This window comes from Sphingomonas prati (assembly GCF_014643515.1).
GTDB classification, from domain to species: domain Bacteria; phylum Pseudomonadota; class Alphaproteobacteria; order Sphingomonadales; family Sphingomonadaceae; genus Sphingomonas_R; species Sphingomonas_R prati.
The window spans coordinates 794,657-903,398 of sequence record NZ_BMJP01000001.1 but is presented as its reverse complement, the minus strand read 5'-3'; the positions used below and the strand labels follow the sequence as shown (position 1 = coordinate 903,398).

Here is a 108,742-nt window from a genome sequence, read left to right as displayed (position 1 = left end):
GAGCGTTCGCACCGCTCGCGAGCTTTGCGCTGTTTCATCTCGTCACCGTGTTTCCACTGTCCTGGATTCTTCTGTTCACGAAGCAGTCGGTGACCCGCTTCCTGGTGATCGAAATGATCGGTGCGGCGATCGGCGTGCTCGCGATCGTCGCGTCTGGTCTGATCGCCGACCGTATCGGGCGGCGTTACCTGCTGGGTATCTCCGCCGCGATGATCGCGGTGTTCAGCGGCTTCGCGCCGCGGCTGCTCGACGGGGGCGAGGGTGCCGAACTGCTGTTCATGATCAGTGGCTTCATCCTGCTCGGCCTGTCCTTCGGTCAGTCGTCCGGGTCAGTGACGGCCAACCTACCGATGCGCTATCGCTATACCGGTGCGGCAATCATGTCCGATCTGTCCTGGCTGATCGGGGCCGGCTTTGCACCGCTCGCGGCGTTGCTGTTGTCGAGCAAGTTCGGGTTGTTCTCGGTAGGCGTGTACTTGCTGTCGGGTGCACTCTGCACGCTCGGCGCCTTGCTGATTAACAAGGAATTCGGCAACAAGGCATCCTGAATCAAGGGAGTTGCATGCTGCGAAAGGTGATGGTCGCGCGACGAGCGTGGACATGTCTCGGTTGATTGCTCGCCGCGATGGCCGCGGTGTCCGCCTACGCCGGCGGCGGCAAGTGTCTGCTGTCGTGTTAGGTTAGAGCGTAGTTCAAATCATTTTCGTTGCCGGGCGGTGCGGTTGGCGAACTGCTTTTGTCCCTCCGCTTTGGCGGCCGCGTCGATGAGGCGGTTGGCGGTTTCAAGGGCCGCGGCCGGTGTCAGATCCACCTTTATCGAGTCCGGGCCTAGGGCGCGGACGATCCCGTCGATCGCAGATACCCGGCTCGGATCGTCATGGACTTGCCGCACGTCAGTTCCTCCGTCTCCACCGGGTTCGACGGACTAGTGCGGCGAAAGTTCCCAATAGTCGCGCGCATTGGCGAACTGGGTCGGAATCCCTTAGGGATTGGGATTGATGCTGAAATTGATAACAGGCCCGAGCGAGCGGTCTTGAACCGCAATCGCGGGGCCGTTGCGACGGACGGGGGGAGGGGGCGGGATTGTGATCCCGCCCCCGATCGTCACGGCTGCGACGTCGGGTCCGTCGCAGCATTCGACATCATGAGTTCCACCGGCGTGTCGCCGATCGGGCCCGGCGACTGATCGGCGTCGTCATGGGCGAACAGCCAGCGTCCGGCGAGACCGGCGGCAGCGGCACCGACCAGCGGTGCAAGCCAGAACAACCAGAGCTGGGACAAGGCCCACCCGCCGAGGAACAGCGCGGGGCCGGTGCTGCGCGCCGGATTGACCGAGGTGTTGTCGATCGGGATCGACACGAGATGGATGAGGGTGAGCGCCAGTCCGATGGCGAGCGGGGCGAAGGCGGCCGGGGACCGCTCGTCCGTCGCGCCGAGGATAACCAACAAGAACCCGCCGGTCAGCACGGCCTCGGACAGGAACGCGGTGGTGGCACCATAACCCCCCGGCGAATGGGCGCCGTAGCCGTTGGCGGCAAAGCCGCTTGCCAAGATGTCGAAGCCGGGCGCGCCGGATGCCAGCGCGGCGAGGACCGCACTGGCGACGATCGCCCCGACCAGTTGCGCACCGACATAAGCGGGCACGTCGCGCGCGGGGAAGCGACCCGCGACGGCCAGTCCGACGCTGACCGCGGGGTTAAAATGACCACCGGAGATGAACCCGACTGCGAACGCCATGGTGAACACGGTCAGGCCGAATGCCCCCGCGACGCCGGCGATGCCGATCGCGTTCGGGACCTCGTCGCCGGCTGCAATCACCGCGGCACCGCAGCCCCCGAGCACAAGCCAGAATGTGCCGATAGCCTCCGCCGCGAGACGACGCGCGAGCGCCTGCGGGCGCGGTCGCTCGGTTCGGGGTTTCGTGCTGGCCCAGCTTTGGTCGATTGTCGGCATCGTCGCTTCATCCTCAGTCGCGCCATTGCTTGGAACGGCGGGTTCTGTACCGTATTCGATGACGCATTCGAGGGACCGAAGAAGAAGTCCCGCGAAATGACGGTCGATGCCGGGCGTAAGCGATCTAATGCCAGCGATGAGCTGGCAGTCCATAGTATTGAAGGCTTATTCCATAGTCATATCGTACTAGGGACCGCGCGCGCAGGTCTTGCGGTGCGGTCCCGCTAGTCCGGAAATCATGGTAATCACGGCAGGGTAGACCGGCCGGCGGGCGGGTCCGTGAACAGTTCGGTATCGAACGATCGCGACCGGGTCGGTGTGCGAAGGGTGCCATCACGGGCACGATCGCATGGGTCATGCTGGTGCCCCGAGAGAGACTCGAACTCCCGACCTGCGGTTTAGGAAACCGTTGCTCTGTCCTGCTGAGCTATCGGGGCAGCCGGGGACGGGGTAGTTTCCGGCCGGGGCGGGGTCAACGCCCTATCGGTCAGAACAGCCCTTCGATCGCGCCGTCTGCGTGGAGGCGCATCGCCTCGGCGGCGGGCACGCGGGGCAGGCCTGGCATGGTCATGACGTCGCCGCAGATCGCGACAACGAAGCCGGCGCCGGCGGCGAGCCGGACCTCGCGGATCGGCACGACATGGCCGATGGGCGCGCCGAGCAGCGTCGGATCGGCGGAGAAGCTGTATTGCGTCTTCGCCATGCAGACCGGCAGCGTGCCGTATCCGGCGGCGTCCCATTCGGCGAGCTGGCGCACGACCGCGGGGGTGGGGGCGATGCCGTCCGCGCGGTAGATGGCGGTTGCGACGCGTTCCATCTTGGCTTGAAGCGGGAGGGCATCGTCATAGAGTGTGCGGAACTGCGACGGGCCGTCCGCGAGCGCGGCGACCGCGTCGGCGAGGTCGACCGCGCCCGCGCCGCCGTCCGCCCAATGACGGCAGGGGATGGCCTGGACCCCGCGTTCGGCGACGATCGCCTGGATGGCGGCGGTCTCCTCGGGCGTGTCGGTGCCGAAATGGTTGATCGCGACGACGATCGGAATGCCGAACTGCTGCACGTTCTCGATGTGACGCAGCAGGTTCACGGCACCGCTGCGGACGGCGGCGACATCGGGCTGCGCGAGATCGGACTTGGCGACGCCGCCGTTCATCTTGAGCGCGCGCACCGTCGCGACGATCACCGCTGCCGCGGGGGCGAGGCCGGCCTGGCGGCATTTGATGTCGAAGAACTTCTCCGCGCCGAGATCCGCGCCGAACCCGGCCTCCGTCACGACATAGTCCGCAAGCGACAGGGCCGCGCGGGTGGCGATGACCGAGTTGCAGCCATGCGCGATGTTGGCGAACGGGCCGGCATGAATGAGCGCAGGGGTGCCCTCCAGCGTCTGGACGAGGTTGGGGTGGATCGCGTCTTTTAGCAGCACGGCCATCGCGCCGTCGGCGTTCAGGTCGGCCGCGGTGACGGGGCGGCGGTCGCGTGTCGTGCCGATCACGATGCGGCCGAGTCGGGCCTGGAGGTCGGCAAGGTCGTCGGCAAGGCAAAGGATCGCCATGACTTCGGATGCGACGGTGATGTCGAAGCCGGATTCACGCGGCATGCCGTTCGCGACACCGCCGAGCGACTGGACCGTTTCGCGCAGGGCGCGGTCGTTCATGTCGAGCACGCGTTTCCACATGATGCGGCGCGGGTCGATCCCGAGCGCGTTGCCCCAGTGGATATGGTTGTCGATCATCGCGGCGAGCAGGTTGTGCGCGGCGGTGATCGCGTGGAAATCGCCGGTGAAGTGGAGGTTGATGTCCTCCATAGGCGCGACCTGCGCATGGCCGCCGCCGGTGGCGCCACCCTTCGTCCCGAAACACGGGCCGAGCGACGGTTCACGCAGCGCGAGCACCGCCTTGCGACCGGTGCGGACGAGCGCGTCGGCCAGGCCGATCGAGGTGGTCGTCTTGCCTTCGCCCGCCGGGGTCGGGTTGATCGCGGTGACTAGAATCAGCTTCCCCGGCGCGCGGCCGTTGCCGGCGGGCACCGTCAGCTTCGCCTTGTAGCGGCCATAAGGCTCCACCGCGCTGTCGGGCAGGCCGAGATCGGCGGCGACATCCGCGATCGGCCGGAGCGTGGCGGCGCGGGAGATTTCGATATCGGTCATCATGGGCGCGGACCTAGCCCAAGTTGTGCCGCGGGTGAACCGAGTCCGTGGCCCATATTGCGCATGGGTGGACGTTCGTGGTGCGAGCCCCCAAATGCCGCGCATGAACCAAGCAAGCTATCCCGCCCTTCGCATGCGAAGGACCCGTGTCGCCCCGTGGAGCCGCCGGATGGTGGCCGAAACGGTGCTGACCCCGGCCGACCTGATCTGGCCGCTGTTCGTGACCGAGGGGAGCGGCGTGGAGGAGCCGATCGCCAGCCTGCCCGGCGTGTCGCGCTGGTCGGTCGAGCGGATCGCCGAGCGTGCGCGGGAGGCGGAGGCGCTGGGCATTCCGTGCATCGCGCTGTTCCCGAATACGCCCGCGAACCTGCGCAGCGACGACGGGCGGGAGGCGCTGAACCCGGACAATTTGATGTGCCGGGCAATCCGCGCGGCGAAGGAGGCGGCCCCGGGCGTCGGCGTGCTGACCGACGTGGCGCTCGATCCTTATACGAGCCACGGGCATGACGGGCTGGTCGACGCGCGCGGTAATGTGATGAACGACGTCACGTCCGAGGTGCTGGTGCAGCAGGCGATCGTGCAGGCGGAGGCCGGAAGCGACGTGATCGCGCCGTCCGACATGATGGACGGGCGGGTCGGGGCTATCCGCGCGGCGCTGGAGGCCGGCGGGCATCATGACGTGCAGATCATGGCTTATGCCGCCAAGTACGCCTCGGCCTACTACGGCCCATTCCGCGATGCGGTGGGGACGCGGGGGCTGCTGAAGGGCGACAAGCGCGGGTATCAGATGGACTCGGCCAACGCGGAGGAGGCGCTGCGCGAGGTAGCGCTAGACTTGGCGGAAGGGGCCGACACGGTGATGGTGAAGCCGGGACTGCCCTACTTGGACATCGTGCGGCGCGTGAAGGAGCGATTCGAAGTGCCGGTCTTCGCGTACCAGGTGTCGGGCGAATATGCGATGATCGAGGCGTCGGTCGCGGCGGGGGCGGGTGACCGCGACGCGCTGGTGCTCGAAACGCTGATGGCGTTCAAGCGGGCCGGGGCTTCGGGGGTTTTAACTTATCATGCGCCTTTGGCAGCGCGGTTGATGCTTGGGTAACGTTTGATTTGGGGGCGGCTAATCGTCGGGATGTTGTCCCCACCCCAACCCCTCCCCTGAAGGGGAGGGGCTTAGTTTGCGAAAGCGTCAGGCCATTGCGGGCAGGAGCCGTTTCTCGCCGGCGATGCGCATCATCGCCTTTTGCAGCTTGTCGAACGCGCGCACCTCGATCTGGCGGACGCGTTCGCGGCTGACGCCATAGACCTGGCTCAGCTCCTCCAGCGTCTTGGGGTCCTCGGACAGGCGACGCTCGGCCAGGATGTGCTTCTCGCGGTCGTTGAGCGCGTCCATCGCCTCGAGGAGCATGTCGTGGCGGACGTCCTTCTCCTCGCTGTTGGCGAGCAGTTCGTCCTGGAGCGGGTCGTTGTCGACGAGCCAGTCCTGCCACTGACCCTCGCCATCCTCGCGCATCGGGACGTTGAGCGACGTGTCGCCGCCCATCGCCATGCGGCGGTTCATCGAGGTGACCTCGTCCTCGGTCACGCCCAGGTCGGTCGCGATCTTGGTGAGCGTCTCAGGGCGCAGATCGCCGTCCTCGAACGCGTTCAGCTGGCTCTTCATCCGGCGCAGGTTGAAGAACAGCTTCTTCTGCGCGGCGGTGGTGCCCATCTTCACGAGGCTCCACGAGCGTAGGATATATTCCTGGATCGAGGCGCGGATCCACCACATCGCGTAGGTGGCTAGGCGGAAGCCGCGGTCCGGCTCGAACTTCTTCACGCCCTGCATCAGGCCGATATTGCCCTCGGAGATCAGTTCCGACGTGGGCAGACCGTAGCCGCGATAGCCCATCGCGATCTTTGCCACGAGGCGGAGGTGGGACGTGACGAGGCGCGCCGCGGCGTCCGGATCCTGATGCTCCTGGAACCGCTTGGCGAGCATATATTCTTCTTCCGGCTGCAACAGCGGGAATTTGCGGATTTCGCTCAGGTACCGATTCAGGCTGGCTTCACCGCCGAGCGCGGGAATCGTCGCAGGCAATGTCTTTCCGGCCGCCATCTTGCATTTCCTTCATATGATCGGTCGGCCGGATGTTTCCGTGGGCGACCTTTGGGCCCGTCATACAGAAAGTTCGCTGAACAATCGCTGCATGTCGGGTGGAATGTCGCTTTCAAACGTCAGATACTCGTTGGTCACCGGATGGATGAACCCGAGCGTCTGGGCATGGAGCGCCTGCCTCTCGAAACCTAAACGCGTCAGCAACGCCATATGTTCAGGACGGTTCTTTCCATAAGTCTGATCGCCCAGCAGGGGGTGACCGAGCGAGGCCATATGGACGCGGACCTGGTGCGTACGGCCGGTTTCCAGGCGGCACTCGATAAGCGCCGCGCGGTTCAACCGTGTAAGGAGCGACCAGTGGGTGATCGCGTGCCGGCCGCGGTCCCCATCGACGATCGCGATCTTCTGGCGGTTCGTGGCGGATCGCGCGAGGGCCGCATCGACCGTACCGTTCAGGTGGCGCGGGATGCCGGCGACGATGGCGCGGTAGCGGCGGTCGACGCTGTGCCGGCGGAACTGCGCGGCGAGGCCCTCGTGCGCCGGATCGGTCTTGGCCGCGACGATCAGCCCCGACGTGTCCTTGTCGATGCGGTGGACGATGCCGGGCCGCTCGACCCCGCCGATGCCCGACAGTGTTCCGCGGCAGTGGTGGAGCAGCGCGTTGACCAGCGTGCCGTCGTAATTGCCCGCGGCGGGATGGACGACGAGGCCGGCCGGCTTGTCGACGACGATGAGGTGGTCGTCCTCGTAGGCGATGACCAGCGGGATATCCTGCGCGATGTTGTGCGCGGGCGTCGGGGCGGGGATCGCGACGCGGTAGACCTGGCCGGCGGCGACCTTCAGCGCCGGGTCGCGGGAGAGGGTCTCGCCGACGCTCACCTGGCCGGAGGAGATCAGCGCTTTCAGCCGTTCGCGCGACAATGTCGTCAGCACGGCCGCCAGCGCACGGTCCAGCCGCCAGCCGTGATGCTCCGCGGACAGGACCGCTTCCAAAGTCGACACCCCCGCGTCCATTGCGGTACCAAATGGCGATGCGTGTCGAAATAGCAACAGGGCTGATCGCCGAACTGACCGCGCTGGCCGCGGGGGACCCGGATCGCGAGGTATGCGGCATTCTGTACGGCGCGGCCGGGCGGATCGACGGCTATGGGGTGGCGGCGAACGTGGCGGCGGCGCCGGGAAGCACGTTCGAGATTGATCCGGCGGCGCTGTTCGCGGCGTATCGCGCGGCGCGGGCGGGCGGGCCGGCGGTTGTCGGCTGTTACCATTCGCATCCGCGCGGGAGTGCGACGCCGTCGGCACGCGACCGGGCCGGGGCGGAACCGGGCCAGTTCTGGCTCATTCTGGCGGGGATGGACGCGCGACTGTACCTGAGCGGACCGGGCGGCGGATTTACCGAATGTACGGTCGCCCAAACTTGAACATTGGCGAATCGCGCGTCAATACATGCAGCCTCAAGGCCGCCCATGCGCGCGCCCGACCCAGGATGTCCAACCTATGTCCCGCAGCTCGATCGATTTCGCCAGTCTCCTCTGCTCGCGCCTGTGCCATGACCTGCTGAGCCCGGTCGGCGCATTGAACAACGGGATCGAGCTGCTCGCCGACGAGCATGACCCGGAGATGCGCGCGCGCTGCCTGGAACTGCTGGCGGAAAGCGCGCGGGCGTCGGCGAACAAGCTGAAGTTCTTTCGTTTGGCGTTTGGTGCGGCCGGCGGGTTCGGCGATGCGGTCGACACGCGCGAAGCACGGTCGGCGATCGAGGGGCTGTTCGGGCAGGACCGCCGGATCCAGCTGGGCTGGATGGTGTCCGACCCGGCCATGCCGAAGGGCGCGATGAAGATCCTGCTGAATCTGGCGCTGATCGCTGGGGACGCGCTGGTCCGCGGTGGGCGGCTGGATATCGGCGCGGAAGCGGGTGAGATCGTGGTGCGTGCGGAGGGGCCGCGACTGGTGCTCGACCCGGAATTGCGCACGGCGTTGCTTGGTGGGGCAGATCCGGAGACGGTGACCCCGCGGGCCGCGGCGGCGTGGCTGGTGCATGCGCTGGCGACCGAGATGGGCGGGCAGGTGCAGGCATCCGACGGTTCGGACGGCGTTCTGATGCTTGGCGCGCAGATCCCAATCGAGGCGGACGCCGCCGGCTGACCGGATCGTGATGGTCGGGGAGACAGGATTCGAACCTGCGACCCTCTGGTCCCAAACCAGATGCGCTACCAGGCTGCGCCACTCCCCGACTGGTCCGACGCCTTAGGGGATCGCGGCTTTCCTGCGCAAGCGAAACGTTGGGGCAGGGCGTTGATCGATCATTGTACGACTAATTGCTCCGACAAGTCGCGGGCAGGGAAACATGCGGGTGGATGGGGGGTTGATGGGGCATGATTGAAATGACAGGCTCCACCCCGATACTCGGTTACGTCGTGATCGTCGTACCACTCGTGCTAATTGCCTTGTGGGCGATTCGATCGGTGCTGGCGGCCCGGGATGTTGAGAAGGACCAGCGTTCGGACGAAGACGAACTGGGTTGATGGGTAACGGGGGGACGTCATGTCGAGTGCAGCAAAAGAATTCCTGGATGTCTGGACGACGCAGCAAGACCATCATCCTCCGCTGACCGATGCGGATGCTGCGATGCTCGCGGAACAGTGGGAAGCAGACGCGCGGCAGAACGGCATTCCGGCGGCAGAGGTTCGCGCGGCGGCCGGCGGTGATATTGCGGCGTTCCTTCAGCGCACGTTCGGGCGCGAGGGGTCGGAACTGACGCTGGACTGATCCGTCAGGCGTCGGGCAAAGCCTGATCCGCGACGCACCAGTTTGCCAGCGCGGGTGACGCCGCCCGGTTCAACAATGTGTCGGCGTCCGCGATCGTATACTTTGCCGCGGTTTCGATCGTGCTGAGTTCGTCCCAGGTGATGGGTGCGGCGACCGGAGCGTTCGGGCGGGCGCGGACGGCGTAGGGCAGGATCGCCGTCGCGCCGCGCTGGTTGCGGAGCCAGTCGATGAAGATCCGGCCGGTGCGTTCGGACTTCTTCATATTGGCAGTGAAGCGTTTGGGATGAGCCTGCGCCAATGCGCGTGCCAGCCGGTCGGCGAAGTCCTTGACCGCGGGCCACTCCGCACTCGCATCGAGTGGCGCCACGACGTGGATGCCCTTGCCGCCGGACAGCAGCGGCCAGGTTGCAAGGCCAAGGTCGGCGAGCGTGTCGCGCACCGTGATCGCAGCAGCGCGGACGTCTTCGAAGGCGAGCCCTTCGTCCGGGTCCAGATCGAATACGAGCCGGTCGGGGGCCTCCAGAGCGTCTATGCGTGAGCCCCAGCCGTGAAATTCGATCGCGCCCATCTGGACGCAGGCGACGAGGCCGGCGGCATCCTCGACGTAGAGATAATCCTCGGTGCCGCCGTCCTTTTCGGGGATCGGGACATGGCGGACATGATCGCCGAACGTGCCGGCGTCGTGTTTCTGGAAGAAGCAGTGTTTCGCACGGCCCTGCGGACAGCGGACGAGGCTGACCGGGCGGCGGGCGGTGAAGGCGAGCATCGGGTCGGCAAGCGCGGCATAATAGGCCGCCAGTTGGCCCTTGGTGATGTTCGATTCGGGGAAGATGACGCGGTCTGCGTTGGTGAGCGTGATGCCGGCGGGCTTGTCGGCCGGTGCAGGTTTTACGGGCTTGACCGGTTGCGGGGCCTCCTCGACGACGTCGGCGGCGGCCTTGTCCTCGCGCAGGCCGATGAAGCTGGAGTGGCGCAGGACGCCGTCGCCGGTGACTTCGGCGAACGCGACCTCTGCCACCAGTTTCGGCGTGACCCAATGCGCGCCGCGGATGGCCGCCTTGGGGGCGTCGACGGTGGCGGTCTTGCGTTCGAGCGGGTCGAGCTGCGCCAGCAGCGCGGCCATGCCGGCGGTGTCGAACCCCGTGCCGACCTTGCCGGCGTAGCGCAGCCCGTCCGCGCCGTGGACGCCGAGCAGGAGCGATTTGAAACCGCGCGTCTTGTCGCTGGGCAGCCAGCCGACGATCACGAACTCCTGGCGCTGCGTGCATTTGATCTTCAGCCACGCGTGGGACCGGGCGCCGCGATAGGGGGCGTCGGCGCGTTTGGAGATGACGCCTTCGTAGCCGGCAGCGCAGAGGCTGCGGAACAGCGCCTCCCCGCCGGTGAGCATGTGGTCGGCATAATGGATCGGCGGTTCGATCCCGTCGAGCAGGTCGGCAAGCGCGGTCTTGCGGTCGAGATTGGATTCGCCGGTCAGGACGCGGCCGTCGCGTTCGAGCAGGTCGAAGGCGAAGAACGACAGGGTCGCACCGCCGTCCTTCAGCGCGGCCTGCAGTGCGTGGAAACTGGGTTTGCCGTCCTTGTCGAGGACGACGATCTCGCCGTCGATCAGCGCGGTGCCGGGCAGTTTGGCGGCTGCGGTGACGATGGTGGCGAAGCGGTCCGACCAGTCGAGCCCGGTGCGGGTGAATGCCTTGGCCTGCCCGTCGCCGACGGCGATCAGCGCGCGGTAGCCGTCATATTTGACCTCGTGCAGCCAGCCTTTGCCGGCCGGGATCGCGTCGACCAGCGTGGCGAGCTGGACCGGGCGGAAGGCGGGCGGGGGGCCGGACGGCTTGGTCGCGGCGGGTTTGCGTTTCGCCTTGGCGGGTTTGGCCGCGGGCTTCTTCGTGGGTTCGACGACGGGGGCGCCGGCCTTTGTCGCGATTTCGGCCATGGTGCGGCCGGTGTCGACGCTCGTTAGTTCGGTGGCGACGAGATCGCGGGCGGGATCGGCGGCGGCGTCCTCGACCTTGCGGAGCAGCCAGTTCTCGCGGGTTTCGCGACCGCGCGGCTTCATCCGGACGAGCAGCCATTCGCCCTGCATGCGTTCGCCGGCGAGGGTGAAGTGGAGGTGGCCTTCCTCGATCGTCTTGGACGGATCTTTGCCGGGGATGGAGGCCCAGGTGCCGCGATCCCACAGCATGACGGTGCCGCCGCCATATTCGCCGGCCGGGATCGTGCCCTCGAACGTAGCGTAGGACATCGGATGGTCCTCCGTCCGCACCGCGAGCCGCTTGTCGGCGGGGTCGAGGCTGGGGCCCCGCGTGACCGCCCAGCTTTTGAGCACGCCGTCGAGTTCGAGGCGGAAATCGAAGTGCAGCCGGGTCGCGTCGTGCTTCTGGACCATGAAGGTCCGGTCCTGGTTGGCCTTCGACCGGGCGACCTTGCCCTTGGGCTCCTGCGTCTTCGCGAAGTCGCGCTTCGCGTTGTAGGACGTCAGCGGATCGGGCTTGGCGGCCATGTCAGGCGCGTTTACGTGCAGGCGCCTTGCGCGCCGGCTTGTCGTCGTCCGCCTCGTCCTTTTCCGCGGCCTTCTTTGCGGGAGCCTTCTTGGCGGCGGGTTTCGCGCCGCCGCCGCTGCGGTCGAGCGACTTCTTCAGCGCGGCCATCAGGTCGACGACGTTGCTGCCCTTGGGCGCTGCGGTGTCCTCGGGTTCCTCGACGATACGGGTTTCCTTGCTCTCCTTCTTACGCTCGATCAGGTCGCGCAGCGCATCGACGTAGCGGTTGTGGAACTCGGTCGCGTCGAACGGCGCGGTCTTCTTGTCGATCAGCGTGGTGGCCAGGTCGAGCAGGTCGGCGTCGGGTTTGGCATCGTCGATATCGCGGAAGTAGGAGGCGGCCTTGTTGACCTCGTCCGTGTAGCGCAGCGTTTCGAGTACGAGCCCACGGCCGCAGGGCTTCAGGCTGATGACATATTCGCGGCCGCGCATCGCGAGCTGGCCGAGGCCGACCTTCTTGCGCGCGCGCAACGCCTCGCGCAGCACGATGAACGCTTCCTCCGCAAGGTCGTCGGCGGGGACGACATAGTAGGGCTTGTCGAAATAGATCGCGTCGATCTCATGCGCGTCGACGAACTGGGTGAGTTCGAGCGTCTTCTTGGACTCGAGCTTGACGCCCTCGATCTCCTCCTCGTCGAGCAGGACATATTCGCCCTTCTTGTACTCGAAGCCCTTGAGGATCTCGTCGGTGTCGACCGGGCCGATGCCGGGCACGACTTTCTCGTACTTGATCCGCTTGCCGGACGGTTCGTGAATCTGGTGAAAAGCGACGGTCGCGCCGCTCTTGGTCGCGGAGAAAATCTCGACCGGGATCGAGACAAGTGCGAGCCTGATCTGACCCTGCCAATAGGCGCGTGCGGCCATCGTCCCGTCCCCCCTAAATCGTTCCAGCGCCGACTCAATCCGCAGACGACGCCGCGGTTCCGTCACGGGCTAACGCCAACTTAACCAGACGCTGCCAAGCCGGAGGGAGATTCGAGGAAAGGGTCGCCTCATGGAAATAAGTCCAGCCAGCGCACGGATGTTCGCGGGCATTTTGGAACAGCGGACGGGGCAGTTGCTGCCGCCCGCGGAGCAGGGACGGCTGGAGGTTGCGCTCGACACGTTGGTCCGCGCGCACGGGTTCGGCAGTGCGGATGCGGTCGCGGCGGCGGTGGCGGGCGGGCGCGATCCGGCGCTGTCCGACGCGGTGATCGAGGCGCTGCTGAACGGCGAGACGAGTTTCTTTCGTGATCCGGAATGCTTTGCGCAGCTGAGCGATATTGTGGTGCCGCGGGTGATGGCTGCGCGGCCAGACCGCGCACTGCGAATCTGGTCCGCCGGCTGTTCGACTGGGCAGGAGGCCTATTCCGTGGCGATGGCGCTGGCGGAGAACGCCGAACTGGATGGCTGGCAGGTCGATATCGTCGCAACCGACGTGTCGCGCGGGGCGATCGAGCAGGCGCGGGCGGGGCGGTATGCCGAATTCGAGGTCGGTCGCGGTTTGTCGCCGGACCGGGCGGCGGCGTGGTTGGTGCGTGACGGGGATGCGTGGCGGGTGCGGGCGGCGTTGCGGGACAGCGTCAGGTTCCACACGCTGAGCCTGCTGGACACGGCACCGCTGCCGGGGACGTTCGACATCATCCTGTGCCGCAACGTGCTGAGCCGTTTCGCGAATGACGTGCGGCGGCGGGCGGTGCAGCGGCTGGCGCGGGCGATCGCGCCGGACGGTTTCGTCATGCTGGGGGCGGGCGAGACGATGGCCGGGTCGGCCGCGTTCGTGGCCGAGGCTGGGTTCCAGCGGCCGGTTCCTGCGTCGCAGGGTTGACGGCGCGGCGTGCGGCGGGATGCTAGGGGTACCCGACGCCGTGATTGCGAGACGATGCCATGCCAGACCCGATCCGCCGCCCGTCGCCCAATTTCGATGCGCGTGATGCGGACGTATCGATGCTGGTGCTGCATTATACCGGGATGAGGGATGCGGAGTCGGCGATCGCGCGGCTGTGCGATCCGGAGGCGAAGGTGTCCGCGCATTATGTCCTCGACGAGGACGGGACGCTCTACCAACTGGTCGATGAGGCGGATCGGGCCTGGCATGCCGGGCGGTCGTTCTGGCGCGGGGCGGTCGACGTCAACGCGATCAGCATCGGGATCGAGATCGTCAATCCGGGGCATGAGTATGGCTATCGCCCGTTTCCCGCGGCGCAGATGGACAGGTTGGTTCCGCTGGTGGCCGATATCGTCGCGCGGCACGGAATCGCACCGGTGAATGTGGTGGGCCATTCCGACATCGCGCCGGCGCGCAAGGAGGACCCGGGCGAGCTGTTCGACTGGCGGCGGTTCGAACGACATCGGCTGGCGGTGGCGCGGCCGAAGCTCGCGTTCCGCGATCCGCACTGGACGCCGGGCGGGTTCCTGGTCGCGTTGGAACGGTTCGGATATGACGTGGCGGACGGGCCGGCGGCGGTGCGCGCGTTCCAGCGGCGGTTCCGGCCGGAGACGGTGGACGGGGTGGCGGACGGGGAATGCCGCGCGATCCTGCTGGCGCTGCTGCTGGACACAGGCGCGGCGTTGCCGCAATAGCGGCCGCGTCAGAGGGCCGGGCGGCCGCCGGTGCATTCGTGCACGGGAGGAAAGTCCGGGCTCCAAGGAGCAACGGTGCCGGGTAACGCCCGGCGAGAGCGATCTTAGGGACAGTGCCACAGAAAACAGACCGCCCGCGCTTCGGCCGGGTCAGGGCGAAACGGTGCGGTAAGAGCGCACCGCGGACCGGGTAACCGGAACGGCACGGCAAACCCCACCGGGAGCAAGACCGAATAGGGACGGCATATGGGCTGCTTCGCCCCGTCGTCCGGGTTGGTCGCTGGAGGCCGCGGGCAACCGTGGTCCTAGAGGAATGGTCGCCCATCCGTCGCCTTCGGGCGGTGGTGGACAGAACCCGGCTTACAGGCCCTCTGGCACTTTATTCCGGCCCGGCCATGGTGGCGGGGGCCGTGCAGCCCTAGGTTAGCGGCATGGCAGGAACGTCTCGATCGAACGACTGGGGCTTTCCCCGCTGGCGCAGCTATGGCGGCGAGCGCGGTGCCACGCAGGTCCGGATGTGCGACCGCGACGGCTGCACGCGGCCCGGCGATCGACCTGCGCCGAAGTCCCCGAACAGCCCGGAACGCTGGTATTTCTGCGAGGAACATGCGGGCGAGTACAACCGCGGCTGGAATTATTTCGAAGGGTTGTCCGCAGAAGAAGCGGCGGCGCGCGAGAAGGCCGAGCGCGGGACGGCGTCGGGTTATGCCGAGGCGTCGCATTATGGCTGGGGCGGGTCGGGCGACGGCAGCCGGTCGCGCGACGAACTGCGCGCGCTGGAAGTGCTGGGGCTCGACCCGGACGTCGAGGCGGATGCGGTGAAGGCGGCTTGGCGGAAGCTCGCCAAGGCGAACCATCCGGATGTGAACCCGAACGATCCAGCTGCCGCCGAGCGGTTTCAGGCGGTGCAGACTGCGTACGAAGTGTTGCGCGCCGCCGACGAGCGGCGTGAGCAGGCGCAGGCGAAGCCGGCACGATGAAGGACAATGTGCGCGCGGACTGGACCGCGGCTGTGCTGGTCTGCCGGAAATGTTCGCGCAAGCTGGATGGTGGGTTCGGGGCCGATGGGGATCGGCCGTTGGCGAAGGTTTTGCGGGCCGCCTTGGGCGGGGGCAAGGGGCGGAAGGCTGCGGTCGGCGTGGTCGAGGTGGATTGCCTGAAGGTTTGCCCGAAGCGGGCGGTGGTGGTGGTCGATGGGCGGCGGCCGGGGGATTGGTTGCTGGTTGAAGCTGGGGCCGAGGTTGCTGCTGTGGTGGAGCGACTTGGGTTTGGGATTGAAACCGTTGCACCCGCCCCGAACCGTTCCCCGGCGGAGGCCGGAGTCTAGCCGCTACCGTTTCACCTAGGCCCCGGCCTTCGCCGGGGAACTTTGGTGCTTCGGTTTGGTGTTTTCGCGGTCTCGCGCCCTCTTCGTATCCCCGCGGACGCGGGGATCCAGTTTGTCTCAGGTGCTGCGTTATTTAACTTAGCTGGACCCCGCGTCCGCGGGGAACGGGCTGCCTGCCTCAGTCCGCGTAGCGTTCCGCGGTTTCGCGGATCAGGGCGATCATGTTGGGGATGCCCTGGGTGCGGTTCGAGCTGAGCTGGCGGGACAGGTCGAAGGGGGCGAGTTCGGCGGCGATGTCGGTTTGGGCGATGTCGGCGGCGGGGCGGTCCTGGACGGCGAGCAGGACGAGCGCGATGATGCCCTTGGTGATCGCGGCGTTCGAGTCCGCGAGGAAGTGCAGTTGCCCGTCCTGGTCAGTCGGGTAGACCCAGACCGAGGCGGAGCAACCGCGCACGAGGGTGGCGTCGGTCTTGAGCGCGTCGGGCATCGGGGCGAGTTCGCGGCCGAGGTCGATCAGCATGCGGTAGCGATCGTCGCCTTCGAGGAAATCATATTCCTCCAGCGCTTCGGACAAGGTGGCGGGTGCGGTCATGGGGCGCGGATAACAGGTCGGGCGGGCGAGGGCCACGGCTTGTCGCCGGACTAAAGGTCCACCCCGGCGGCGATCGCCTCGAGCTTGCGAATCCGTTCGCGCAGGTCGGCGATTTCGATGCGGGCGCCGGAGGAGGGGGCGGCGGTTTCGCGGCGACCCTCGATCTCCAGCCGGCGGAGATCGAGCCAGCCGCGCCAGCCGACCAGTGCGGCGTGCGTCATGACGACCAGGCCGGCAAGGGCGGCGACGGCGGCGATGATCCACATGGACATATCGGCATTCATCGGGACGGCTCCTGAAGCGGGTGAGGGGTCAGCGATCCTTGAGGCGCAGCGCCTCGATCTCGCGGTCGAGTTTGGACGGGCCTTCGCCGTCGGTGGCGATCCGTTCGAGCACGGCGACCCGCTCGCGCAGGCGGCGCACCTCGTCGGCCAGCAGCTGCGTGTCGATCCGGTCCTGTGGCGCTGCGGCGTCGGCACCGGAGTTTCGCGTCTGGTATTTCGCCTTCATCACGCCGGCGATGCACGCGATCAGGACGATCAGCACCACCATCATCTGTCCGCCACCCATGGTCTCATTCCTTTTTAAATGTTGGTCCGGCGCCTGGCGCCCGGGACTAGCGGAGTGCGTCGATCTCGCGGCCCAGGCGGGCGCCTTCGTCGGTCGCGATGCGTTCCAGAACCGCGATGCGTTCCTCCAGCCGCAGGACCTGATTCTTCAGCCGGTCATTCTCCCCACCGAGCAGGTCGAACCGCCGTTCCGCATCGGGCAGGCTGCGGTCGACCGTGTTGCCCCAGTCATCCGTGAGCGGGTAGCCGTGCTTGGCGCGGATCGCGGTGGCGACAACCCAGGCGACCATGACGATCGCGACCAGGGCAATGATGAAACTCTCTCTGTCCAATTCTGCCTCCTGTTTCCTGCGACGCGGGGTTCAGCGCAGCGCTTCGATCTCGCGGGCGGTGTGCGTCGCCGGGTCGACGGCGATCCGTTCGAGGACGGCGAGCCGTTCCTGGAGGCGCAGCGTGCGATCGGCCTGCCGCTCGTTTTCCTGCGACAGCAGTTCCACCGCGCGCTGGGTATCGATTGCGGACGATGTCTGCGCGACCTTTGCCTTGCGGCGGCCGTAGGCCTGGATGAGGAGGGTCGCGATGACCCCGAGGATCAGGCCGAGGAAGAAGGCGGCTTCGGGCGGCATCGGTGCGGGTGCGGGCGCGGATGCGATGGTGTTGAGCGGCATGTCTTAGGTCCCCCGTTTGATCGGCTGGTTCAGCGCAGCGCGTCGATTTCGTTGGCGAGGCGGGTGTTCTGGCTGGTCACGTGCGTTTCGATGTCGGCCAGGCGGCGGTCGATGTCGCGGAAGCGGCTGCGCACGTCGCGGACCGAGGCGCTGGGCTTGGCCCGGACCTGCTGCCAGAATTTCTCCTCCTGCGCGTCGGCGCCGTAGAATTCCCGCGGCTTGTCGTCCGCCATCCAGCCGAGCACGAGATAGGCGATCGGCATGAGCGGCCCCAGCGCGAACACGGTGAGCAGGACGGTGCCGACGCGGATCAGAGTGACGTCGAGGCCGGTATAGTCGGCAAGGCCGGCGCAGACGCCCATGGCCTTCTTGTTGCGCTTGTCGAGGTAGAAGGTGGTGCGGCGGGCGGACATGAGCGTCTTCCTTTCCTGGGGTGTGAAGCGCGCGCCTTAGCGGCGGCGGCTGCCGATGGGGTCCTGGTCTTCGCGGCGATAGTCACGGTCCGGCATGTCGCGATCGCGGAGATCGCGGTCGGGCGCGGACTGGCTGGCGAGGCGGTAGTCGGGATGGTCGGCGGCGATGATCCGTTCGATCGTCGCCAGCCGGTCGTCCAGCCGCCGTGCGGTTTCGTACAGGTCGTCCATCAGGTTCTCGTCCTGCACGGTCAGCGTGCCCGACTGTTTCCACCGCGTGATGTAGTGGAAGATCAGCCAGGGCAGGCCGATGAAGAGCATCCCGACGATCAGGATGGGGAGCATGACGTCTTCCATCATCTCAGCTCTCCCGTGCTTGCTGGCGGGCCTTCAGCGCTTCCAGCTCGGCATCGACCGCGTCGGACGAGCGCAGTTCCGCGATCTCCTCCTCCAACGACTTGGGCGGCGCGCCCAGGCTCATGGCGTCGGCGCGGCCCTCGGCCCAGTCGACGCGGCGTTCGAGCACCTCGAACCGCGAGAAGGCGTCCTCGGTCTTCTGGCCGGCATACATCTCGCGCATCCGGACGCGGTTGTTCGCGCTTTCGAGCCGAGCGGAGATCGCGTTCTGGCGGCTGCGTGCCTCGCGCAGCTTGGTCTGCAGCTTGGCGATGTCGCCTTCGGACGCACGGAGCGCATCCTCGAGCACGCCGACCTCGGCCTGCAGCTGTTCGGACAGGTCGGTCGCCTTGCGCTTTTCGACCAGCGCGGCCTTGGCGAGGTCCTCGCGGCCCTTGGACAGCGCGAGTTCGGCCTTTTCGGTCCAGTTGTCCTGGACCTGAGCGAGCTTGCCCATCTGGCGACGCATTTCCTTCTGGTCGGCGATGGTGCGCGCGGCGGAGGCGCGAACCTCGACCAGCGTCTCTTCCATTTCGAGGATGATCATGCGGATCATCTTGGCCGGATCCTCGGCACGGTCGAGCATGTCGGTCATGTTGGCGGCGATGATATCGCGGGTGCGGGAGAATATGCCCATCTGGCGTTTCCTTGAAAACAGGGGTTCAGTAGCGCAGCGCCGTGGCACCCGCCGCATCGGCAGGGGCGCGGGCGGGGCCGACCGCCGCCACGACGCAGGTCGTGGAGAGCAGCAGGGCGCCGATCGTGGAAAGGATGACATGGTAACGGTCGGACTGGAACATGGTCGTCTCCCTGAACCCGGTGGACTGATGTCCCGGCGCTGATGGCCGGTGATGCCGGATATTTTGCAGGGATCGTGCCAGTTGGCGGAAGTGGCTTTGCAGGCCGGTTTTGCGAGGTGCGGTAAGGCGGTGCCGCAAAGCCGCTTGCGAACGGTTGGGAAATGACGCCAATCTTTCGCCATGGAACGGACCAGCAGCTTTATCGGCGAATCGTCGATCTTTCTCGATACTGTCGAGCGGGCGAGCCGGGCGGCGGCGCTCGATCGGCCGGTGCTGGTGATCGGGGAACGCGGCACGGGCAAGGAACTGATCGCCGAGCGGCTGCACCGCCTGTCGCAGCGCTGGTCGGGGCCGTTGGTGACGCTGAACTGTGCCGCGCTGCCCGAAACGCTGATCGAGGCGGAGCTGTTCGGGCATGAGGCGGGCGCGTTCACGGGCGCGACCAAGGCGCGGCCCGGACGGTTCGAGGAAGCGCATGGCGGCACGCTGTTCCTGGACGAGCTGGCGACGCTGAGTTCGGGTGCGCAGGAGCGGTTGTTGCGCGCGGTGGAATATGGCGAGGTGAACCGGATCGGATCGAACCGCGCGATCCGCGTCGACGTGCGAATCGTGGCGGCGACGAACGAGCATCTGCCGGCGCTGTGCGAGGCGGGGCGGTTCCGCGCCGACTTGCTCGACCGGCTGTCGTTCGAGGTCATCACGCTGCCGCCGCTGCGTGCGCGGACGGGCGACGTGCCGGTGCTGGCGGAGCATTTCGCGCGGCGGATGGCGGCGGAGCTTGGCTGGACGCACTGGCCGGGCTTTACCGATGCGGGGATGGCGGCGCTGGTGGCGCATCCGTGGCCGGGCAATGTCCGCGAGCTGCGCAACGTGGTGGAGCGTGCGGTGTACCGCTGGGACGATCCGGAACGGGCGGTGGATGCGATCCAGTTCGATCCGTTCGCATCGCCCTGGGCCCCGGTCGGGCGCGAGGCGTGCTCGATCCCGAATGTGCAGAAGGAGGTCGCGCCGGCGGCCGTGGCGCCTGCGCCGCCGGTGGAGGTCGTGGCTGACCTGCGCGGGGCGGTGGACGGGTATGAGAAGGCAATCATCGAGGCGGCGATGGCGCAGCACCGGTTCAACCAGCGTGCGACAGCCAAGGCGCTGGGGCTGAGTTACGACCAGCTGCGCCATTGCCTGAAACGCCATGCGTTGCTGGGGTAAGCCGGGCCGCGATAAAGGGGGCATCGTTCCGGCGTATGCTGCGTTAGGAAGCGCGATGGAACCGTCCAAGGAGACAGACGATGGCGTTCGAACTTCCCCCGCTCCCCTATGACTACGCGGCGCTTGAGCCGACGATCGATGCGGAGACGATGAAGCTGCATCACGACAAGCATCACCAGGCCTATACCGACAAGCTGAACGAGGCGGTGGCCGCCGACGACGCGCTGGCGACCAAGTCGATCGAGGAGATCGTGTCCGGCATCTCCGCCTATCCCAAGGCCGTGCGCAACAATGGCGGCGGTTACTGGAACCACATCTTCTTCTGGGACACGATGAAGGCGGGCGGCAGCCAGCCGACCGGCGCGCTGAAGACGGCGATCGAAGAGACGTTCGGTTCGGTCGACGAGTTCAAGACGAAGTTCAACGCGGCGGGTGTCGGCCAGTTCGGTTCGGGCTGGGCCTGGCTGATCGTCGATGAGAGCGGCGCGCTGAAGATCACGTCGACCCCGAACCAGGACAATCCGTTGATGGATGTGGCCGAGGTGAAGGGCACGCCGGTGCTGGGCAACGACGTGTGGGAACATGCGTACTACCTGAAGTACAACAACCGCCGGCCGGACTATCTGAAGGCGTGGTGGGATGTCGTCGACTGGGACAAGGCCGGGCAGCGTTACGACGCCGCCAAGGGCTGATCTTCGCGATCACGTATGAGGAGGGGCGGGCCGCAAGGTCCGCCCCTTTTTTCGTGGGGCATGTGAACGGCGCCCTACAGGTGCCAACAGATGCCGTTCAGATCGGCGGCCGCATAAGGGTCTCACCAATTCAGGGAGAGACACGATGCGTATCAAGACCTTCATCATGGCGTTGGCCGCAATGATCCCGGCCGCTGCGGTGGTCGCCCCCGCGCAGGCAGAAGCGCAGCCCCGGCACGAGCGTTACGACCGCGGCGATCGCTACGACCGCCCGGGCCATCATGTACAGCGCCGCAACTGGCGCGGGCGCGATCAGTATCGCAACCGTGGCCGGCATTATGGTCGCCAGCGCTACGACCGTCAGCGGCATGACCGCCACGACCGGAACGACCGCCGCGATTATCGGCGGTAAGCGACGACGCGGGCGTCGGTCCGCGTCAGCCCTGCGGCGGAATCGGCGGGTCCGATTCCGCCGTTTTGATGTCCAGGCCGTGCTTCATGAGCAGCGGGATGTTCGCCAGCGCGAACAGGATCGTCGCCGGCATCGCGCCCCAGAGTTTGTAGCCGAGCCAGAAGTCGGTGGTCGTGTTGCGCCAGACCAGTTCGTTCGCGGCGGCGAGCACCAGGAAGAACCACGCCCAGTTACGCGACAGCAGCGACCAGCCACGATCGCTCAGTCCCGGATAGGCGGCACCCAGCACGACCTTCAGCGTCGGGCGGTTCGTCCAGAGGCCGAAGAACAGGATCGCGGCGACCATGACGTAATAGATGGTCGGCTTGAGCTTGATGAAGGTTTCGCTGTGCAGCCAGATGGTCAGGCCGCCGAACACCAGCACCATGACGCCGGAGATCGCCAGCATCGGCGAAACCTTGCCGTGGAAGATGCGCGCGGCGAGCATCGCGGCGGCGGTCGCGACCATGAAGACGAGCGTGGCGAGGAAGATGTTCTTGGTCAGCACATTGGCCAGGAAGAAGACCGCGAGCGGCCCGAAATCGAGCGCGAGGCCGATCAGTGGGCCGCGTTCCTTGGCGGCGGGCGTCGCGGGGGGTGGATTTGGGCTCATGCCGGGTTCTTCGAGCTGGCGAGTCGTTCGACGCCGGCGATGGCGCGGGCCACCTCCTGCGGATCGAACGGGCGGAGATCCTCGATCGTCTCGCCCACCCCGATCGCGTGGATCGGCATGCCGTATTTTTCGGCCGCGGCGACCAAAGTGCCGCCGCGCGCGCTGCCGTCGAGCTTCGTCATGACGAGGCCGGTAACGCCGGCGGACGCGCCGAACACCTCGATCTGGTTCAAGGCGTTCTGGCCGGTGGTAGCGTCGAGCACGAGGACGACGTCATGCGGCGCGGCGGGGTTGAGGCGGCCGAGCACGCGGCGGATCTTGGACAGTTCGTCCATCAGCCCGGCCTTGTTCTGAAGACGGCCGGCGGTGTCGACGATCAGCACGTCTGTGCCGCGCGCGGTGCCCTGCTTCACGCCTTCGAACACCAGGCTGGCCGCGTCGCCGCCTTCCTTGCCGGAGATGATCGGGATGTTGAGTCGTTCGGCCCAGACCTTCAGCTGGCCGATCGCGGCGGCGCGGAACGTGTCACCGGCGACGAGCATCACCTCGTAATCCTGTTCCTGCAACAGGTGGGCGAGCTTCGCGATCGTGGTGGTCTTGCCCGATCCGTTGACGCCGATGACCAAGATGACCTGCGGCCGGGGAAAGGCCTCGATCTCGAGCGGCTTGGCGACGGGGGCGAGGATCGCGGCGATCTCGTCGGCCACGACCTGGCGCACGCCAGCCTCGTCCAGCCCGCGCTCGTAGCGCGCGGAGCCGAGCGTCGCGCGGATCTTCGCGGCGGTGGCGGGGCCGAGGTCGGACGCGATCAGCGCCTCCTCGATCTCGTCGAGCGTCTCGTGATCGAGCGTCGTCTTGGTGAACAGGCCGGAGAGATTGTCGCCGAGCTTGTCCGACGTGCGGCGGAAACCGCCGATCAGCTTTTCGTGCCAGGTCGGTTCGGTCATGCGTGGAAATCCCCGGAAAGGGTGCCGTCGAACACCCGGACGGCCGCCCCCGTCATCAACAAGCGGCCATCGGTTTCGGCCAGCATCAGGTCGCCGCCCGGCAGCGTCAGGCGGACGGTGTCGTCGAGTAGCCCGCGGCGCCGGCCGGCGGCGAAGGTGGCGCAGGCGCCGGTCCCGCAGGCGCGCGTCAGGCCGGCGCCGCGCTCCCATGTCCGCATCCGGACATCGCGGCGGTCGGTCACGCTGGCGACGTTCACGTTGATCCGTTCGGGGAACAGCGGGTCCTGCTCGATCTGGGGGCCGAGCCGGTCCAGTGGGACGGCGTCGATATCGTCGACGAAGAAGACGAGGTGGGGGTTGCCGACCGACAGCGCGACGGGGTTTTCGAGCATTTCCCAGCCGACGGGCAGCGATCCGGTGTCCATGGCGTAGGCGAGCGGGATGCGGTCCCACGTGAAGTCAGGGACACCCATGTCGACTGCGGCGCCGCCGTCGGACAGTTTCGCGACCAGCGGGCCGGCGGCGGTGACGACGGTGACGTCATGGCCGAGCAGCACGGGGACGCAGCGCGTGGCGTTGCCGCAGGCGGACACTTCGGATCCGTCGGCGTTGAAGATCCGCATCGCGATCGAGCCGGCTTGCGGGTGGTCGGCCAGCTGGATGAGCTGGTCGCAGCCGACGCCGGTGCGGCGATCCGCGATCGCGCGGACAGTGCCTGCGTCGAGCGCGATACTGTCGCGGCGGCCGTCGATCACCACGAAATCATTGCCCAGGCCGTGCATCTTGGTGAAACGGATCGTCATGCGCGCGATCTAGGTGCGGGGGGCGGGGAAGTCCACTTGCTTGACCGCGGCGCGATCGATGGCGGACCGTGGTCAGGCGGCCCGCGCGGTGCCAAGCAGCGAGCGATCGGCAAGCAGGCGGCGGGTCTGCTGCACGTCCACCGGCTGGCCATAATGCCAGCCCTGCGCGCGGTGGCAGCCGAGCCCGCGGAGCCGGTCGGCGATCGCGGCGCTCTCGACGCCCTCTGCGGTGACCGGAACGGACAGGCTGTGGCCGAGCCGGGTGATCGCCTCGACGATTGCGGTGCTTTCCGGGTCGTCGTTCATCGCCATGACGAAGCTCTTGTCGATCTTGATCCGATCGAACGGCAGCGCGCGCAGATGGGCGAGACTGGAATAGCCCGTCCCGAAATCGTCGAGCGCGACCCGGACACCCTGGTTCTTGAGCGAAGCGACGATCGATTGGGCGAGCGCCATGTTGTCGAACAGCGAGGTCTCGGTGATTTCGATCTCCAGCCGCTGCGGCGGGAAGCTCGTTTCGATCAGCAGCTTCAGGATCTTCTCCGCCAGCCACGGGTCCTTCAGCTGCGCCGGGCTGATATTGACGGACAGGCTGAGCGCGGCGTCCCAGCCGGCGGCATGCTCGAACGCCTGGCGCATGATCGACATCGATAGGTCGGAAATCAGCCCGGCGTCCTCGGCGATCGGGATGAACAGGCCGGGCATCAGGATGCCCTCGGTCGGGTGATCCCAGCGTGCCAGGACCTCGAAGCCCATGAGGCGGCCGGTGGCGAGGTCGATCTGCTGTTCGTAATAAGGGACGATCCGACCGGCCGGGATCGCGGTGCGCAGCCCCGCCTCGACCGCGTTGCGCGCGGCCAGTTCGCGGCCCATGCCGGCGTTGAACCAGCAGGCCGACGCGCCGCCGGACTTCTTCACCGCGGACAGTGCGATGTCGGCGCGGCGCATGGCGGGATCGACCGTGACATCGCTCGGTTCGGTGCGGGCGATGCCGATCGACGCAGTGATGTGGATCGATTCGCGGCCGAACGCGAACGGCCGGGTCAGCCGCGCCAGGATATGGCCGACGACGGTATCGACGGTCGACGAATATGCCGCGTCGTAGGTCATTAGGCAGGCGAATTCGTCGCCGCTCAGCCGTGCGACGGTGGCCGAGGGCGGCATCAGTTGGGTCAGTGCCTCACCGAATTCGACGAGCACGGCGTCGCCGGCGGCGTGACCGCGGCCTTCGTTCACGGCACGGAAATTGTCGAGGTTGATGGTCAAGACAGCGATCGACAGGCCGCGCTGGGCCGCCGTGATCCGCGTACTGCTCGCCAGTTCGGCCAGCGTCCGGCGGTTGGGCAGGCCGGTGAGCGGATCGCGCGAGGCGAGCGTCTGGACCCTCGCCTCCAGCGAGCGATAGTTGCGGCTCTCCGCCACCAGGCGACGATGCCGGACAAGACCGAACAGCGTCAGTGCCATGTTAAGGAGCAATGCACATTGCAGGACATGCCGAGCATGGTCGGGTGACAGCGTGATCGGCAGAAGTTGCGAACCGAGTGCCGCGAGGAGCCCGATGAACCAGAGCGCGATGACGATCACGCTTTGACCTGCCGTCGCGAACGGCTCGGTCGAACCGGCGGCAGCGGCCGTGCGAAGGCGCTGCGCGAAACGGGGGAGCGGGAATGCCATAAGACGATAGTCGCATTGTGACGCTTTACGAGTGGTTAAGGCCGGACCACAGCCGGGCTCATAGGGACCTCGTTCGGTCGCGACATTGCGTTTCGGCGCGGTCCACGCTAAGCGGCGCGCGACCGTTCCTTCCGGAACCGATGTGCAAGCGCCCACGGGTGCCCGCCGGCCAGCGAGTTTTCGCCCGCCGGCGTTTTGCGCGTTGGCCCGGGCGGAGCACAGTGTTGGCCCGGCGGGGCCTTGGGAGAAACCGATGTTCGAGACCCTGAGCGACCGCCTGAGCGGTGTCTTCGACAAGCTGCGCGGCCGTGGTGCGCTGGCCGAGGCGGACGTGCGTGCGGCGATGCGCGAGGTGCGAATCGCGCTGCTTGAGGCCGACGTCGCGCTGCCCGTGGTGCGCGAGTTCGTCGAGAAGGCGACTGAGCAGGCGGTCGGCCAGAATGTGCTAAAGTCGGTCACGCCGGGTCAGCAGGTCGTCAAGATCGTCAACGACGCGCTGGTCGAGATGCTGGGGTCCGACCAGGTCGACCTGGAACTGGACGTGGCGCCGCCCGCGGTCGTAATGATGGTCGGCCTGCAGGGGTCGGGCAAGACGACGACGACCGCCAAGATCGCCAAGCGGCTGACCGAGCGCGGCCGCAAGCGGGTCATGATGGCGTCGCTCGACGTCAACCGGCCGGCGGCGCAGGAGCAGCTGGCGACGCTGGGTACGCAGACGTCGGTCGCGACGCTGCCGATCGTCGAGGGGCAGCAGCCTGTCGATATCGCGCGCCGCGCGCTGCAGGCCGCGAAGCTGCAGGGTTTCGACGTCGTGATGCTCGACACCGCGGGCCGCCTGCACGTCGACCAGGCGTTGATGGACGAGATGAAGGCGCTGGCCGACATCTCGAAGCCGCAGGAGATCCTGCTGGTCGTCGACGCGCTGACCGGTCAGGACGCGGTCAACGTCGCGAAGAATTTCTCGGACCAGGTGCCGTTGACCGGTGTCGTGCTGACCCGCATGGACGGCGATGCGCGCGGCGGTGCGGCGCTGTCGATGCGGGCCGTGACGGGCAAGCCGATCAAGTTCGTCGGCACGGGCGAGAAGCTCGACGCGATCGAGCTGTTCCACCCGGGGCGGGTTGCCGGGCGCATCCTGGGCATGGGCGACGTCGTGTCGCTGGTCGAGCGTGCGGCCGAGACGATCAAGGAAGACGAGGCCGAGGCGCTCGCCGCCAAGATGGCTAAGGGCCAGTTCGACCTGAACGACCTGCGGTCGCAGCTGGCGCAGATGCAGCGGATGGGCGGGTTGTCCGGCCTGGCCGCGATGCTGCCGGGCGTGAAGCAGGTGAAGAACGCGATGGCCAACGGCCAGGCGGACGACAAGGTGCTGGTGCGGATGGATGCGATCATCTCGTCTATGACGATGAAGGAGCGCACCAAGCCCGAACTGCTGAACGCCAAGCGCAAGATCCGCGTCGCCAAGGGTTCCGGCACCACAGTGCAGGAGGTCAACAAGCTGCTCAAGATGCATCAGGACATGGCGAGCGCCATGAAGAAGATCCGCAAGATGGGCGGCCTGAAGGGTCTTGGCGCGCTGTTCGGCAAGGGCGGTATGGGCGCGGCGCTCGGCGGCCTCGCGCCGGGCGGCATGGGTGGGGCACCGGGCGGCATGCCGGGTGGCCTGCCGGGGCTGGGCGGTCCGGGCAACCTGCCGCCGGGGTTCAACGGGTTCAAGAAGAAGTGAGCATCCGCTCCTTTCTCTAGGGACGGGGCGATCCAGCCCCGGTTTTCAGTTTCGGTTTCGTTTTTCAGAACACAAAGAAGGAAGTCAGTATGTCCGTTTCGATCCGTCTTTCGCGCGGTGGCGCCAAGAAGCGTCCTTATTACCGTATCGTCGTCGCCAATTCGCGCGCGCCGCGTGACGGCCGCTTCATCGAGAAGATCGGCACCTACAACCCGCTGCTGTCCAAGGACGACGAGAAGCGCGTCATCCTCGACACCGAGCGTGCCAAGCACTGGCTGTCGATGGGCGCGCAGCCGACCGACCGCGTCGCACGCTTCCTGGACGTCGCCGGCGTGAAGGAGCGCCCCGCGCGCAGCAACCCGGACAAGGGCAAGCCGGGCGAGAAGGCCGTCGAGCGCGCCGAAGAGCGTGCGACAAAGGTCGCCGCCGCCGAGGCCGCCGCGAACGAAGCCAAGTCGGCGACCGATCCGGCCGAGGGCGCATCCGACGCCGCACCGAGCGAAGGTGCCGAGCACGTCGAGACCGCGGCCTGAGCCGGGTTCCGAGCCAATTGGGGCGACCCTGTGACAGGGTCGCCATTTCCGGACCCGTCCGCCGGCTTTTGCCGGTGGGCGGGTTCCGCGTTTGGGGACCCTTATGACCGATCGTCCGATCACGCTGGCCGTCATCATCGGCGCGCACGGCATTGCCGGCGAGGTCCGGCTGAAGCTGTTCGCGGAGGATGTCGCGGGGCTGAAGGCGCACGGCGCGTTCAATGACGGGGCGCTGACGCTGAAGTCGCTGCGGCCGGGCGGGAACGGGGCGATCGCGCGGTTCGCGGAGATCACCGATCGCAACGGGGCGGAAGCGATGCGCGGGACCGAATTGTCGGTGCCACGGTCCGCGCTGCCGCCGCTGGAGCCGGGCGAATATTATCATGCCGACGTGATCGGGCTGCCGTGCGTCGATGCTGCCGGGGTGGTGATCGGCCAGGTCGTGGCGATCGAGAATTTCGGGGCGGGGGACGTGATCGAGGTCGAGCGGCCGGATGGGAAGCGGGCGATGATGCCGTTCAGGGAGCCGGCGGCGGTGCTGGAGCCGGACCGGGTGGTGGTGGACGACGCATTTCTGGTTTGAGGGTTGGCTGCCTTAACCCCACGTCACCCCGGAGTTGATCCGGGGGCCCGCTTCTTCTGCCGCGTGTCGAAAGGCAGCGAGACCCCGGGCCAAGCCCGGGGTGACGATGGGAAGAGTTTGAAGTCTTACCGAACCAACGCCCGCTTCTCCGCCAGGTCGTTGCGCATCGTGGTCGCGGCGACGCCGGCGGCGCCCATGGCGTGGCTGATCTGGTCGAGGCCGATCACGACGTCGCCCGCGGCGTAGAGGCCGGGGACCGAGGTGCGCTGATGATCGTCGACGTGCATACAGCCGTCGTCGCCGGCGTCCGCGCCGACATCGACCGCGAGGCGCGAGCGGATGTCGGAGCCGAGCGCGGGGTAGACGCTGTCGAAGGCCAAGCCACCTTGTGGAGTCGGGACGATAAGGCTGTCGCCCTCGATCCGAAGCCGGTCGCATGGGCCGGCGACCCGCACGACTCCGAGTTCGTCCAGCTTGGCAATTTCCTCGTCGCTCAGGCAATGTTCGGCGTCGGGCGAGATCAGTGTCACATCGCGCGTGTAGCTGCGCAGGAAGACGGCTTCCTTCATGCCGTGCGACCCGGTGCCGATGATGCCGACCTTGCGGTCCGTCACCTCATAACCGTCGCAGACCGGGCAGTAGCGGAGCAGGCCGCGTTCGAGTGCCTCGTGATGGACGTCGTCGTCGATCGGCGGGCGCTTGTTGACGACGCCGGTGGCGAGCAGCACGCTGTGAGCGAACAGCGTCGTGCCCCCGTCGAGTTCTGCGAAGAAGCGGCCGTCGGCGTGGCGATCGAGCTTCGTCACCGCGCCGGGCGTCACCGGGGCGCCGTAGAGCGCCGCCTGTTCCTGCATGTCGGCGAGGAGGTCGGTGCCGCGTACCCCCTCCGGATAGCCGGCATGGTTGTGGCTGAGCGGGATGAGCGCGGCGCGGCTCTTCCCCGCATCGACCACCAGCGTGTCGAGGTGGAAGCGGGTGAGGTAGATCGCCGCGGTCAACCCGGCCGGGCCGCCACCGATCACCAGTGCATCATAGGTCTTTTCGATCATGCGACAGGCAAACCGCCAGCCGGGCGATCGTTCCACGCTTGCCAATCCATGTTGGTGGGATGAAGGAACGCGCATGACCTGGGCCGCCACCATCCTGACCCTGTACCCCGAGATGTTCCCGGGGCCGCTCGGCGCGAGCATGGCCGGGCGGGCGCTGGCGGACGGGCGCTGGTCATGCGAGCCGGTGCAGATCCGCGATCATGCGACCGACCGGCACAAGTCGGTGGACGACACGCCGGCCGGCGGCGGGGCGGGGATGGTGATGCGCGCCGACGTGCTGGCCCGCGCGGTGGACGCGGCGGTCGATCGGCGGCCGGACGTGCCGTTGCTGGCCATGACGCCGCGTGGGCGGCCGCTGACGCAGGACCGGGTCCGGGCGCTGGCGGCGGGGCCGGGGGTGACGATCCTGTGCGGGCGATTCGAGGGGATCGACGAGCGGTTGTTCGAGGCGCGCGCGATCGAACCTGTATCGATCGGGGACTATATCCTGTCGGGGGGCGAGATGGCGGCGCTGACGCTGCTGGATGCTTGCGTCCGGCTGCTTCCCGGCGTAATGGGTGCCGCTTCCAGCGGGGATGACGAGAGCTTCGAAACGGGGCTGCTCGAATATCCGCATTATACCCGCCCGGTGGAATGGGAAGGGCGCATGATCCCGCAGGTGCTGCGATCGGGGGATCATGCGAAGATCGACGCATGGCGCAAGACGCAGGCGGAGATCGATACACGGTCACGGCGGCCGGACCTTTGGGAGCGTCATGAGGACGCTCGGGTTCAGTCGCCCTCTGGCGCGCGGCAACGACGTAAAGGACCGATGGGATGAACCTCATCCAGACGCTCGAAGCAGAGCAGATCGAAAAGTACACCGCGGCACGCGCCATCCCCCAGTTCCGTCCCGGCGATACCGTCAAGGTCGGCGTGAAGGTGGTCGAAGGCGAGCGGACCCGCGTCCAGTATTATGAAGGCGTCTGCATCGCCCGCGCACAGCGTGGCATGGGTTCGTCCTTCACCGTCCGCAAGATCAGCTTCGGCGAAGGTGTGGAGCGCGTTTTCCCGCTCTACTCGCCGAACATCGATTCGATCGACGTCGTGCGTCGTGGTGTCGTGCGTCGCGCGAAGCTGTATTATCTGCGCGGCCGCACCGGCAAGTCGGCCCGTATCGCCGAGCGCCGCGATCCGCGCCCGGCCAAGGCCGCGACCGAAGCCTGAAGGTTTCGCGTTTGAGTTGACGAAGGCGCGGGGGGGTAACCTCCGCGCCTTTTTCTTTGCGTTGCGTACGCCGCCGCGACGTGTGGGGGCAGCGGGGATGTCCACCTAAGCTATAGGTTCCGCTTGGGTTTGGGCCCGCGTCCTCCTATCTCCCGCGCAAGATATCGATCACCGGAGTTACCATGGCCGCCGTTCATTCCACCCGCATGCTCATCCTGGGGTCCGGTCCTGCCGGGCTGTCCGCGGCCATCTATGGCGCGCGCGCGGGGCTGGCGCCGATCGTGGTGCAGGGGATCCAGCCGGGTGGTCAGTTGATGACCACGACCGACGTCGAGAACTATCCGGGGTTCAAGGACGTGATCCAGGGCCCCTGGCTGATGGACCAGATGCAGGCGCAGGCCGAGCATGTCGGCGCAACGATGATGTGGGACCAGATCGTGTCGGTCGACCTGTCGCAGCGGCCGTTCCGGCTGGTGGGCGACGATGGCACGATCTACTCCGGCGATACGCTGGTGATCGCGACGGGTGCGCAGGCGCGCTGGCTGGGGCTGGAGAGCGAGACGGCGTTGCGCGGCAAGGGCGTGTCGGCCTGTGCGACGTGCGACGGGTTCTTCTACCGCGGCAAGAAGGTGGCGGTGATCGGCGGCGGCAATACGGCGGTCGAGGAGGCGTTGTACCTGACCAACCATAGCCATCACGTGACGCTGATCCACCGGCGCGACACGTTGCGGGCGGAGAAGATCCTGCAGGAGCGGCTGTTCGCGCATCCCAACGTGAACGTGCTGTGGAACCGTGAGGTCGCGGAGTTCGTGGACGGCGGTGGGACCGAGGGGCTCGTCGCGCTCGACCTGCGCGATACGGTGACGGGGGAGATCGAGCGGCTTCCGGTGGACGGCGGGTTCGTGGCGATCGGGCATCATCCGTCGACCGAGCTGTTCAAGGGACATCTCGATACCGACGACGACGGGTATCTGGAGGTGCAGCCGGGCACGACGCGGACGAATGTCGAGGGCGTGTTTGCTTGCGGTGATGTGATGGACAAGCATTACCGGCAGGCGATTACTGCGGCTGGGACTGGGTGTATGGCTGCGCTGGATGCTGAGCGGTTCTTGGCCGAGGCGGATTTTGTGCGGGTGGCTGCTGAGTAGGTTTTCTCGGGCCTGAAGCGCCATCCTTTCGTATCCCCGCGTAGGCGGGGATCCAGTCTTCTTCTTGTTTCGATGGTCGCCCCAGGATCCGAACTGGACCCTCGCGTCCGCGGGGGGATGGTTTGAAGCGTGACGCGGGTGCGTTCCCCGGCGAAGGCCGGGGCCTAGACGCCACCGTTTCACCTAGGCCCCGGCCTTCGCCGGGGAACTGTCAGACGGTGATGAGGGCGTGTTTTTTCTTTCCTAGCGATAGGCGGCCGGCGTTGAGGGTCTGGCTTGGTTCGGTGACCGCAGTGCCGTCGAACTTGACCGCGCCTTCGCCGATCTTGCGGCGGGCTTCGCCGTTGGACGTGGCGAAACCCACGGCAACCAGCGCTTCGACCACGCTGATCGGGCCGGCGATCGTGGGGAGGGACGCGCCGGCGCTGCCTTCCTCGAAGGTCCGTCGTGCCGTTTCGGCTGCTTCGACGGCGGCGTCGGCCCCCCGACAGAGCGTCGTTGCCGCGTCGGCCAGCACCTTCTTCGCCGCATTGATCTCCGCGCCTTCCAGTGCCTCCAGCCTAGCGATCTCGTCGAGCGGCAGGTCCGTGAACAGGCGGAGGAAGCGGCCGACGTCGCGGTCGTCGGTGTTGCGCCAGAATTGCCAGTAGTCGTAGTGCGGCAGCTGGTCTTCGTGCAGCCAGACGGCGCCGGAGACGGTCTTGCCCATCTTGCCGCCGTCGGCGGTGGTGAGGAGCGGGGTGGTGATGCCGAACACCTCCGTCCCGTCGACGCGGCGCGCCAGTTCGATGCCGTTGACGATGTTGCCCCACTGGTCCGACCCGCCCATCTGCAACCGGCAGCCGGCGCGGCGCGACAGTTCGAGGAAGTCGTAGGCCTGCAGGATCATGTAGTTGAATTCGAGGAAGCTGAGCGACTGTTCGCGGTCGAGCCGGAGCTTGACCGAATCGAAGCTGAGCATCCGGTTGATCGAGAAATGCTGGCCGATGTCGCGCAGGAACGGGATGTACTGGAGCGCGTCGAGCCATTCGGCATTGTCGAGCATGACCGCGTCGGTCGGGCCGTCGCCGAACGTCAGGAACCTTTCGAAGATGCGGCGGATCGACGCGACGTTGTGATCGAGCGTGTCGCCGGTCAGCAGCTTGCGTGCCTCGTCCTTGAAGCTCGGGTCGCCGATCTTGCCAGTACCGCCGCCCATCAGCACGATCGGCTTGTGCCCCGCCTGTTGCAGGCGTCGGAGGAGCATGATCTGGACCAGGCTGCCGACGTGGAGCGAGGGCGCGGTCGGATCGAACCCGATATAGCCGGGCACGACGCCGGTGCAGGCGAGCGCATCGAGCGCGGTCGCGTCCGTCGTCTGGTGGATGTAGCCGCGGCTATCGAGTAGGCGCAGGAGTTCGGATTTATGAGCGGTCATGGCGCGCGGGCGTCTAGCACGGGGGACGGGGCGATGGGTAGCGTGCTGGCGATCGGATTGATGTCGGGGACGTCGCTCGACGGGATCGACGCGGCGCTGGTCGAGACGGACGGCGAGGGCCATGTCCGGCCGATCGCGTTCCGCAGCGACCCCTATTCCGAACAGATGCGCGATCAATTGCGCGAGGCCTCCGCGCTGGCGTTGCAGTTCGAGCGGCCGCGCGCCAGCCCGCCGGTGATGGCGGCGGCCGAGATGGTGACGAACCGCCATGCGCTGGCGGTGCGGCAGTTGCTGGCCGAGGCGGGCGTGGCGGCGGCGGATGTGGCGGTGGTGGGATTCCATGGGCAGACGGTGGCGCACCGGCCAGACCGTGGCTGGACCTGGCAGATTGGCGACGGAGCGGCGCTGGCGGAGATGGTCGGGATCACGGTGGTGTCCGATTTCCGCGCGGCGGACGTCGCGGCGGGCGGGCAGGGGGCGCCGTTGATCCCGGTCTACCATGCCGCACTGTGCGCGCATTTGCCGCGGCCGGTGGCGGTGCTGAACCTGGGCGGTGTTGGTAATTTGACGTGGATCGGCCAGGACGTTGGCGACCATGGTGGTCTGATCGCGTTCGATACCGGGCCGGCGAACGCGCTGATCGACGACTGGATGCTGGCGGAGGCGGGCTTGAGCCATGACGCCGGCGGGATGCTGGCCGGGTCGGGGCGGGTGGACGAGAGCGTGCTCGGCGGGATGCTCGATACGCCGTGGTTCGACCTGCCGGCGCCGAAGTCCCTCGACCGTGCGGACTTTTCGATGCAGCCGGCGCGGGGGCTGTCGCCGGCGGACGGGGCGGCGACGTTGACCGCGTTTACGGCGGAGACGGTGGCGCTTGCGCTGCGTCAGGTGCCGTCGCGGCCGTTGCGGCTGTTCGTGGCGGGGGGTGGGCGGCACAATGCCACGCTGATGCGGATGATCGGCGAGCGGGCGGGGATCGCGGCGGAACCGATCGAGGCGATGGGGTGGGACGGCGACGCGACCGAGGCGGAGGGTTTTGCCTATATGGCGGTGCGGACGCTTGCGGGGCTGCCGATCAGCTTTCCGGGGACAACCGGGGCGCCGTCGCCGATGGCGGGGGGAGTGATCCACCGCGTCGGCTGACCCGCGACCAGAGGCGGCGGACGGCCTGCAGCGCGGGGCGTTCTATTGCGTAGCTCACCGCAGCGGCGAGTGCGACGGCGACGACGATGGTGATTGCGATCGCCAGCGAGGGAGCCGCGCCACGTTGTTCGAGTGCGGCGATCAGGACGTGGCCGATATTCTGATGGAGCAGGTACAGGCTGTAGGAGATGGTGCCGAGCCAGACGAGCGGGGGCCAGCGTAGCGCACTGAGGCCGCGCATTGCGACGGTGACTATGACGAGCGTGACCGGCACGGCAACCCAGAGGGCGGAGAGGCCCTGGCAGGCGGCGATCGTCACCAGTGCGAAGGCGATCACGACAGGGGCCCAACCGCCCCCGCCATTGGACCGCGAACGCAGCCGGTAGGCGGCGATGCCGATTGCGAACCAGGGGATCTGCGCCTGGATCAGCAGGAGTCCTAGCAGCCAGGACGGGGTGTGGCCGGTCAGCGCGGGCACGTAGGTCCAGATCCAGGGGAGCAGCAGCCAGCCGACCAGCACCGCGCCGATGTGGCGGAACAGGCCAAGCCGCCAGATCAGGGCCATGACGGCGTAGAATGCCAGTTCGATCGACAGCGTCCAGTAGGCGGCATCGACCGGGGCGACGCGGAGGAAGCCTTGAAGCATCGTCAGGTTGACCGCGATCTCGGTCGGGGTACGGAGCAGGTCGTATCGGCCGGCGAGCAGCATGACGAGCGAGGTCAGCAGGATCGCGGTCCAGTAGGCGGGGAACAGCCGCGATACGCGCGAGACCGCGAAGTCGGCCAGCGTGCGACTGCGGTCAAGCGTCACGAAGATCACGAAGCCGCTGATTGCGAAGAAGAGTTCGACGCCGTGATGCCCCCACGGGACCGCCCAGCCTGTCTGTGGGGCGGCGGGGTACATCTCGATGTAGCGCGTGGTGTAGTGGAACAGCATGACGGCCAGCGCCGCCAGCCCGCGCAGGGCGTCGAGTTCGACGAGACGGCGGGCGGGCGGGGGCGGGGCGGTCATGACCACTGTCCTAGTCGCGAACCGTTAGGAAGCGGTTGCGCAAGGAAGATGGTCAGGACTTGCGGGTCAGCGCGCGCATCGCGTCGTCGAGGCCGGCGAGCGTCAGCGGGTACATGCGGTCGCCCATCAGGTTGCGCAGGATCGCGGTGGACTGCGAATAGTCCCAGTGCTGGCGCGGGGCGGGGTTGAGCCAGGCGGCGCTGGGGTAGACGCGGGTCAGCCGCTCGATCCAGGTCGCGCCGGCCTCCTCGTTCATGTGCTCGACGGAGCCGCCGGGCACCTGGATCTCGTAGGGGCTCATCGCCGCGTCGCCGACGATCACGAGCTTATAGTCGTGGCCGAAGCGGTGGAGGATGTCCCAGGTCGGCGTGCGTTCGGTGAAGCGGCGGCTGTTGTCTTTCCACACCCCTTCGTAGATGCAGTTGTGGAAGTAGAAGAATTCGAGATGCTTGAACTCCGCGGTGGCGGCGGAGAACAGCTCCTCGCAGAGCTTCACATGGCCGTCCATCGAGCCGCCGATGTCGAGGAACAGCAGTAGCTTGATGGCATTGCGGCGTTCGGGGCGCATCCGGACGTCGAGCCAGCCCTGGCGCGCGGTGCCGTCGATCGTCGCGTCCATGTCGAGTTCGTCCGCGGCCCCCGTCCGCGCGAAGCGGCGCAGGCGGCGGAGTGCGACCTTGATGTTGCGGGTACCGAGTTCACGGCTGTCGTCCAGGTTGCGGAATTCGCGGCGGTCCCAGACCTTCACCGCGCGGCCGTGGCGCCCCTCGCCGCCGATCCGGACGCCTTCCGGATTGTAGCCGCCATGACCGAAGGGGGAGGTGCCGCCGGTGCCGATCCATTTCGATCCGCCCTCGTGGCGCTCCTGCTGCTCCGCCAGCCGGTCGCGCAGCGTCTGCATCAGCGTATCCCAGTCGCCGAGCGCGTTGATCTTGGCCATCTCCTCGGGCGAGAGATAGCGTTCGGCGACCTGCCGCAGCCAATCCTCGGGGATCGCCTGCGCGTCCGTCTCCGGGCCGGACGAGACGCCGCGGAAGATCTTGGCGAACACCTGGTCGAACCGGTCGAACAGGCTCTCGTCCTTTACGTAGATCGCGCGTGACAGATAGTAGAACTCCTCCGGCCGGTGCGCGATGACGTCGGCGTCGAGCGCCTCGAGCAGAACGAGATGCTCCTTCATGCCGACCGGGATGCCGGCGCTGCGCAGCGCATCCAGGAAGTTCAGGAACATGGGCCGGGGATCAGGCCGGCGCGTTGATGGTGGCGGGTGCGGGGCTCGCGATCGCGGCATGGAGATGATCGTAGCAGGCGTTGATGCAGCGCCGGCCGAGCACCTCGTACAGCGCGCCGGTGCCGCCGCCGAGCGCGAGCGGGACGACCCAGGCGCGGCGCAGGACGGCGCGGGCCGCCATGCCGCCGGCACCGGCGTGGCGCGCGACGCGGCCACCGATACGCGTGGCGGCGCGTGCGGCGACGCCGTTCGCGGCCTTGCGGGCCAGCGACGAGCCGCGGAGCGTCGCCATGACGGTGGCCAGCGTGCCGGCCTTGACCGTGGCGGGCGCGTAATGGGTGATCAGTTCGCCCAGGCCGTGGAGCAGCTGCGGCTCGATCGCGGTGCGCTGTTCGGGGGTGAGCTGAAAGATGTCCTGGATGTCGGTGATCAGGTCGGTGACCGTCTCGCCCCAGATCGAGGTGGCGAGGCCGAGCGGTTCGGCGGCCTTCGCCCCCGCCTTCAGCGCGCGCTTGTGGACTTCGGACCGGGCCGCGTCGCGGGCGGCATCGAGTGCGGGGAGGGCGGTGATCATGCGCCCTGTCTCCGTGCGAGGAAAGCGAGCCGTTCGAACAGCATCACGTCCTGTTCGTTCTTGAGCAGCGCGCCATGGAGCGGCGGGATGGCGCTGCGCGTATCGCGCGATTGCAGCACCTCGAGCGGCATGTCCTCGGCCAGCAGCAGCTTCAGCCAGTCGAGCAGTTCGCTGGTCGAGGGCTTCTTCTTGAGGCCGGGGACGTCGCGGATCTCGTAGAAGATGTCCATCGCGCGGGTGACGAGCATCGTCTGGATGCCGGGGAAGTGGACGTCGATGATTGACTGCATCGTGCCGCGATCGGGGAATTTGATATAGTGGAAGAAGCAGCGGCGCAGGAACGCGTCGGGCAGTTCCTTTTCGTTGTTCGACGTGATGACGACGATCGGCCGTTCGCGCGCCGTCACGGTCTGGCCGGTTTCGTAGACGTCGAACGCCATGCGATCGAGTTCCTGCAACAGGTCGTTGGGGAATTCGATGTCGGCCTTGTCGATCTCGTCGATCAGCAGGACCGGCAGGACGGGGCTTTCGAACGCATCCCACAGCTTGCCGCGGCGGATATAGTTGGCGATGTCGTGGACGCGCGCGTCGCCAAGCTGGCCGTCGCGCAGGCGGGCGACGGCGTCATACTCGTACAGGCCCTGCTGCGCCTTGGTGGTGGACTTGACGTGCCACTGGATCAGCGGGGCGTTCGCGGCGCGGGCGATCTCGTGGGCGAGGACGGTCTTGCCGGTGCCAGGCTCGCCCTTGACGAGCAGCGGGCGGCGGAGCGTGACGGCGGCGTTGACCGCGACCTTCAGGTCGTCGGTGGCGACATAGTCGGCTGTGCCTTCGAAGCGCATCGGTCGCCGGTCCTTTCCGCAAACGTCAATGCGGGTGCGATAGGCGTAGCTGGCGTGCGTCGCAAGCGGTCAGGCGGGGCCGCGGGCGTGGGCGCGCACTTCGAGCAGGTCCCACAGGCCGCGATGCTGGAACAACAGCTGGCGCGCGCCGAACTGGATCGCGCGGCCGGCGAGCGGGGGGACGTCGACCGCGTCGATCGTAGTGGTCATGGTCGTGGGGTCGGGCAGGTCGCTGGGCGGGGGTGTCAGGCCGAAGTGGCGGGCGGCGGCGTCGAGGACGGGGCGGATTGCCGTCCAGTCGAGCAGGAGCGCGGTGACGGTGCCGCAAGCGCAGCCGGTACGGTCGGACTGGGCGAGCGTTTCGAGCGCGTGGCGCTGGGCCACGAGTGCCGCTTCGCTCTGCGCTTGGCCTGGGGTGCCGGGGACGGGGCCGACTGCAACGACCAAAGCGGCCAGGTAGGCACGTTCGGCGGCGAAGGCGGTGGTGATGCGGTCGGCGAGGGGGGCGAGGAGCGCGACGTTGCCGGCGAGGTCGATGACGCCGGGGTGGCGGGCGTGAAGTGCGGCGAACTGGTGCGCGGCGTCGGACAGGTCGCGGGCGGAGCCGGTGAGGAGTGTTTCGCGCCAGCCATGCGATGCGCTGCCGTCCTGAAGGACGAGCGTGACGAGGTCTGTGGCGAGCTTGCTGGCATTGGCCTGGTTGGTGGGCTGTGAGGCCATCGATGTACGCTCCGTCCGTCGTGCCGCCGTGGGGCGTGAAGGAATGTGTACATCGGAGGGCGTAAAGAGACGGTGAAGGGCGGGTTAAGTGTCTTGGCTGACTTTCCGTGGTGCAGGGTTCGCGCAGCTGTGGCGCTTATGGTGGTGTTGCCCCCACCCCAACCCCTCCCCTGAAGGAGAGGTGCTTTCTGTTAGCCGATACGAAACGGGCCACCCATTTGCGTGGGCGGCCCGTCTAGTTTCATATTTTCACTGCGACCTACTGGTCGAGGAAGCTGCGCATCTTGCGGCTGCGGCTGGGGTGCTTCAGCTTGCGGAGCGCCTTCGCCTCGATCTGGCGGATGCGTTCGCGGGTCACGCTGAACTGCTGGCCGACTTCCTCGAGCGTGTGATCGGTGTTCATACCGATGCCGAAGCGCATGCGCAGCACGCGTTCCTCGCGCGGGGTAAGCGAGGCGAGGACGCGGGTGACCGTTTCCTTGAGGTTCGCTTGGATCGCCGCATCCACCGGAATGACCGCGTTCTTGTCCTCGATGAAGTCGCCGAGATGGCTGTCCTCCTCGTCGCCGATCGGCGTTTCGAGGCTGATCGGCTCCTTGGCGATCTTCATCACCTTGCGGACCTTGTCGAGCGGCATAGACAGCCGCTCGGCCAGTTCCTCCGGCGTCGGCTCGCGGCCGATTTCGTGCAGGATCTGACGGCTGGTGCGGACCAGCTTATTGATCGTCTCGATCATGTGGACCGGGATGCGGATTGTCCGCGCCTGATCCGCGATCGAGCGGGTGATCGCCTGACGAATCCACCACGTGGCATAGGTGCTGAACTTGTAGCCGCGGCGATATTCGAACTTATCGACGGCCTTCATCAGGCCGATATTGCCCTCCTGGATCAGATCCAGGAACTGCAGCCCGCGGTTGGTGTACTTCTTGGCGATCGAGATCACGAGGCGGAGGTTCGCCTCGACCATCTCCTTCTTGGCGATGCGCGCCTCGCGCTCCGCCTTCTGGACCATGTTGACGATGCGGCGGAACTCGGTGAGCGCCATGCCGGTCGCCTGGCTGATCTCGCCGATCTCGGCACGCACGCGCTCGACCGCGTCGCCCTCGGCCGCCGCGAACGCCGCCCACTTCTTGTCGGTCTTGCTGTGCTTTTCGAGCCAGCCGTCCTCGAGCTCGTGATCGACATAGGCGTCGAGGAACGCCTTGCGCGGCACCTTGTGGCGCTCGGCCAGACGCAGCATCTGGCCGCCGAGCGCGGTGAGGCGTCGGTTGAAGCTGTAGAGCTGATCGACGAGATATTCGATCTTCGCGCCGTGGAACTGGACGCTTTCGACCTGCTCGGTCAGCTCCTCGCGGAGCCGCTGGTAGGAGCGCTCCTGCGAGGCCGGGAAGTCATCGCCGACGCTGAACGCGACAAGACGGGCCTGCTGGATCTTGCCGAACTTCTTGTAGAGCGCAGTGATCGTCGCGAACTTTTCGAGAGCGAGCGGCTTCAGCGTCTCTTCCATCTGGGCAAGGCTGAGGGTGTTGTCCTCCTCCTCGTCGTCGGACGCGCGCGCGGGGCGGCCTTCGCTGCCCTCTTCCTCGTCGACTGCGGCCTCTTCGGGCTCGGGCTCGTCCTTGAACGACGGGCCGGCGGTCTTCTCGGAAATCTCGTCGCCTTCTTCGGCCTGCTCGACCTGCTCCGGCGTTGGCCCCTTGGACAGCATGGCGTCGAGGTCGAGGATTTCGCGGAGCTGGATCGTGCCTTCGTTGAGCGCGGTCGACCAGTCGATGATCGCGTTGAACGTGATCGGGCTTTCGCAGAGACCCAGAATCATCGTGTCGCGGCCGGCCTCGATCCGCTTGGCGATGGCGATCTCGCCCTCGCGGCTGAGCAGTTCGACGGCGCCCATCTCGCGCAGGTACATCCGGACCGGATCGTCGGTGCGATCGACGGTTTCCTTCTTGGCGGTCGCCTGCAGAACCTGCGCGGGGCCGTCGTCCTGAGTCTCCTCGGCGTCGTCCTGCGCGTCCTCCTGGGCCTGCTCCTCCTCGCCGCCTTCCTCGTTCTCGACGACGTTGACGCCCATCTCGTTCAGGGCGGACATCACGTCCTCGATCTGCTCGGAGGACATCTGGTCCTGCGGCAGGGCGGCATTCAGCTGGTCGTAGGTGATGTAGCCACGCTTCTTGGCCCGCGCGATCAGCTTCTTCAGCGTCGCATCGTTCAGGTCGATCAGCGGCGCATCACCGGCATCCGGTTTGTCCTGCGTGTCCGCCGTGTTCGTTTTCGCCATGCCGTCCGATACCCTATCTCAATTACCGAGGCCGTCCTGGTCCGCCACCAGTGTAGCCAGCGCTTCGGCGGCGGCATTGCGTGCCGCGCCCAATCGCAACTGTTCGGCAAACGCTGCCTCGTCGTCCGGGTTCGCCTTGAATCGATCGGTTGCCCGGTCGAGCGCGGCTTCCAGTTCGGCGCGTTCCACCACCGCTTCTATGACTGCCCCCAGATCGCGCACCGCGCGGTCCGGGTCGGCATTGCCGCGGAGGAAGGAAAAGGCAAGACCGTTCGTCCGGATCAGCTCTCCCGATACGGCCTCATGGCCACCTTTCATCAATATGAGGGCAAGCCCGCCGCTTTCAAGCGCCCGCGAATCGAACGCGGCTTCCAGCATCGCATCGCGGATCGCGCCGAGCCGCCGATCGTGGATCGGGAGGGCGGCGAGCGCCTCGGCATGCGCGTGGAGTACGGCGGGATGGCGCAGGACGCCGGACAGGATCGCGGCGACGACCATCTGCGTCACGCCGTCGTTGCCGATCGCGCGGGCGCGGTCCGTCACGGGGCGGGGCGGGGCGATGAAGCCGCGGCCGGGCTTCCATGTGCCGCGGGCGGAGGGGGCACCGTTCCGCTGGTTGAACTGACCGGACGATCGCTGGAACAGCGCATCGAACCGTTCGCGGAAGTCGGCCTGATATTGTTCGCGGACGTCGCGGTCGGCGATCGTGGCGGCGTGATCGGCCAGACGACGGCGCAGGCCCGCGCGGGCCTCGGGCGTGTCGAGGGGGGCCGCCTTTTCCTCAAGCGACCAGAGCCGGGCGGCCAGCGACTCGGCTTTGTCCAGCACGGCATTGAGCGCGGCGCGGCCGCCGTTGGCGAGGAGGTCGTCCGGATCCTGGCCGGCGGGGAGCGTGGCGAAGCGGAGCGTGCGGCCGGGCTGGACCAATGGGAGCGCGCGGACCGCGGCGCGTGCGGCCGCCTTCTGTCCCGCGCTGTCGCCGTCGAAGCAGAGGATCGGCGTGTCGGCCATCTTCCAGAGCCGTTCGAGCTGGCTTTCGGTGAGCGCGGTGCCGAGCGGGGCGACCGCCTCGCCCATGCCGGCGCGGTCGAGCGCCACGACGTCCATATAGCCCTCCACCACCACGACGCGGTCCGCCTTGCGCGCGGCGGCGCCCGCCCGGTCGATGTTGAAGAGCGTGCGGCCCTTGTCGAACAGCGGGGTTTCGGGGGAGTTGAGATATTTAGGCTCGCCGTCGCCCAGGATACGGCCGCCGAACGCGATCGGCCGGCCGCGCTGGTCGCGGATCGGGATGATCAGCCGACCGCGGAACCGGTCATAGGGATCCTTGTCCTCGACCTGGATCAGGAGCCCGGCCTCGACCAGCATCGGCACGCCATATTCGGCGAGCGCGGTCTTGAGCCGGTTGCGCGCGTCGGGCGCGTAGCCGAAGCCGAAGGCCTGCGCCTGGGCCGGCGTGACGCCACGCTTGGCCATGTAGGCGCGGGCGTGCGCGGCCTCGGGCGTGGCGAGCTGTGCGGTGAACCAGGTGGCGGCGGCGGCGACCGCATCGTGCAGGCCCATCGCGCGCGCCTGGCGCTCCGCGCTGCGCGGGTCGTTGGCGGGCACCTCCATGCCAGCGGTGGCGGCCAGTTCCTTGACCGCGTCCATGAACGGCAGGCCCTGCGCCTCGGTCAGGAACTTGATCGCGTCGCCGTGTGCGGAGCAGCCGAAGCAGTGGTAGAAGCCCTTCTCGTCATTGACGTAGAAGCTGGGCGACTTTTCCTGATGGAAGGGGCAGCAGGCGCGATATTCGCGGCCTGCCTTCTGCAGCTTGACCGTGCGGCCGATCAGCGTGCTGAGCGTGGTGCGGGCGCGCAGTTCGTCCAGCCATTGCGGGGTGAGACTCATGCCCGCACGCCCCTCACCCCGCCAGCCGCGCCTTCACCAGAGCGCTCGCCCGCGCCATGTCCATCTTGCCGGCGTGCGCGGCTTTCACCGCAGCCATGACGCGGCCCATGTCCTTGACCGACGTTGCGCCGAGTTCGGTCGCGACCGCGTCGATCGCGGCGGTGGCCTCTTCCTCGGTCATTTGCGTCGGCAGGAAGCGTTCGATGACGGCGACCTCGGCCGCTTCGTTGGCGGCGAGTTCCGGGCGGCCGCCCTTCTCGAACATGTCGATCGATTCGCGGCGCTGCTTGATCATCTTGCCGAGCACTTCGGTGACCATCAGGTTGTCGTCGGGCATGGTCGTGGCAGTGCGTAGTTCGATGTCGCGGTTCTTGATCGCGGCCTGGATCAGGCGCGTGGCGTCCACCGTGCCCTTGTCACGGGCCTTCATCGCGGCAATCTGCGCCGCTGCGATATCGTCTCGAATCATGGAGCCTCGGCGTTTGTCCGGGAAAGCGGACGGGTTAGCGCAAAGCCGCTAAATTTGATAGACATTGACCCCCCGGCTTGCTGTCCGTAGTGCGACGCCGCCTTACCCGCCGACATCAACAAAGGAGCCCGCCTGTGGCCGAGACCGATCCTGCGCGCCCCGATGGCGCGACCGGCGTGCTCGTTCTTGCCGATGGCAAGACCATCTGGGGCCGCGGCTTCGGCGCCGAGGGCGCTGCCGTGGGCGAAGTATGCTTCAACACCGCCATCACCGGATATCAGGAGGTGATGACCGACCCGTCCTATGCCGGGCAGATCGTGACGTTCACTTTTCCGCACATCGGCAATGTCGGTGCGAACATGGAGGATGTCGAAGCGATCAACCCGCACGCGCTCGGCTGCATCGTGCGCGAGGACGTGACCGACCCGAGCAATTTCCGCAGCACCCAGCGGTTCGACGCCTGGCTGCGCGGGCAGGGGCGGATCGGCTTGTCGGGGATCGACACGCGCGCGCTGACCCGCGCGATCCGCATCCACGGCGCGCCCAATGCGGTAATCGCGCATGCCGCCGACGGCGTGTTCGACCTCGACGCGCTCCGTGCGCAGGCGCAAGCCTGGCCGGGGCTGGAGGGGATGGACCTGGCGCGCGACGTGTCGTCGACGCAGAGCTATCGCTGGGACGACGGGCTGTGGACGCTGGGTCAGGGCTACGCGACGCACGCGGCGAACCCGGACGGGCCGCATGTCGTGGCGATCGATTACGGGCTGAAGCGCAACATCTTGCGCAATCTGGTCGCCGCCGGCGCGCGCGTGACGGTGGTGCCGGCGACCGCGACCTATGACGAGGTCATGGCGCATCGTCCGGACGGGGTGTTCCTGTCGAACGGGCCGGGCGATCCGGCGGCGACCGGCATCTATGCGGTGCCGGTGATCCAGGAACTGCTGGCGGTGGGCAAGCCGATCTTCGGGATCTGCCTGGGGCATCAGCTGCTCGGGCTGGCGGTAGGCGCCACGACGTCGAAGATGCATCAGGGGCATCGCGGCGCGAACCACCCGGTCAAGCGCACGTCGGACGGCAAGGTCGAGATCACCAGCATGAACCACGGGTTCGCGGTCGATGCGAACTCGCTGCCCGCCAATGCGGAGGCGACGCATGTGTCGCTGTTCGACGGGTCGCTCGCGGGGCTTCGGCTGACCGACAAGCCGGCCTTCTCGGTGCAGTATCACCCGGAGGCGAGCCCCGGCCCGCAGGACAGCCATTACCTGTTCGAACAGTTCGTGGCGCAGCTGAAGTCTGCTGCCTAAGCCATTCCTCCGACTGGAGAAAAGACGATGACCGACGAACAACTGGCCGAGCATTTCGCCGAAGACGATACGCTGCTGGAGCATCTGGCGGGCGACGGCGACCGGCACGAGATCCCGCGCGACGTGGACGTCGGCTTCGTCGGCGATCCGGAGAAGCTGGAGGCGCTGGCCGATGCGCTCGAGGCGCAGGGCTGGGACGCGGACGAGGTGTATGAGGGCGACGACGGCGAGCATGTGCTGGAGGTCGTGCGCGAGCAGGCGATCACCCGCGAGCTGATCCACGCGCTGACCGCCGGGATGCTCCAAATCGCCGAGAAATACGGCGTCACCTACGATGGCTGGGGCTGCCATCTGGAAGCCGGGACGGATCACTGAGCCATGCCGAAGCGCACCGACATATCGAGCATCCTGATCATCGGCGCGGGGCCGATCGTGATCGGGCAGGCGTGCGAGTTCGACTATTCCGGAACTCAGGCGGTCAAGGCATTGAAAGAGGAGGGTTACCGGATCATCCTGGTGAACTCCAACCCCGCCACGATCATGACCGATCCGGACATGGCGGACGCGACCTATGTCGAGCCGATCACGCCCGAGATCGTCGCCAAGATCATCGAAAAGGAGCGGCCAGACGCCGTCCTGCCGACGATGGGCGGGCAGACCGCGCTCAACACCGCGCTGGCGCTGGACCGCGACGGGACGCTGGCGAAATATGGCTGCGTCATGATCGGCGCGGATGCCGAGGCGATCGACAAGGCCGAGGACCGGCTGAAATTCCGGCAGGCGATGGACAAGATTGGGCTGGAAAGCCCGCGGTCTGACGTGGCCCATACGGTCGACGAGGCGCTGGCGCTGATCGACACGGTCGGGTTGCCGGCGATCATCCGGCCTTCCTTCACGATGGGCGGCACGGGCGGCGGCATCGCCTACAATCGCGAGGAGTTCATCGCGATCGTGACCGGCGGGCTCGATGCCTCGCCGACCACAGAAGTGCTGATCGAGGAGTCGGTGCTCGGGTGGAAGGAATATGAGATGGAGGTCGTCCGCGATCGGAACGACAACTGCATCATCATCTGTTCGATCGAGAATCTGGACCCGATGGGAGTCCATACGGGGGACTCGATTACGGTCGCTCCGGCGCTGACGCTGACCGACAAGGAATACCAGATCATGCGCAATGCATCGATCGCGGTCCTGCGGGAAATCGGTGTCGAAACAGGGGGTTCCAACGTCCAGTTCGCAGTCGATCCGAAGTCGGGTCGGCTGGTGGTGATCGAGATGAACCCGCGCGTGTCGCGGTCGTCCGCGCTGGCGTCGAAGGCGACGGGCTTCCCGATCGCCAAGGTCGCGGCCAAGCTGGCGGTCGGCTACACGCTCGACGAGATCGACAACGACATCACCGGTGCCACGCCCGCGGCGTTCGAGCCGACGATCGATTATGTCGTGACCAAGATCCCTCGTTTCGCGTTCGAGAAGTTCAAGGGCGCGGACGATCTGTTGTCGACAGCGATGAAGAGCGTCGGCGAAGTCATGGCGATCGGGCGCAATTTTCAGGAGAGCCTGCAGAAGGCGCTGCGGGGTCTCGAGACCGGGCTGTCCGGTCTGAACTTCGTCGAGCATCTCCGCGGTGCACGGCGCGACGTGATCGAGGCGGCCTTGTCGCGGCCCACGCCGGACCGGCTGCTGGTCGCGGCGCAGGCGATGCGCGAGGGGTTCACGGTCGACGATGTGTGCCGCATCGCGCGCTACGACCCGTGGTTCATGGAGCAGATGGCGGCGATCATCCGCGCCGAGGAACAGGTTTCGCGTGATGGGTTGCCCAACGACGCGGCGGGCATGCGCCGGCTGAAGGCGATGGGCTTCTCCGACAAGCGGCTGGCATTCCTGGCGCTGCAGTCCGCCAACCTGCGCGGCATGGACCGGGCGCAGGCGCGCGGGTCGGGGCTGATCCACGACGTGATGAAGGCAATGACCGGCGGCGTGACCGAGCAGGAGGTGCGCACGCTGCGTCACAAACTGGGCGTGCGGCCGGTGTTCAAGCGGATCGACACCTGCGCGGCCGAGTTCGAGGCCAAGACGCCGTACATGTACTCGACCTACGAAGCGCCGACGTTCGGCGAGGCGGAGAACGAGGCGCAGCCGTCCGACAAGCGCAAGATCGTCATCCTGGGCGGCGGGCCGAACCGGATCGGGCAGGGGATCGAGTTCGATTACTGCTGCTGCCACGCCTGCTTTGCGCTCGGGTCCGAGGCGCAGGGCGGTGCCGGGTACGAGACGATCATGATCAACTGCAACCCGGAGACGGTGTCGACAGATTACGACACATCCGATCGGTTGTATTTCGAGCCGCTGACCGCGGAGGACGTGCTGGAGATCCTGCACGTCGAGCAGTCGAACGGGACGCTGGTGGGCGTGATCGTGCAGTTCGGCGGGCAGACGCCGCTGAAGCTGGCGGCCGAGCTTGCCGCGGCGGGGATCCCGATCCTGGGGACCAGCCCGGATGCGATCGACCTGGCCGAGGATCGCGAGCGGTTCGCCGACCTGATCTCTTCGCTCAAGCTGTTGCAGCCGGCGAACGGTATCGCACGCAGCCTGGAAGAGGCGATCGCGGTGGCCGAGCGGATCGGCTATCCCGTGCTGATGCGGCCGAGCTATGTGCTTGGCGGGCGCGCGATGGAGATCGTCGACGGGCCGGCGCAGCTGGAGACCTATATCGCGACCGCGGTGCAGGTGTCGGGCGAGTCCCCGGTGCTGATCGATCAGTATCTGCGCGATGCGATCGAGGTCGACGTCGACGCGCTGTGCGACGGGACCGACGTGGTGGTCGCCGGCGTGATGCAGCATATCGAGGAGGCGGGCGTCCATTCGGGCGACAGCGCCTGTTCGTTGCCTCCCTACAGCCTGTCCGACGAGACGATCGCGGAGATCGAGCGGCAGACGGTCGTGCTGGCCCACGCGCTGAAGGTCCGCGGGCTGATGAACATCCAGTTCGCGGTCAAGGACGGTGCGGTCTATCTGATCGAGGTCAATCCGCGCGCCAGCCGGACGGTGCCGTTCGTCGCCAAGGCGATCGGCGTGCCGGTCGCCAAGATCGCGGCGCGGGTGATGGCGGGCGAGATGCTGGCCGACCTGCAGCCGATCGACCGGCGCATCGCGCATGTCGCGGTGAAGGAGGCGGTGTTCCCCTTCAACCGCTTCCCCGGCGTCGATCCAGTCCTGTCACCGGAGATGAAGAGCACCGGCGAAGTCATGGGAATCGATCGCGATTTCCCGACTGCCTTCGCCAAGGCGCAGCTGGGGGCGGGCGTCGTCCTGCCGCTGACCGGTACGGTGTTCGTATCGGTCAAGGAAGGCGACAAACCGGTCGTGCTGGATGCGGCGCGCGACCTGGTTTCGCTCGGTTTCCGGCTCGTGGCGACCGACGGCACCGCGGCGTATCTGAAGGCGCACGACGTGCCGGTGGAGGTCGTGAACAAGGTGGCGCAGGGCCGGCCGCACATCGTCGACCGGATCATCGACGGCGGCATCGCGCTGGTGTTCAACACCACTGAGGGTTGGCAGTCGTTGCAGGATAGCGCGTCGATCCGGCGGGCGGCGTTGAAGCACCGTGTTCCGTACTTCACGACCGCGGCGGCGAGCGTCGCCACGGTGCGGGCGATCGCCGCGTTGCGCGACCGCAACCTTGAAGTGCGGCCGTTGCAGGCATATTATCCGGGACTGAACGTCTGATCACCCCCAACGCGGACAGGTGAGGGCGTCGTCCACGCGGGACGGCGCCGGTTAGACGATGGTACGAAAGGGTTTGGTTCATGGCGACCGTCGACAAGATGCCGATGCTGGCGGAAGGGCAGAAGATGCTCAGCGACCAGCTCGCGCTTCTGAAAGCCGAACGGCCGGGCGTGATCGATTCGATCGAGGAAGCGCGTGCGCACGGCGACCTGTCCGAAAACGCGGAATATCATGCCGCAAAGGAGCGGCAGGGCCAGATCGAAGCGATGATCGGCGACATCGAGGACAAGCTGTCCCGCGCGCAGGTGATCGACCCGAAAACGCTCTCGGGCGACAAGGTGGTGTTCGGTGCGACCGTTCACCTGATCGACGAAGACGAAAAGCCGGTGACGTACCAGCTTGTCGGCCAGACCGAGGCGGATGCCAAGCTCGGGCGCATCTCGTACAATTCGCCGCTGGGGCGTGCGCTGATCGGTCGGACGATCGATGACGAGATCGAGGTCACCGTGCCGTCCGGCGACCGGTACTATGTCGTGTCGAAGATCGAGTTCATCTGATCTCCATCCTCGTTCACATCGGCTGATCGGCATGCGTTTGCCGCCAGCACGCGCTACCACCGTCCTGGTCGCCGCGACCTGTGTCGCGTGGGCGATCGGGTCGCTGGGGCCTTGGCGGGACATCGTGCCGATCAGTGGGGGATTTATTCCTGCGCGGGTCGGCGGGTTGGCTCTTGCAGGTGCCGTTCCGGTGTGGCTGACGCCACTGACCGCGACGTTGATCCACGGCGGGATCGTCCATCTCGCCTTCAACATGCTGATGCTGGGTTTCTGCGGCCGCTATGTCGAGCCGTCGATTGGTTGGATCGGCGTGGCGATTTTGTACGTCGGCGGCGCCTATGCGGCGGCGGCTGCGCAATATGCCGTCGATCCGTCCGGCATGGCGCCGATGATCGGGGCGAGCGGAGCGGTGTCCGCGTTGTTTGCGGCCTATGCGCTGCTTTACGGCGAGCGGCGCGGGCGCTTCCGCGAGGGACGGCTGGGGGCTGCGTTGCAGATCCTGTGGCTGGCCGCCGCGTGGATCGGGTTGCAGCTGCTCGTCGGCCTCGCGACCGTCGACGGGAACCAGATCGCCGCGGCCGCGCATGTCGGCGGGTTTCTGCTCGGCCTGCTGCTCGCGAAGCCGTTGTTGCGACTGCACTGGCGCAAGGCCTGACGCCCGACCGACGTCAGTCGATGCCGCGCCATTCGAGCGGGGCGGGGAGATGCGCCGCACTTTAGTCGACCTGCAGAATCCGTCGGCGGGCGACCTTTATCGCGCGATCGGACGCGTGGAGGATCGGCGTCGCGTAGATCCAGATGTCGCCCGCCTGCGCTGTGCAGTCATGGTGGAGGTGACTGCGGACGACGTCAGCGATCGCATGCTCCGGGATCAGGCCCAAACGGTGCGTTCCGCGAGCGATGCGGAGGGGTGCGTTGTCTGGCGGGAAGTCGTCGAGGTGAACGCGCAGCGTGACCGTGGCGGCGAGATAGGCGAAGGGGGGGGCGACATGCTGGAGGCCCTGCTTGATCGTCCACGGCCCGAAGGCGGGAACGTCATGGCGGGCCGCTACGACGATCGTCCGGTCCTGGTGCCACCCGACGGCCCAGTTCGTGTCCGCCGACTTGTCGAACAGGATGGCGCGGACGGGGCGGCAGGAGGGGGCGATCGCTGTCGCAGCGATCCGACCGATCGGGCCGGACGCGGCAAGCATGGTGGCGAACGCTGGGCGTCCGGCGATGCGGATGCCGGCGCTGCCGGTTGGTAGCTCGGGCAGTTCCGCAAGCATGTGCGGAACGAGGTCGCGGACGACGCTGCGATGGAGTGCCGCGCCGTCCCGTTCGAGTTCAAGGTCGCTCAGCTCGGGCATGAGCGACGCGGGTCGATGTCAGCCGACCTCGTGGGGCGGCTGGCCGGCGGTTCCCGACGGTTCGAGCATGCGCTGGAGCGGGACGACGACATACTTCATCTCGGCGTCGTCGACGGTCCGCTGGGCGGATGCGCGCCATGCGTCCTCGGCCGCCTTGTAGTTCGGAAAGACGCCGACGAAGTCGATCGCGTGCAGGTCTGCGAAGTCCAGCGTGCGCGGATCGCTGACGCGGCCACCGAAGACGAGATGTAGGTTGCTCATATCAAACAGTCCGATGCCGTAGGGTTCGGGGGTGCGGACCGACTAACTGCGATCCGCACCCCTTACAACCCCTCAGCCGGTGATCAGCCGGCGCGCGACTGCATGAGCTTGATCAGGCCGTCGAAGCCCTGGCGCTGGATCACCGAGTTGAAGTCGTTCGCCTGCGTGATGCCGAGGTTGATCCCGGCGACCGTCAGGTTGCTGACTTTCCAGCTGCCGCTGGTGCGATCAACCGTCCAGGTAGCGTTGATCGGGCTGGCGCCGGGCTGGATGACCTGCGTCATGACCTGTGCCGTGTTGCCGGCGGGGGCAACGCGGATGACCTTCACGTCGGCGCGGGCATACTGCTGCAGCCGGTCGGCATAGGTGTTGATCAGGAAGCTCGGGAACGCCGCCTTGTAGGCCGCGCGCTGCTGCGGCGTGATGCGGGCGATGTGCGCGCGGATCAGGCGGTCGCCGATCTGGTCGATGTTGAAGTGCTGCGCAAGCAGGGTGCGGAACTGCGCGCGGGCGGCGGTGCGGTTGCCGGTGCGAAGCGCGCCGAGACCGGCGTCGGACAGCGTGTCGACGAACCGGGCGGGATCGCTGTTGTCGATGCGAACCTGGGCGGTGGCGGGAAGCAGTGGCACGACCGCGCCGGCGGACATGATGGCTGCGGCGAAGGCGGTGCGGATGGATGCACGCATGAAATGAACTCCTGTAAACACGACTACGGCGTCCCCGCCATGGGAACGCCGTAGTCTCTGGTCGGTGAACCGCCGTTGAACCTGTCGGTTCCGCGGCGGCCCGGGGTTCAGACGTCGGTGCGGTTGCGGACGGCGTCCTTGGCAGCGGCACCGGCGGACGTCGCAGCCTGGCTGGCGGTATCGACCAGCTGGTCGACCTTAGCGCGGGCCGCGTCCTTGTTGATGCCCAGTTCGTCGAGCTTGTCCTGCCCGGCCGACTTGGCGGCGACGAAGGCGGAACGTGCGGCGTCGGTGGCCTTGGCCGCGACGGGGCCGAGCAGTTCGGTCTCGCGCTCCGTACGGGGCAGCAGCGCGCCAAGGATCGCACCGAGCGCGATGCCGCCCGCGAGCACGGCGAGCGGTGCCGAGTCGAAGCCGGTCGCGGCGGTTTCGCGGGCGGTCGAGGCCTTGTCACGGGCCGCGTCATAGGCATCTGCCGCCTTGTCGCGGATGACGGCGGCGGTGTCAGCGGCCTTCACCTTGGCGGCGTGGGCTGCGTCGCTGACCGCGTCGGCGGCGGCGCTGGCGCTCTCGGTCACGGCGTGACCGGCCGAGGCTGCGGCGTCACCCACCTTGTGGGCAGCGGCGGCCAGGCGGCCTTCGGCGTGGTCGTCGTTGACTGGGGTCGTCATGAGTGTGTCTCCAAATGTGGGATCGGGCCGGTCAGACGCGGCGGATCCGTTGGGATAGGTTTGGGGGGCGGGCGGCGGAGCGCACGACGGACAAGCGACGGGCCAACGAGCAGGGCAAGCGCCGTGCCGAAGCCGGTCGCCACGACGCCGGGACGCTTCTGAGCGTAGGCAACGGCAGCTTCACCAGCCTCGGTTGCCTTGTCGACGGCCAGTGTCAGGCTTTTCGTGCCGCGTTCGACGGTCACGTCCCACGCATCGGCACCGCGGTCGACCGTATCGGCCCAGGCGTTGTGAACGAGCGTGGACGGTTGAAGGCGGCCCTTCAGTTCGGCCACCGTTCCGTCGAGGCGGGTGCGGGCGGCGGCGGCTCGCGCCTTTGCCGCCAAGACTTCGGGAGAGCCGCTCACGAAGCGTCCCCCACCGGCGTCGTGACGCCGGTCGAGAAACGCGAGATGGCGTACTTCACCATCAGGCCTGCGATCGCGAACGCGATGACCGCCGCGAGGAGTTGGCCCGCCCAGATCGGCATCAGCAATGCCAATACCGAGCCAAGGGCGATGAACAGGACGGTCAGACCGGCCTGCACCACGAATATAGCCGCGATCCCGACGACGACGGCCATCTTGGTCGCGGCGATCTTCGCGCTGGCGGTTGCCCGGACGACGTCGATTTCGGCACGGACATAAGTCCGGCCGTCATCGATAAGCCGGTGCACAAGCCCGGCGACCGTCTCGTCCGCTGGATCGTGGGCCTGCGTCATGCCGAGGGACGCGTTCCGGCAAGCGAGCTACCCGTCGTCGGCGCCACCGGGGTCACGCCACCGGTCGTCGGCGTCGTGGGCTCCGGATCGAGACCGGCCTTGGCGACGCGCGCGACCAGGAAGCCGATCGCGGCGGCCGCGCCGATCGCGATCCCCGGGCTGCGACGGACGAGGTCGCGCGTGTCGTCAAGCAATTCGTCGACGTCCTTGTCGCGGATCGCGTCGGACAACGTCGTGACGCTGGCGCCGGCCTGGCGGACATAGTCGCCGAACTGGCCACCCAGCTTCTCGTCGAGCGTGTCGGCCGCGTCGTCGATCATGCGCTGGACGTTGTCGAGACCCTCGACCGCGCGGTCCTTGCCCATGAGGGCATAGGAGCGGGCCTTGTCGGCGGCCTGACTGCGCAGTTCGGAAGTCTTTTCGGTCACGGTCGCCTTGGCTTCGTCGAGCGTCTCGCGCGCCGTCGCGGCGGGTGCCGGGGTTGGCTTGTTGTCGAAGCCGGGGGCGGTGGAGCTGAGGCCGCCGGTGGAGGACAGGTCGTTGCCGACCGAGCTTCCGCCGATGATGCTGTCGGTGCCCTCAGGAAGGCGGGTGTCGCCGATAGCCATGTTCTTCTCCGATCGATTGTTGCGGTATCGAGACGACAACCGACATGGTGCCGCCCCGTTCCATTCGTCGCATCGGTTATTTGCCAGCGGCGGAGCGGCCCGGTAGGAGGCCCAGCGACCCGTCTGTCCACCCGCGAAAGGCCACTCCCATGACCGCAATCGTCGATGTCCACGCCCGCATGATCGTCGACAGCCGGGGCAACCCGACCGTCGAGGTGGACGTAACGCTGGAAGACGGCAGCTTCGGTCGGGCCGCTGTGCCGTCCGGCGCATCGACCGGCGCGCACGAGGCGGTCGAGCTGCGCGACGGCGACAAGACGCGCTGGCTGGGCAAGGGCGTCGACAAGGCGATCGATGCTGTGAACGGCGAGCTGGCCGACGCGATCATCGGGATCGACGCGGAGGACCAAGCCGCGATCGACACGACGATGATCGAGCTGGACGGTACGCCGAACAAGGGCCGGATCGGCGCGAACGCGATCCTGGGTGCGAGTCTCGCGACCGCGAAGGCGGCGGCGGAAGCGCGTGGTCTGCCCCTCTACCGCTATGTCGGCGGTGTGTCGGCGCATGTCCTGCCGGTGCCGATGATGAACATCATCAACGGCGGGATGCATGCCGACAACCCAATCGATTTCCAGGAATTCATGATCGTGCCGGTCGGCGCGGAGAACATGGTCGAGGCGGTGCGGTGCGGTGCCGAGATCTTTCACACGCTGAAGAAGGGTCTGCACGACAAGGGCCTGTCGACGTCGGTCGGCGACGAGGGCGGGTTCGCGCCCAACATCGGCAGCCCGGTCGAGGCGCTCGATTTCATCATGCAGTCGATCGAGAAGGCCGGGTATCGCCCGGGTGACGACGTGATGCTGGCGCTCGATTGCGCCGCGACCGAGTTCTTCCGCGACGGGGCCTATCATCTCGATGGCGAGGGCCGCGTCCTGTCGCCGGGCGAGATGGCGGATTATCTGGCGGACCTGGCGGCGCGTTATCCGATCTTTTCCATCGAGGACGGGATGGGCGAGGATGATTTCGAAGGCTGGAAGCTGCTGACCGACAAGATCGGGCACAAGACGCAGTTGGTCGGCGACGACCTGTTCGTCACCAACCCGGAGCGGCTGGAGCAGGGGATCCGCGATGGGCTCGCCAATTCGCTGCTGGTGAAGGTCAATCAGATCGGGACGCTGACCGAGACGTTGCAGGCGGTGTCGATGGCGCAGCGCGCGGGCTATACCGCGGTGATGTCGCACCGGTCGGGTGAGACCGAGGACTCGACGATCGCCGATCTGTCGGTCGCGACGAATTGCGGGCAGATCAAGACGGGCTCGCTTGCCCGGTCGGACCGGTTGGCGAAGTACAACCAGCTGATCCGGATCGAGGAGGAGCTGGGCATCGTGGCGGAATATGCCGGTCGGTCGATCCTGCGCCGGACCGCCTGACGCAATCGAGCGGGGGATAGGCGATGAGCAGGCATAGACGATGAGCAGGCCGGGCGGGGCGCCGCGGCGTTCAACGATCGGGCTGGTGCTGGCGGCAGCGGCCCCGGCGGCGGTCGTGCTGATCATCGTCTATTTCGTGCTGGCCGCGGTGATCGGCCAGAACGGGCTGCTCGCCTGGGGCGACTACAAGACCGAGCGGGTGGCGCGTGAGGCGGAGCTGGCGAAGGTCGAGGCGGAGCGGGCGCGATTGCAGCATCGGTCCGACCTGCTCGACCCGCGCAAGGGCGTGGACCCGGACCTTGCCGACGAACTCGTCCGCTCGCGAACCGATCAGGTTCGCGAGGATGAGGTGATCCTGCAGAACCGGTAAAAGGTGGCCGGGGACGTTGCGGAACGCCCGACGAGGGCCTAGACCGCGGCCACGACGTTTCAAACGACAGGAGCCGGACGCTTGGCAAAGGCAGTGCAGCCCCGCGGTGAAGAGGCCGAGGCCCCTCCCGCGACACCGAACCGTGAACGCCCGCAGCAGCCGGTGCGGTTCGAGGCCACGAAAGAACAACTGCTCGAATTCTACCGGCAGATGGTTCTCATCCGCCGGTTCGAGGAAAAGGCCGGCCAGCTGTACGGTCTTGGCCTGATCGGTGGCTTCTGCCACCTGTATATCGGCCAGGAAGCCGTTGCGGTCGGGCTCCAGTCCGCTCTGGAAGTCGGCAAGGACTCGGTCATCACCGGGTACCGCGATCACGGCCACATGCTCGCCTACGGCATCGATCCCAAGATCATCATGGCCGAACTGACCGGCCGCGCCGCGGGGATCTCCAAGGGCAAGGGCGGGTCGATGCACATGTTTTCCGTGGAGCATAAGTTCTACGGCGGGCACGGCATCGTCGGCGCGCAGGTGTCGCTCGGCGCCGGGCTGGGCTTCGGCCACAAGTACAAGGGCGACGGCGGCCTGTGCCTCGCCTATTTCGGCGACGGCGCGGCCAACCAGGGTCAGGTGTACGAAGCGTTCAATATGGCCGAGCTGTGGAAGCTGCCGGTCATCTTCGTGATCGAGAACAACCAGTATGCGATGGGCACGAGCGTGAACCGCGCGTCGGCCGAGGACCAGCTGTACCTGCGCGGCGAAAGCTTCCGCATTCCGGGTATCCAGGTCGACGGCATGGACGTGCTGGCGGTGCGCGGTGCGGCCGAAACCGCGATCGAATGGACGCGGTCCGGCAAGGGTCCGATCCTGCTCGAGCTGAAGACTTATCGCTACCGTGGCCACTCGATGTCCGACCCGGCCAAGTACCGGTCGCGTGACGAGGTGCAGTCGATGCGCGACAAGTCCGATCCGATCGATGCCGTGAAGCGCGAGCTCGAGGCGATCGGCGTGACCGAGGACGAGATGAAGGCGATCGACAAGGACATCAAGACCATCGTGGCGAACGCGGCGGACTTCGCCGAACAGTCGCCCGAGCCGGACCTGTCCGAACTTCATACCGACGTGCTGGTGGAAACCTACTGATGGCGATCGAACTCAAGATGCCCGCGCTTTCCCCCACGATGGAGGAAGGCACGCTTGCCAAATGGCTGGTCAAGGAAGGCGACACCGTCGCGTCCGGCGACATCATGGCCGAAATCGAAACCGACAAGGCGACGATGGAATTCGAGGCGGTGGACGAAGGCGTCATCGCCAAGATCCTGGTCGCCGAGGGCACCGACGCGGTGAAGGTCGGCACGGTGATCGCGATCATCGCCGAAGAGGGCGAGGACGCGGCCAATCTGTCCGCGCCGGCCGCGAGCAGCGCGCCGGTTCCGGACGAGGGCGGCACTGCCGACGCGACGCCGGTCGAAGCGCCCGCCGATGCCGGTCGTGCGCCGAACCCGGAAAGCGCCGCCCCTGATCCGTCGGACAGCGGCACGCACACGCTGGTCGCTGCAGTCGAGCAGACGAAGATCGCCGATCCGGAGGTTCCGGCCGGCACCGAGATGGTCAAGACGACCGTCCGCGAGGCGTTGCGTGATGCGATGGCCGAGGAAATGCGCGCCGACGACCGCATCTTCGTGATGGGCGAGGAAGTCGCGCAGTATCAGGGCGCGTACAAGGTGACGCAGGGCCTGCTCGACGAATTCGGCGACAAGCGCGTCATTGACACGCCGATCACCGAATACGGCTTTGCCGGTGTCGGCACGGGCGCGGCGATGGGCGGGTTGAAGCCGATCATCGAATTCATGACGTTCAACTTCGCCATGCAGGCGATCGATCACATCATCAATTCGGCGGCCAAGACCAACTACATGTCGGGCGGCCAGATGCGGTGCCCGATCGTGTTCCGCGGCCCCAACGGTGCGGCGGCGCGCGTCGGTGCGCAGCATTCGCAGAACTACGCGCCGTGGTATGCCAGCGTCCCCGGCCTGATCGTGATCGCGCCGTACAGCGCGGCGGATGCCAAGGGGCTGCTCAAGGCCGCGATCCGGTCGCAGGACCCGGTCGTGTTCCTCGAGAACGAGCTGCTTTACGGGCAAAGCTTCGACGTGCCGGCGATCGACGACTATGTCCTGCCGATCGGCAAAGCGCGGATCGTGCGCGAGGGCAGCGACGTGACGATCGTGACCTACTCGATTGGTGTCGCGGTCGCGATGGACGCGGCGGGCAAGCTGGCGGCCGAGGGCATCGAAGCGGAGGTCATCGACCTGCGCACGCTGCGCCCGCTCGACAAGCAGACCGTGCTGGCGAGCCTGGCCAAGACGAACCGGATCGTTTGCGTCGAAGAAGGCTGGCCGACCTGCTCGATCAGCGCCGAGATCGCGGCGATCGCGATGGAGGAGGGGTTCGACGACCTCGACGCGCCGGTCCTGCGCGTGACCAATGTCGACGTGCCGATGCCCTATGCCGCGAACCTGGAAAAGGCCGCGCTGCTGAAGGCGGACGACGTGGTGAAAGCTGTCAAGACGGTCTGCTACCGCTGAGAGATACGGGCGGGGTGACCACCCCGCCCGTAGGCGCGCACGAACGGGGTCAGGCGGCGTATTTGCTGCAGGTGCTGGCCGCTGTATCGGCGCTCAAACCGGTGCCGGACAGATCGCGCCGGTCGCGGACCAGGAAAGCAGCCGTGTAGTGAAGCTGCTTGCCCGACAGGATATTGTTCAGGAACAGCGGCTGGTAGTCGTAGGTCAGTTCAACGAACATGACCGCACTGTCTAGCGGCGCCTTGATCTTGACGCCCGTTGCGGGGCCCATGCCGTTCGTCACGACCGCGCCCTGCACGCCGTACGTGGAGTTATACCGGGCGGCACCGAGGCAGCGTTGCCAATGGATATACTGGGCCTTCGCCGAATTCTGTTCCAGCGAAGACAGGACGATCCGGCCACGAGTCGTCAGCGCGTAGGACGAGCCCTGAAGCCGTGCCGCCTGGAAGGCGTCGTTGACATCGGATTCGCGCAATTTGGTGAGCGCCAACTGACTGGCCTCGCCCGCGCGCGAGATGTTGTCCGCCAGATTGAGCGCAATCTGGCTCATCCGCATGTTGATCAGCGCGTAGTTCGCGATCTCGATGCCAAGTGTCCCGAGGGTCAGCACGATCGGCAGCGACAACGCGAATTCGAGCAAGGCCACGCCGCGATGGTCCGCAACGATCGACCGGAGCGGGCGATGACTTACTGGCATTTGACCACCGTCGGGATCACCTGATCGTCGTAGGGCTGGTTGCGGAGGACGGTCGACGCCGTCACCTGGACGTGCTGACTAAGCCCGAGCAGCCCGCTCGACGGCATCAGGCGATCATATTTCACTGTCATGGAATATAGCACGACGTCGTTGGCGCCACCCTGGCCGGTGCGCCCGAGGTCGGCGTCCCACTTCTGATTTCCGTTCACGTCTTCAAAGCATTCGCCGACATTATAGCGGCCATTGGCCGGTTTGTTATCGCTATAGCTCTCCTCCTTCTGGACGTCCTTGAAGGCGGTATAGGCCATTCGCGTGGGGACGAACGTGGCGCGGGACACTACGTTACGCACCCGGGATTCGACGAAAGCATCGATCGCAGCGCCGTTCTTGGCGTTGGTTTCCAGTGTGGAGTTCCGGCCCGCCTGTTCCATCGCACCCTCCAACTGGGCCTTGACGTAGACGTCGTAGCCAAGATCGAGCAGACCGAAGAGCAGGATGATAAGAACCGGGGCAACGATGGCGAATTCGACGATCGTCGCGCCGCGACGATCGTCGAACAGGTCCGCGATCCTACGTGGCCCCGTCACTTGCTCAACCTGAGGGCGGCAATCCGCGTGCCGATGTCGGCCAGGCGGGTCTTCAGGACCGCATCGGTGGGCGCGGAGATCGCGTGACTTGCGTCGGTTGCACAATTGCTCAGCTCGGTCGTCATCGCCTGAGCATAGGCGACCACCCATATGGTGATCTGCTTGTCCTTGATCGCGTTGCAGACATTGAGGAAACGGGCGTTGTGGCGCGTCTTCATCGCGGCATCACCGTTCCCCGACGTGCCCATGACCCGCCGGTCGAGTTTTTCCAGCCCGTAGGCGCCGTAGTATTCGTTTAAGGGTAGCATGTCGCCGTCAGTGATGAATACGATGTTACGGTTGATTTCCTGACCATTAGGGCTGGCATTGTCCGCCTTGAACAGGCCGTCCGGCGAAAGGAGGCGTCCGCCCCAGATCATGCCGACGTCGTGATAGGTGCCGCCATGCGGAACGAAGCCTTTTGCTGCGCTGGTATAGGCCGTGATGTCGGCTTTCGTCATCTCCGTAAGTTTTTGCGACGCCTTCGGACACGACGCACCATCGATGTCCGCGAAAGACTTCTGCTTGTAATCACTGCCAGAAGCCGCGTCGTTCGTAACGGACTCTCCGTTTAGGGAGTTCCTGTTGTAAATCAGTTCCGGAATGTAAGGGTGCCAGAATGTTGCGGCCTGATCAGGTACGAGATCTATGTCGAGGTCAGGATTCTTAGATCTCGAAAAGCTGCTGCTTGAGCTGGTCGCCGCCTCTTCGATACATTTGCCCCAGACAAGTTTGGGGTAATTGGGATCGGCGTTATTGACAGTCCCGGTGCCGGTCAGGTTCGAAAGGTCATAAGGCACTTGTTCGTAGCGCCAGTTGATATTGGGAGCGTCGGTCGCCCGGTTCCGGCGGAACGTGGTCGTCGTCGTGTAGCATTCCCCAATTTTGTTCGTCTCAGCAATCACGGATTGCGCCCGACCGTTGACATCAAATCCCGTACTTGGCGTTCGGGCCTGCGCCAAACCACGACAGTTGGAAGTTGTACGACGGACCGGGCTGGCAATTCCGTACCACTCGAGAATATACCGCGACTGGTAATTCCAGGTCTTTGCCATGTGAGCGGCAGGGATCAAGTCGCCAACGTTAACGGTCGTTGAATAGGGGACGAACCCGAACCGAAGACGTGTATTCTGCCCCGCAGAGCTCGCCAGTGCGTCATAGAACAGGCCGACCGCCGTACGCAGTGCAGCAATGCGAGATCCAGACTTTTCCTTTGCCAGCCAGTAGGCCCCGGACTTCTTATAGCCGACTGAACTGACGTAGCTGTTGCAAGTACTGTTACTGTCGCTTGCCGTACAGGCCATCGACCCGGTGACGTCGAGCACGAACATGACGTCGGTGTTCGCGATATCAAGACGGGATTCGCAACTTACGTCCAGGTCTATGGCCGGTTGCTTGAAAATCAGGCCCATCAACGTCATCGGGACGGTGGCAGTCGCGGTGCCGACGACGGCGCCGGCTGTTCCGTCCGTCGGAACGAATGTCCGGACGACATCCTGGAACATGTCCGAGGGGAAATTGAAATTGAAGAAATTCTCGGCCTGCTCCTTGTCCGCGCTCGACAGGACTTTTCCCGTCATGGCCCGGCGACCGGCCAGCACACCGGCATCGCAGGCCTGTTGCAGGCGCGACTGGACGAGGTAGGTGCGGGCGAGATCCATGCCCGACCCGACCACGGCGGCAAGCGGAATCATCGCAGCCGCCATGATCACCAGAGTGTTGCCACCGGCATCCCGTCGCAGTCGACGGAGAAACCCGTCCGCCGCACGGACCGTTCGCGTCTGCCGCTGCGTCCCCACTGTCGTTACCTGCTTCTCATGTCTATGCCGCGCATGGCGGCGTTCCGGTGCGACCATGGCAGCGGGAGTGTACGATCTGGCTAACCGACAGGGTTAACGATGTGTTTGCCATTGGGGATGGGAAGGGGGATGGGCGCCTTATGAACGATGCAGATCCGCCGCCGACCGATATTCCGGAGGACGCCGAACGGGCGCTTGTGCTTGCCTATCTTGCTCCGCCGGTAAGGCAGGCGGTTGACGCGTTGTGGCAACTGGATGCTCGGCTGGGAACGGTGGTCTCAACCACGAGCGAGGCGTCGATCGGGATGCTCCGGATGGCATGGTGGCGCGATGCGCTGTGCAGGCTGGACGATGCGTCGCCGCCGGCCGAACCGTTGCTGCGGCATGTCGCGGACGTCCTGCTGCCGCACGTCCGCGGTGAGCGGATCGCGGCGCTGCCCGAAGCGTGGGGCGGCGTGCTGGCCGACGAGGGGCATGACATGGCGGGGTGGCGTGGACGCGGCGCCGAACTGTTCGGACTTGTGGCGGAGGTGCTGGGTGGCGATGCGGCGCTGGCGCGGCGGATCGGGGCGAGCTGGGGCCTGGTCGATCTGGCGCGTGGAACACGGAACATGGATGTCAGGAACGTGGCGTTGGGCTTGGCACGGGCCGCATTTAAAGAGTGGGACGGGCGGGTTCCGGCGTCCCTGCGTGTGCTCGGGATGCTTGGCATGCTGGCGCGGATCGACGCCGCGGGGGACGGAGCGGAGTTTGCCCGCCGCGGGTCGCCGGCACGGATCGGCCGGATGCTGCGATACCGGTTGGTCGGACGCTAGGGCTTGGCGCTGACAACGCGTTCGGTTAGCCTTTCGTCGAAGGGGATGAACATGGGGCGGTTCCTGATGGGGGCGGCGGCGGCGATGCTGCTGATGACGGGCGTGCTGTTCTGGTGGAAGGGGGCCGGCCGGGCGGCGGATCTGGTGCCGCCGGCGCCGGTCGCGATGGCGCGTGGCATGGCGGGCGAGGATGCTCCGATCGGCGAGCCGCCGGCCGCGAGCGCCAAGACGCGTGAGGAGAAGCGCTTCGGCCGGTACGACAAGGACAAGGATGGCGGAATTGCGCGGGCCGAATATCTGGTCAGCCGGCAGAAGGCGTTCGCCAAGCTGGACGCGAACAAGGACGGGCGGCTGTCGTTCGAGGAATATTCGGTGAAGGCGCTGGCGAAGTTTGCCGGCGCGGATGCGGACCGGACTGGTGTGCTGACGCCGGTCGAGTTCGCGACGACGCGGGTGGTGCGGAAGACCGCGACGCGGGCGAAGTGTCCGCCGGTGGCCGCGCCGGTGGAGCGGGATGAGGAGAGCTAGTCTCCAAGTTCTGTTTGGTTCGGACCTGTCGAGAACGCTGTGCAGAGTTCTCGACAGGCTCGAACCAAACGGGTTGGTGAGGTTTGGGTGGGCGCCTCGGGTTTAAGCGGCGATCCAGCTTTCGAGGTCGGCGCGGGCGCGGGCGGCCATGAGGGGTTTGCGGTCGACCTTTTTGGCGACGCCTTCGAGTGGCGGGAACAGGCCGAAATTGACGTTCATCGGCTGGTAGGTGTCCGCCTTCGCCCCGCCGGTGATGTGGCCAAGCAGCGCGCCGAGTGCTGTTGTGGGAGGCGGGGGCGGTGCCTCGGTGCCCGCCAGTTCGGCCGCGGCGAAGCGTCCGGCGAGCAGGCCGACCGCCGCCGATTCGATATAGCCTTCGCAGCCGGTGATCTGGCCGGCGAAGCGGATGTTCGGCGCGTTCTTCAGCCGCAGCGTGCCGTCGAGCAGCTTGGGTGCCTGGAGGAAGGTGTTGCGGTGCAGGCCACCGAGCCGCGCAAATTCGGCGTTGGCGAGGCCCGGGATCGTGCGGAACAGCCGGACCTGTTCGGCATGCTTCAGCTTGGTCTGGAAGCCGACGATGTTCCAGAGCGTGCCGAGCGCGTTGTCCTGGCGCAGCTGGACGACGGCGTGCGGCCAGCGGCCGGTGCGCGGATCGTCGAGCCCGACCGGCTTCATCGGGCCGTAGCGCAGCGTGTCGAACCCGCGTTCGGCCATGACCTCGATCGGCATGCAGCCGTCGAAATAGGGGGTGTTCTTCTCCCACTCCTTAAACTCGCCCTTCTCGCCGGCGATCAGGCCGGCGTGGAAGGCGGCATATTCTTCGCGGTTCATGGGGCAGTTGATGTAATCCTTGCCGTCGCCCTTGTTCCAGCGCGACTGGAACCAGCAGGTGTCCATGTCGATGCTGTCGAAATGGACGATCGGCGCGATGGCGTCGAAGAAGGCGAGCGCGTCCTCGCCGGTCGCCTGGCCGATCGCGGCGGCGAGCGGTGCCGCGGTGAGCGGGCCGGTGGCGATGATGGCGGGGCCTTCCGGCAGCGTGTCGACCCGTTCGCGGACCAGATCGATCAGCGGGTGCGCGTCGATCGCGGCGGTGACGCCGGCGGCGAACGCATCGCGATCGACCGCGAGCGCCGAGCCGGCGGGGACGCGGTGGATGTCGGCCTGCGCCATGATGAGTGAGCCGAGCGTGCGCAGTTCGGCGTGGAGGACGCCGACCGCGTTGCGTTCGGGATCGTCGGAGCGGAAGCTGTTCGAGCAGACAAGTTCGGCGAGATCGTCGGTGTGGTGCGCGGGCGTGCCTTCGACGCCGCGCATTTCGGACACGCGGACGCGGATGCCGGCCTGGGCCAGTTGCCAGGCGGCTTCGGAGCCGGCGAGGCCGCCGCCGATGATGTGGATCTGATGGGACATGAACTGGCTCTAGGCGTTGCGGCGCGGTTGGTGAAGTCCCCGGTTTCCTTGGGGCCGCCGCGGCGGTATCCGGGCGGCATGACAATCTACAAGATCATGACGGCGGATACCGCCGATGCGTTTCGACGGGCCGGCAGTTTTGCGGGGGCGGAGATCGACCTGGCGGACGGCTACATCCATTTTTCGACCGCGACGCAGGCGGCCGACACGCTGGCGCGGCATTTCGCGGGGCGGGATGGGCTGGTGCTGGTGTCGGTGGACGAGGATGCTCTGCCGCAGCCGCTCAAGTGGGAGCCAGCGCGGGGTGGGCAGTTGTTTCCGCATCTCTATGCGGCGTTGCCGTGGTCTGCGGTCGTTGGGGTCGATCCGCTGCCGGTGGGCGCGGACGGGGTGCATCAGTTGCCGGGGGTTGTTTCCGGGGCGGTGTCGGGGACGGTCGTGTAGCAACGGTTGTCAATGCGGAGCTTTTCGAGGTCGCAGACGCGGGTGTCTGGGAAGGTGCAGACCTTCCACGGGGTGCCGTCCTTGGCCTTGCGCGTTGCGGGGGTGCCGCCGAGGTTCTGGCACTGACCGACTGGGGTGACGATGACCGATTTGGGGTCGTCGGGTTTGAAGGGGTCGCAGGCGGCCAGGAGCATGAGGGCTGCGACTGGGGCGGCGTAGCGGATGCTGCGGCGGTTGCTCCCCGGCGTAGGCCGGGGCCTTGGCGCGGCCGTTTCACCTAGGCCCCGGCCTTCGCCGGGGAACAGTGGGGGTTGCGTATCCCCGTGGGGGCGGGGATCCAGATCGGGGCTTGGAACTGGATCCCCGCCCTCGCGAGGATACGCTGAGTGCGTCATGCGTCTTCGCCGTCCGGGGTTTCGGGGGGCGCTTCGTCGTGTGCCGGTGCTGCGGGTGTTGCAGTACCCGTCGTCAGGTCCGCTTCCACGCCGGGTGTAACTTCCGCGTCGCCTTCGCTTTCCTCGATGCGGGCGGCGGCGACCACGTGTTCGCCGGTGGAAACGTCGAACAGCTTTACGCCGGCTGAGTTGCGGCCGATGACGCGGGTGTCGCCGACGGTCATGCGGATAAGCTTCGCCTGGTCGGTCACCAGCATCAGCTGTTCGCCGGAATGGGCGGGGAAGCTGGCGACGACCGGGCCGTTGCGGGTCAGGTTGTCGATGTTGGTGATGCCCTGCCCACCGCGGTTGGTGCGGCGATATTCATAGGCGGAACTGCGCTTGCCGTAGCCGTTGGCGCAGACGGTGAGGATGAACTCCTCCGCTTCGGTGAACTCGGTCATGCGCGCGGCGTCGAGCGTCGGTCCGCTGCCGTTTTCCTTCCACGGCGCGGCGCGGAGATAGGCGTCGCGTTCCTCGGTGTCCGCCACGAAGCCGCGCAGGATCGACAGCGAGATGACCTCGTCGCCCGGCTTCAGCGCGATGCCGCGGACGCCGGTGGAGGTGCGGCTCTGGAATTCGCGGACGTCCGTGCCGGCGAAGCGGATCGCGCGGCCGGCGCGGGTGGCGAGCAGGACGTCGTCATCGGCCGACAGCAGGGCGACGCCGATCAGGTGATCGGTGGCGTCCTCGTCGAACCGCATTGCGAACTTGCCGTTGGTCGGCACGTTGGCGAACGCGTCCATCGCGTTGCGCCGCACGCCGCCATGTGCCGTTGCGAACACGACGTGGAGCTTCGCCCACTCCGCCTCGTCCTCAGGCAGCGGCAGGACGGTGGTGATCGTCTCACCCGTCGCGAGCGGCAGGAGGTTGATCATCGGGCGGCCGCGGGCCTGCGGTGCGCCCTCCGGCAGGCGCCAGACCTTCTTGCGGTACACTTTGCCGTGGCTGGAGAAGAACAGCACCGGCGTGTGGGTGGAGGTGACGAACAGCCGGGTGACGGCGTCCTCGTCCTTCGTCGCCATGCCGGAGCGGCCCTTGCCGCCGCGCGCCTGGGTGCGGAACGCGTCGAGTGGGGTGCGCTTGATGTAGCCGCCGAGTGTGACGGTGACGACCATGTCCTCGCGCTCGATCAGGTCCTCGTCGTCGATGTCGTCGCCGGCCGGCGCGATCAGCGTCTTGCGCGGCGTGGCGAAGGCGGTGCTGATCTGGTCGAGCTCGGTTTCGAGCACCTCGTACAGCTTGGCACGGTCGCCCAGGATGGCAAGCAGTTCGCCGATCGAGTCCGCGAGCTTCTGAAGCTCGTCGCCGATCTCGTCGCGGCCGAGCGCGGTGAGGCGGTGGAGGCGCAGGTCGAGGATCGCGCGAACCTGAATGTCGGACAGCTGGTAGCTGTCGCCCTCGATTTCCGCTTCGACCGCCTCGACCAGCCGGATATAGCTAGCGATTTCGGCGATCGGCCATTCGCGCTGGCTGAGCTTGACGCGTGCCTCGGCCGGGCTGGACGACCCGCGGATGATGCGGACGACCTCGTCCAGGTTGGTTACCGCGACGACGAGGCCGAGCAAGATGTGCGCGCGTTCGCGGGCCTTCAGCAACTCGTACTTCGAGCGGCGGGTGATGACCTCCTCGCGGAACTTCACGAACGCTTCGATGATGTCGCGCAGGTTGAGCAGTTCGGGCCGACCGCCGCGGATCGCGAGCATGTTGGCCGGGAAGGACGATTGCGCTGGGGTGTGGCGCCAGAGCTGGTTGAGGACGACGTCGGGCGTCGCGTCGCGCTTCAGCTCGATGACGATCCGGACGCCTTCGCGGTTCGATTCGTCGCGAATGTCGCTGACGCCTTCGATCCGCTTTTCCTTGGCGGCGTCGGCGATCGCTTCGACCAGGCGGTTCTTGCCGACCTGGTAGGGGATGGCGGTGAGGATGATCGCACGCTTTTCGCCGCGCCCTTCCTCGACGGCCCAGGCCGACCGCATGATGATCGACCCGCGACCGGTGGTGTAGGCGTTGCGCGCGCCGCCGGTGCCGAGGATCGTGGCGCCGGTCGGGAAATCCGGGCCGGGGACGATTTCGTGCAGCTGTTCGGACGTGATGCTGCCATCGGCGATATACGCTTTGCAGGCGGCGATGACCTCGCCCAGGTTATGCGGCGGGATGTTGGTCGCCATGCCGACCGCGATGCCGCCCGCGCCGTTGACGAGCAGGTTCGGGAAGCGTGCCGGCAACACCGTCGGCTCGTCGCGCGAACCGTCGTAATTGGGCTGAAAGTCGACCGTGTCCTTCTCGATATCCTCGAGCAGGGTCATCGCGACCTTGGCCAGCCGCGCCTCCGTGTAGCGCATCGAGGCGGGCGGATCGGGATCCATCGAGCCGAAATTGCCCTGACCGTCGATCAGCGGCACGCGCATCGACCAGTCCTGCGCCAGGCGGGCCAGCGCATCGTAGATCGAACTGTCGCCGTGCGGATGGTAGTTGCCCATCACGTCGCCGACGATCTTGGCGGATTTGCGGTAGGGCTTGCCGGGGACGAAGCCGCCTTCCTGGCAGGCGTAGAGGACGCGGCGGTGGACGGGCTTCAGTCCGTCGCGGACATCGGGCAAGGCGCGGCTGACGATCACCGACATCGCGTAGTCGAGATAGCTCGACTTCATTTCATCGACGATGGAGACCGGGGAAATGTCGCTGTTCTGCGTGATCGGCGGCGTGCTGGCCAAGTGTGTTTCCGTGGGTTGTTATCAGGGAGATCGGGTGTGTCCCGACGATCCTAAAGCCTAGACGAAACGCATCCGTAACGCCACCCCGCAAGGGGGCGCGAACGAGGGAAAAGCTGGCCTTAAGCCGGTATCAGGGGGCGATCGTCTGGCCGTCCCAGGCGAGCATGTTGCCGCTGTCCGCCGGGGTCAGTCCGGCGATCACGCGGAGCAGGTTTGCGGCGGCGGTTTCGGGTGTGGTCAGCTGTCCCTCGGCCAGGTTGCGGCGGAACGGCAAGCTGAGTTCGGTGGCGACGGTGCCGGGGTGGAGGCCGACGCAGATCGCCTCCGGCGCGCGGCGGGTGGTTTCGATCGCGATGTTGCGGACGAGCATGGCGAGCGCGGCCTTGGCCATGCGGTAGCCGGTCCAGCCGCCGAGCCGGTTGTCGCCGATGCTGCCGACACGTGCGCCGAGCACCGCGAACACCGAGCGGCCGTCGCGGGGGAGGAGGGGCAAGAAATGCTTGGCGACGAGCGCGGGGCCGACCGCGTTGAGCGCATAGCTGCGCAGCAGGCGGTCTCCGTCGAGATCGCGGATCGAGCGTTCGGGCATGAGGCCGGGTTCGTGGAGCATGCCGGTGGCGACGATCACGAGGCGCGGGGCGGGACCCTCCGCGACACGCGCGGCGGCGGCGGCGATGAGGGCTTCGTCGAGGATGTCGATGCGGTGTTCGCCCTTGCGCGACAGGGCCTCGACGGTCGCGCCCTGCTCGGTCAGAGCGGCAGCGAGGGCGGCGCCGATCCCGCCGGTTGCCCCGATGACGATCGCGCGCTGGGTCATGGCCGGACGGTCAGCGGGCGCGGACGAAGCGGAGCGTCGCGTCGTCGGAGCCATCCTGAGTGAATTCGTAGCCGTCGCTGTCGAACGACTTCAGCCCGTCGATATCGGCGATGCGATGTTCGCACATGTAGCGCGCCATCATGCCGCGGGCGCGCTTGGCGGCGAAGCTGTTGAAGCGGAGGCCCTTGGGGCCGTCGTCGCGGAAATCGATCGCGACGATGCGCGCGCCGGCCGGCGGGGTGGGGGCGACCGCGCCCCAATATTCCTGGCTGGCGAGGTTCACGATGATGCCGGACCCATCCGAATGCAGGTCCTTGGCGAGCAGGTCCGCGATCCGCGCACCCCAATGGCCGTAGATCGTCTTGCCGCGGCCGGGTGCCCATTTCACGCCCATCTCCAGCCGGTAGGGGCGGATTTTGTCCAGCGGGCGGAGCAGGCCGTAGAGGCCGGACAGGATGCGGAGATGATCCTGCGCATAGTCGATCGCCTCGGGTTCGAGCGACCGTGCTTCGAACCCGGTATAGACGTCGCCGTCGAACGCGTAGATCGCGGGGCGTTCGGGCTGATCCATGAACCCGCGGAAGCGGGTGACGTTGAGCGCGGCCAGCGTGTCGGAGATGTGCATCAGCTTCGACAGCTTGGGCTTGGTCAGCCGGGCGGCGGCGGCGGCGAGCGTCTCGGCCTCGTCCGCGAACCGTGGTTCGGTCGGTTTGACGTCTGGAAACGGCGACTCGTAGTCGAGCGATTTGGCGGGCGAGATAACGGCGATCATGCGACGCGGCGTAGCGCATGTGCGGCGCCCGTCCAAGCCGGGCGGAACCGGCCTGCGTAAGGCCTCGGTTCAGCGTAGCGTAACGACGGCAGGCGGAGACGGCTTGTGCCCACGCGGGGGCGGCATTAGCTAATGCCGGGATCAAGACGGCGCCGCGGGCACCGTCAGAAGGAGGCCGTACGGCGATGAAGCATTTTTCCACGACCGCGTTGGGTGTCGCGCTGGCGTTCGGCGGAGCGGCCATCATGGTCCAGCCCGCGATCGCCGCGAAGAAGGAAGCCGCACCTGCCGGCCCGAAGCTCAGCAAGGAGGTTCGCGAACCGCTGGCCGCTGCGCAGACTGCGATCAAGGCGGGTGATGCCGCCACCGGTGCCGCCAAGCTGACCGAGGCCAAGGCCGCGGCGAAGACCGACGAAGAGAATTACTATGTCGCCGCGGTGACGCTCGACCTGTCGAAGCTCGACAATAATCCGGCCACGCAGCAGGCCGCGATCGACGGGCTGATCGCCAGCAACCGTGCGCCGGCCGACCAGCTGCCGACGCTGTACCTCGCCAGCGGGCAGGCGGCGTACAAGGCCGCCAACTATGCCAAGGCCGAGCAGATGTTGACCAAGGCAATCGAGCTGAAGACGACCGAGCCCAACGCTTACGCGCTGCTCGTCGAGGCGCAGGCTAAGCAGAACAAGACCCCGCAGGCGTTGCAGACGTTGCAGACCGCGATCGATTCGTCGCGTGCGGCGGGCACGAAGGTTCCGGCCGACTGGTACGGCCGTGGGATCAGCATGGCCTACACCGCCAAGATGCCGCAGCAGACCGCGGCCCTGACGCGTGCCTGGGTCAAGGACTATCCGACGCCGAGCAACTGGCGTGATGCGCTCGTCACCTACCGCGAACTGAACCCGATGGATGCCGACGGTCAGCTCGACCTGATGCGGTTCCAGCGCGCGGCCGGGGCCATGAAGGGCCAGGGCGATTACATGGAATATGTGCTGGCGACCTATCTGCGGTACCCGGGCGAGGCGAAGGCCGTGCTTGACGAGGGCACGCGCGCCGGCGTCATCAATCTGAGCAAGGGCGGCAGCGCGGCCGAGATCAACGGCATCATTTCGCCGAAGGTCGCCGCGGACAAGGCGTCGCTCGGTGCGGCGGCCACGACGGCACGCGGACCGAAGGGCACCGGCAAGACCGCACTGTCGCTGGGCGATGCATATCTCGGTTATGGTGATTTCACCAATGCAGCCGAGATGTACAAGCTCGCGGCGACCAAGGGCGGTGTCGATCCGGCGCTCCTGAACACACGCCTCGGCATGGCTTTAGCCAAGGCCGGTCAGAAGGATGCGGCAAAGCAGGCGTTCGCCGCGGTCACGACGGGTCCGCGCGCGGGTCTGGCGCAGTACTGGACGATCTGGCTCGACCAGCAGGCCTGATCCGGTACGGGACAGATGATGGGGCGGCGGGGCGATGGCTTCGCCGCCCTTTTGCTTTTGGGCCGGTTGATGGCCCCGAATGGAGACGCATGATGGCCGACGACCGGGACCCTGCCGCGATACCCGAGGCGCCCGCGAAAGCCGAGGTGCCCGAGACGGTGCAGGAGGCCATCCGCACGCTGATCCATTGGGCCGGCGACGATCCGACGCGCGAAGGGCTGGTCGATACGCCCGCCCGCGTGGCGCGCGCGTGGAAGGAATACTGTCAGGGTTATGGCGAGGATCCGCGGATCCACCTGTCGCGCATATTCGAGGAAGTCGGCGGTTACGACGAGATAGTGCTTCTGAAGGACATTCCGTTCCAATCGCATTGCGAACATCATATGGCGCCGATCATCGGCAAGGCGCACATCGCCTATCTGCCGCGCGACCATGTCGTCGGAATTTCGAAGCTGGCACGCGTGCTGCACGGTTTCGCGCGGCGATTGCAGATCCAGGAACGGCTGACCGCAGAGGTGGCGGACTGCATCTGGGACGCGCTGAAACCGCACGGCGTCGCGGTGGTGATTGAGGCGAGCCATGCCTGCATGACGGCGCGCGGGGTGCGGACGCCGGGCGTGACGATGGTGACGAGCCGGATGATGGGCGTGTTCCGCGACGACGAACGCAGCCGTCGCGAGGTGCTGGCGCTGATCGGCTGTTAGCTCTTTACCCTCATCTTGCACGTTCGAGCGTCGAGGCCGCTTGCTGCCGCACAAAGGGGTCGACGCAACGGGGTCAGGCGCCAGTGCCGGGTTCGGTCCTTGCTTTCTCCATCAGTGCACCCACGGCGGCATCACTGATGCGTCGGGCCGTTTCCAGCGCTGCCGCGGGCGTGAGGACGAGATCTACGTCCGCCGGGCCGTGGATGCGGACGGCGAAGCCTTCGGATATCGCGTCGCTCGGCTCGTCGTAAACCGTCGCCGGCGATTGCGCCTCGTAGACCTTGCCGGTCACCCAGTCCAGAGCGAGTTCCAGGGTCGGGAAAATACGGGCGTTCAGATCCCCCACGCGACGCGCGCCGTTCTTCTCGATCGACCCGGCGAACACGACGGCGGTCCGATCGGGGTGGAGCTGGCCCAGTCGCGCGACCGCCAGACGTAGGGCTTCCCCGACGTCGTCGTTCTGAACGACCGTCCGGCAATCGACGATGAACAGGCGCGGCCGGCCGGATGCCCGGAGCAGGGCCAGCTGCTGTCGAAGGTGAGGCTCGTACGCCATGACGGTTTCGAAGGACCATTCGCCCGTTAAAGTCGCGGTCAACAGAACCCGATCGGGTTCTAGGGTGAAGGCAAACATGTCACGCTCCCAGTCGCGGGACTGCATCGAAGTCCCCCGCCAACACATCGCCATCAGACTGCGTGTCGATCATCAGAGCTAGTCCTTTAGCATTAACGGCGCGTAAAATTCGGGTGCCGTCGGGAGTACGGGGGGCGGTTCGAGGCGCCGCGGACGGTCAGCATCGGCGCACCGCGAGGGCGTAGACGAACACGAAAAGGCCGCCCGGATCGCTCCGGACGGCCTTTTCTGTAGCCACTGATCGAAAGCCTCAGCCTTCGTTCGGGGTCTCGCCTTCCGGCGCGTCTTCCACAGCGATCTCGCCGGGTTCCGCGTTCGGGTCGTAGTCCTCGGTGAAGCCGGCTTCGTCACGCTCGAACATCGACGACATGACGTCGACGCCCTGCGCCTGGAGTTCGGCTTCTTCCGGCGAACGGGCGACGTTGACCTTGATCGTGATCGACACTTCCGGATGGAGCGCGATGCGGACCGTGGACAGGCCGATCGTCTTGATCGGCTTGTTCAGGACGATCTGGTTCTTCGTCACCTTGTCGCCGTCGGTTTCCAACGCTTCGACCAGATCGCGGGTCGAAACCGAACCATAAAGCTGACCGGTGTTGGACGCCTGACGGATCAGCGTGATGGTCTTGCCGTCGATGCCCTTGGCATCTTCGGTGGCGACGTCACGACGCTTGGCGTTTTCGGCTTCGATGTTGGCGCGGTTGGCCTCGAAGACCTTCTTGTTCGCCGAGTTGGCGCGGAGCGCCTTCTTGCGGGGCAGGAGGAAGTTACGCGCGAAACCGTTCTTCACGGTGACGACGTCACCGATCTGGCCCAGCTTTTCAACACGTTCGAGCAGGATCACATCCATGTCGGCAGCTCCTTACTTAACGATGTACGGAAGCAGCCCGATGTGACGGGCACGCTTGATCGCCTGGGCGAGTTCGCGCTGCTTCTTTGCGGAAACCGCGGTGATGCGGCTGGGAACGATCTTGCCGCGTTCGGACACGAAGCCCTGCAGCAACCGGACGTCTTTATAGTCGATCCGGGGCGCGTCCTTCGCGGAGAAGGGGCAGCTCTTGCGACGACGGAAAAATGGGCGTGCCATCTGTTTCTAGCTCCTTCAGGCCGCGTCGCGGTCGTCGCGGGGACGATCTTCGCGCGGGCCACGGTCCGGACGGTCGCCGCGGTCCTGGCGGGGACCACGATCGCCGCGATCACCACGGTCGCCGCCACGGCCACCACGGTCGCGCTCGCTGCGCTCGTTGCGACGCATCATCGCGGACGGGCCGGCTTCATGCGCGTCGACACGGACGGTCATGTAGCGGACGATGTCCTCGTTGATCCCGGTCTGACGCTCCAGCTCGGCGATCACGCCGGTCGGCGCGTCGATTTCGAGCATGACGTAATGCGCCTTGCGGTTCTTCTGGATGCGATAGGCGAGGCCGCGGAGGCCCCAGCTCTCGGTCTTGACGACCCGGCCCTTGCCCTCTTCGACGATTTTGGTAGCGGTTTCCGCAAGCGCATCGACCTGGGCTTGAGCCAGATCCTGACGCGCGAGGAACACGTGCTCATACAGAGCCATGCTTCACGTCCTTACATTTGGCCGATCGCTGACGCCGCCCCATGCGAACGCCCCTCCGGCTTTCTTCAAATATCGATGGGGCGGCGGGACGGGCCCGTCGCCTGACGAAGCGGCGGCAATGGCGGAAAGGGCGGCGGAAAGCAAGCGGCTTGCGCGGATCGCCCCGCGGCCATAACGCGCAGCCCAAACGGATTTGGTGGAGAGAGCCCGTGCGTGCATTCCTATTTCCCGGACAGGGCAGCCAGGCGGTCGGCATGGGCGTGGCGCTTGCCGCGGCCAGCACGGCAGCGCGCGAGACGTTGCAAGAGGTGGACGACGCGCTGGAACAGCGTTTGTCCAAATTGATGGCCGAGGGGCCGGAGCGCGACCTGACGCTGACCGAGAATGCGCAACCGGCGATCATGGCGAACGCGATCGCGACGCTGCGCGTGCTGGAGCGCGAGGGCGGCGTACGGCTGGCGGACAAGGCGGACTATGTCGCCGGGCATTCGCTGGGCGAGTATAGCGCGTTGTGTGCCGCGGAAGGCTTAGACCTGGCGACGACGGCGCGGCTGCTGAAGCAGCGTGGGCAGGCGATGCAGGCGGCGGTGCCGGTCGGGGTCGGCGCGATGGCCGCGTTGCTGGGCATCGATTTCGAGACGGCGCAGGCGATCGTGAAGGAAGTCGCCGAGGACGAGGTGTGCGAGGCGGCGAACGACAATGGCGGGGGCCAGGTGGTCGTGTCCGGCCATGTCGCCGCGGTGGAGCGTGCGATGGAGATCGCCAGGGCGCGCGGAGCCAAGCGGGCGCTGTTGCTGCCGGTGTCGGCGCCGTTCCACTGTGCGCTGATGGCGCCGGCCGCGGACGCGATGGAGGCGGCGCTGGCGACCGCGCCGCTGCGCGCGCCGCTGGTGCCGGTCTATGCCAATGTCACCGCGGCGCCGGTGGCGGATGCCGATACGATCCGGCGGCTGCTGGTGGAGCAGGTGACCGGCACGGTGCGGTGGAGGGAAAGCGTCGCGGCGATGTTTGCGGCGGGGGTGACCGAGTTCGTCGAGTTCGGCGGCAAGGTGCTGACCCCGATGGTGAAGCGGATCGCCCCCGAAGCCAAGGCGACGAGCATCGTGACGATGGCGGACGTCGAGGCGTTGGCGGCGACGCTTTAAGCCCGACGGGCTGGTTTCGAGCGATTCGAGAAGGAAGAGATCATGTTCGATTTGACCGGAATGACCGCATTGGTGACCGGCGCGTCCGGCGGGATCGGGTCGGCGATCGCGACGGCGCTGGCGGGGCAGGGCGCGCGGCTGGCGGTGTCGGGGTCCAATGTGGCCAAGCTGGATGCGTTCCTGGCCGGATTGCCGGGCGAGGGGCATGTCGCGGTGGCGTGCGACCTGTCCGATGCGGCCGCGGTCGACGCACTGGTGCCGCGTGCGGTGGAGGCGCTGGGCGGGCGGCTCGACATCCTCGTCAACAATGCCGGGGTGACGCGCGACAATCTGGCGATGCGGATGAAGGACGAGGAGTGGAGCACCGTCCTGTCGGTCAATCTGGAGGCCGCGTTCCGGCTGATCCGTGCGGCGGCCAAGCAGATGATGAAGCAGCGGTTCGGCCGCGTCGTGTCGATCACGTCGATCGTCGGCACGACCGGCAACCCGGGGCAGGCGAATTATGCCGCGTCGAAAGCCGGGCTGGTCGGTATGTCCAAGGCGCTGGCGCAGGAACTGGCGAGCCGCAACATCACCGTGAACTGCGTCGCGCCGGGGTTCATTTCCAGCGCGATGACCGACGCGTTGCCGGAGGCGCAGAAGGCGGCGCTGACCGGCCGGATTCCGGCGGGCAAGCTGGGCGCGGGGGACGACATTGCCGCCGCCGTCGTCTACCTGGCCAGCCGCGAAGCCGCCTATGTCACGGGGCAGACGTTGCACGTGAATGGCGGCATGGCGATGATCTGACCCCACCGGACGCTTGCAAGCGTATCACGGCGCGGTTAGGGCGAGTGCAAATCACAAGGTTCGTAAGGAAGGTATAAGATCATGAGCGACACCGCCGAACGCGTGAAGAAGATCGTTGTCGAGCATCTCGGCGTGGAAGCCGAAAAGGTGACCGAGGATGCCAGCTTCATCGACGATCTGGGTGCCGACAGTCTCGACATCGTCGAGCTGGTAATGGCGTTCGAAGAGGAATTCGGCGTCGAGATCCCCGACGACGCGGCTGAGAAGATCGGCACCGTCAAGGATGCGATCACCTACATCGACAGCAACAAGGCCTGATCCTGCGCGGGCTTCACGGCCCCGGATGATGACGCCGAACGGCCTCCCGCCCCGGGTGACTTTGGGCCGGGGGGCCGTTTTGCGTTTGGCAAAAAGATAATGGGTTTGGAGAACAAGGCATGCGTCGCGTCGTCGTAACCGGATTGGGCCTCGTGACGCCGCTGGGTGCCGAGGTCGAACTCGTCTGGGCCAATATACTGGCCGGCAAGTCCGGCGCGACGCGGATCACGCGGTTCGACGCGTCCGACCAGAAGTGCCAGATCGCGTGCGAGGTGAAGCCCGCGGATCACCCTTATGGCTTCGATCCCGACAAGCGGGTCGACCACAAGGTCCAGCGTCAGGTCGATCCGTTCATCATCTACGGTATCGATGCCGCCGGACAGGCGCTCGAGGATGCCGGCCTGACCGAGATGACCGAGCAGGAGCGTTTCCGCGCCGGCTGTTCGATCGGGTCGGGCATCGGTGGCCTGCCGGGCATCGAGAGCGAATCGCTCGTACTCGCGGAGAAGGGTCCGAAGCGCGTTTCGCCGCATTTCGTCCATGGCCGCCTGATCAACCTGATCTCGGGTCAGGTTTCGATCAAATATGGGCTGATGGGGCCGAACCATGCGGTGGTCACCGCCTGCTCGACCGGTGCGCATTCGATCGGCGATGCCGCGCGGATGATCGCGCTCGACGATGCGGACGTGATGCTGGCGGGCGGCTCGGAGAGCACGGTCTGCCCGATCGGCATCGCCGGGTTCGCCGCGGCGCGCGCGTTGAACAGCAGCTTCAACGACCGGCCCGAACAGGCCAGCCGCCCCTATGACCGCGATCGCGACGGTTTCGTGATGGGCGAGGGCGCGGGCGTCGTGGTGCTTGAGGAATATGAGCGCGCCAAGGCACGCGGGGCCAAGATCTACTGCGAAGTGGTCGGGTACGGGCTGTCCGGCGACGCCTATCACGTCACGGCGCCGGAGCCCGAGGGGTCGGGCGCGTATCGTTCGATGGAGATGGCGATCAAGAAGTCGGGTCTGGCGCTGTCCGACATCGACTACATCAACGCGCACGGCACATCGACGATGGCGGACATGATCGAGCTGAGCGCGGTCAAGCGGCTGTTCGGTGATGCGGTCGGTGGGCTTTCTATGAGTTCGACGAAGTCGGCGATCGGCCATCTGCTCGGCGGCGCAGGCGCGGTGGAGAGCATCTTCTGCATCCTGGCGATGCGCGACCAGATCGTTCCGCCGACGCTGAACCTCGACAATCCGTCCGAGGGCGCGGAGGGCGTCGACCTCGTGCCGCATGTCGCGAAGAAGCGTGAAGTGCGGGCGGTGTTGAACAATTCGTTCGGTTTCGGCGGGACGAACGCGTCGCTGGTGATGGTACCAGTCCGCGATTGACGGACGGACGGGGGGCGACGGCATGGCACGGAAACGCAAGACCCCCGTCGGCAGGTGGCTGCTCGCGCTGATCGTCGTCGCGGCACTGGTGATCGGTGGCGGCTGGCTGTGGACGACGCGGGAGTGGCGCGCGGCGGGGCCGCTGACCGCCGCGACCGACGTGACGATCCCGGAGGGTGCGACGCTGGCGGCCGCGGCGCGCATCCTGGAAAAGGCGGGCGCGATCGATTCGACGACCGGGTTCCTGCGCAAGGTGCGGTTGTTCGGCGACGATACGCCGATTCAGGCGGGCGAATATGCGGTCGAGGCGGGAGCGAGTCCGGCCGACATCCTGGCGATGCTGCAGTCGGGCAAGACGTTGCAGCGGCTGGTGACGATCCCGGAGGGGATGCCGTCGGTGCTGGTACGTGACCGGTTGATGGCGAAGGATCTGCTGACCGGCGATATTCCGGTGCCGGCGGAAGGGTCGGTGCTGCCCGACAGTTATAGTTTCGAGCGGGGCGAGACGCGGGCGGCGGTGCTGAAGCGGATGCAGGACGCGATGACGCGCACGGTCGATACACTGTGGCGGACGCGGAAACCCGGCACCGTGGTGAAGACGAAGCAGGATACGGTGACGCTGGCGTCGATCGTCGAGAAGGAGACCGCGCTGGCGTCGGAACGGCGGACAGTGGCGGCAGTCTATTCCAACCGGTTGCGGACGGGCATGAAGTTGCAGGCCGATCCGACCGTCATCTATCCGATCACGCGTGGCCGTCCGCTGGGGCGGCGGATCCGGCGTTCCGAACTGAATGCGGTGAACGGGTACAACACCTATGCAATGGCTGGGCTGCCGGCGGGGCCGATCGCCAATCCGGGGAAGGGCTCGATCGCCGCGGTGCTCGATCCGGCGAAGTCCGACGCGCTGTATTTCGTGGCGACCGGCAAGGGCGGGCATGTGTTCGCCAGGACGCTGGCCGAGCATAACGCCAACGTGCAGCGTTATTATGCGCTGCGGCGCGCGAAGGGTGAGATGTAGGTTTCGCGCTTCGAACGGGTTTGGCGGTAGGCGACCGGGCTACGACGTTATAGGCGCAGTCCTTCGGTCTCGGGAAGACCGCAGGCGAGGTTGAGGTTCTGGACCGCGGCACCGGCGGCGCCCTTGCCGAGATTGTCGAGCGCGGCGATCAGGCGGATCTGGCCGGCGGCGGGGTCGTCGTAGGCGAACAGTTCCAGCCGGTCGGTGCGGGCGGTGCGTTCGATGTCGAGAACGGCGGGGAGCTCGGTCGCGAGCGAGACCAGGCGGCTGCCATCGTAGGCCTCGGCGAGGGCGTCGCGGACGTGGGCCGCGGTGGTGCCGGGGGCCAGGTCGTCGAGTGCGAGCGGGACTTCGACGAGCATGCCGCGGTAGCTGCGCGCGACGGCAGGCAGGAAGATCGGGGCGCGGGCAAGGCCACCATGCTGCTGCATTTCGCGGACATGCTTGTGGCCGAGGCCGAGCGCGTAGAGCCGGTAGCCGGTGTTGGTCGCGCCCTTGGCGGCGGGGTCCTCGAACGCGGCGATCATGTCCTTGCCGCCGCCGGAATAGCCCGACGTCGCCGCCACCGCGACGGTGCGGTCGGCAGGGAGGAGCCCGGCGCGGACCAATGGGCGGACGAGCGCCAGGAAGCCGGTCGGATAGCAGCCGGGGTTGCTGATCCGCTTCGCGCTCGCAAGCTCCGTGGTGCGGCCGGGTTCGAGTTCGGCGAACCCGTAGGTCCAGCGGTCGGCCGTGCGGTGTGCGGTGGAGGCGTCGACGATCCGGACCGTCGGGTTCTGCACCATCGCGACGGCATCGCGCGCTGCGTCGTCGGGCAAGCAGAGGACAACGGCGTCGGCGGCGTTGAGCGCGTCGGCGCGGGCGGCGGCATCCTTGCGGAGCGCATCGGGGAGCGTCACCAGCGTGATGTCGGACCGGTCGATCAGCCGGTCGCGGATTTCCAGGCCGGTCGTGCCGACGGCACCGTCGATGAAGACACGGATGGTCATGGCAGTCTCCGCCGTGAGAGGATCGGGTCCGCGCCGTCGACGGACAGCCGCGCGACGACGGCGGCCAGCGGCTCGATCGTGACGGCCATCCAGTGCGCGTTGGCATGGACCATGCGGGTGTCGTCGACCATCATGCCGACATGGCCACGGAAGAAGAAGAGGTCGCCGCGGTCCGGTGCGAGCCCCGCGGGGATGGGCTCGCCCAGGGCCACCTGTTGCTGGTCGCTGTCGCGCGGGGCGGGGATGCCGCATTGCGCGAGCGCCAGCTGGACGAGGCCGGAGCAATCGATCCCGCCGCCGCCGCGTCCGCCCCAGAGATAGGGCATGCCGACGAGCGTGCAGGCGATCGCGACGGGGTCGGTTGCATGCGCGGGCGCGGGCGAGACATGCGCGGCGGGGATGAAGCCGCCGTCCGCCAGCGCGAGAAACTGATCGTCGATAACGCCGGCGACTTGGCTCCCGATCGGCAGGACGGTCGGCGACGGCGTCTTGATGTCGGGATGCGCGAAGACGAGCGTCGCGGGGGCCGTCACGATGTGGGTCGTCGCGGGGCCGACCGGTACGAGCATGGCGGTCGGAACATAGCCGACATAGTCGTCGGCGACGCAGTAGCCCCAGCACCAGTCGTCCGCCATGTCGACCACTGCGAACGGTTCGCCGGGCAGCAACTGCGAGACTGCGGGCGCGCCGATGTCGGGCGCCTTGTGCAGCATCGTCGCCGCTCCGCCGCAGATGCGGGGGAGCGGGAGGACATAGTGCGGCGCGAACAACCGGTCGGCGAGCGCGATGTCGGCAATGTCGCGGCGGGCGGCGGTGATGCGCGGGTCGAAAACCCGCGAAGGTCCGGTCAGCCGGAAGCGATCAGCAGAGCGCCGCAGCGGGCTGTCGGCGATCGGATCGGTCCTGATCGTGGATAAGACTGTCAAACCCTTCAAGAAAATCATTCCCCACAGCGGTGCGTGCGACGAACACGTTGCGCCGGTCGGCCTCGTCCCGCTCGCGTCGCAGATAGCCGAGCGTGCCCAGCGTGTTCAAGGCCCGCGTCACGACCGGTTTCGAGACGCCCAGAGTGTGGGCCAGACCACGCACGGTATGCGGGCCTGGGGTGAGGTAGACCGCCAGCAGCAGGGCCATCTGACGGTTGGTCAGGTCAGGTTTGCCGGATCGGACGTAGCCGACCAGCGTATTCATCCAGGTACCTAGCGACGTAATCGGCACTTCTCCGCACCTTTGTCCATGGGGCACGACGGCCGGGTCCCATCAAAACACACAGGTGGACGGATCGTTTCACGTCGGATCGGACTGCGTTCCCGTCATGTTCGTTTTCGGGGCGCCGAAGCGATTGAAAAGATAGCGCCATGCAGCGCGCAAACCCAGCGCCTCGCCGCCTTTCGGACGACCGGGGCGGGCGGTGGGACGCCATGCGAAAGTGTCGAAATGCGCCCAGGGAATATCGGCGGAGACGAAGCGTTGCAGGAACAGAGCGGCGGTGACTGCACCGGCGAGACCGCCTTCGCCGGCATTGTTGATGTCGGCGATGCCGGACTTCAGCATGTCGTTGTAGGGGGCCCAGAGCGGCATGCGCCAGACCGGGTCCGCCGTCGCGGTGCCGGCGGCGATCAGCGCGTCGGCCAGCGCGTCGTTGTTGGCGAACAGCGCGGGCAGGTCCGGCCCCAGCGCGACGCGGGCGGCACCGGTCAGCGTGGCGAAGTCGAGGATGAGTTCGGGCGTGTCTTCCCCCGCACGGGTCAGTGCGTCGCCGAGCACCAGCCGACCCTCCGCGTCGGTGTTGCCGATCTCGACGCTCAATCCCTTGCGGCTGGCGAGTACGTCGCCGGGGCGGAAGGCGTCGCCGGCGATGGCGTTTTCGACCGCAGGGATCAGCAAATGGAGCCGGACGGGGAGCTGCGCCTCCATCACCAGCATGGCAAGCGCGAGCGCGTGGGCCGCGCCGCCCATGTCCTTTTTCATCATCAGCATGCCGGAGGTTGGCTTGATGTTCAGCCCGCCGCTGTCGAACACGACGCCCTTGCCGACGATCGCGATGCGCGGGTGGGTGGGGTCGCCCCAGAGCAGTTCGATCATGCGCGGCGCGCGGGCCGGGACCGCGGCGCGGCCGACCGCGGCGACCATCGGGAAGCCGCGGGCGAGGTCGTCGCCCTGCGTCACGGTGAGCGATGCCTGGAAGCGGGCGGCGACGCGTTCGACCTGCGCGGCGAGGTCGGCGGGGCCCATGTCGGACGCGGGGGTATCGACGAGGTCGCGGACGAGCGCGGTCGCCGCGGCCAGCGAGACCATCGCGTCGATCTCCGCCGGGCGGCGGGTGAGCAGGATGCGTTGCGGGATGGGATCACCGGTCGAGCGGTAGCGATCGAAGCGGTGGTGGGCGAGGAGCCAGCCGAGCGTCGCGGCGGCGGGGACGTCGTCGTGGAAACGGTAGTGGCCGGCGGGGAGTGCCGCGGCCAGCGCGGCGAGTTGCCACGGATCATCGCTGCCGTCGCTGCCCGCCACGACGGACCATTCGTCGGGCTTGTGGCCGGGCAGGATGACGACCGAGCCCGGTTTGCCGGTGAACTGCGCGGTCGTGACGGCGACGCGGGTCCGTTCCGGCTGGGTGGCGACCCAGTCGTCGAGCTGGGCGGGCTGGATCAGCTGGATACCGTGGGCCGGCTGTCCGCGGTCGGGGAGGAGGAGCGATGCGAAGTCTGTCATACCGAAAGCATAGGCATCCCGATTCGGGAAAACCATGGCGGCGACGGTCAATTCGGCGGCGGGGAGGGGGTGCCGGTCCGTGTGAAGTCGTCGAGCATAAGGCGTTTCGTGACATTACGGGTGGATAGCGGCCTTCCGGACCGGCTTTCGGACCGGACAAAAGGTCCTACCGACACGGCATTCCGTTGCCCACGTTCCGGGCGTATGCCCACGGCACGGATGGCGAACGGCTGTTATTGGCAGGTGTTCACACACGGTCTGTCGCTCGCGAACACCTCCGCGTCGCTTGCATGGCGCGGCTGTTGCGTTAAAGGACCCGGCATCAACAGGAAGGCGGACTATGGCGCGCAATCCGGGGCGGCCCCTCTCCCCCCATCTTACCATCTGGAAGTGGGGCCCGCATATGCTGGTCTCGATCCTGCATCGTGCCACCGGCGTCGCGCTCGCGACGGGCGGGGCGATGCTGTTCACCTGGTGGCTGTCCGCCATCGCGTCGGGGCCGGATGCCTATGCGAGCTTCTCGCGCTACGTGATCGACGCCGAGGGCTCGGGTGGCCTTGCCATGTTCACGACGCTGCTGGCGAAGGTCGCGGCGGTCGGTCTGACCTGGGCGTTCTTCCAGCATATGGCGACGGGTATCCGTCACCTCGTGCTCGATCTGGGCGCGGGTTACGAGCTGAAGACCAACCGGACATTCGCGCGGCTGACGATGGTCGCATCGACGCTGCTTACCCTGATCCTCTGGATCTGGGCCTGGAGGAACTAATGGGGACCGGAACCAATATCGGCCGCGTCCGCGGGCTCGGATCGGCGCACCACGGTGCGATGCACTGGTGGCGGCAGCGGCTGACCGCGGGCGGCAACATCGTGACGATGGTGTGGTTCGTCGTGTCGCTGTTCCGGCTGCCGTCGCTTGACCATGCATCGGTCGTGACGTGGCTGCAGTCGCCGTTCAACGCGGTGATGATGTTGCTGCTCGTCGGATCGGTCTTCTATCATTTTCGTCTCGGATTGCAGACGGTGATCGAAGATTATCAGCATGAGGGCTCGCGCTTCGTCGCGATCGTCCTACTTAACTTCTATACGATCGCACTTGCGGCGATCGCTGTCTTCTCGATCCTCAAGATCGCTTTCGGAGCCGCCTGACCATGGCTGAGGCCTACAAGATCATCGATCACGTCTATGACGCCGTTGTGGTGGGGGCCGGAGGCTCCGGCCTGCGCGCAACGATGGGGATCGCTGAATCGGGCCTCAAAACGGCCTGCATCACGAAGGTGTTTCCGACGCGCAGCCACACGGTCGCGGCGCAGGGCGGGATCGCCGCCTCGCTCGGCAACATGGGTCCGGATCACTGGACCTGGCACATGTACGACACCGTCAAGGGTTCGGACTGGCTGGGCGATCAGGACGCGATCGAATATCTGTGCCGCGAGGCCCCGGCCGCAGTGTACGAGCTGGAACATGCCGGCGTGCCGTTCAGCCGCACGACCGAAGGCAAGATCTACCAGCGCCCGTTCGGCGGCATGATGCAGAACATGGGCGAAGGCCCGCCCGCACAGCGCACCTGCGCCGCCGCGGACCGCACCGGCCACGCGATGCTGCATTCGCTGTACCAGCAGAGCCTGAAGTACGACGCGGACTTCTACATCGAATATTTCGCGCTCGACCTGATCATGGAAGACGGCGAGTGCCGCGGCGTGATCGCGATGTGCATGGAAGACGGCACGATCCATCGGTTCCGCGCCCATTCGGTCGTGCTGGCGACCGGCGGCTACGGGCGCTGCTACTTCTCGGCGACGTCGGCGCATACCTGCACCGGCGACGGCGGCGGGATGGTGCTGCGCGCCGGCCTGCCGTTGCAGGATATGGAGTTCGTGCAGTTCCACCCGACCGGGATCTACGGCGCGGGCGTGCTGATCACCGAAGGTGCGCGCGGCGAGGGTGGCTACCTGACCAACTCCGAAGGCGAGCGGTTCATGGAGCGCTATGCCCCGTCCGCGAAGGACCTGGCGTCGCGCGATGTCGTGTCGCGGTCGATGGCGATGGAGATCCGCGAGGGTCGCGGCGTCGGCAAGGACAAGGACCACATCTACCTGCATCTGGATCACATCGATCCGGCGGTACTGGCCGAACGCCTGCCCGGCATCAGCGAGACCGGCAAGGTGTTCGCGGGCGTCGACCTGACGCGTCAGCCGCTGCCGGTGACGCCGACGGTGCACTACAACATGGGTGGCATTCCTTGTAACTATCACGGCGAAGTCGTGACGTTGAAGGACGGCAACCCGGACTCGGTCGTGCCGGGGCTGTTCGCGGTCGGCGAGGCAGCGTGCGTTTCAGTCCATGGTGCGAACCGGCTGGGGTCGAACTCGCTGATCGATCTGGTCGTGTTCGGTCGTGCGACCGGCCACCGGATCAACGAGATCACGAAGCCGGGTGCGCCGCACAAGCCGGTGTCGAAGGAAATGGACGATTTCGCGCTGACCCGGCTCGACCGGTTCCGCAACTCGAGCGGTGCCGAGACGACGGCGGCGATCCGGCTCGACATGCAGAAGACGATGCAGGCGCATGCCGCGGTGTTCCGCGACACGAACTTGCTGAACGAGGGCATCGAGAAGATCGATCGCGTGCAGGCGCGGCTGACCGATGTCGGCGTGGTGGATCGTTCGCTGATCTGGAACACCGACCTGATCGAGACGCTGGAGCTCGACAACATGCTGCCGCAGGCGGTGGTGACGGTGCACAGCGCCGCGAACCGCCACGAAAGCCGCGGCGCGCACATGCACGAGGATTATCCCGAGCGGCATGACGACGAGTGGATGAAGCACACGATCAGCTGGTTCGACAAGGGTCATGTCACGCTCGATTATCGCCCGGTGCACGACTACACGCTCACCGATGACATCGAATATATCAAGCCCAAGGCACGGGTTTACTGATTGGACGGGAGGCCCGGACCGGATGGTTCGGGCTTCTTCGTTTGGCGGGACTGGGAAGGAAGCTGGCATGGCTGGCGAGAACGAGATGCAATCCGGGCGCAGGCCCGCGCCGCGGACCGTGATGTACTGGATGATGGCGCTGGTGCCGTTCTTGGTGAGCGGTTTCGTGCGGCAGGTGCCGGCGATGGCCGGACGCGACGCGGCGTTCTGGCAGGGGATCGTGGTCGGGCTGGCGCTGCTGGTCGGGGTTGCGGGGCTGGTGCTGATGGTGCGCACCACGCGCGGGGCCTCCTGATGGCCGAGGGTTTCGAGCGGCACCGCCAGCCCTGGACGCAGGACGAGATCCAGAAGCTCCACAAGTTCGCGGCGAAGGGGATGGCGATGAAGGCTATCTCCAAGGCGCTGACGCGGAGCGAGGAGTCGATCAAGGAACGCGCGAAGGTCGACGGGCTGAAGATTTCCAAGCTGCGGTAGGCGGTGCTGGTCGGCTGGCTCGGATAGTGATCCCACCGTGCCGGCAAGCCATAACGGGTCCGACCGACTAAGATACCCCACCCCGTTTGGTTCGAACTTGTCGAGAACTCAGCGCAGGGTTCTCGACAGGCTCGAACCAAACGGGGTGGGGGTAGGGTTTGATGCGCTTCGGCTGGACGCGTTGGCATGCTTGGCGGGTTCTCGACAGGCTCGAACCGAACGGAGGGGGTGGGTCGGTCGAGCGGTCTCGCCGTCGGATGGGCCTATTGGACCCGGCACTCGACGCCCTTGGCGGACGCGGCAGTTTCGCCCGGCTTGAGGGGCGCCAGCGTCGCCTGTTGCAGGCCGCGCGTCCACCATTGCCATTTGTCGCCGACATAGCGTGCGCCGCTCGCCGCGACGGCGGAGCGCATTTCGGTGGTTTCGTCGCCGATGTGGAGGGTGAGCGTTTCGGGGTCGACGAACACCGCGCGCACCGCGCGGCCGTCGGCGCAGAGGAAGCGCGCGCCCTGGCCGGCGTCGGATGCGGCGACCGGGGTGGCGGTGTCGACCATGTTGCTGGAGGCGGTGACGGTCGATCCGCTGCCGCAACCGGCGAGCAGGAGCAGGGGAGCCAGGCGTTTCATCGAAACGGCGGTTCGTCGAACGCGCGCAGCTTGCGGCTGTGGAGCTGGTCGCCGGCGGCGCGCAGTTCGCCGATCGCGGCGATGCCGATCCGGAGATGCTCCGAAATCGCGCGTTCGTAGAAGCGGTTGGCCTGGCCCGGCAATTTGATTTCCCCGTGAATCGGCTTGTCGGATACGCACAGCAAGGTGCCATAGGGAACGCGGAAGCGGTAGCCCTGTGCGGCGAGCGTTGCCGATTCCATGTCGATCGCGACCGCGCGGCTCTGGTTGAAGCGCAGCGCGGAGCGGGTGTAGCGCAATTCCCAGTTGCGATCGTCCGTCGTCACCACGGTGCCGGTGCGGAGCCGGGCCTTCAGCACCTCGCGGCTTTCGCCCGAGACGATTTCCGCCCCGCGGACGAGCGCCTGCTGGACCTCCGCGATCGGCGGGATCGGGATTTCGGGGGGTAGCACGTCGTCCATGACATGATCGTCGCGGAGATACGCGTGCGCCAGGACATAGTCGCCGATCCGCTGGCTGGGGCGCAGGCCACCGCAATGGCCGATCATCAGCCAGGCCTCGGGCCGCATCACGGCGAGATGGTCGGTGATGGTCTTCGCGTTGGACGGGCCGACGCCGATGTTGACCAGCGTGATGCCGGCACGGCCGGGCGCGATCAGGTGATAGGCCGGCATCTGGTGCTTGCGCCACGCGCTGTCGTTGATCGCGAGTTCCGGGTCTGCATTGTCGGCGGTCAGTTCTAGCCCGCCGGCGCAGCTGAGCGCGGTATAGGGGCTGTCGCCGGTCACCTGCGCGCAGCCCCAGCGCACGAATTCGTCGACGTAGCGGTGATAGTTGGTGAACAGGATGTAGTTCTGGACATGCGCCGTCGGCGTGCCGGTGTAGTGACGCAGGCGGGCAAGGCTGAAGTCCGTGCGCTGCGCATCGAACAGCGCGAGCGGGTGGGGGACACCGGGGCCGCCCTCCCATAATCCATCCGCGATCTCGTCGCCGATGTGGGCCAGTTCGTTCGCCGGGAAGATGCGGGCGAGTTCGGTCGCGGCGGCGCTCGACAGGTCGACGTCGTGGCCGGCGTCGAGGACATAGGGGTAGGGGATTTCCTGCCGCCCGCGGCCGACCTCCACCACCGCGCCGTAGTCGTCGACCAGCAGGTCGATCTGGCGCGCGAGATAGTCGCGGAAGAGTGCGGGCTGTGTGATGTTGACGGCATAGTGGCCGGGGCGGGTCAGCCGGCCATAGGCGCGCATGACATGGTCGCGCGGGGTGCCGCCGTCATAGTGCAGGCGCAGTTCGGGGTAGGCGAAGGCGCCGGCGACGCGGGCGGCCTCGTCCGGGCGCTCGCCATGGTCGATGTAGCGACCGAGTGCGTGGCGGAGCGCCACGACGGAGGTGCGGTAGATGTGGTCGAGTTCGTCGACCAGCGCGTAGCTGCGTTCGGATGCCATCGGCGTTTTTACGGCGGGGGCGCGGGGATCGCAATGGTGGTGCGGGGTGCGTTCGCTCCGTCGCCCCGAACCTGGTCCGAGGCGACGGAGGGGGAGTGAAGCCTAGAGCTGCGTCAGCAGATGTTCGGCGGAGCTGACGCGGAAGTCGCCGGGTTCCTCAACGTTCAGCTGCGTCACGACGCCGTTGTCGACAATCATCGAGAAACGCTGGCCGCGGGTACCCATGCCGAAGCCGCTGCCGTCCATGGTCAGGCCGAGCGCCTTGACGAAGTCGGCATTGCCGTCCGCCAGCATGGTGATGCCGTCCGCTTCGCCGTCGCGTGCCCAGGCGGCAAGGACGAACGCGTCGTTGACCGCGGTGGCGGCGATTTCATCGACGCCCTTGGCGCGCAAAGCGTCGGCCTGTTCAACGAAGCCGGGCAAATGTCGGGCGGAGCAGGTTGGCGTGAAGGCGCCGGGGACGGAGAAAAGCGCGACCTTGCGGCCGGCGAACCAGGTCGCGGTCTCGACCGGTTCGGGGCCGTCCGGCGTGACCTTTTGCAGGGTGGCCTGGGGGATGGTGTCGCCGATGCTGATCGTCATTCGTGTCTTCCTTCGGAGCGTGTTGCGACCTGTAACGCGTGCGCGGCGCGAAGGTCCCTGGCGATCAGCCGCGTGCTGCGGTTTCCATGCGCCAGCGCATGAAGCGCGGGGCGAGCCGCGGGGCGATGCGCATGCCGATCAGCGCGGCGCGCCAGACGGGCGTCTGGGTGCGCGGCGCGGCGCGACGCAGTTCGTCGATCCCCTCGCGCACGCGGCCGGCCATGACGAGCGCCTCGCCGCACTCGAACGCGATCTCCGACTCGATCGATTTGCGCATGGCCAGGGCGGTTTCGCATTCGGGGCGGCCGGTGAGCCGCTGGACCGCATTGTCGTAGACCGCGGCAACCGCACGGAGGAGCGGCAGGCGCGCGGCAGACAGCGAATCCGGGCGGCGGCGGTACCGATGGAGCGCCTGTGGCACGACGCCACAGGCCCAGCTATTTTCGAGCAGACGGATCCAGAGGTCGAGATCTTCAGCCGATTGCAGATCGTTCGACCAGCCACCGACCGAGCGGAGCGCGGCCGCCTTCAGCATGCACGCGGTGAAGACGTTGAACTGCCGTGTCAGCACGCGATCGAGCGTGGCCGGCAGGGCCTGCGGCGAGACGCTGGAGAAGGAGAGCCCATTGAGTTTTGCGTTGCCGAAATAGATCGCGTCGCACGTGACGAAGCCGATGTCCGGATTGGCGGCGATCGCCTGTGTCATGACCGCCAGATAGTCGGGCAGGTAGATGTCGTCACCGTCGAGCAGGGCGATCAGCGGCGCGCGGGCATCCTCCAGCGCCCGGTTGCGCGCCGCGGAAACCCCGAGGTTGGCGGTGCGGATCAGGCGAATGCGCGAGTCGCAAGCGAACGGCGCCATCGCGCCAAGCAGATCGTCGGGCGACCCGTCGTCGACCACGATCGCTTCCCAGTCCGGCATCGTCTGCGCCTGCAACGACAGAAGGGCATCCGCGATGAACGCGGCGCAGCGATAGGCGGGCACCAGCACGGAAACGGCAGGGACAGGCGGGGTCGGCATAGACCGCGTTCCGTACGCCCTAACCCGTTACCCAACAATGTAATTGACAGTAATCTGCTGTTTAGGACGAGGCAGAGGATGGTCGAACGCGACGGAGGCGGGGTGACGACCGGGATCGACGGGGATAGGATTAGGCCATGGATCATCCGCGTTTTCTATCCGGCCAGATGCTGCTCGCCATGCCGGGAATCGGCGATCCGCGGTTCGACCGCGCGGTGATGGCGATGTGTTCGCACGACCCGGACGGCGCGCTGGGCATCGGCGTCGGCCGGACCATCCCGCAGATCGGGCTGCATGGTTTGCTGGCACAGGTCGAGATCGACGTGGGGGTGGCGCCGGACGTGCCGGTCCATGTCGGCGGGCCGGTGGAGCCGCAGCGCGGGTTCGTGCTGCACGGGCAGGACTGGGGCGGGCAGGATACGTTGCATGTCGGGAAACGCTGGGCACTGACCGGTACGCTGGACGTGCTGCGTGCGATCGCAGCAGGGCGCGGGCCGAAGCGGTTCCTGGTGGCGCTGGGCTATGCCGGCTGGACCGGCGGGCAGCTTGATGAGGAGATGACGCGCCACGGCTGGTTCGCGACACCGGGGACCGACGAGCTGCTGTTCGACACGCCGGCCGAGGCGCGTTGGGACGGGCTGTTCCGTGCGGCGGGCGTCGATACGCGGATGCTGGCGAGCGAGGCGGGGAACGCCTGACGATCCGGCCCCGCGGGGCCTGGGTTTCGGATATAAAGACATCTTTATATTTGCATCTCCGCCGGTCGGACGGTAGATGGCCGCCATGAACGTCGCGCCCCTGCGCGATCCATATTGGGAGACCGCTTGTGGCCACCATGACCGCCGACACCTTCAACGACTATGTCATCCAGGACATCTCGCTCGCCGAATTCGGCCGCAAGGAAATCGAGATCGCCGAGACCGAAATGCCCGGCCTGATGGCGCTGCGCACCGAATTCGGCGCGACGCAGCCGCTGAAGGGCGCGCGCATCGTCGGTTCGCTGCACATGACGATCCAGACCGCCGTGCTGATCGAGACGCTGACCGCGCTGGGCGCCGACGTCCGCTGGGCATCGTGCAACATCTATTCGACGCAGGACCATGCCGCCGCCGCGATCGCCGCGACGGGCGTGCCGGTGTTCGCCATCAAGGGCGAGACGCTTGCGGAATATTGGGACTATGTCGAGCGCATCTTCGACTGGGGCGACCAGACCTGCAACCTGATCCTGGACGATGGCGGCGATGCCACCATGTTCGCGCTGTGGGGCGCACGCCTGGAAGCCGGGGAAAGCCTGCCCGAGCCGGAGAATGACGAGGAAGTCGAGTTCCAGCGCGTCGTGAAGGCGTTCATCGCCAAGCGCCCGGGTTACCTGACCGAGACCGTGAAGAACATCAAGGGCGTGTCGGAAGAGACCACGACCGGCGTTCACCGCCTGTACGAGATCGCCAAGAAGGGCATGCTGCCGTTCCCGGCGATCAACGTGAACGACAGCGTCACGAAGTCGAAGTTCGACAACCTCTACGGCTGCAAGGAGTCGCTGGTCGACGCGATCCGTCGCGCCACCGACGTCATGCTGGCCGGCAAGGTCGCGACCGTCGCCGGCTTCGGCGATGTCGGCAAGGGTTCGGCCCAGTCGCTCCGTAACGGCGGCGCGCGCGTCCTCGTGACCGAAGTCGATCCGATCTGCGCGCTGCAGGCGGCGATGGAGGGCTTCGAAGTCGTGACGATGGAAGAGGCCGTGACGCGCTCCGACATCTTCGTGACGGCGACCGGCAATGCCGACGTCATCACCGCCGACCACATGGCCGCGATGAAGCCGATGAGCATCGTCTGCAACATCGGTCACTTCGACAGCGAGATCCAGATCTCGGCATTGTCGAACTACGAGTGGACCGAGGTCAAGCCGCAGGTCGACCTGGTGCGTTTCCCGGACGGCAAGCAGATCCTGATCCTGGCGAAGGGCCGCCTGGTCAACCTGGGCTGCGCGACCGGTCACCCGTCGTTCGTGATGTCGTCCAGCTTCACCAACCAGGTGCTGGCGCAGATCGAATTGTGGACCAAGCCGGGCCACTACGCGAACGAAGTGTTCGTCCTGCCGAAGCATCTCGACGAGAAGGTCGCGATGCTTCACCTCGAGAAGCTCGGCGTCAAGCTGAGCAAGCTGACCGACAAGCAGGCGAGCTACATCGGTGTTTCGACCGAAGGCCCGTTCAAGCCGGACCATTACCGCTACTAAGCGACGAAGGGCGCGCCCGACTGGCGCGGCCTTTCGACAAACGAGCCCTTCCTCCACGCCGGAGGGAGGGCTTTTTTGCGGCTTGGCGTAGCGCCGTGCCCCCCTCTACAAGCGACGGCATGAAAGCGATGCGCGGCAGATCGTCATGGTGACCCTGAGCCCCGCGGCCGTCGCGGGGATCGCCACGATCCTGGCCGCGTGGCTGGTCGCTGCGGTGGTCGCCACGCTGTACGGGTTGCGGCGTGCGGCGGCGGCGCGCGGGGCGACCGCGGAGGCCGAGCGGCTGACGCTGCTGCTGCGCGATGCGCCGGCGATCCCGCTCCGGGTCGCGGCGGACGGGCGGCTGGACGCGCCTGCGCGGCTGGGCGACTGGCTGGGGCTGCGCAAGCTGCCGTTGTATCTGGTCGACTTGGGCGGGGCGGACGAAGGGCTACCGCTGGACGAGGCGGTGGCGCTGGCTGAAGACGTGCGGACCGCGCAACGTAGCGCGCGCCCGTTCCAGCGGACTTTGCACCCGCAAGGTGGCAAGCGCGTGCTGGTGGTGCGCGGCCGGCCAGCGGGCACGGGGCGGGCGGGCGAGATCCTGCTCTGGGTGTTCGACGACACCGACAGTCGCCGCGAGATCGAGCTGCTGAGCGCGGAGACGGAGCGGCTGGGGCAGGCGGTGGCTGCGATCTCCTCGCTGATCGAGGCGGCGCCGTTCCCGATGTGGCATCGCGGGCCGGACCTGCGGCTGGCGCTGGTCAACGGGGCCTATGTCGCGGCGGTCGAGGGGCGCGACGGGGCGGACGTGGTGACGCGCGGGCTGGAACTGGTCGAGGGGCAGGCCGGACGCGGCCCGCTTGCGGCAGCAGCCGAGGCGCGTGCGCAGGATCGCGTACTGCGCCGGACGGTGCCCGCGACGATTGCGGGCGCGCGGCGGATGGTGCGGATCACCGACGTGCCGCTCGGGCCGGGCGGGGTGGCGGGCTATGCCGTCGATGTCGAGGAGTTGGAGGAGGCGCGTGCCGACCTGAACCGTTTCGCGCGGACGCAGCGCGATTTGCTCGACCGGTTGTCGGCGGGGGTGGCGCAGTTCGCGGCGGACCGGAGCCTGGTGTTCTACAACCATCCGTTCCTGCGGATGTTCGCGTTGCAGCCCGAATGGCTGGCCGATCGGCCAGAGTTCGACCGCGTGCTCGACCGGATGCGCGAGGCGCAGCGGGCGCCCGAAAGCCGCGATTTTCCGCGTTGGCGGATGGAGCGGCGTGGCTGGTTCACCGCGCCCGATGCGGTCGAGGAGAACTGGCTGCTGCCGGGCGGATCGCATTACCGGTTGCTGGCGCAGCCATTGCCGGACGGCGGCTTGCTGCTGATCTTCGAGGATCGGACCGAGCAGCTGCAGCTGGCGAGCGCGCGCGACACGTTGCTGCGCGTGCGGACCGCGACGTTCGACAACCTGTTCGAGGCGGTCGGCGTGTTCGCAGCGGACGGTCGGCTGCATCTGTGGAACAACCGGTTCAAGGATGTCTGGGGGCTGGCGGATGTGGAGCTGGCGCAGAGCCCGCGGGTCGATGCACTGGTCGAGTCGGTGGCACGACGGCTGGCCAATCCGAGCCGCGCGGGGCTGATCCGCGAACTGGTGCGGATCGCGACGATCGAGCGGCAGCAGCGTTCGGGCCGCGTCGAGTTCACCGACGGGCGGCATTTCGAGTTCGCGGCGGTGCCGCTGCCGGATGGAAACGCGCTGTTCACGATGCTGGACATCACCGCGAGCCGCGGGATCGAGGCGGCGTTGCGGGAACGGGCGGAGGCGCTGGAGCAGGCCGATCTGCTCAAGACGGCGTTTGTGGCCAATATGAGTTACGAACTGCGCGTGCCGCTGACCTCTATCTCTGGGTTCGCAGAGATGCTGGGCGGCGGTTATGCTGGCGTGCTGGGCGATACGGCGAAGGATTATGTCGCGGCGATCCTGTCGTCGGTCGCGCGGCTGTCCGCGCTGATCGAGAATATCCTGGATCTGACGCAGAGCGAGGCGGGGAGCCTGCCGCTAGCGGCCGAGACAGTCGATCTTGGCGCGTTAGTCGCCGATGGGGGCAAGCAGGCGCGTGCGGCGGCGAAGGCGGTCGGGCTGGACCTTGCGGTGGAAATCGTGCCGCCGCTCGGCACGGTGACGGGCGATCCGCGGCGGTTGCGGCAGGTGATCGACCATCTGCTGCACAACGCGGTGCGGTTCACGCCGGGTGGGGGATCCGGCGGTGAGCGGGGCCGCGTGCTGTTCCGCGCGACGCGCGAAGGCGACACGGTCGAGATCGTCATATCGGACAACGGGCCGGGTATCGCGCGCGACCGGCAGGCGCAGCTGTTCGACCGGTTCCGCACCGGGGCAGGGACGGCCGCGCCGCGCAACGGGCGCGATACGCCGGGTCCGGGCCTGCCGCTGACCCGCCGGCTGGTTGAGGCGCATGGCGGCACGATCGTGCTGGCGAGCGAGCCGGGCGAGGGGACGACCGTGATCGTGCGGTTGCCGGCGGACCCGTTGTGAGTGGCGTGGACGCGGTGGTCCTGGGGGATGTGGCGGCGACCGAGGCGGTCGGGCGCGCGCTGGCCGATGTGGTGCGGGCGGGCGACGTGATCGCGCTGTTCGGTGACCTGGGGGCGGGCAAGACGACGCTGTCGCGCGGGCTGCTGGCCGGGCTGGGGCTGGAGGGGGAGGCGCCGAGTCCGACCTTTGCGATCGTGCAGCCTTATGCGCCGCCCGACGTGCGGTTGCCGGTGGCGCATGTCGACCTGTACCGGATCGATGCGCCGGAGGATGCGGCCGAACTGGGGCTGGACGACTACCGCGAGGACGGGGTGTTGCTGGTCGAATGGCCGGAGCGGATGGGGGCGGATGCTTGGGGGGATGCGCTCCGATTGTTCCTGGTCGCGACACCGGACGGCGCGCGTCGCTTGACAGCGGAACGGCCGCCGTCTTGGGAGCAGAGATGGCCACCACGATCGACATGATTCCCCCGCCGCATGCGCCGGCGTTCTTGACCGGGTGCGGCTGGGACGGCGCGGCGATCCTGCCGCTGGCCGGGGACGCGAGTTTCCGGCGCTATTTCCGCGTGCGGCGGGGCACGCAGGAAGCGGTGCTGATGGATGCGCCGCCGGAGCATGAGGATAGCCGACCGTTCCTGACGGTGGCGTCGCATCTGACCGGGATCGGGTTCCGCGCGCCGCGCATCCTGTCGCACGATCTGTCCGCCGGGCTGGTGCTGCTCGAGGATTTCGGCGACCTGCGGATGGCGGAGGCGCTGTCGGCACGGCCGGATCGCGAGACCGAGACGTACCAGGCGGCGATCGACCTGATCCGCGCGCTGCATACGCATCCGGCGGCCGCGGCGCTGCCGCTTTATGATGATGCGGTGTACCAGCGCGAGGCGGGGTTGTTTCCGGAATGGTATGCGCCGGCGGTGGGGATCGCGGTGGATCACGAGGGGTACCGCGCAGCTTGGGACGCGGTGCTGGCGCGGTTGGATCGGGGGCCGGTGGTGACCGTGCTGCGCGATTATCATGCCGAGAATATCATGCTGCTGGACGACGGGGCGCTCGGGCTGCTCGATTTTCAGGATGCGCTGGCCGGCCATCCTGCCTATGATGTCGTGTCGCTGTTGCAGGATGCGCGGCGCGCGGTTTCACGGGAACTGGAGGCGGCGATGCTGTCGCATTACGGGCCGATCGACGAGACCGCCTACGCCATTCTTGGCGCGCAGCGGAATGCCAAGATCCTGGGGATCTTCACGCGGCTGTGGAAGCGCGACGGCAAGGACCGCTATCTGGCGTATCAGCCCCGCGTCTGGCGGTATCTGGAACGCGACTTGCTGCACCCCGCGCTGACCGAGGTGCGGGCGTGGTTCGATGCGAACGTGCCGGCCGCGATGCGTGGCGGTTACTGGCCGGAGGCAGCGTGATGGCGCCGCGGTTGCCAGCAGCGCGGACGCCGCTTTCGCTGAAGTCCGGCGGGTTGCCGGTGCGGACCGCGATGGTGATGGCCGCGGGGCTGGGCAAGCGGATGCGCCCGCTGACCGCGACCCGTCCGAAACCGTTGGTGGAGGTGGCGGGGCAGCCGCTGATCGATCATGTGCTGGACCGGCTGCGCTCCGCGGGGATCGGGCGGGTGGTGGTGAACGTCCATTACCTGGCCGATTCGATCGAGGCGCATCTGGCGCGCAAGGCGACCGACCTGGAGGTAATCGTTTCGGACGAGCGCGCTCAGTTGCTCGAGACCGGCGGCGGGCTGGTGAAGGCGTTGCCGCTGATCGAGGATGACCGGTTCCTGGTGGTGAACAGCGACAATTACTGGGTCGACGGGCCGATCGACGCGATCCGCCTGCTGAGCCAGCGGTGGGACGATGCGACGATGGACGCGCTGCTGCTGATGGTGCCGCTGGCGCGCGCGAACTGCCACCGCGGGATCGGCGATTTCCATATGGCTGCGGACGGGCGGATCCGGCGGCGGCGGCCGGGGCGGGTCGCGCCGTTCGTCTATACCGGTGTGCAGATGGTCTCGCGCCGGCTCCTCGATGGGGCGCCGGAGGGGTCCTATTCGACCAATATCCTGTGGGATCGCGCGCTGGCGGCGGGGCGGGCGTTCGGGATCGTGCATCAAGGGCTGTGGTTCGACGTGGGCGATCCGGCCGCGATCCGGCAGACCGAGGCATTGCTGCTGAACGCCGCGTGATTTTGGTTCGAGTCCGGGCTTTCCTTTTGTTTCGTTCTCGTTAGGTTCCGCGGCTTGTCAGCCAACGTCTTCACCATTCCGCTGCACCGCGCGTTCGCGGATGCGCTCGTCGCCGGGCTGATCGCGCGGGCGGGGGGCGATCAGCTGGTGCTGGCGCGCGGGCTCGTGCTGCTGCCCAACAATCGTGCGGTGCGGACGATGACGGACGCGTTCGTGCGACGCGCGGAGGCGGGGCTGATGCTGCCCCGGCTGGTCGCGATCGGCGATATCGACGGGAGCGAGGCGGGTGCGATGCTCGACCCGATCGGTGAGGACCGCGCGCATCCGCCGGCAATCGATCCGCTGCGGCGTCAGCTGATCCTGGCGCGGCTGGTGCAGCAGGTGCGGCGCGATGCGGCCGACCCGGTCGATGCGGCCGAGGCGATGCGGCTGGCGGCGGATTTGGCGCGGACGCTGGACCAGCTGATCGCCGAGGAGATCGCGCCGGTGCGGCTGGCGGACAGCGTGGCGCCGGAGTTGTCGGAACATTGGCAGGCGTCGCTGACGGTGCTGGAGACGATCCTGGACCGCTGGCCGCGCGTGCTGGCGGCGGCGGGTGCGATCGATGCGTCGGACCGCCACAACCGGATGCTGCGTACGCTGGCCGACCTGTGGAAGGCGACGCCGCCGGCCGGGCTGGTCGTGGCGGCGGGGATCACCGGATCGACGCCGGCGCTGGCCGCGCTGCTGCGCCGCGTGTCGCGGATGGAACAGGGGATGGTCGTGCTGCCGGGCGTCGACCTGGCGATGCCGGCGGCGGAGTGGGAGGCGCTTGGGCCGCATGAGCCGAGCGAGGAGGGCCGGTCGCCTGCGCCGTCGATCGAGACGCATCCGCAATATCATTTGAAGCTGCTGCTTGATCGGATGGGCGTGGCGCGCGGCGAGGTGGCGCGCTGGCGGTATGGCGGTGGTGAGGGCGACGCGCCGGCGGTGCGCAGCCGGGCGATCGGCAACGCGATGGCGCCGGCACGGTTCACGGGCAAATGGCAGACGCTGCCGCCGCGTGCGCGCCGGCTGTCGGGCATCCGAGCGGCGGAGTTCGCGTCGCCCGCGGACGAGGCGCGCGGGATCGCGATCGCGATGCGCGGGATGCTGGAGCAGCCGGGCAAGACGGCCGCGCTGGTGACGCCGGACCGGGCGCTGGCGCGGCGCGTGGTGTCGCAGTTGCGGCGCTGGAACATCGCAGCGGACGACAGCGCGGGGCGGCCGCTGTCCGCGACGCCGCCGGGCGCGCTGCTGCTCGCGCTGGCGGAGGCGGCGGCGGAATCGTTCGCGCCGGTGCCGTTGCTGGCGTTGCTGAAGCATCCGCTGGTGCAACCGGACGACGATCGGCTGGCGTGGCTGGACGGGGTGCGGCGGCTGGACCGGGCGCTGCGTGGGCCGCGGCCGGCGGCGGGGCTGGATGGGTTGAGCGACTATCTGGCGGGCGGCGAGGGGCGCGATACGCGCGTGCGCAAGCCGGCGGGCGAGTGGTGGGCGGCGCATGTCGACATGCTGCGCCCGGTGGAGGCGGCGTTTGCGGGCGGGGCGGAGCTGGGCCCGCTGGTGACCGCGCTGCGTGTGGCGGCGTCCGCGCTTGGGGGCGACGGGATCTGGTCGGGGCCGGCCGGGCGTGCGGCGGCGGACCTGATCGCGGGGCTTGAGGATGCGGCGGTGGACGGGCCTTTGCTGGCGGACGTAACCGCGCTGCCGATCCTGCTGCGCGGGTTGATGGAGGCAGTGGCGGTGCGGCCGCCGCAGGGCGGGCATCCGCGGCTGTTCGTCTGGGGTCTGATCGAGGCGCGGTTGCAGCATGCCGACCTGATCGTGCTGGGCGGGTTGAACGAGGGGACGTGGCCGGCGGCCCCGGCGCCCGACCCGTGGCTCGCCCCGCGGATCCGGCAGGTGCTTGGGCTGCCCGGGCTGGAGCGGCGGATCGGGCTGGCCGCGCATGATTTCGCCTCAGGGCTGGGCGCGCGGCGGGTGCTGGTGACGCGGGCGAGGCGTGATGCGCGCGCGCCGGCGATCGCGTCGCGGTTCTGGCTGCGGATGGAGGCCATGACCGGCGGCATCACGCGCGATCCGCGGCTGATGGCGCAAACCCAGGCGATCGATCATGTCGCCGGGCCGCCGGCCTATGCCGCACGGCCGGCCCCGTCGCCGCCGATCGCGGACCGGCCGCGGCGGATCGCCGTGACGCGGCTCGACCGGTTGAAGGCCGATCCGTACGCCTTCTACGCCGGGGCGATGCTGAAGCTGGACGCGTGGGACATGGTCGATGCCGATCCGTCCGCGGCGTGGCGCGGGACGGCGGTGCATGCGGTGTTCGAGGCGTGGATGCGCGAGGATCGCTGCGATCCGGCAGCGCTGCGCCCGCGGGCGGCGCGGATGCTGGCGGAGACGTCGGCGCACCCGGTGCTGCGCGCGCTGTGGACGCCGCGGCTGCTGGAGGCGATCGACTGGGTCGCGGAACGGATCGCCGAAGGGGAAGCGGAGGGTCGCGTGCCGTTGATCGCCGAGGTGCGCGGCAAGGCGGAGGTCGCGGGGATCGAGTTGTTCGGGACGGTGGACCGGATCGACCGGATGCCCGACGGGCGGCTGGCGATCGTCGACTACAAGACCGGCAAGGCCCCGTCGAAGCGGCAGGTGGAGGCGGGCTATGCGATGCAGCTGGGGCTCCTCGGGCTGATCGCGGAGCAGGACGGTTTTCCGGACCTCAAGGGCGATCCGGCGGCGTTCGAGTACTGGTCGCTGGCGGCGGACGGCGACCGGCTGGGTCATGCGTCGAGCCCGGTGGGGATCGACAAGCAGGGCCGCGGGATCGACCCGGCGGAGTTCACGCGGCTGGCGGCGAGCGTGCTGGGCGAGGCGGTCGACCGCTGGCTGCTCGGCGATGCGCCGTTCACCGCGAAGCTGCATCCGGAATATGCGCCGTATGGCGATTACGATCAGCTGATGCGGCTGGACGAATGGTATGGGCGTAGCGATGGCGCATAGATTCACGCCGCTGATCCCGCTCAAGGGCGACCAATTGCGCGCGTCGGACCCGGACGAACTAGTCTGGCTGTCCGCGTCGGCGGGCACCGGCAAGACGCACGTCCTGACCGCGCGGGTGCTTCGGCTGCTGCTGTCGGGCGTCGATCCGGCGGCGATCCTGTGCCTGACCTTTACGAAGGCGGGCGCGGCGGAGATGGCGGACCGTATCCATGGGCGGCTGGCGGCGTGGGTGCGGCTGGACGATGCCAAGCTGCGCAAGGAGCTGTACGCCCTAGATGAGCCGCATCTCGAAGACTCGACGGTAGCGAAAGCCCGGACCCTGTTCGCGCGCGTGCTGGAGGCGGCGGGCGGCGGGCTGCGTATCCAGACGATCCACGCCTTCTGCCAGACGTTGCTCGCAGGGTTTCCGGCGGAGGCGGGGCTGACGCCGGGGTTCCGGCCGATCGAGGGGCGCGAGGAGGGTGCGCTGGCGCGGCGCGTGCTGGCCGAGATGCTGGTCGCGGCGGAGCGCGAGGGCGACCTGGGGCTGATCCGCGACGTGCAGACGCTGTCGCGTCGGCTGGGCGAGGGGGCGGCCGAGGCGTATCTGATGGAGTGCACGCGCGCGCCCGATGCGCTGGCGGAGCTGGGCGCACGGTCCGGGATCGAGGCGCGGTTGCGGGCGGCGCTGGACGTGCCGGTGGGCGATGTCGAGGAGGCGATCGCGGCGGCCTGTGCGGACGACCAGTTCGATGTCGATGCGCTGTTCGAGATATCGGAGGCGAACGGCAACTGGGGCACCAAGACCGCGCTGGCGCGGGCGGACCGGATCGCGGCGTGGCTGGCGGGTGACCTGCCCGCGCGCGCCGCGGGGCTGACGGAGCTGCATCAGGTTTGGGCGAAGGCGGACGGGGAACCGCGGTCGTTCGCCAAGGGGCAGGCGCCGCAGACGCCGGGTTATGCCGAGACCGCGATGCTGTTGCACGCGTGGTGCGGGGGGCTGCTGCGCCTGCGGGCGGGGGCGGCGCTGGCGGCGCTGGTCGGCGCGGGGCTGCGCGCGGGGCAGACCTATGCTTTGCTCTATGCGGCGGCGAAGCGGCGCGCGGGGCTGGTCGATTTCGACGACCTGATCCGCACGACGGTGAAGCTGCTGACGACCGACGGGATGGGCGACTGGGTGCGCTACAAGCTCGACCGGCAGACCGATCATATCCTGGTGGACGAGGCGCAGGACACCAATACCGACCAGTGGACGATCGTTGCGATGCTGGCGGGCGAGTATTTCGCGGGCGAGGGCGCGCGGCCGAACGTGCGGCGGACGATCTTCACGGTCGGCGATTTCAAGCAGGCGATCTTCGGGTTCCAGGGGACCAATCCGCAGGCGTTCGCGGCGGCGCGGCTGCATTTCGAACGGCATGCCGTGGCGGCGGAGCGCAAGATCCTGGCGCTGTCGCTCGACCAGTCGTTCCGATCGACGCCGCCGGTGCTGGAACTGGTCGACCGGCTGATCGGCGACCTGGGGGCGGACACGCTGGGGCTGGGGCCGGATCACGTGACCGAGCGGCATGCGAGTTTCAAGGGCGGGCCGGGGACGGTCACGCTGCTGCGCCCGCACAGCGCCGACGAGGGCGACCCGGCCGACGATGCGGGCGAAGAGAGCTGGGTCGACGATGCGACGCGCGCGTTCGCCACGCGGCTGGCGCGGCAGATCCGCGAATGGCTCGACGAGGGGCTGATGCTTGAATCGCGCGGGCGGGCGTTGCGGCCGGAGGATATCCTGATCCTGGTGCGCAAGCGTGGGACGCTGGCGTCGCTGATCGTCGCGCGGTTGCATGCCGAGGGCGTGGCCGTGGCGGGTGTCGACCGGTTGCGGCTCGATGCGCCGCTGGCGGTGCGTGATCTGCTCGCCGCGGCGCGGTTCGCGGTGCAGCCGGAGGATGATCTGACGCTCGCGTCGCTGCTCGTGTCGCCGCTGTTCGGGTGGAGCCAGCAGGCGCTGTACGATGTCGGGTTCGGGCGGGCGGGGAGCCTGCGCCAGGCGGTGCGCGAGACGGGCGATGCGGCGACGCAGGCCGGGCTGTCCGACCTGCTGGCGCGGGCGGATTACGAGACGCCGTTCCGGTTTCTCGACCATATCCTGACCGGGCCGCTCGACGGCCAGCGGCGACTGGTCGGGCGGCTGGGCGAGGAAGCGCGCGACCCGATCCAGGAATTGCTGGGGGCCGCGCTGGCGTTCGAGGACGAGGCGACGCCGACGTTGCAGGGGTTCCTCGACTGGTTCGACCGCGGCGAAGTGACGATCACGCGCGATCCGTCGGCGCCTTCGGATGCGGTGCGGGTGATGACGGTGCACGGGTCGAAGGGGTTGCAGGCGCCGATGGTGATCCTGGCCGATGCGACGACCGACCCGGAACTGGCGCCGCGGCGGTCGATCAAATGGGCGTTGGGCGAGGCCGGGCCGGTGCCGGTGTTCCGGCCACGTAAGGCGGAGCTGGCGGGCTCGCTGGCCGACGACATGGCGAGCGAGGCGCAGCGCGAACGCGAGGAGCATTGGCGGCTGCTGTATGTCGCGATGACGCGTGCGGAGGAGCGGCTGGTGATCGGCGGGGCGCTGGGCGTGCGGGCGAAGGGCGTGCCGCCGGAGCGGAGCTGGTACGCGGCGATCGGTCAGGCGATGGCCGGGCTGGGCGCGACGCCGGTGGTCGATGCGATCTGGGGCGAGGCGCATCATCATCGCGGGACCGAGCCGGCCGCGGCGCGCAAGGCAGCGGCGCCGCGGGTGCGACCGGCGCCGCCGGTGCTGGCTGAACCGGGCTGGCTGCGGCGGGCGGCGCCGGAGGAGGCGCGTCCGCCACGGCCGCTCGCGCCGTCGTCGATCGGGTTGGATGCGGTGTCCGATCCGCCCCCAGTCGCAGCGATGCGCGCGGCGGCTGAGCGTGGGCGGTTGCTGCACGCGTTGTTTGAACGGTTGCCGGCGGTCGCGCCGGGGACGCGGATGGCGGCGGCCGATCGCTGGCTGGCGCAATCGGGCGGGGTTGCCGATCCGGTGGAGCGCACGGCTTTGCTGACCAGTGCGTGTCGGATCGTCGACGATCCGGGCTTTGCCGAGATCTTCGGGCCGGACGCGCTGGCGGAGGCACCGATCGCGGCGGTGGTGGACGGCGTGGTCGTTGCGGGCACGGTCGACCGGTTGCTGGTGCGGCCGGACGGCGTGCGGATCGTCGATTTCAAGACGGCGCGGCGCGTGCCGGGCGGGATCGACGCGGTGCCCCGCCATCATATCGAACAGATGGCGGCCTACGTCGCGGCGGTCGGCGTGGTGTTTCCGGGGCGGCCCGTGTCGGCGGCGTTGCTCTATACCGGCGGGCCGACGCTGTTCGAGTTGAGTCCCGAGTTGTTGGCGGCGCACAAGCAGGCCTTCGTGGCGCCGGAGCAAAAGCAGCAGCCGGTCGGTTGAGCCATCAGGCGGCGCGTCCTACATCGGCGTCAACAATCAGGAGCATGACCATGGCCACGAAGAAGATCACCGACACCAGTTTCCACGCCGATGTGATCGCGGCGGACGGTCCCGTGCTCGTCGATTTCTGGGCGGAATGGTGCGGGCCGTGCAAGCAGATCGGGCCGTCGCTCGAGGAACTGTCCGAGGAGCTGGGCCAGAAGGTGACGATCGCGAAGATCAACATCGACGAGAATCCGGATGCGCCGGCACGCTACGGCGTCCGCGGCATCCCGACGATGATCCTGTTCAAGGGCGGCGAGGCGGCCGCGACGAAGGTGGGCGCAGCGCCGAAGAGCCAGCTGAAGAGCTGGCTGGAAGGCGCACTCTGAACTGAGTGCCGAGGCGGGGGAGGAGCGGTTGCTTCTCCCCCGCTTTTTTTGTGCCCGAGCCGGATCAGCCGAACATGACGGTGGCGGCGCGGTCCCAGAGTTCGGGCGTCGCAGCCGCGATGGCACCGACGCCGGGGGTGCCGATCCGGTAGGGGGTGCCGTCCGGACGGGCGATGCGACCGCCGGCTTCCTCGAGGAACAGGCCGCCGGGGGCGTGGTCCCAGGGCCAGGTGCGTTCGAACAGCGCGATGTCGTTCTGGCCCAGCACCAGCCGCGGATATTGTTCGCCGGCGCAGCGCGGGATGGCGACGAGGTTGAGCGCGTCCCGCGAGCGTTCGATGAGGTCCTGCCGGCGTTCGTCGTCGAGATAGTGCAGCGCCAGCGCCGCGACCGGAAGCGGACCGGTGGTCGGCTGGGTCCGGACGCGCTCGTCGTTGACGAAGGAGCCGAGGCCGCGGGCGGCGTGGCACATGCGGTCGGTGGTCGGATCGAGGATCCAGCCGGCCTCGCGCTCTCCGTCCACCGTCAGCGCGATCATGATCGCGAACGGGTGGATGCCCTCCGAGAAATTCTTCGTGCCGTCGAGCGGGTCGATGATCCAGACCGTGCCGTTGCCGATCCCGTCGAGGACGGTGGGGTCGAGCGAGGCGGCTTCCTCCCCCACCACGCGCGCGCCGGGCAGCAGACGGGCGAGCGCGTCGGTGAGCAGCGCCTCGCTTTCCTGGTCGACGATCGTCACGGGGTCGCCGGGCGTCTTGTCGTTGACCTCGTGCGCGGCGAGGTTGCGGAACCGCGGCATCATGATTTCGGTCGCGACGCGCCGCATGAGGCCGGAGACTTCGGTGTGCAGTCCGTGCATGTCAGCTCCGATAATCGGCGTTGATGGCGATGTAGCCGTGGGTCAGGTCGCAGGTCCAGACGGTGGCGGCGCCATCGCCCAGGCCGATGTCAACGCCGATCTCGATCTCGCGGCCGGTCAGGTGCGCGGCGACGGGCGCTTCGTCATAGCCCTCGACGGCCATGCCGGCGGTCGCGACCTGCGTGTCGCCGAACCGGATCGAAAGCAGGTCGCGTTCGGCCGGTTCGCCCGCCTTGCCGACCGCCATGACGACGCGGCCCCAGTTGGCGTCCTCGCCGGCGATCGCGGTCTTCACCAGCGGCGAGTTGGCGATCGACAGGCCGATGCGGCGCGCGCTGGCGTTCGATTTGGCGCCGGTGACCGCGATGGTGACGAACTTCGACGCGCCCTCGCCGTCGCGGACGACGGCCTGCGCGAGCATGCGGCAGAGATCGATGAGCGCGGCGCGGAAGGCGTCGGCAGCGGGGGCCTCGTCCGAGTCCAGCGGGGCGTTGCCGGCCTGGCCCGTGGCGAAGGCAAGGACGGTGTCGGAGGTCGAGGTGTCACCGTCGACCGTGATGCAGGAGAAGGTCGTCGCATTGGCTTCGGCCAGCATCGCCTGGAGGAGCGGCGAGGTGATTGCGCAGTCGGTGAAGACGAAGCCGAGCATGGTCGCCATGTCGGGCGCGATCATGCCGGACCCCTTGACGATGCCGATCAATGTGACGCGGCGGCCGTCGACGATCGCGTGGGTGACGGCGCCCTTGGGGAAGGTGTCGGTCGTCATGATGGTGGCCGCGGCGTCGGCCCAGCTGGCCGGGGGGGCGGCGAGCACCGCGTCGATGCCTGCCTCTGCACGGTCGATCGGCAGGGGAACGCCGATGACGCCGGTCGAGGCGACGAACACGTCGGACGGGCGGCAACCGGTGGTGCCGGCGACGCGCGCAGCGATCGCCTCGACCGCGGCGCGCCCGCGGTGGCCGGTGAAGGCGTTGCTGTTGCCGGCGTTCACGACCAGCGCGCGGGCATGGCCCAAGACGAGTGCGGCGCGGCACCATTCGACTTCGGGCGAGGGGCAGAGGCTCTGCGTCGTGACGCCGGCGACGACGGTGCCCTCGTCGAACGCGGCGTAGGTCAGGTCGGCGCGATCCCAGGCCTTGTACCCGGCGCGGGCGATGCCGAGCCGGACGCCGGCGACCGGCGGCAGATCGGGAAAGGGCAGGGCGAGCGGGGAGAGGTCGGTCATCGGTACTCCTGCGGCGACGGGCGCGGGGGGAGCCTTAGCGTGTTGTGGCGGGAGGGGGAATGATTGGGGGCTTTTGTGTTGGGGGTTCTGAACTTGTCCCCCGTTTGTCCTGAGCAGGAGATGAGCGCAGTCGAAGACCCGTATCCAAGGATGGGTTGCGACGGTGCTTCATCACGTGCGCGGCGCTGCTGAGCCTCCCTTCAGGCGCCTTCGCGGGCCGTGCGTTGCCCCGTGCGGACATCGCGCCATGCGGTGGCCCATGTAGCCATGACGAACAGCATGAAACCGATTTGGGCGAGTAGCTGTGGGCTTGCGAGCACAAATCGGAACAATGCGCCATCGGGGACGTAAGCGCTCGTTACAGCCAGGTTGTGGACGACATTCGCCGTGATGACGAAGGCGGTTGCGGGCACCCCTATGGTCGGCCGGAGGAACAGGAGGGCTGCGACGAGCGGATCGATGACCGTGAGGCTCAACCAGTAAGCGGCGCTGGCCAATGCGGCGCCGTTGTAGTCCCAGAACAGGCCGTGTTGGAGCAGGATGCACGCGTGGTTGAGCCCGGCGAGGACGAGGCACGCGGCCCAGGTGATCCTGATGATGCGGCCGCGGCGTTCCATGGGGCGATGTGGCGCGATCGGTTGGTGGTTATCAAGTCCGCATCCGCGTGTCGGCGTGGTGTCGCAGTCGCGTCTAGGCCCCGGCCTTCGCCGGGGAACTTTCTAGGGTGGTTCCTGGGAAAGTGGTCCGGTCTATTCGCAACAAAAAAGGCCCCGCATTGCTGCGGGGCCTTTCGTTGGCCGACCGGGGTCGGGGTTGGATTAGCGCTTCGAGAACTGGAAGCTACGGCGGGCCTTTGCCTTGCCGTACTTCTTGCGTTCCACGGCGCGCGGATCGCGGGTCAGGAAGCCCGCGGCCTTGACGGCGGCGCGGAGGACCGGTTCGTAGCGGGTGAGCGCCTGGCTGATGCCGTGCTTGACCGCGCCGGCCTGGCCGGAGAGGCCGCCGCCCTTGACGGTGCAGACGACGTCATACTGGCCGCCACGATCGGCGATGTCGAACACCTGGTTGATCACCAGACGCAGCGTCGGACGTGCGAAATACACTTCCTGGTCGCGGCCGTTGACGGTGATCTTGCCGGTGCCGGGCTTGACCCAGACGCGAGCGACCGCATCCTTGCGTCGACCGGTGGCGTAGGCGCGGCCCTGCGCGTCGATGATCTGCTCACGCAGCGGCGTGAACGGCGTTTCCGGCTGGGCCGGTGCTTCGTTCGTCTGCTCGCCTTCGTCGTTGTAGTGAACGACATCGGCCTTGGCGGCCGGGGCGGGCGTCGCGCCGGTCAGCGCGGCGAGGTCTGCGAGCGACTGGCGACCATCGCTCTGGGCGTCATTCTGGCGGTCGTCGGTCATCGTGCACCCACCTTGTTCTTCGGGTTCATCGCGGCGATGTCCATCACCTGCGGATGCTGTGCTTCATGGTCGTGCTCGGTGCCCTTGAAGAGGCGCAGGTTGCGCATCTGCTGGCGGCCGAGCGGGCCGCGCGGGATCATGCGTTCCACGGCCTTTTCCAAGACGCGTTCCGGGAAGCGTCCTTCGAGGACCTTCGCCGCGGTCACGCCCTTGATGCCGCCGGCATAGCCGGTGTGGCGGTAGTAGACCTTCTGCGCAGCCTTGCGGCCGGTGAAGCGCACCTTGTCGGCATTGATGACGATGACATTGTCACCGCAATCGATATGCGGGGTGTAGGACGCCTTGTGCTTGCCGCGCAGGACGTTGGCGATGATCGAGGCGACGCGCCCGACGACCAGGCCATCGGCATCGATCAGATGCCATTTCTTTTCGACGGTGTACGGCGTGGCCGACTTCGTCGTCTTCATCAGCGCCTTCATGGGCGTGCCTTTCAACGGAAACGAGGACGCCGCCCTTCACAGGGCGGCGCGAACGGCCGGTCAATCGCGGAAAGGCCCGAAAGAGTCAAGCAAACCGCGGGTTTCCTGACGGGTATCAGGATACCGTGCGGTTTAGAGCGCCTGTTCCGCTCAGTGGGCGAGCACCGGGCTGGACCGCGGCGAGCGGTTAGCGGCACGCACCGGCGACGACCCGACGCGGTGCGCGCAGGCGACGAGTGCGGCGAGCAGGAGCGCGCCGACCGCCTGGTGCCCGGCCGCCAGCGGGATCGCGACGCCGGACAGCAAGGTGCCGATGCCCAGCGCGATCTGCGCCGCGACGAGGCCGCCGGTGAGCGGCAGTGCCCACATCGCCCCCGTGCGGGAGGCGCGCATCGCCAGCCAAACGGCGGCCGCTGCGGCGATCCAGGCGAACCAGCGGTGGACGAACTGTACCACGATCGGGTTGTCGATCAGGTTGGCCGCAACGCTCATCGTGTCGCGCCAGCCGCCGGCCGGGAACCAGCTTTCGCCCATCATCGGCCAGCTGGAGAAGGCGTAGCCCGCGTCGAGCCCGGCCACGAGCGCACCGATGATGATCTGCAGCGCGACGATGGCAAGCGCAATCAGCGCGCCGCGGTGGAGGCGGGCGGGGGGCACGCCGGCGTCGCGGGCCATGAGGCGGAGGTCACGCGCCGTCCAGATCAGCCCGGAGAAGATGAAGAGTGCCGTGGACAGGTGCGTGGCGAGGCGCAGGTGGCTGACGTCCGGCCGGTCGACGAGGCCGGAGGCGACCATCCACCAGCCGATCCCACCCTGCAACGCGCCGAGCGAGAGCAGGGCGGCAAACCGCGGGCCGTAGCCGACCGGGATCGCGCGGCGGAACCAGAACCACAGCAGCGGCAGCGCGAAGGCGAGGCCGATGACGCGGCCGAGTACACGGTGCAGATATTCCCAGAAGAAGATGCCCTGGAACGCGGCCAGCGTCATGCCGCGGTTCACCTTCAGATATTCGGGCGTGGCGCGGTAGGCGTCGAATTCGGCCATCCACTGCGCCGTGTTGAGCGGCGGGATGATGCCGGAGATCGGTTTCCACGTGACCATCGACAGGCCGGATTCGGTCAGCCGGGTGATCCCCCCGACGACGACCATGAGGAAGACCAGCACGGCCACTGCGATCAGCCAGTTGGCGATGGCGCGGGGGCGGGTGGCGCGGGCGTTGGGACGGGACATACGCATGGACCAACCTATGGCCCCGTGGCGGCGTGCGTTCAATGGGACGGAGCGTCCTTGTGGCGGGGCGGGGCGGGCATTAGCTATGTCATGATGTCCCATGGCCCGAACCACCGCCTGCACGAAGGTGCCGCCCTTGCCACCGCAGCGCAGCGCGCGCTGGAACGCGCGGGCGAGCAATGGACGCCGATGCGGGCGCGCGTGTTCGGGGCGCTCGACCAGTTCGCACGGCCGGCGTCGGCCTATGACATCGCCGATGCGGTGTCGAAGGCGGAGGGGCGGCGCGTCGCGGCGAACAGCGTGTACCGGATCCTCGACCTGTTCGTGGGGGCGAACCTGGCGCACCGGATCGAGAGCGCGAACGCCTACGTCACTAACGCGCATCCGGATTGCCGACACGACTGCATCTTCCTCGTCTGCGACGTGTGCGGGCAGACGACGCATCTGGATGACGATCGCATCACCGACACTGTGCGGCAGGCGGCGACCGATGCCGGGTTCGAGCCGGTACGGCCGGTGATCGAAGTGCGCGGGCGGTGTGCGGCCTGTGCGGCGGTGGCTGTTACGGCTGCCTGAGGGGGCGGGCGGGTTCCGCTTGACCTGACGGGCCGGGGCGGTTCCAACGGGTCATCAACCGGAGACCCGCATGCGCCTGATCCTGACTGCTTTTCTTGCTGCCGCCAGCCTGCCTGCGATCGCGGTGGCAGCGCCCGCTCCCGTGGTGCGGACCGTCGGGACGGCGACGTTGTACGACGTGCCGGCCATTCCGCAGTCGGTGGCCGATGCGGTGCAGCGTTACCAGAATAGCCGGGCGGCTTTGTTCGAGGACTGGTTGCCGGACGGTTCGATGCTGATCGCGACGCGGTTCGGCGAGACGCAGCAGTTGCACCATGTCCGCGCCCCTGGTGCGGCGCGGACGCAGATGACGTTCGCGGCGGAGCCGGTGGCGGGCGCGCAGGCGATCCCCGGGCGTAACGCCTGGGTGTTCGGGCGTGATACCGGCGGCGACGAGTGGTTTCAGATCTATGCCGCGGGGCCGACCGGGCAGCCGGTGCGGATGACCGAGCCTGGCACGCGCAACCAGTCCGCGACGTTCAGCAAGGACGGGCGGATCATGGCGTGGTCGCGCGCGACGAAGGGGTCGGGCGACTATACGATCATGATCGCGAACCCGGGCGATCCGAAGAGCGCGCGCGTGCTGTTGAAGGGCACCGGCGCGATCGGGCCGGCCGATATCAGCGCGGACGGGCGGACGATCTTGCTGACGCGCGGTATTTCGAACCGCGAGACGACGTTGTCGCTGCTTGATATCGCGAGCGGGCGGGTGACGCCGGTCGCGACCGGGCCGGCGGCGCGGTACGAGGACCCGCGTTTCACCGCGGACGGGCGCGGGATCATCGCGATCAGCGACCGGGAGTCGGATGTCCGCCGGCTGATCGAGCTGCCCGTCGCGGGCGGGGCGATCCGCGTGCTGACGCCGGCGTCGAAGTGGGACGTCGAGGAATACGACCTGTCCGACGATGGGCAGACGCTGGCTTATGCGGTGAACGAAGACGGGTTCTCGCGCGTCGTGGTGACGCCGGTGCGGACGCGGCAGATGCTGCCGCAGCC

General features: G+C 67.4%; 118 protein-coding genes, 2 tRNA genes and 1 other RNA gene (2 of these 121 cut by a window edge). 56 read left to right on the top strand and 65 right to left on the bottom strand.

Going from position 1 to position 108,742, the window contains the following annotated elements:
* Window positions 1–548, top strand: the end of a protein-coding gene (locus tag IEX50_RS04165) for an MFS transporter (RefSeq protein ID WP_157175517.1). It extends 784 nt beyond the left edge of the window; 548 of the gene's 1,332 nt are visible here — the last part of the coding sequence; its start codon lies beyond the left edge, outside the window; the stop codon is at window positions 546–548.
* Between the two features lie 149 nt (window positions 549–697).
* Here the strand turns inward: IEX50_RS04165 and IEX50_RS04160 are convergent, their stop codons facing one another.
* The 4 genes from IEX50_RS04160 to IEX50_RS04145 form a co-directional block, all read right to left on the bottom strand.
* Window positions 698–892 (bottom strand): hypothetical protein, encoded by a 195-nt coding sequence (locus IEX50_RS04160; protein ID WP_157175518.1) that lies wholly within the window; start codon window positions 890–892, stop codon window positions 698–700.
* Window positions 893–1,104: 212 nt separating this feature from the next.
* Window positions 1,105–1,953 (bottom strand): aquaporin Z, encoded by an 849-nt coding sequence (aqpZ, locus tag IEX50_RS04155; RefSeq protein WP_157175519.1) that lies wholly within the window; start codon window positions 1,951–1,953, stop codon window positions 1,105–1,107.
* A gap of 360 nt (window positions 1,954–2,313) precedes the next feature.
* Window positions 2,314–2,390 (bottom strand) — tRNA-Arg (locus IEX50_RS04150).
* A 50-nt stretch (window positions 2,391–2,440) separates the two neighbouring features.
* Entirely contained in the window at window positions 2,441–4,099 is a 1,659-nt protein-coding gene (locus IEX50_RS04145) for a formate--tetrahydrofolate ligase (RefSeq protein ID WP_157175520.1), read from the bottom strand.
* Between the two features lie 100 nt (window positions 4,100–4,199).
* Here IEX50_RS04145 and hemB point away from each other — a divergent pair, with 100 nt between their 5' ends.
* Window positions 4,200–5,195: a porphobilinogen synthase gene (gene hemB, locus IEX50_RS04140; RefSeq protein ID WP_157175521.1), complete on the top strand. Its 996-nt coding sequence runs from the start codon at window positions 4,200–4,202 to the stop codon at window positions 5,193–5,195.
* Between the two features lie 87 nt (window positions 5,196–5,282).
* Here the strand turns inward: hemB and rpoH are convergent, their stop codons facing one another.
* Together rpoH and IEX50_RS04130 are read right to left on the bottom strand one after the other, a co-directional pair.
* On the bottom strand, window positions 5,283–6,191 hold the full coding sequence (rpoH, locus tag IEX50_RS04135; RefSeq protein ID WP_157175522.1) for an RNA polymerase sigma factor RpoH: 909 nt from the start codon (window positions 6,189–6,191) through the stop codon (window positions 5,283–5,285).
* 60 nt (window positions 6,192–6,251) lie between these two features.
* The gene (locus tag IEX50_RS04130) at window positions 6,252–7,205 is read right to left on the bottom strand and encodes an RluA family pseudouridine synthase (RefSeq protein WP_157175523.1); all 954 of its coding nucleotides are present in this window, start codon (window positions 7,203–7,205) and stop codon (window positions 6,252–6,254) included.
* A 17-nt stretch (window positions 7,206–7,222) separates the two neighbouring features.
* Between IEX50_RS04130 and IEX50_RS04125 the strand changes: the two genes are divergently transcribed.
* Together IEX50_RS04125 and IEX50_RS04120 are read left to right on the top strand one after the other, a co-directional pair.
* Window positions 7,223–7,612, top strand: coding sequence for a Mov34/MPN/PAD-1 family protein (locus IEX50_RS04125; protein ID WP_157175524.1), 390 nt, complete (start codon window positions 7,223–7,225; stop codon window positions 7,610–7,612).
* Between the two features lie 76 nt (window positions 7,613–7,688).
* On the top strand, window positions 7,689–8,336 hold the full coding sequence (locus tag IEX50_RS04120) for a histidine phosphotransferase family protein (RefSeq protein WP_157175525.1): 648 nt from the start codon (window positions 7,689–7,691) through the stop codon (window positions 8,334–8,336).
* Between the two features lie 11 nt (window positions 8,337–8,347).
* Here IEX50_RS04120 and IEX50_RS04115 read toward each other — a convergent pair.
* Window positions 8,348–8,424, bottom strand: a tRNA-Pro gene (locus IEX50_RS04115).
* Window positions 8,425–8,566: 142 nt separating this feature from the next.
* Between IEX50_RS04115 and IEX50_RS04110 the strand changes: the two genes are divergently transcribed.
* Window positions 8,567–8,716, top strand: a complete 150-nt coding sequence (locus tag IEX50_RS04110) for a hypothetical protein (protein ID WP_157175526.1) — start codon at window positions 8,567–8,569, stop codon at window positions 8,714–8,716.
* A gap of 19 nt (window positions 8,717–8,735) precedes the next feature.
* Window positions 8,736–8,960 (top strand): hypothetical protein, encoded by a 225-nt coding sequence (locus IEX50_RS04105; protein WP_157175527.1) that lies wholly within the window; start codon window positions 8,736–8,738, stop codon window positions 8,958–8,960.
* 4 nt (window positions 8,961–8,964) lie between these two features.
* Here IEX50_RS04105 and ligD read toward each other — a convergent pair whose 3' ends face one another.
* The gene (ligD, locus tag IEX50_RS04100; RefSeq protein WP_157175528.1) at window positions 8,965–11,463 is read right to left on the bottom strand and encodes a DNA ligase D; all 2,499 of its coding nucleotides are present in this window, start codon (window positions 11,461–11,463) and stop codon (window positions 8,965–8,967) included.
* 1 nt (window position 11,464) lies between these two features.
* Entirely contained in the window at window positions 11,465–12,367 is a 903-nt protein-coding gene (gene ku / locus IEX50_RS04095) for a non-homologous end joining protein Ku (RefSeq protein WP_157175529.1), read from the bottom strand.
* 130 nt (window positions 12,368–12,497) lie between these two features.
* On the opposite strand from ku, the gene IEX50_RS04090 reads away from it, so the two are divergent.
* The 5 genes from IEX50_RS04090 (at window position 12,498) to IEX50_RS04070 (ending at window position 15,392) form a co-directional block, all read left to right on the top strand.
* Window positions 12,498–13,310, top strand: a complete 813-nt coding sequence (locus IEX50_RS04090) for a CheR family methyltransferase (protein WP_157175530.1) — start codon at window positions 12,498–12,500, stop codon at window positions 13,308–13,310.
* 59 nt (window positions 13,311–13,369) lie between these two features.
* A complete protein-coding gene (locus IEX50_RS04085; RefSeq protein WP_157175531.1) occupies window positions 13,370–14,065 on the top strand; it encodes an N-acetylmuramoyl-L-alanine amidase in 696 nt (231 codons plus the stop codon).
* Window positions 14,066–14,073: 8 nt separating this feature from the next.
* An RNA gene (gene rnpB, locus IEX50_RS04080) (RNase P RNA component class A) lies at window positions 14,074–14,444 on the top strand.
* Window positions 14,445–14,496: 52 nt separating this feature from the next.
* Complete coding sequence (locus IEX50_RS04075) at window positions 14,497–15,045, top strand: J domain-containing protein (RefSeq protein ID WP_157175532.1); 549 nt, start codon at window positions 14,497–14,499, stop codon at window positions 15,043–15,045.
* Window positions 15,042–15,392 (top strand): (2Fe-2S) ferredoxin domain-containing protein, encoded by a 351-nt coding sequence (locus IEX50_RS04070; RefSeq protein WP_157175533.1) that lies wholly within the window; start codon window positions 15,042–15,044, stop codon window positions 15,390–15,392. The genes IEX50_RS04075 and IEX50_RS04070 overlap by 4 nt, the downstream gene beginning before the upstream one ends.
* Before the next feature lie 178 nt (window positions 15,393–15,570).
* Here IEX50_RS04070 and IEX50_RS04065 read toward each other — a convergent pair whose 3' ends face one another.
* The 9 genes from IEX50_RS04065 to IEX50_RS04025 are packed head-to-tail and all read right to left on the bottom strand — an operon-like array spanning window position 15,571 to window position 18,830.
* Window positions 15,571–15,984: a SufE family protein gene (locus tag IEX50_RS04065; protein WP_157175534.1), complete on the bottom strand. Its 414-nt coding sequence runs from the start codon at window positions 15,982–15,984 to the stop codon at window positions 15,571–15,573.
* A gap of 50 nt (window positions 15,985–16,034) precedes the next feature.
* The gene (locus IEX50_RS04060; RefSeq protein WP_229673633.1) at window positions 16,035–16,268 is read right to left on the bottom strand and encodes a hypothetical protein; all 234 of its coding nucleotides are present in this window, start codon (window positions 16,266–16,268) and stop codon (window positions 16,035–16,037) included.
* A 28-nt stretch (window positions 16,269–16,296) separates the two neighbouring features.
* Complete coding sequence (locus IEX50_RS04055) at window positions 16,297–16,554, bottom strand: hypothetical protein (RefSeq protein ID WP_229673632.1); 258 nt, start codon at window positions 16,552–16,554, stop codon at window positions 16,297–16,299.
* A gap of 46 nt (window positions 16,555–16,600) precedes the next feature.
* Window positions 16,601–16,885: a hypothetical protein gene (locus tag IEX50_RS04050; protein ID WP_308419283.1), complete on the bottom strand. Its 285-nt coding sequence runs from the start codon at window positions 16,883–16,885 to the stop codon at window positions 16,601–16,603.
* A 30-nt stretch (window positions 16,886–16,915) separates the two neighbouring features.
* Complete coding sequence (locus tag IEX50_RS04045; protein ID WP_157175536.1) at window positions 16,916–17,221, bottom strand: hypothetical protein; 306 nt, start codon at window positions 17,219–17,221, stop codon at window positions 16,916–16,918.
* A 29-nt stretch (window positions 17,222–17,250) separates the two neighbouring features.
* Window positions 17,251–17,634: an envelope stress response membrane protein PspC gene (pspC, locus tag IEX50_RS04040; RefSeq protein WP_157175537.1), complete on the bottom strand. Its 384-nt coding sequence runs from the start codon at window positions 17,632–17,634 to the stop codon at window positions 17,251–17,253.
* 36 nt (window positions 17,635–17,670) lie between these two features.
* Window positions 17,671–17,991 (bottom strand): envelope stress response membrane protein PspB, encoded by a 321-nt coding sequence (gene pspB, locus IEX50_RS04035; RefSeq protein ID WP_157175876.1) that lies wholly within the window; start codon window positions 17,989–17,991, stop codon window positions 17,671–17,673.
* A 4-nt stretch (window positions 17,992–17,995) separates the two neighbouring features.
* The gene (gene pspA / locus IEX50_RS04030) at window positions 17,996–18,667 is read right to left on the bottom strand and encodes a phage shock protein PspA (RefSeq protein WP_157175538.1); all 672 of its coding nucleotides are present in this window, start codon (window positions 18,665–18,667) and stop codon (window positions 17,996–17,998) included.
* Window positions 18,668–18,692: 25 nt separating this feature from the next.
* The gene (locus tag IEX50_RS04025; RefSeq protein WP_157175539.1) at window positions 18,693–18,830 is read right to left on the bottom strand and encodes a hypothetical protein; all 138 of its coding nucleotides are present in this window, start codon (window positions 18,828–18,830) and stop codon (window positions 18,693–18,695) included.
* A gap of 180 nt (window positions 18,831–19,010) precedes the next feature.
* Between IEX50_RS04025 and pspF the strand changes: the two genes are divergently transcribed.
* From pspF to IEX50_RS04010, 3 genes are all read left to right on the top strand, one after another.
* Window positions 19,011–20,033, top strand: a complete 1,023-nt coding sequence (pspF, locus tag IEX50_RS04020; protein ID WP_157175540.1) for a phage shock protein operon transcriptional activator — start codon at window positions 19,011–19,013, stop codon at window positions 20,031–20,033.
* An 80-nt stretch (window positions 20,034–20,113) separates the two neighbouring features.
* Entirely contained in the window at window positions 20,114–20,725 is a 612-nt protein-coding gene (locus IEX50_RS04015; protein ID WP_157175541.1) for a superoxide dismutase, read from the top strand.
* 145 nt (window positions 20,726–20,870) lie between these two features.
* Complete coding sequence (locus tag IEX50_RS04010; protein WP_157175542.1) at window positions 20,871–21,137, top strand: hypothetical protein; 267 nt, start codon at window positions 20,871–20,873, stop codon at window positions 21,135–21,137.
* Window positions 21,138–21,162: 25 nt separating this feature from the next.
* Here the strand turns inward: IEX50_RS04010 and IEX50_RS04005 are convergent, their stop codons facing one another.
* The 4 genes from IEX50_RS04005 to IEX50_RS03990 form a co-directional block, all read right to left on the bottom strand.
* Complete coding sequence (locus tag IEX50_RS04005; RefSeq protein ID WP_157175543.1) at window positions 21,163–21,789, bottom strand: septation protein A; 627 nt, start codon at window positions 21,787–21,789, stop codon at window positions 21,163–21,165.
* On the bottom strand, window positions 21,786–22,736 hold the full coding sequence (gene ftsY / locus IEX50_RS04000) for a signal recognition particle-docking protein FtsY (protein ID WP_157175544.1): 951 nt from the start codon (window positions 22,734–22,736) through the stop codon (window positions 21,786–21,788). The genes IEX50_RS04005 and ftsY overlap by 4 nt, the downstream gene beginning before the upstream one ends.
* On the bottom strand, window positions 22,733–23,539 hold the full coding sequence (dapF, locus tag IEX50_RS03995; RefSeq protein ID WP_157175545.1) for a diaminopimelate epimerase: 807 nt from the start codon (window positions 23,537–23,539) through the stop codon (window positions 22,733–22,735). Before dapF ends, ftsY begins: the two co-directional genes overlap by 4 nt.
* 72 nt (window positions 23,540–23,611) lie before the next feature.
* Complete coding sequence (locus IEX50_RS03990; protein ID WP_188699415.1) at window positions 23,612–25,123, bottom strand: putative bifunctional diguanylate cyclase/phosphodiesterase; 1,512 nt, start codon at window positions 25,121–25,123, stop codon at window positions 23,612–23,614.
* 343 nt (window positions 25,124–25,466) lie between these two features.
* On the opposite strand from IEX50_RS03990, the gene ffh reads away from it, so the two are divergent.
* The 3 genes from ffh (at window position 25,467) to rimM (ending at window position 28,055) form a co-directional block, all read left to right on the top strand.
* Window positions 25,467–26,939, top strand: a complete 1,473-nt coding sequence (gene ffh, locus IEX50_RS03985; protein ID WP_157175547.1) for a signal recognition particle protein — start codon at window positions 25,467–25,469, stop codon at window positions 26,937–26,939.
* Between the two features lie 89 nt (window positions 26,940–27,028).
* A complete protein-coding gene (rpsP, locus tag IEX50_RS03980; protein WP_157175548.1) occupies window positions 27,029–27,472 on the top strand; it encodes a 30S ribosomal protein S16 in 444 nt (147 codons plus the stop codon).
* 103 nt (window positions 27,473–27,575) lie between these two features.
* On the top strand, window positions 27,576–28,055 hold the full coding sequence (gene rimM, locus IEX50_RS03975; protein ID WP_157175549.1) for a ribosome maturation factor RimM: 480 nt from the start codon (window positions 27,576–27,578) through the stop codon (window positions 28,053–28,055).
* Between the two features lie 125 nt (window positions 28,056–28,180).
* Here the strand turns inward: rimM and IEX50_RS03970 are convergent, their stop codons facing one another.
* A complete protein-coding gene (locus IEX50_RS03970) occupies window positions 28,181–29,104 on the bottom strand; it encodes an NAD(P)/FAD-dependent oxidoreductase (protein WP_157175550.1) in 924 nt (307 codons plus the stop codon).
* 73 nt (window positions 29,105–29,177) lie between these two features.
* On the opposite strand from IEX50_RS03970, the gene trmD reads away from it, so the two are divergent.
* From trmD to trxB, 3 genes are all read left to right on the top strand, one after another.
* The gene (gene trmD / locus IEX50_RS03965) at window positions 29,178–29,924 is read left to right on the top strand and encodes a tRNA (guanosine(37)-N1)-methyltransferase TrmD (protein ID WP_157175551.1); all 747 of its coding nucleotides are present in this window, start codon (window positions 29,178–29,180) and stop codon (window positions 29,922–29,924) included.
* Window positions 29,921–30,310: a 50S ribosomal protein L19 gene (gene rplS / locus IEX50_RS03960; RefSeq protein WP_157175552.1), complete on the top strand. Its 390-nt coding sequence runs from the start codon at window positions 29,921–29,923 to the stop codon at window positions 30,308–30,310. The genes trmD and rplS overlap by 4 nt, the downstream gene beginning before the upstream one ends.
* A gap of 182 nt (window positions 30,311–30,492) precedes the next feature.
* Window positions 30,493–31,458, top strand: coding sequence for a thioredoxin-disulfide reductase (gene trxB, locus IEX50_RS03955; protein WP_157175553.1), 966 nt, complete (start codon window positions 30,493–30,495; stop codon window positions 31,456–31,458).
* 211 nt (window positions 31,459–31,669) lie between these two features.
* Here the strand turns inward: trxB and tyrS are convergent, their stop codons facing one another.
* Entirely contained in the window at window positions 31,670–32,875 is a 1,206-nt protein-coding gene (gene tyrS, locus IEX50_RS03950; RefSeq protein ID WP_157175554.1) for a tyrosine--tRNA ligase, read from the bottom strand.
* Window positions 32,876–32,908: 33 nt separating this feature from the next.
* On the opposite strand from tyrS, the gene IEX50_RS03945 reads away from it, so the two are divergent.
* The gene (locus tag IEX50_RS03945) at window positions 32,909–34,018 is read left to right on the top strand and encodes an anhydro-N-acetylmuramic acid kinase (protein ID WP_157175877.1); all 1,110 of its coding nucleotides are present in this window, start codon (window positions 32,909–32,911) and stop codon (window positions 34,016–34,018) included.
* Here the strand turns inward: IEX50_RS03945 and IEX50_RS03940 are convergent.
* The 8 genes from IEX50_RS03940 to IEX50_RS03905 all read right to left on the bottom strand — a co-directional run bounded on the left by IEX50_RS03940 (window position 33,951) and on the right by IEX50_RS03905 (window position 43,034).
* Window positions 33,951–35,030 (bottom strand): acyltransferase family protein, encoded by a 1,080-nt coding sequence (locus IEX50_RS03940; protein WP_157175555.1) that lies wholly within the window; start codon window positions 35,028–35,030, stop codon window positions 33,951–33,953. The two genes, IEX50_RS03945 and IEX50_RS03940, sit on opposite strands and share 68 nt — an antisense overlap.
* 52 nt (window positions 35,031–35,082) lie before the next feature.
* Complete coding sequence (locus IEX50_RS03935; protein ID WP_157175556.1) at window positions 35,083–36,261, bottom strand: vWA domain-containing protein; 1,179 nt, start codon at window positions 36,259–36,261, stop codon at window positions 35,083–35,085.
* Between the two features lie 10 nt (window positions 36,262–36,271).
* The gene (locus tag IEX50_RS03930) at window positions 36,272–36,835 is read right to left on the bottom strand and encodes a hypothetical protein (protein ID WP_157175557.1); all 564 of its coding nucleotides are present in this window, start codon (window positions 36,833–36,835) and stop codon (window positions 36,272–36,274) included.
* Entirely contained in the window at window positions 36,832–37,677 is an 846-nt protein-coding gene (locus tag IEX50_RS03925; protein WP_157175558.1) for an AAA family ATPase, read from the bottom strand. Before IEX50_RS03925 ends, IEX50_RS03930 begins: the two co-directional genes overlap by 4 nt.
* 69 nt (window positions 37,678–37,746) lie before the next feature.
* Entirely contained in the window at window positions 37,747–38,397 is a 651-nt protein-coding gene (locus IEX50_RS03920) for a DUF6975 family protein (RefSeq protein ID WP_157175559.1), read from the bottom strand.
* Window positions 38,398–38,656: 259 nt separating this feature from the next.
* The gene (gene rpoD / locus IEX50_RS03915; RefSeq protein ID WP_157175560.1) at window positions 38,657–40,675 is read right to left on the bottom strand and encodes an RNA polymerase sigma factor RpoD; all 2,019 of its coding nucleotides are present in this window, start codon (window positions 40,673–40,675) and stop codon (window positions 38,657–38,659) included.
* An 18-nt stretch (window positions 40,676–40,693) separates the two neighbouring features.
* A complete protein-coding gene (gene dnaG / locus IEX50_RS03910) occupies window positions 40,694–42,565 on the bottom strand; it encodes a DNA primase (protein WP_157175561.1) in 1,872 nt (623 codons plus the stop codon).
* Window positions 42,566–42,578: 13 nt separating this feature from the next.
* Complete coding sequence (locus IEX50_RS03905; protein ID WP_157175562.1) at window positions 42,579–43,034, bottom strand: GatB/YqeY domain-containing protein; 456 nt, start codon at window positions 43,032–43,034, stop codon at window positions 42,579–42,581.
* A gap of 134 nt (window positions 43,035–43,168) precedes the next feature.
* Here IEX50_RS03905 and carA point away from each other — a divergent pair, with 134 nt between their 5' ends.
* From carA to IEX50_RS03880, 5 genes are all read left to right on the top strand, one after another.
* Entirely contained in the window at window positions 43,169–44,338 is a 1,170-nt protein-coding gene (carA, locus tag IEX50_RS03900; protein ID WP_157175563.1) for a glutamine-hydrolyzing carbamoyl-phosphate synthase small subunit, read from the top strand.
* A gap of 27 nt (window positions 44,339–44,365) precedes the next feature.
* On the top strand, window positions 44,366–44,713 hold the full coding sequence (locus IEX50_RS03895; protein ID WP_157175564.1) for a ribonuclease E inhibitor RraB: 348 nt from the start codon (window positions 44,366–44,368) through the stop codon (window positions 44,711–44,713).
* A gap of 3 nt (window positions 44,714–44,716) precedes the next feature.
* Window positions 44,717–48,064 (top strand): carbamoyl-phosphate synthase large subunit, encoded by a 3,348-nt coding sequence (carB, locus tag IEX50_RS03890; protein ID WP_157175565.1) that lies wholly within the window; start codon window positions 44,717–44,719, stop codon window positions 48,062–48,064.
* Between the two features lie 80 nt (window positions 48,065–48,144).
* Window positions 48,145–48,621 carry a transcription elongation factor GreA gene (gene greA / locus IEX50_RS03885; protein ID WP_157175566.1) on the top strand — a complete coding sequence of 159 codons (477 nt, stop codon included), beginning with the start codon at window positions 48,145–48,147 and terminating at the stop codon, window positions 48,619–48,621.
* A 31-nt stretch (window positions 48,622–48,652) separates the two neighbouring features.
* On the top strand, window positions 48,653–49,276 hold the full coding sequence (locus tag IEX50_RS03880) for a rhomboid family intramembrane serine protease (protein ID WP_157175567.1): 624 nt from the start codon (window positions 48,653–48,655) through the stop codon (window positions 49,274–49,276).
* Window positions 49,277–49,337: 61 nt separating this feature from the next.
* Here the strand turns inward: IEX50_RS03880 and IEX50_RS03875 are convergent, their stop codons facing one another.
* The 7 genes from IEX50_RS03875 to IEX50_RS03845 all read right to left on the bottom strand — a co-directional run bounded on the left by IEX50_RS03875 (window position 49,338) and on the right by IEX50_RS03845 (window position 52,956).
* Window positions 49,338–49,970: a phytanoyl-CoA dioxygenase family protein gene (locus tag IEX50_RS03875; RefSeq protein ID WP_157175568.1), complete on the bottom strand. Its 633-nt coding sequence runs from the start codon at window positions 49,968–49,970 to the stop codon at window positions 49,338–49,340.
* An 18-nt stretch (window positions 49,971–49,988) separates the two neighbouring features.
* Window positions 49,989–50,231, bottom strand: coding sequence for a DUF4170 domain-containing protein (locus IEX50_RS03870; RefSeq protein ID WP_157175569.1), 243 nt, complete (start codon window positions 50,229–50,231; stop codon window positions 49,989–49,991).
* Window positions 50,232–50,314: 83 nt separating this feature from the next.
* Window positions 50,315–50,917 carry an MlaC/ttg2D family ABC transporter substrate-binding protein gene (locus IEX50_RS03865; protein WP_221237585.1) on the bottom strand — a complete coding sequence of 201 codons (603 nt, stop codon included), beginning with the start codon at window positions 50,915–50,917 and terminating at the stop codon, window positions 50,315–50,317.
* A gap of 107 nt (window positions 50,918–51,024) precedes the next feature.
* On the bottom strand, window positions 51,025–51,588 hold the full coding sequence (locus IEX50_RS03860; RefSeq protein ID WP_157175570.1) for a hypothetical protein: 564 nt from the start codon (window positions 51,586–51,588) through the stop codon (window positions 51,025–51,027).
* Window positions 51,585–51,995, bottom strand: coding sequence for a DUF3618 domain-containing protein (locus tag IEX50_RS03855; protein WP_157175571.1), 411 nt, complete (start codon window positions 51,993–51,995; stop codon window positions 51,585–51,587). Before IEX50_RS03855 ends, IEX50_RS03860 begins: the two co-directional genes overlap by 4 nt.
* Window positions 51,992–52,348, bottom strand: coding sequence for a phage holin family protein (locus IEX50_RS03850; RefSeq protein ID WP_157175572.1), 357 nt, complete (start codon window positions 52,346–52,348; stop codon window positions 51,992–51,994). Before IEX50_RS03850 ends, IEX50_RS03855 begins: the two co-directional genes overlap by 4 nt.
* Window positions 52,345–52,956 carry a hypothetical protein gene (locus IEX50_RS03845; protein ID WP_157175573.1) on the bottom strand — a complete coding sequence of 204 codons (612 nt, stop codon included), beginning with the start codon at window positions 52,954–52,956 and terminating at the stop codon, window positions 52,345–52,347. Before IEX50_RS03845 ends, IEX50_RS03850 begins: the two co-directional genes overlap by 4 nt.
* 149 nt (window positions 52,957–53,105) lie before the next feature.
* On the opposite strand from IEX50_RS03845, the gene eno reads away from it, so the two are divergent.
* The 4 genes from eno (at window position 53,106) to IEX50_RS03825 (ending at window position 57,344) form a co-directional block, all read left to right on the top strand.
* Complete coding sequence (eno, locus tag IEX50_RS03840) at window positions 53,106–54,389, top strand: phosphopyruvate hydratase (protein WP_157175574.1); 1,284 nt, start codon at window positions 53,106–53,108, stop codon at window positions 54,387–54,389.
* 40 nt (window positions 54,390–54,429) lie between these two features.
* The gene (locus IEX50_RS03835) at window positions 54,430–54,759 is read left to right on the top strand and encodes an FtsB family cell division protein (protein WP_157175575.1); all 330 of its coding nucleotides are present in this window, start codon (window positions 54,430–54,432) and stop codon (window positions 54,757–54,759) included.
* Window positions 54,760–54,840: 81 nt separating this feature from the next.
* Window positions 54,841–55,899, top strand: a complete 1,059-nt coding sequence (gene pdhA / locus IEX50_RS03830) for a pyruvate dehydrogenase (acetyl-transferring) E1 component subunit alpha (RefSeq protein ID WP_157175576.1) — start codon at window positions 54,841–54,843, stop codon at window positions 55,897–55,899.
* Complete coding sequence (locus IEX50_RS03825) at window positions 55,899–57,344, top strand: pyruvate dehydrogenase complex E1 component subunit beta (RefSeq protein ID WP_157175577.1); 1,446 nt, start codon at window positions 55,899–55,901, stop codon at window positions 57,342–57,344. Before pdhA ends, IEX50_RS03825 begins: the two co-directional genes overlap by 1 nt.
* 49 nt (window positions 57,345–57,393) lie before the next feature.
* Here the strand turns inward: IEX50_RS03825 and IEX50_RS03820 are convergent, their stop codons facing one another.
* The 3 genes from IEX50_RS03820 to IEX50_RS17370 are packed head-to-tail and all read right to left on the bottom strand — an operon-like array spanning window position 57,394 to window position 60,523.
* Window positions 57,394–57,990 carry a hypothetical protein gene (locus IEX50_RS03820; RefSeq protein WP_229673630.1) on the bottom strand — a complete coding sequence of 199 codons (597 nt, stop codon included), beginning with the start codon at window positions 57,988–57,990 and terminating at the stop codon, window positions 57,394–57,396.
* A 41-nt stretch (window positions 57,991–58,031) separates the two neighbouring features.
* On the bottom strand, window positions 58,032–58,628 hold the full coding sequence (locus IEX50_RS03815; RefSeq protein WP_229673628.1) for a TadE/TadG family type IV pilus assembly protein: 597 nt from the start codon (window positions 58,626–58,628) through the stop codon (window positions 58,032–58,034).
* Window positions 58,625–60,523, bottom strand: a complete 1,899-nt coding sequence (locus IEX50_RS17370) for a TadE/TadG family type IV pilus assembly protein (protein ID WP_260160840.1) — start codon at window positions 60,521–60,523, stop codon at window positions 58,625–58,627. The genes IEX50_RS03815 and IEX50_RS17370 overlap by 4 nt, the downstream gene beginning before the upstream one ends.
* An 83-nt stretch (window positions 60,524–60,606) precedes the next feature.
* Here IEX50_RS17370 and IEX50_RS03810 point away from each other — a divergent pair, with 83 nt between their 5' ends.
* Both IEX50_RS03810 and IEX50_RS03805 read left to right on the top strand, forming a co-directional pair.
* Window positions 60,607–61,281, top strand: a complete 675-nt coding sequence (locus IEX50_RS03810; RefSeq protein WP_157175581.1) for a squalene/phytoene synthase family protein — start codon at window positions 60,607–60,609, stop codon at window positions 61,279–61,281.
* A gap of 51 nt (window positions 61,282–61,332) precedes the next feature.
* Window positions 61,333–61,809 carry an EF-hand domain-containing protein gene (locus IEX50_RS03805; RefSeq protein WP_157175582.1) on the top strand — a complete coding sequence of 159 codons (477 nt, stop codon included), beginning with the start codon at window positions 61,333–61,335 and terminating at the stop codon, window positions 61,807–61,809.
* A gap of 102 nt (window positions 61,810–61,911) precedes the next feature.
* Here the strand turns inward: IEX50_RS03805 and trmFO are convergent, their stop codons facing one another.
* Window positions 61,912–63,222 carry a methylenetetrahydrofolate--tRNA-(uracil(54)-C(5))-methyltransferase (FADH(2)-oxidizing) TrmFO gene (trmFO, locus tag IEX50_RS03800; RefSeq protein ID WP_157175583.1) on the bottom strand — a complete coding sequence of 437 codons (1,311 nt, stop codon included), beginning with the start codon at window positions 63,220–63,222 and terminating at the stop codon, window positions 61,912–61,914.
* 78 nt (window positions 63,223–63,300) lie between these two features.
* On the opposite strand from trmFO, the gene IEX50_RS03795 reads away from it, so the two are divergent.
* A complete protein-coding gene (locus IEX50_RS03795; protein ID WP_157175584.1) occupies window positions 63,301–63,666 on the top strand; it encodes a DUF952 domain-containing protein in 366 nt (121 codons plus the stop codon).
* Here the strand turns inward: IEX50_RS03795 and IEX50_RS03790 are convergent.
* From IEX50_RS03790 to yaaA, 4 genes are all read right to left on the bottom strand, one after another.
* Window positions 63,618–63,860: a DUF333 domain-containing protein gene (locus IEX50_RS03790; protein ID WP_188699414.1), complete on the bottom strand. Its 243-nt coding sequence runs from the start codon at window positions 63,858–63,860 to the stop codon at window positions 63,618–63,620. The genes IEX50_RS03795 and IEX50_RS03790 overlap by 49 nt on opposite strands.
* Before the next feature lie 197 nt (window positions 63,861–64,057).
* Window positions 64,058–66,817: a DNA gyrase subunit A gene (gene gyrA / locus IEX50_RS03785; RefSeq protein WP_157175585.1), complete on the bottom strand. Its 2,760-nt coding sequence runs from the start codon at window positions 66,815–66,817 to the stop codon at window positions 64,058–64,060.
* A 130-nt stretch (window positions 66,818–66,947) separates the two neighbouring features.
* A complete protein-coding gene (locus tag IEX50_RS03780; RefSeq protein WP_157175586.1) occupies window positions 66,948–67,634 on the bottom strand; it encodes an SDR family oxidoreductase in 687 nt (228 codons plus the stop codon).
* Window positions 67,635–67,644: 10 nt separating this feature from the next.
* On the bottom strand, window positions 67,645–68,406 hold the full coding sequence (gene yaaA / locus IEX50_RS03775) for a peroxide stress protein YaaA (protein WP_157175587.1): 762 nt from the start codon (window positions 68,404–68,406) through the stop codon (window positions 67,645–67,647).
* 185 nt (window positions 68,407–68,591) lie between these two features.
* Here yaaA and IEX50_RS03770 point away from each other — a divergent pair, with 185 nt between their 5' ends.
* Both IEX50_RS03770 and folE read left to right on the top strand, forming a co-directional pair.
* Window positions 68,592–69,833 carry a tetratricopeptide repeat protein gene (locus IEX50_RS03770; RefSeq protein WP_157175588.1) on the top strand — a complete coding sequence of 414 codons (1,242 nt, stop codon included), beginning with the start codon at window positions 68,592–68,594 and terminating at the stop codon, window positions 69,831–69,833.
* A gap of 92 nt (window positions 69,834–69,925) precedes the next feature.
* Window positions 69,926–70,537 (top strand): GTP cyclohydrolase I FolE, encoded by a 612-nt coding sequence (gene folE / locus IEX50_RS03765; RefSeq protein WP_157175589.1) that lies wholly within the window; start codon window positions 69,926–69,928, stop codon window positions 70,535–70,537.
* Window positions 70,538–70,610: 73 nt separating this feature from the next.
* Here folE and IEX50_RS03760 read toward each other — a convergent pair whose 3' ends face one another.
* From IEX50_RS03760 to rpsF, 4 genes are all read right to left on the bottom strand, one after another.
* Entirely contained in the window at window positions 70,611–71,171 is a 561-nt protein-coding gene (locus IEX50_RS03760; protein WP_157175590.1) for a hypothetical protein, read from the bottom strand.
* Window positions 71,172–71,421: 250 nt separating this feature from the next.
* Complete coding sequence (gene rplI, locus IEX50_RS03755; protein ID WP_157175591.1) at window positions 71,422–72,021, bottom strand: 50S ribosomal protein L9; 600 nt, start codon at window positions 72,019–72,021, stop codon at window positions 71,422–71,424.
* A 12-nt stretch (window positions 72,022–72,033) separates the two neighbouring features.
* Entirely contained in the window at window positions 72,034–72,258 is a 225-nt protein-coding gene (rpsR, locus tag IEX50_RS03750) for a 30S ribosomal protein S18 (RefSeq protein ID WP_025292255.1), read from the bottom strand.
* A 15-nt stretch (window positions 72,259–72,273) separates the two neighbouring features.
* Window positions 72,274–72,735 carry a 30S ribosomal protein S6 gene (gene rpsF, locus IEX50_RS03745; protein WP_157175592.1) on the bottom strand — a complete coding sequence of 154 codons (462 nt, stop codon included), beginning with the start codon at window positions 72,733–72,735 and terminating at the stop codon, window positions 72,274–72,276.
* A gap of 209 nt (window positions 72,736–72,944) precedes the next feature.
* On the opposite strand from rpsF, the gene fabD reads away from it, so the two are divergent.
* The 5 genes from fabD (at window position 72,945) to mltG (ending at window position 77,384) form a co-directional block, all read left to right on the top strand.
* Window positions 72,945–73,880: an ACP S-malonyltransferase gene (fabD, locus tag IEX50_RS03740; RefSeq protein WP_157175593.1), complete on the top strand. Its 936-nt coding sequence runs from the start codon at window positions 72,945–72,947 to the stop codon at window positions 73,878–73,880.
* Between the two features lie 42 nt (window positions 73,881–73,922).
* The gene (gene fabG, locus IEX50_RS03735) at window positions 73,923–74,666 is read left to right on the top strand and encodes a 3-oxoacyl-[acyl-carrier-protein] reductase (RefSeq protein WP_157175594.1); all 744 of its coding nucleotides are present in this window, start codon (window positions 73,923–73,925) and stop codon (window positions 74,664–74,666) included.
* Between the two features lie 81 nt (window positions 74,667–74,747).
* Complete coding sequence (locus IEX50_RS03730; protein ID WP_157175595.1) at window positions 74,748–74,984, top strand: acyl carrier protein; 237 nt, start codon at window positions 74,748–74,750, stop codon at window positions 74,982–74,984.
* 119 nt (window positions 74,985–75,103) lie between these two features.
* Window positions 75,104–76,366, top strand: a complete 1,263-nt coding sequence (gene fabF, locus IEX50_RS03725; protein WP_157175596.1) for a beta-ketoacyl-ACP synthase II — start codon at window positions 75,104–75,106, stop codon at window positions 76,364–76,366.
* Between the two features lie 22 nt (window positions 76,367–76,388).
* A complete protein-coding gene (gene mltG / locus IEX50_RS03720) occupies window positions 76,389–77,384 on the top strand; it encodes an endolytic transglycosylase MltG (RefSeq protein WP_157175597.1) in 996 nt (331 codons plus the stop codon).
* Window positions 77,385–77,431: 47 nt separating this feature from the next.
* Here mltG and argC read toward each other — a convergent pair whose 3' ends face one another.
* The 4 genes from argC to IEX50_RS03700 form a co-directional block, all read right to left on the bottom strand.
* Complete coding sequence (argC, locus tag IEX50_RS03715; protein ID WP_157175598.1) at window positions 77,432–78,373, bottom strand: N-acetyl-gamma-glutamyl-phosphate reductase; 942 nt, start codon at window positions 78,371–78,373, stop codon at window positions 77,432–77,434.
* Window positions 78,370–79,299: a C40 family peptidase gene (locus tag IEX50_RS03710; protein ID WP_229673624.1), complete on the bottom strand. Its 930-nt coding sequence runs from the start codon at window positions 79,297–79,299 to the stop codon at window positions 78,370–78,372. Before IEX50_RS03710 ends, argC begins: the two co-directional genes overlap by 4 nt.
* Window positions 79,235–79,564, bottom strand: a complete 330-nt coding sequence (locus tag IEX50_RS03705) for a MarR family transcriptional regulator (protein ID WP_157175600.1) — start codon at window positions 79,562–79,564, stop codon at window positions 79,235–79,237. Before IEX50_RS03705 ends, IEX50_RS03710 begins: the two co-directional genes overlap by 65 nt.
* A 96-nt stretch (window positions 79,565–79,660) precedes the next feature.
* Window positions 79,661–81,085 carry a leucyl aminopeptidase family protein gene (locus IEX50_RS03700; protein ID WP_157175601.1) on the bottom strand — a complete coding sequence of 475 codons (1,425 nt, stop codon included), beginning with the start codon at window positions 81,083–81,085 and terminating at the stop codon, window positions 79,661–79,663.
* A 340-nt stretch (window positions 81,086–81,425) separates the two neighbouring features.
* Between IEX50_RS03700 and sdhC the strand changes: the two genes are divergently transcribed.
* From sdhC to IEX50_RS03675, 5 genes are all read left to right on the top strand, one after another.
* Complete coding sequence (gene sdhC / locus IEX50_RS03695; protein ID WP_157175602.1) at window positions 81,426–81,851, top strand: succinate dehydrogenase, cytochrome b556 subunit; 426 nt, start codon at window positions 81,426–81,428, stop codon at window positions 81,849–81,851.
* Window positions 81,851–82,231, top strand: coding sequence for a succinate dehydrogenase, hydrophobic membrane anchor protein (gene sdhD, locus IEX50_RS03690; protein ID WP_157175603.1), 381 nt, complete (start codon window positions 81,851–81,853; stop codon window positions 82,229–82,231). The genes sdhC and sdhD overlap by 1 nt, the downstream gene beginning before the upstream one ends.
* A gap of 2 nt (window positions 82,232–82,233) precedes the next feature.
* Entirely contained in the window at window positions 82,234–84,021 is a 1,788-nt protein-coding gene (sdhA, locus tag IEX50_RS03685; RefSeq protein ID WP_157175604.1) for a succinate dehydrogenase flavoprotein subunit, read from the top strand.
* Between the two features lie 67 nt (window positions 84,022–84,088).
* A complete protein-coding gene (locus IEX50_RS03680; RefSeq protein ID WP_157175605.1) occupies window positions 84,089–84,316 on the top strand; it encodes a hypothetical protein in 228 nt (75 codons plus the stop codon).
* On the top strand, window positions 84,316–84,495 hold the full coding sequence (locus IEX50_RS03675; RefSeq protein ID WP_157175606.1) for a hypothetical protein: 180 nt from the start codon (window positions 84,316–84,318) through the stop codon (window positions 84,493–84,495). The genes IEX50_RS03680 and IEX50_RS03675 overlap by 1 nt, the downstream gene beginning before the upstream one ends.
* A gap of 263 nt (window positions 84,496–84,758) precedes the next feature.
* On the opposite strand, the gene IEX50_RS03670 is transcribed toward IEX50_RS03675, so the two are convergent.
* From IEX50_RS03670 to IEX50_RS03655, 4 genes are all read right to left on the bottom strand, one after another.
* Complete coding sequence (locus IEX50_RS03670; protein ID WP_157175607.1) at window positions 84,759–85,121, bottom strand: MliC family protein; 363 nt, start codon at window positions 85,119–85,121, stop codon at window positions 84,759–84,761.
* Window positions 85,118–86,566, bottom strand: a complete 1,449-nt coding sequence (locus IEX50_RS03665) for an AMP nucleosidase (protein ID WP_157175608.1) — start codon at window positions 86,564–86,566, stop codon at window positions 85,118–85,120. The genes IEX50_RS03670 and IEX50_RS03665 overlap by 4 nt, the downstream gene beginning before the upstream one ends.
* A gap of 102 nt (window positions 86,567–86,668) precedes the next feature.
* The gene (locus IEX50_RS03660) at window positions 86,669–87,148 is read right to left on the bottom strand and encodes a peroxiredoxin (RefSeq protein ID WP_157175609.1); all 480 of its coding nucleotides are present in this window, start codon (window positions 87,146–87,148) and stop codon (window positions 86,669–86,671) included.
* Window positions 87,149–87,212: 64 nt separating this feature from the next.
* The gene (locus IEX50_RS03655) at window positions 87,213–88,169 is read right to left on the bottom strand and encodes a glycosyltransferase family 2 protein (RefSeq protein WP_157175610.1); all 957 of its coding nucleotides are present in this window, start codon (window positions 88,167–88,169) and stop codon (window positions 87,213–87,215) included.
* Between the two features lie 137 nt (window positions 88,170–88,306).
* Between IEX50_RS03655 and IEX50_RS03650 the strand changes: the two genes are divergently transcribed.
* The 9 genes from IEX50_RS03650 (at window position 88,307) to trxA (ending at window position 101,932) form a co-directional block, all read left to right on the top strand.
* Complete coding sequence (locus tag IEX50_RS03650; RefSeq protein WP_157175611.1) at window positions 88,307–88,867, top strand: YqgE/AlgH family protein; 561 nt, start codon at window positions 88,307–88,309, stop codon at window positions 88,865–88,867.
* 128 nt (window positions 88,868–88,995) lie between these two features.
* Window positions 88,996–90,405 carry an adenosylhomocysteinase gene (ahcY, locus tag IEX50_RS03645; RefSeq protein WP_157175612.1) on the top strand — a complete coding sequence of 470 codons (1,410 nt, stop codon included), beginning with the start codon at window positions 88,996–88,998 and terminating at the stop codon, window positions 90,403–90,405.
* Window positions 90,406–90,550: 145 nt separating this feature from the next.
* Entirely contained in the window at window positions 90,551–92,929 is a 2,379-nt protein-coding gene (locus tag IEX50_RS03640; protein ID WP_157175613.1) for a sensor histidine kinase, read from the top strand.
* Complete coding sequence (tsaE, locus tag IEX50_RS03635) at window positions 92,926–93,393, top strand: tRNA (adenosine(37)-N6)-threonylcarbamoyltransferase complex ATPase subunit type 1 TsaE (protein WP_373285276.1); 468 nt, start codon at window positions 92,926–92,928, stop codon at window positions 93,391–93,393. The genes IEX50_RS03640 and tsaE overlap by 4 nt, the downstream gene beginning before the upstream one ends.
* Complete coding sequence (locus IEX50_RS03630) at window positions 93,390–94,340, top strand: aminoglycoside phosphotransferase family protein (RefSeq protein ID WP_157175879.1); 951 nt, start codon at window positions 93,390–93,392, stop codon at window positions 94,338–94,340. Before tsaE ends, IEX50_RS03630 begins: the two co-directional genes overlap by 4 nt.
* Entirely contained in the window at window positions 94,340–95,110 is a 771-nt protein-coding gene (locus tag IEX50_RS03625; protein ID WP_157175615.1) for a nucleotidyltransferase family protein, read from the top strand. The genes IEX50_RS03630 and IEX50_RS03625 overlap by 1 nt, the downstream gene beginning before the upstream one ends.
* Before the next feature lie 54 nt (window positions 95,111–95,164).
* A complete protein-coding gene (gene addB / locus IEX50_RS03620; protein WP_157175616.1) occupies window positions 95,165–98,125 on the top strand; it encodes a double-strand break repair protein AddB in 2,961 nt (986 codons plus the stop codon).
* Complete coding sequence (gene addA / locus IEX50_RS03615) at window positions 98,115–101,561, top strand: double-strand break repair helicase AddA (RefSeq protein ID WP_157175617.1); 3,447 nt, start codon at window positions 98,115–98,117, stop codon at window positions 101,559–101,561. The genes addB and addA overlap by 11 nt, the downstream gene beginning before the upstream one ends.
* A 50-nt stretch (window positions 101,562–101,611) precedes the next feature.
* Window positions 101,612–101,932 carry a thioredoxin TrxA gene (gene trxA, locus IEX50_RS03610; protein WP_157175618.1) on the top strand — a complete coding sequence of 107 codons (321 nt, stop codon included), beginning with the start codon at window positions 101,612–101,614 and terminating at the stop codon, window positions 101,930–101,932.
* 64 nt (window positions 101,933–101,996) lie between these two features.
* On the opposite strand, the gene IEX50_RS03605 is transcribed toward trxA, so the two are convergent.
* The 6 genes from IEX50_RS03605 to IEX50_RS03580 form a co-directional block, all read right to left on the bottom strand.
* Complete coding sequence (locus IEX50_RS03605) at window positions 101,997–102,791, bottom strand: inositol monophosphatase family protein (RefSeq protein ID WP_157175619.1); 795 nt, start codon at window positions 102,789–102,791, stop codon at window positions 101,997–101,999.
* A gap of 1 nt (window position 102,792) precedes the next feature.
* Window positions 102,793–104,016, bottom strand: a complete 1,224-nt coding sequence (argJ, locus tag IEX50_RS03600) for a bifunctional glutamate N-acetyltransferase/amino-acid acetyltransferase ArgJ (protein WP_157175620.1) — start codon at window positions 104,014–104,016, stop codon at window positions 102,793–102,795.
* A gap of 200 nt (window positions 104,017–104,216) precedes the next feature.
* On the bottom strand, window positions 104,217–104,633 hold the full coding sequence (locus tag IEX50_RS03595; RefSeq protein ID WP_157175621.1) for a hypothetical protein: 417 nt from the start codon (window positions 104,631–104,633) through the stop codon (window positions 104,217–104,219).
* 201 nt (window positions 104,634–104,834) lie between these two features.
* Window positions 104,835–105,422 carry a 30S ribosomal protein S9 gene (gene rpsI / locus IEX50_RS03590; RefSeq protein ID WP_157175622.1) on the bottom strand — a complete coding sequence of 196 codons (588 nt, stop codon included), beginning with the start codon at window positions 105,420–105,422 and terminating at the stop codon, window positions 104,835–104,837.
* A complete protein-coding gene (gene rplM / locus IEX50_RS03585; RefSeq protein ID WP_076068515.1) occupies window positions 105,419–105,901 on the bottom strand; it encodes a 50S ribosomal protein L13 in 483 nt (160 codons plus the stop codon). Before rplM ends, rpsI begins: the two co-directional genes overlap by 4 nt.
* 150 nt (window positions 105,902–106,051) lie before the next feature.
* A complete protein-coding gene (locus IEX50_RS03580; protein ID WP_157175623.1) occupies window positions 106,052–107,137 on the bottom strand; it encodes a COX15/CtaA family protein in 1,086 nt (361 codons plus the stop codon).
* 84 nt (window positions 107,138–107,221) lie between these two features.
* Between IEX50_RS03580 and IEX50_RS03575 the strand changes: the two genes are divergently transcribed.
* Entirely contained in the window at window positions 107,222–107,707 is a 486-nt protein-coding gene (locus tag IEX50_RS03575; protein ID WP_184075175.1) for a Fur family transcriptional regulator, read from the top strand.
* A 70-nt stretch (window positions 107,708–107,777) separates the two neighbouring features.
* Window positions 107,778–108,742, top strand: the beginning of a protein-coding gene (locus IEX50_RS03570) for a S9 family peptidase (RefSeq protein WP_157175624.1). 970 nt of this gene lie beyond the right edge of the window; 965 of the gene's 1,935 nt are visible here — the first part of the coding sequence; the start codon lies at window positions 107,778–107,780; the stop codon falls past the right edge of the window.

What these genes read in the sequence shown, in the direction of transcription:
- aqpZ (WP_157175519.1), bottom strand. Translation starts at nt 1,953, where the DNA reads ATGCCGACAATCGACCAAAGCTGGGCCAGCACGAAACCCCGAACCGAG.
- IEX50_RS04145 (WP_157175520.1), bottom strand. Translation starts at nt 4,099, where the DNA reads ATGATGACCGATATCGAAATCTCCCGCGCCGCCACGCTCCGGCCGATC.
- hemB (WP_157175521.1), top strand. Translation starts at nt 4,200, where the DNA reads ATGAACCAAGCAAGCTATCCCGCCCTTCGCATGCGAAGGACCCGTGTC.
- rpoH (WP_157175522.1), bottom strand. Translation starts at nt 6,191, where the DNA reads ATGGCGGCCGGAAAGACATTGCCTGCGACGATTCCCGCGCTCGGCGGT.
- IEX50_RS04130 (WP_157175523.1), bottom strand. Translation starts at nt 7,205, where the DNA reads ATGGACGCGGGGGTGTCGACTTTGGAAGCGGTCCTGTCCGCGGAGCAT.
- IEX50_RS04125 (WP_157175524.1), top strand. Translation starts at nt 7,223, where the DNA reads ATGCGTGTCGAAATAGCAACAGGGCTGATCGCCGAACTGACCGCGCTG.
- IEX50_RS04120 (WP_157175525.1), top strand. Translation starts at nt 7,689, where the DNA reads ATGTCCCGCAGCTCGATCGATTTCGCCAGTCTCCTCTGCTCGCGCCTG.
- IEX50_RS04110 (WP_157175526.1), top strand. Translation starts at nt 8,567, where the DNA reads ATGATTGAAATGACAGGCTCCACCCCGATACTCGGTTACGTCGTGATC.
- IEX50_RS04105 (WP_157175527.1), top strand. Translation starts at nt 8,736, where the DNA reads ATGTCGAGTGCAGCAAAAGAATTCCTGGATGTCTGGACGACGCAGCAA.
- ligD (WP_157175528.1), bottom strand. Translation starts at nt 11,463, where the DNA reads ATGGCCGCCAAGCCCGATCCGCTGACGTCCTACAACGCGAAGCGCGAC.
- ku (WP_157175529.1), bottom strand. Translation starts at nt 12,367, where the DNA reads ATGGCCGCACGCGCCTATTGGCAGGGTCAGATCAGGCTCGCACTTGTC.
- IEX50_RS04090 (WP_157175530.1), top strand. Translation starts at nt 12,498, where the DNA reads ATGGAAATAAGTCCAGCCAGCGCACGGATGTTCGCGGGCATTTTGGAA.
- IEX50_RS04085 (WP_157175531.1), top strand. Translation starts at nt 13,370, where the DNA reads ATGCCAGACCCGATCCGCCGCCCGTCGCCCAATTTCGATGCGCGTGAT.
- IEX50_RS04075 (WP_157175532.1), top strand. Translation starts at nt 14,497, where the DNA reads ATGGCAGGAACGTCTCGATCGAACGACTGGGGCTTTCCCCGCTGGCGC.
- IEX50_RS04070 (WP_157175533.1), top strand. Translation starts at nt 15,042, where the DNA reads ATGAAGGACAATGTGCGCGCGGACTGGACCGCGGCTGTGCTGGTCTGC.
- IEX50_RS04065 (WP_157175534.1), bottom strand. Translation starts at nt 15,984, where the DNA reads ATGACCGCACCCGCCACCTTGTCCGAAGCGCTGGAGGAATATGATTTC.
- IEX50_RS04060 (WP_229673633.1), bottom strand. Translation starts at nt 16,268, where the DNA reads ATGAATGCCGATATGTCCATGTGGATCATCGCCGCCGTCGCCGCCCTT.
- IEX50_RS04055 (WP_229673632.1), bottom strand. Translation starts at nt 16,554, where the DNA reads ATGGGTGGCGGACAGATGATGGTGGTGCTGATCGTCCTGATCGCGTGC.
- IEX50_RS04045 (WP_157175536.1), bottom strand. Translation starts at nt 17,221, where the DNA reads ATGCCGCTCAACACCATCGCATCCGCGCCCGCACCCGCACCGATGCCG.
- pspC (WP_157175537.1), bottom strand. Translation starts at nt 17,634, where the DNA reads ATGTCCGCCCGCCGCACCACCTTCTACCTCGACAAGCGCAACAAGAAG.
- pspB (WP_157175876.1), bottom strand. Translation starts at nt 17,991, where the DNA reads ATGGAAGACGTCATGCTCCCCATCCTGATCGTCGGGATGCTCTTCATC.
- pspA (WP_157175538.1), bottom strand. Translation starts at nt 18,667, where the DNA reads ATGGGCATATTCTCCCGCACCCGCGATATCATCGCCGCCAACATGACC.
- IEX50_RS04025 (WP_157175539.1), bottom strand. Translation starts at nt 18,830, where the DNA reads ATGTTCCAGTCCGACCGTTACCATGTCATCCTTTCCACGATCGGCGCC.
- pspF (WP_157175540.1), top strand. Translation starts at nt 19,011, where the DNA reads ATGGAACGGACCAGCAGCTTTATCGGCGAATCGTCGATCTTTCTCGAT.
- IEX50_RS04015 (WP_157175541.1), top strand. Translation starts at nt 20,114, where the DNA reads ATGGCGTTCGAACTTCCCCCGCTCCCCTATGACTACGCGGCGCTTGAG.
- IEX50_RS04010 (WP_157175542.1), top strand. Translation starts at nt 20,871, where the DNA reads ATGCGTATCAAGACCTTCATCATGGCGTTGGCCGCAATGATCCCGGCC.
- IEX50_RS04005 (WP_157175543.1), bottom strand. Translation starts at nt 21,789, where the DNA reads ATGAGCCCAAATCCACCCCCCGCGACGCCCGCCGCCAAGGAACGCGGC.
- ftsY (WP_157175544.1), bottom strand. Translation starts at nt 22,736, where the DNA reads ATGACCGAACCGACCTGGCACGAAAAGCTGATCGGCGGTTTCCGCCGC.
- dapF (WP_157175545.1), bottom strand. Translation starts at nt 23,539, where the DNA reads ATGACGATCCGTTTCACCAAGATGCACGGCCTGGGCAATGATTTCGTG.
- ffh (WP_157175547.1), top strand. Translation starts at nt 25,467, where the DNA reads ATGTTCGAGACCCTGAGCGACCGCCTGAGCGGTGTCTTCGACAAGCTG.
- rpsP (WP_157175548.1), top strand. Translation starts at nt 27,029, where the DNA reads ATGTCCGTTTCGATCCGTCTTTCGCGCGGTGGCGCCAAGAAGCGTCCT.
- rimM (WP_157175549.1), top strand. Translation starts at nt 27,576, where the DNA reads ATGACCGATCGTCCGATCACGCTGGCCGTCATCATCGGCGCGCACGGC.
- IEX50_RS03970 (WP_157175550.1), bottom strand. Translation starts at nt 29,104, where the DNA reads ATGATCGAAAAGACCTATGATGCACTGGTGATCGGTGGCGGCCCGGCC.
- trmD (WP_157175551.1), top strand. Translation starts at nt 29,178, where the DNA reads ATGACCTGGGCCGCCACCATCCTGACCCTGTACCCCGAGATGTTCCCG.
- rplS (WP_157175552.1), top strand. Translation starts at nt 29,921, where the DNA reads ATGAACCTCATCCAGACGCTCGAAGCAGAGCAGATCGAAAAGTACACC.
- trxB (WP_157175553.1), top strand. Translation starts at nt 30,493, where the DNA reads ATGGCCGCCGTTCATTCCACCCGCATGCTCATCCTGGGGTCCGGTCCT.
- tyrS (WP_157175554.1), bottom strand. Translation starts at nt 32,875, where the DNA reads ATGACCGCTCATAAATCCGAACTCCTGCGCCTACTCGATAGCCGCGGC.
- IEX50_RS03945 (WP_157175877.1), top strand. Translation starts at nt 32,909, where the DNA reads ATGGGTAGCGTGCTGGCGATCGGATTGATGTCGGGGACGTCGCTCGAC.
- IEX50_RS03940 (WP_157175555.1), bottom strand. Translation starts at nt 35,030, where the DNA reads ATGACCGCCCCGCCCCCGCCCGCCCGCCGTCTCGTCGAACTCGACGCC.
- IEX50_RS03935 (WP_157175556.1), bottom strand. Translation starts at nt 36,261, where the DNA reads ATGTTCCTGAACTTCCTGGATGCGCTGCGCAGCGCCGGCATCCCGGTC.
- IEX50_RS03930 (WP_157175557.1), bottom strand. Translation starts at nt 36,835, where the DNA reads ATGATCACCGCCCTCCCCGCACTCGATGCCGCCCGCGACGCGGCCCGG.
- IEX50_RS03925 (WP_157175558.1), bottom strand. Translation starts at nt 37,677, where the DNA reads ATGCGCTTCGAAGGCACAGCCGACTATGTCGCCACCGACGACCTGAAG.
- IEX50_RS03920 (WP_157175559.1), bottom strand. Translation starts at nt 38,397, where the DNA reads ATGGCCTCACAGCCCACCAACCAGGCCAATGCCAGCAAGCTCGCCACA.
- rpoD (WP_157175560.1), bottom strand. Translation starts at nt 40,675, where the DNA reads ATGGCGAAAACGAACACGGCGGACACGCAGGACAAACCGGATGCCGGT.
- dnaG (WP_157175561.1), bottom strand. Translation starts at nt 42,565, where the DNA reads ATGAGTCTCACCCCGCAATGGCTGGACGAACTGCGCGCCCGCACCACG.
- IEX50_RS03905 (WP_157175562.1), bottom strand. Translation starts at nt 43,034, where the DNA reads ATGATTCGAGACGATATCGCAGCGGCGCAGATTGCCGCGATGAAGGCC.
- IEX50_RS03895 (WP_157175564.1), top strand. Translation starts at nt 44,366, where the DNA reads ATGACCGACGAACAACTGGCCGAGCATTTCGCCGAAGACGATACGCTG.
- carB (WP_157175565.1), top strand. Translation starts at nt 44,717, where the DNA reads ATGCCGAAGCGCACCGACATATCGAGCATCCTGATCATCGGCGCGGGG.
- greA (WP_157175566.1), top strand. Translation starts at nt 48,145, where the DNA reads ATGGCGACCGTCGACAAGATGCCGATGCTGGCGGAAGGGCAGAAGATG.
- IEX50_RS03880 (WP_157175567.1), top strand. Translation starts at nt 48,653, where the DNA reads ATGCGTTTGCCGCCAGCACGCGCTACCACCGTCCTGGTCGCCGCGACC.
- IEX50_RS03875 (WP_157175568.1), bottom strand. Translation starts at nt 49,970, where the DNA reads ATGCCCGAGCTGAGCGACCTTGAACTCGAACGGGACGGCGCGGCACTC.
- IEX50_RS03870 (WP_157175569.1), bottom strand. Translation starts at nt 50,231, where the DNA reads ATGAGCAACCTACATCTCGTCTTCGGTGGCCGCGTCAGCGATCCGCGC.
- IEX50_RS03865 (WP_221237585.1), bottom strand. Translation starts at nt 50,917, where the DNA reads ATGCGTGCATCCATCCGCACCGCCTTCGCCGCAGCCATCATGTCCGCC.
- IEX50_RS03860 (WP_157175570.1), bottom strand. Translation starts at nt 51,588, where the DNA reads ATGACGACCCCAGTCAACGACGACCACGCCGAAGGCCGCCTGGCCGCC.
- IEX50_RS03850 (WP_157175572.1), bottom strand. Translation starts at nt 52,348, where the DNA reads ATGACGCAGGCCCACGATCCAGCGGACGAGACGGTCGCCGGGCTTGTG.
- IEX50_RS03845 (WP_157175573.1), bottom strand. Translation starts at nt 52,956, where the DNA reads ATGGCTATCGGCGACACCCGCCTTCCTGAGGGCACCGACAGCATCATC.
- eno (WP_157175574.1), top strand. Translation starts at nt 53,106, where the DNA reads ATGACCGCAATCGTCGATGTCCACGCCCGCATGATCGTCGACAGCCGG.
- IEX50_RS03835 (WP_157175575.1), top strand. Translation starts at nt 54,430, where the DNA reads ATGAGCAGGCCGGGCGGGGCGCCGCGGCGTTCAACGATCGGGCTGGTG.
- IEX50_RS03825 (WP_157175577.1), top strand. Translation starts at nt 55,899, where the DNA reads ATGGCGATCGAACTCAAGATGCCCGCGCTTTCCCCCACGATGGAGGAA.
- IEX50_RS17370 (WP_260160840.1), bottom strand. Translation starts at nt 60,523, where the DNA reads ATGGTCGCACCGGAACGCCGCCATGCGCGGCATAGACATGAGAAGCAG.
- IEX50_RS03810 (WP_157175581.1), top strand. Translation starts at nt 60,607, where the DNA reads ATGAACGATGCAGATCCGCCGCCGACCGATATTCCGGAGGACGCCGAA.
- IEX50_RS03805 (WP_157175582.1), top strand. Translation starts at nt 61,333, where the DNA reads ATGGGGCGGTTCCTGATGGGGGCGGCGGCGGCGATGCTGCTGATGACG.
- trmFO (WP_157175583.1), bottom strand. Translation starts at nt 63,222, where the DNA reads ATGTCCCATCAGATCCACATCATCGGCGGCGGCCTCGCCGGCTCCGAA.
- IEX50_RS03795 (WP_157175584.1), top strand. Translation starts at nt 63,301, where the DNA reads ATGACAATCTACAAGATCATGACGGCGGATACCGCCGATGCGTTTCGA.
- IEX50_RS03790 (WP_188699414.1), bottom strand. Translation starts at nt 63,860, where the DNA reads ATGCTCCTGGCCGCCTGCGACCCCTTCAAACCCGACGACCCCAAATCG.
- IEX50_RS03780 (WP_157175586.1), bottom strand. Translation starts at nt 67,634, where the DNA reads ATGACCCAGCGCGCGATCGTCATCGGGGCAACCGGCGGGATCGGCGCC.
- yaaA (WP_157175587.1), bottom strand. Translation starts at nt 68,406, where the DNA reads ATGATCGCCGTTATCTCGCCCGCCAAATCGCTCGACTACGAGTCGCCG.
- IEX50_RS03770 (WP_157175588.1), top strand. Translation starts at nt 68,592, where the DNA reads ATGAAGCATTTTTCCACGACCGCGTTGGGTGTCGCGCTGGCGTTCGGC.
- folE (WP_157175589.1), top strand. Translation starts at nt 69,926, where the DNA reads ATGGCCGACGACCGGGACCCTGCCGCGATACCCGAGGCGCCCGCGAAA.
- IEX50_RS03760 (WP_157175590.1), bottom strand. Translation starts at nt 71,171, where the DNA reads ATGTTTGCCTTCACCCTAGAACCCGATCGGGTTCTGTTGACCGCGACT.
- rplI (WP_157175591.1), bottom strand. Translation starts at nt 72,021, where the DNA reads ATGGATGTGATCCTGCTCGAACGTGTTGAAAAGCTGGGCCAGATCGGT.
- rpsR (WP_025292255.1), bottom strand. Translation starts at nt 72,258, where the DNA reads ATGGCACGCCCATTTTTCCGTCGTCGCAAGAGCTGCCCCTTCTCCGCG.
- rpsF (WP_157175592.1), bottom strand. Translation starts at nt 72,735, where the DNA reads ATGGCTCTGTATGAGCACGTGTTCCTCGCGCGTCAGGATCTGGCTCAA.
- fabG (WP_157175594.1), top strand. Translation starts at nt 73,923, where the DNA reads ATGTTCGATTTGACCGGAATGACCGCATTGGTGACCGGCGCGTCCGGC.
- IEX50_RS03730 (WP_157175595.1), top strand. Translation starts at nt 74,748, where the DNA reads ATGAGCGACACCGCCGAACGCGTGAAGAAGATCGTTGTCGAGCATCTC.
- fabF (WP_157175596.1), top strand. Translation starts at nt 75,104, where the DNA reads ATGCGTCGCGTCGTCGTAACCGGATTGGGCCTCGTGACGCCGCTGGGT.
- mltG (WP_157175597.1), top strand. Translation starts at nt 76,389, where the DNA reads ATGGCACGGAAACGCAAGACCCCCGTCGGCAGGTGGCTGCTCGCGCTG.
- argC (WP_157175598.1), bottom strand. Translation starts at nt 78,373, where the DNA reads ATGACCATCCGTGTCTTCATCGACGGTGCCGTCGGCACGACCGGCCTG.
- IEX50_RS03705 (WP_157175600.1), bottom strand. Translation starts at nt 79,564, where the DNA reads ATGAATACGCTGGTCGGCTACGTCCGATCCGGCAAACCTGACCTGACC.
- IEX50_RS03700 (WP_157175601.1), bottom strand. Translation starts at nt 81,085, where the DNA reads ATGACAGACTTCGCATCGCTCCTCCTCCCCGACCGCGGACAGCCGGCC.
- sdhC (WP_157175602.1), top strand. Translation starts at nt 81,426, where the DNA reads ATGGCGCGCAATCCGGGGCGGCCCCTCTCCCCCCATCTTACCATCTGG.
- sdhD (WP_157175603.1), top strand. Translation starts at nt 81,851, where the DNA reads ATGGGGACCGGAACCAATATCGGCCGCGTCCGCGGGCTCGGATCGGCG.
- sdhA (WP_157175604.1), top strand. Translation starts at nt 82,234, where the DNA reads ATGGCTGAGGCCTACAAGATCATCGATCACGTCTATGACGCCGTTGTG.
- IEX50_RS03680 (WP_157175605.1), top strand. Translation starts at nt 84,089, where the DNA reads ATGGCTGGCGAGAACGAGATGCAATCCGGGCGCAGGCCCGCGCCGCGG.
- IEX50_RS03675 (WP_157175606.1), top strand. Translation starts at nt 84,316, where the DNA reads ATGGCCGAGGGTTTCGAGCGGCACCGCCAGCCCTGGACGCAGGACGAG.
- IEX50_RS03670 (WP_157175607.1), bottom strand. Translation starts at nt 85,121, where the DNA reads ATGAAACGCCTGGCTCCCCTGCTCCTGCTCGCCGGTTGCGGCAGCGGA.
- IEX50_RS03665 (WP_157175608.1), bottom strand. Translation starts at nt 86,566, where the DNA reads ATGGCATCCGAACGCAGCTACGCGCTGGTCGACGAACTCGACCACATC.
- IEX50_RS03660 (WP_157175609.1), bottom strand. Translation starts at nt 87,148, where the DNA reads ATGACGATCAGCATCGGCGACACCATCCCCCAGGCCACCCTGCAAAAG.
- IEX50_RS03655 (WP_157175610.1), bottom strand. Translation starts at nt 88,169, where the DNA reads ATGCCGACCCCGCCTGTCCCTGCCGTTTCCGTGCTGGTGCCCGCCTAT.
- IEX50_RS03650 (WP_157175611.1), top strand. Translation starts at nt 88,307, where the DNA reads ATGGATCATCCGCGTTTTCTATCCGGCCAGATGCTGCTCGCCATGCCG.
- IEX50_RS03640 (WP_157175613.1), top strand. Translation starts at nt 90,551, where the DNA reads ATGGTGACCCTGAGCCCCGCGGCCGTCGCGGGGATCGCCACGATCCTG.
- IEX50_RS03630 (WP_157175879.1), top strand. Translation starts at nt 93,390, where the DNA reads ATGATTCCCCCGCCGCATGCGCCGGCGTTCTTGACCGGGTGCGGCTGG.
- IEX50_RS03625 (WP_157175615.1), top strand. Translation starts at nt 94,340, where the DNA reads ATGGCGCCGCGGTTGCCAGCAGCGCGGACGCCGCTTTCGCTGAAGTCC.
- addA (WP_157175617.1), top strand. Translation starts at nt 98,115, where the DNA reads ATGGCGCATAGATTCACGCCGCTGATCCCGCTCAAGGGCGACCAATTG.
- trxA (WP_157175618.1), top strand. Translation starts at nt 101,612, where the DNA reads ATGGCCACGAAGAAGATCACCGACACCAGTTTCCACGCCGATGTGATC.
- IEX50_RS03605 (WP_157175619.1), bottom strand. Translation starts at nt 102,791, where the DNA reads ATGCACGGACTGCACACCGAAGTCTCCGGCCTCATGCGGCGCGTCGCG.
- argJ (WP_157175620.1), bottom strand. Translation starts at nt 104,016, where the DNA reads ATGACCGACCTCTCCCCGCTCGCCCTGCCCTTTCCCGATCTGCCGCCG.
- IEX50_RS03595 (WP_157175621.1), bottom strand. Translation starts at nt 104,633, where the DNA reads ATGGAACGCCGCGGCCGCATCATCAGGATCACCTGGGCCGCGTGCCTC.
- rpsI (WP_157175622.1), bottom strand. Translation starts at nt 105,422, where the DNA reads ATGACCGACGACCGCCAGAATGACGCCCAGAGCGATGGTCGCCAGTCG.
- rplM (WP_076068515.1), bottom strand. Translation starts at nt 105,901, where the DNA reads ATGAAGGCGCTGATGAAGACGACGAAGTCGGCCACGCCGTACACCGTC.
- IEX50_RS03580 (WP_157175623.1), bottom strand. Translation starts at nt 107,137, where the DNA reads ATGCGTATGTCCCGTCCCAACGCCCGCGCCACCCGCCCCCGCGCCATC.
- IEX50_RS03575 (WP_184075175.1), top strand. Translation starts at nt 107,222, where the DNA reads ATGATGTCCCATGGCCCGAACCACCGCCTGCACGAAGGTGCCGCCCTT.